Genomic DNA, 90064 nt, shown 5'->3' on the forward strand with positions numbered 1-90064 from the left:
GCGGACCGCAAACCGAAATAGAGCCACACCCCACAAGCGGGATGGGCAGCCCAGAAGAGAGCGTCCCGCCGAGCGCCTGGACCGAGTCTGGCCGGACACCGGTCCTACGGGAATCGTCTAGTAGCCCAGAATGATGCGGGCGTCCCTAGCCTGGAATGAACAGCGTGCCGCGTTCGTCGATGGTCTCGGCGGTGTCGAGCCACATCGTCATCGGCACATCCCCATCGCGACGCGATGCTCGCGACCATGCCAGCTCCCCGCCGAGCCTGCCGAGACCGTGCGAAACCGCTTCAAGTACGGCTACCAGCGCCCCCGGCCCGGCGTACATGCCTGCCTCGACGAACGGGTGTGAGTCCTGGGCGGCTTCGACTTCGGTCATGAGCTTCTGCGCCTGAACCGACTGGTGATGGTCGTCCGGGTCTATGCGGTCCACAGTCAGCACGTGGACCCGGCCAAAGCTACCCATGTTCACCAGCGCACCCAACCGCTTGGACCAAGTCTGGTGTGCCTCGAAGCGCATGGTCTGAGCGCCATCAACGTCGCCGCCGGCTCGGTTGGCCTCTTCCCATGCTCTCTCGCGTAGAGCGAGTTGGTCGGCGGCCGTTTCCAGATCCTCGAGCACATTGTCGAAACGGTCACGGGTTGAGATGCCAGCAGCGATGCGCAGCACCTCGAACGTCTGCCAGGCATCTTCGACCGCGGTAGGCGAAAGCGCGAGAGTCTCGATAAGGAGCGGGCTGAGCTTCGCGTACAGCTCACGCCCCGCGGGCGCATTCTCGTAGTAGATCCGCTCCGGCTCGTAGAACTCCGCCAGTGACATCCGCTCGTTCGATCTGTGAGGGTGCGTTGCCGTCGTGCGGAGCATCGCTTCGAGCTCCTTCCACCGGCCGGCGGCAACGGCGGAAACGCCTGCAGCGTAGAACAGCCACAGCCCCGCTACTCGACGGACACTAAGCAGACGCATGAGCCCGCTGCCGCGGGACCTGTACGTGAAACGCTCGAGCTCCGGAGCCCACCACGAGCGCGTGCCGCTTCCGCCCCAGTACGCGAGTGTCGCTGTCAGTGCAGCCGGCAGGCGAACCGACTCCTCGATGCGCGTGAGAATCGCACCGTATCCGCCAACGTTCTGTTCGTGGTTGGATTCGTGGTGCAGGAAGTCCGGATGCTGATGAAGGTCGCTGAACGCTCTGGCTAGGGCATCGTGCACGCCCACCGCCACCGTCCGCCCTGAGAGTTCGCGCTTCGCGGTCGCGACAGCGACCGGAACCGTCAGCGGATGAGCAGCCCCACGGGCGCGAAGCGCGGTGACCGCATCAGCCAGCCTGGCGAACGCGTCGTCCGCAGTTGTCTGCAAGAACATCCCGCGCTTGAGCTGGAGCAGTGCGCTTCCCGCTTCGCTCAGCGCGAACGGTTCGACCCATGCCAGCGGGTACCTCACGAAGTTGTGCCGTGCCTCGATGGCGGCACGCAGGGCGGTGTCGTAGGTGGCGGACCAGCCGGCGACTACGAGGCCGTAGTCGTCGAGGATGCGCTCGAGGAGCTTCTGGGTCTGCGGGGCATATGTCTCCAGTTCGGCGTCGGCGTTGAGCATCGAGTCGGGGTTCTTGTAATCGCCGTGGAGGTGGATGACGACGCAGTCGAGCTGGTGGAGTGGTCGCATCCCGACGATCTCGGACGGATGGGTGATGACGGTGGGTTCGATGCCGGCTGTGCGGAGCGCTTGTTCGATGAGCCGGTCGAAGTTCAGGGTGATAATGACCTTGATGGCGCCGTCGGCGACGAGGCGGGCGATGCCATGGTGCGCGGCGGTGGGCTGCTTGAGACCAGCTTCGCGTTCTTCGGCGGTGACCTCGAAGTAGTTCTCGAGGAGAGCCTGGCGCAGAGCTGGAGTCTTTGCGAGCTTCTCGAGGAGCCGGCCGTAGGTCGGTTCGTCGCCGCGGGTGCGTTCCCACCACTTCTCCGGTGCTTCCTGCCCCAGGTCGACGCCTTCGGCGAGCGCGACCTGGCGGCACAGATCGACCAGAACGCCCCACGCGACGGGGATGCCGGAGGAGTAGGACGCGCCGGCGCCGATGAGGAGCGCGTAGGCCCCAGGGTTGGAGTGGAGTGCGAACGCGAGCGACAGAAGGTCGTCCCCGGGGGTGGATGCTTCGGCGGCCATGGCAGTCAACGTACCGACCGGTTCCGACAGAACCCCCCGCGGCAGTCGCCGTCAGGGACCGGCGAGCCGCACTTCCTGCAAGTCCGCCATGTCGACCCTGGGCGCGTAGGGCAGCGGGGTGTCATCGTAAGCACCGGAGTCCGACCAGATGTGCGAGCGGGATTCGCCGCTTTCGACGATGCTGCCACTCACGAGGACTCACGCACCACCGACCACTACGAGCGAGCTTGAGGCAACCTCGACCGCAACGGCGTCCACTTCCTCACCGCCTACGTCGCCGGCGTGGCTGCGGAGGTTTCGTCCGACACCGCTTGTTGGCGAGTTCTGACACCGCCGGGCACGTGTCGGTGCCGCGGATGTTGGTTTGCGTCGACACCGCTTCCGCGCCCGACGGGTGTCAGGTTGTCCGCTGCTTTGTGGCTTGGGCCAGACGGTAGGAGTCGGTGCCGGTCTCGAGGATGGTGCCGCCGAAGGTGAGTCGGTCGACGATGGCTGCGCATAGCCGGGGGTCGGTGAAGGTCTTGGTCCAGCCGCCGAAGGACTCATTGGACGCGATCGCGACCGAGGCCTTCTCCTCACGCTCGGTGAGGACCTGGAAGAGGAGTTCCGCGCCGCGGCGGTCGAGTTGCATGTAGCCGAGTTCGTCGATGCACAGCAGGTCGACGCGGCCGTAGCGGGCGATGGTCTTCGCCAGCGTCATCTCGTCGGCGGCCTCGACGAGCTCGTTGGCAAGCTGGGTCGCCAGGGTGTACTTGACCCGGTAGCCGGCCATGGCGGCCTCGGTGCCGAGTGCGATCAGCAGATGGGACTTGCCGGTGCCGGAGTCCCCGATCAGACACAGCGGCTGTCCCTTCTGGACCCATTCGCACTTGGCGAGGGTGTGGATCACGGCGGGATCGATGTTGGGGTTGGCGTCGAAGTCGAAGGCCCGCAGGGACTTCTCGCGGGGGAACTTGGCGGCCTTGATTCGGCGTTCGGACCGGCGTCGGGCGCGATCGTCGCACTCGGCAAGCAATAGTTCGGCGAGGAACCCGCGGTAAGACATCTGCTCACGCCCTGCCCGGTCGGCGTAGTCGGTGAAGGAGTTGCGGATGGTGGGCATTCGCAGCATCCGGCACGCTTGGTCGATCGCGGCGTCGGCTGCTTCTTCGGTCATTCCACGGCGCTTGGTGGTCACGGTGCGGCTCCTTCGTTCGGGGTGTCACGTCGGCTGGCCAACAGCTGGTCGTACTTCTCCACGCTCGGCAGCGGCCGAGTGTCGGCCGGGATGTGGGCGCGGAGCCGGCGCTCGGTCAGCGATCGCACGGCAGGGATCTCGCCTTCTCCGCGTGCCCTGTCGCCGCTCATCAGGGACTGGTGGTCCGCTGTCGTGTCGTCGGCTCCGCCATCTGCTGTGTCGTTGTACTTGCGCGCTTCCAACGCGACAGCGTCCGCGGTGAGCGCGCCTGCACGCAGCGCCGTCGCGAGTCCGGCGACGACGTGGTCGTGTGGAAGGTGCCGGTGCAGCATCAGGACCTCAATGAGGGCACGGGTGCCGTCGGCGTCACCGTGGGCCTTGCAGGCCGCGGCCCACCAGGCGTCGTGAACGGGCGTGAACCGCCCGGATGCCCTGGCCTGCTCCAGCGCTTTCGCACCGGGTAGCGCGCCCGGTTTGCGGAGGAGGACCTCGAGATAGTGGTCCAGGTCGACCCGGGTCGAGCCCTTGGTCATGAGCCGTTCGTGGCGGGCGATCTCGGTCCTGCCGTCGAACACGACCAGGTCGCTGGCGTTCAGGAGCACCCGGGCTTGACGGCCGACCATGCGCGCGGGCACGGAGTACTTGTTCATCCGGACCGTGACCTGGGCGTACCGGTCCACGCGCGGGGTGAACCAGCGGCCGGTCGCGAACGGCTCGGTCGGAAGGGGCGCGAGGAGTGGCTGCTCGGTGGCGAAGTGTTCCCCGACCGTGCGGGCGCGGGACCCGATCCGCCGGGCGTCGTCGGCTTCGTCCCAGGCGTCGACCATAGCGTTGAGCTCGGCGAGGGAGTCGACTTCTGGGATGGGGACGAGGTGGTTGCGTCGGAACCAGCCGATCTGCCCCTCGACGCCGCCCTTCTCGTGCGCACCTTGGATTCCGGGCTGGCAATAGAAGGCTTCGATGCCGTAGTGGGAACGGACGGCGGTCCACCTGTCGGCCTCGACCCGCTGGCGGGAGAACCCGATCACGCTCGCGACGGCGGCCTTGAGGTTGTCGTAGCGGATCTTCCCGGTCGGCACCCCGCCGAGCACGTTGAAGGCGTGGACGTGACCCTCGAAGAAGGCTTCCTGCCCAGCCGAGGCACTGACCCTGTGCACGGCCTTGCCCGAGTAGGAGAGCCGAAGGCTGAACAGCGCGCAGGTTACGAGCTCGCCGCGCAGGTGGATGGCGACGTCGCCGAAGTCAACCTCGGCCTCGCGGCCCGGGAGGTGCTCTTGCGGGATGAACGCGTTGGCAGGTTCCCGTCCGACCTCGACGCGAATCTCACGGCGTCGGGTGGCGACGTACTCGCGGACCATCCAGTACGACACCACCCCGGCCCCGTCATGTTCGTCAAGCAGTCGATCGAAGATCCGCTTCGCCGTGTGTCGCTGCTTCCGCGGCGCGTCGAGGTCCGAGCGCAGCCAGTCGTCGATCACCACTCGGTACGCGTCAAGCCGTGAGCCGCGTTTGGGCGGTTGCTTTCTCTCCTTCGGCCATGCAGATTCCAGCGCCGCTGTCACGGTTCGGAAGCCGACGCCGTGCTTGCGCTGCAGCGCGCGGTTGGACATCCCAGGTCGGGCATCCCGTCGGATCGCCGCGTACAGGTCGACCCGGGAACGCGGCTGCGTCATCGGTGGCACTCCTGACGTGAGCACGCCGTGGGCACGACTTTCGGCACCGGGCCACCGCCCGGGAACGGTGACCGCATGCGACCACAGCCCGGAATCACTGGCCCTACCGAGGTGCCTGGTCATGTGCTGCGCAGGGCTTCGGTGGGCGGTACTGAGTCGGCCCGGAGTGCGGGGTACGACCGACGACGGAGCCGATGAGCAGCGAGTAGGCCAGGTCGAGTCCCACTGAAGCCCAGGTCAGTACGACGGCCCGGCCTTGCGTGGTGACGAAGACGTTGGTGACGAGCACGCCCAGGATCAGGCCTGTGATGCCGCCGACGACATCAACCTCGACACCACCTGTCCGCCCCGTGTCCCTGGCGCGACGAAGATCTGCTTGCGCGGTGCCTAATCGGTCTTCCCGCAACACCTCGCGGGCCCCTCAGCGTTCGCTGCTGAAGAACCGTAGCAACAGCGGGCCGACGGTCTGTGGGTCGACGACGTGATCCGGCCCCTCGAGGGTCTCCCGTTGAGCGTGGGGTAGTAGGTCTGCAAGCTCGTCGGCCGCGCGGTCGAAGAAGTCCGAGGGCAGGCCTGCCATGTAGGGGACCGTGATCGGTCCTCCGGTGGTGACCAGGACCGGTTGGGTGACCGTTGCCAGTCGATCGGCCGGCAATTGGTAGCGGTTGAGGAAGACGCTGTCGTGGACCAGCGTGGGCGCGAGGGCGACCGAATCCGCCCAATGCGCCGTCTGCTTGCCTGCCGCTTTCCTGGCCGCGATGTTGTCGTCGGAGGCGCCGGTCACGCGCATGAACAGTTCGAGAACCTCCTCGTCTCGCCCGGCGTCGAAGGCGCGTCGGGTGTCCGCGATGTACTCCTCGAATCGCGGGCGTATGTCGTCCCCGACCACGTAGGGCACCTCCCACACGGCGATCGTGTCGATGGCTGACCCGGCCGCGGCGGCTTCCAGCGCCAGCGCGCCACCAGAGGACGCCCCGAACAGGTGTGCCGAGCCGCCCGCCTCCGCGATCAAGGCATCCAGGTCCTCGATCTCCCTTTCCACGGCGTAGGGCTCGGTGAAGCCGCTCGCGCCGCGTCCCCGACGGGCATAGTTGTAAACCGTGAAGTGCTCGGCGAGAGCAGGTACCAAGGGAGCGTTCTCGGCTCCGTCGTCCAGTCCGCCGCCTACCAGGACGACAGCCGGGCCGCTTCCCTTCCGGTCGTAGGCGATGGCGGTGCCATCGTTTGATGTCACGCGAAAGGCCATCTCGTTCATCTCACATCTCCGTTCGAGAGGTTTGTCTCAGCGCCTGAGCAGCGTGCCGACGACGGCCTCGGTGCGCGACCACCGCGCCCTTGCGATCACGGCCGCCACGACGAGACAGGCGAGCGGCAGCCAAGGGCTCTGCTCGAGCACGAACTGATCGGTGATGACAGCACCGGTCAGCAATGCCGCCAACCCGAGACTGGCCAGGCCCGCCAGAGCCGGGATCAGAAGTCCAACCCCTCCCGCGACCTCCAGCGCTCCGACCAGGTACCGGAGCCACTGGCCAGCCCCGATGTCGGCGAACATGTCCACCATGACCGGGTCGCCGGCGAGCTTCGAGATTCCGCCGCCGGCGATTATCGCCGCCAGGACGACTTGCAGAATCCAGACGCCGATGCTGCTCGCCCGCCCGGGCATGTGCGCAACGGTTTCCGAGTTGTTCTTGGGGATGGTGCTCATGCGTCTCTCCTTGTCGTGTCCGGGCTTGGTACCGGTGATGGCGTTGGCCGAGTGGGCCGGGTTGTCGGAGTTGATTTCGACCAAGTGCTCGCGGTAGCGGGATCTATTTCTTGTTGCGGTAGAGGACCATGGTGATGGGACCGAAGACCGCGACGAGAAGTACTGACGAGACGAGCACCCAGCCGATTTCCCCGGCGGGCACCGAGCCGTGCATCAGGCCGCGTACCACGGTCGCCAGGTGGGTGATCGGGTTGACCTCGATGACCGCCTGAAGCCATCCGGGCATCGTCTTCGGGTCCACGAAGATGTTGCTCACGAACGTCAGTGGGAACATCACCATCATGCTGACTCCCGCCACCGAGTTCGGCGTGCGCAGGATCAGGCTGAGCATCGTCCACAGCCACGACAGGCAGAACGAGAACACCAGCAGCAGCGCGACCGAGAGCACCACGCCGACGGCGCCACCCTCCGGCCGGAACCCTAGGACCAGGCCGAGCATGATGACGATCGCCGACCCGATCGAGTAGCGCACCACATCGCCGAGCAGGGCGCCGACCAGCGGCGACGGTCGCCACACCGGAAGTGACCTGAACCTGTCGAAAACGCCTTTCTGGATGTCGGTGTTCAGCGTAATGCCGGTGTTCATGGTGATCATGACGTTCGCCTGCACCAGGATGCCGGGCAGCAGGAACTGCAGGTACTCCTGAGTCGACCCGGCGAGCGCGCCACCGAACAGGTAGGTGAACATCAGCGTGAACATGATCGGGAACATGGTCACGTCGACGAGCTGCTCCGGGACGTGTTTGATCTTCAGCAAAGCGCGCCAGCCGAATGTCAACGAGGTGCTCACCGGACCGGGGCGAGACGGCCGCTCGCCGGCCAGCACACTGCGCAGCGCGTCCTCGGTGACCGGCGCCGACGCCTGCTCCGCGGACATGGCATTCATGCGGCATCCTCCTCGGGTGTCTCCTCGGCGGCGTGTCCGGTCAGGGCGAGAAACACCTCGTCCAGGCTCGGCTGACCGAGCGCGAACTCGGTGACGTCGATGCCGCCGCGGGACAGCTCGGCCAGGGAACGGGCGACCCGCTCGGGGTCGGAGATCCGCGCGGACAGCGCGACCGGGTCGGCGGACGGCTCGACCTGCACCTCGAGGACGCCGGCGAGGACCCGCTCGGCCTCGGCCCGCTGCTCGGGCGCACGTAGCCGTACGTGCAGCGAGCCGGCGCCGACCGATGCCTTGAGCTGGCCGCTCGAGCCCTCGGCGACCACCTTCCCGTGGTCGATCACCGCTATCCGGTCGGCCAGCTGGTCGGCCTCGTCGAGGTACTGCGTGGTCAGCAACACGGTGGTGCCCTCGGCGACCATGCCCCTGACGATCTCCCAGACCTGGTTCCTGCTGCGCGGGTCGAGCCCGGTCGTGGGCTCGTCGAGGAAGATCAGTTCGGGGGTGACGACCAGGCTCGCCGCGATGTCGATGCGCCGGCGCATCCCGCCGGAGTACTTCTTCACCTGCCGGTCAGCCGCCTCGGCAAGACCGAACGCGTCGAGCAGGTCGGCCGCCCGCTCCCTGCCTCGGCGGCGTGAGTAGCCGAGCAGCCTGGCGAGCAGCAACAGGTTCTCCACCCCGGTGAGGTCCTCATCGACCGACGCGAACTGCCCGGTGAGGCCCACCCTGCTCCGCACCGCCCGGGCGTCACGCACGACGTCGTAGCCGAGCACTTGCGCCTCTCCGGCGTCGGGGCGCAGGAGCGTGGCCAGCATGCGGATCGTGGTGGTCTTGCCTGCCCCGTTCGGACCGAGCACGCCGTACACGCCCCCGGCGCTCACGGCCAGGTCCACACCGGCGACCGCGTGGGTCTTGCCGAAGCTCTTCTTCAACCCTTTCGTCTCGATCGCGAGCTTTCCCATGGGTTCGAGTCCTTCTCTCGGTGTTGCCGAACGGATTGGTTGAGCTAGTCAAGTTTGACTACTTGGCCAGAGTACACGAGGAGGAAACGTCTAGTCAAGGTTGATTAGAAGCGCATCTTGAGGGGATCGTGGACCGTTCGCCACGAACCCGGATCATCGGCCATGGTGTAGGCGCCCTCAGACAGTCGTTTGCTCAGGTTCTTCGCCCACTCCAGTTCGGTGCGTGCGTGTCCCGCCCACAGTTCGGCCTGATCGCGGACGTGTTCGGGAATGTCGGGGTTCGGGTTCTCCCACCCCTTGGCCTGCCCTACGAGCTCCGCTTCCAGGCGCGCGACCCGCTCGTTAACGTGCGCGATGGCATCTGTCCTGGTCAGCATGGGCAACATGGCGATGGCCGCGTCGAGCATGGTGGGGTCATGGGTGCGCCGCAGACCGTCGCGGACCAGTTCGACTATCTCGTCACGTCCCCGAGCTGTCGCGCGGTACAGAACGCGCTCCGGCCCGGAGTTGCCCGGCTCGGCGTGTTCGGTGAGGAGGCCATCAGCCGCCGCCTTTTTCAGCGCGTGATAAATCGAGCCGGGCTTGATCTTGGCCCAAATCTCCGCACCCCAGCTCTGCAGTTCGGACCGCACCTGGTAGCCATGCGCGCCGCCGGAGAGGTGCACGATACCGAGTACCAGGAGCTTCGTCGCCGACATACGCCCACCTCCGCTCAACCTGCTCGGACTCGCTCCGCTTGCGCGCCCGCCAGGGTGGTGTCAACTCCCACCAACACTAGGGTGCTCTCCTGGTCCCGGTGGTGTCAGCACTGACCTACAAACGGTGCTGGTGGAGACCTCTAAAGCCACCGGCGCCTGACCCGACTACGCGTCCTATGCGCCCACTATGCAGCGGTTCCATTCGTGCCGTCTGGCGTCGAGTCGCAGGTGACTCGGGGTCAGCGCTTCCACGTGCGGACCACCTCGATGTGGTGTCGGTGTCAGCGGTCACGGTCCGCTCCCTTTCGGTGCAGTCAAAGTAAGGTTTGGACCGCTCTCGTGTGGATCAATCTGGGGAGTACGTGACGCCCGTGACTTGCGAGACCAGTGTGCTTGCGGTCACTGCGGCACGCGTTCCCGCTCAACCTGGCCCGATCCCCAGACCTAGGGGGTTCGCCCGACGGGGCCACAAGATGTGGCATCGAAGGTGTCCGAATGGTGTGCTTCTGTGGATAATGACATCGGTGTGATTCTGATGCCAGTCTAGGGCGAAGTTGTCGGCGGTCGCCGGTATCCTGTAGTGGAGGTCGAAGGCGACCTCGCCCAGACAGCACCAAGGCCCTGCGCCAGGACGATGTCTGAGCTCAGGGCCTGCGCGGTGATACGTGGTTGTTCGCCAGCATAGGTCGGGAGCGGCTTCTTCGGAAGAAGAACCGCCGTTCCTGTTCCAGAGGTCACATCGTCCGATTTGGGGCATTCGTCGTCAGATGACGATTCCAGAGGACGACCGTGCCCAGCGACCCCAGTGATGCCAGCGACTCGTCGGCGTTGCCGCGGTGTCCAGAGCGCTTCCAGGTGCTTGCCCTCGACGGAGGCGGCGCCAAGGCACTGTTCACCGCACATGTGCTTGCACGCCTTGAAGCCGACCTCGGCGTGCGCACCATCGACCACTTCGATCTCATCGCCGGCACCTCGGCCGGCGGGATCCTCGCGCTCGGACTCGGAGCTGGCCTGTCGCCCGCCGAGATCGTCATGCATTACACGGGCCTGGGACAGCGGGTCTTCCCTCGCTCACGCCGAGCGCCGTGGCGCCTCGGGTCGCGGGCACTCGGCCCAACTTACTCGGGCGCGGTCTTGCGGGAGGTTCTCAACGAGGTTCTGGGACAGCGCAAGTTAGGCGAGAGCGCCAAGCGACTGGTCATCCCGTCTTGGGACGTGCAGCGAGCCGAGGTGCACATCTTCAAGACGCCACATCACCCGCGTCTGCGGCGCGACGGGAAGATCTCAATGGTCGACGTGGCGATGGCGACGACGGCGGCCCCGACGTTCTTCGAGGCGGCCCATGTCGACGGGCAGCGGCTCGTCGACGGCGGGGTCTGGGCCAACAACCCGTCGGTCGTGGCGATCGGCGAGGCCGTGAGCATGCTCGGCGTCGACTTGGAGGCCATTCGGGTCCTCAACATAGGCACGATCGACCAGCGGACCAATCATGCCGAACGCCTCGACACCGGCGGCTGGCTCAATTGGGCCAAGCCCGCGGCGAACTTCATGATCACGGCCGCCAGTCGCGGGGCGCAGGGCACCGCGACGCACCTCGTCGGCAGGGAAGACTTTGTCCGCTTCGACGCTGTTGTCCCCGGCAACGTCTTCACGCTCGACCGGGCCAGCCCGAAGGCCCTCGCCGGTCTGGCAGCAGGCCAGAGCCGGGTGCTGAGCCCTCTGTTCACCGAGCGGTTCGCCGAGCACACGGCGAGCCCCTACACACCCAATCCTCTGCCTAGCACGCCCGACGCGTCCGACGAGCCCGGCAACCCGACGACGCCAGGAGGCGCATCGTGAAGCACGCCGACTACTTCAAGAACTTCCTCGACAACACCGTCAACCTGCCGCAGTGGCAGGTCGACCTGCTCAGCAGTCGGGTCGAGTCGATCTACAAGTGCCTGACGGCCGACCCCGACCTTAAGCCGCTGATCAAGAAGAAGATCCCCCAGGGGTCGTGGCCGCAGCGCACGATCATCAAGCCCGTCAACGGCAATGCCTTCGACGGCGACGTCATGGTCCAGCTGGTCGAGGACCCCGACTGGGCCGACGACCTCAAGAAGTACGGCAACGCGATCTACGACGTCCTCCACAAGACCTCGCCGTACAAGAACATGCCGCACGGGCGGAAGTGCCGCTGCGTCTACGTCAACTACGCCGAGAACGCGATGCACGTCGACATTGTCCCGTTCGTGCTGCGCGAGGACGGAACACAGTGGATCATCAACCGCGACGACAACAAGTGGGAGCGCACCGACACCGACGGCTTCACCGACTGGATGAAGACGAAGGACGCCATCGCCAACAAGCGCCTGCGTGAGGTCATCCGGATCATGAAGTTCTTGCGTGACCACAAGAACTCCTGGACGGGCACGAAGTCCATCCTGCTGACGACGCTGCTCGGCGAGCGGGTCGAGTCGTGGCGGAAGGTGCTCGACAGCGGCTACTACGGGGACCTCCCGACGGCGCTGTTCCACATCGTCTCCGACCTCGATGAGTGGCTCCAAGCTCGTCCTACCAAGCCGATCATCATGGACCCATCCGGCTCTGGCACCTCCTTCGACCACCGCTGGACCCAGGAGACCTACGCCCACTTCCGCAACCGCATCCACGCCCACGCCGCCGAGATCAAGGCCGCCTACGAGGAGGAGGACTTCGACGAGAGCGTCAAGAAGTGGCAGGCGCTGTTCGGCGACGGCTTCAAGGCCCCCAAGGGCTCCGGCTCGTCGTCGAGTTCCTCGGGATCGACCAAGTTCAGCAGCGTCTCCAGCGCCGCGGCTGCGGCTTCGACGTCGACGGTCAAGCACTCCGGTCGCGCGGGATGAGCGCAGGGTGAGTGCGTGGTGAGAGCGGCGTGAGTACAAGGCGCACCAGCGAGTGGCAGGCCAGAGTCCTCCGGGACCTGGCCGCCTTCGCGGTGGCGTACCCGGGCGAGGTCGAAATGATCGGCACGCCTCGCTACAGCGGCAAGTTGATGCACCTGCGCATGCGTGTGCACACCGCCGACATCGAGCGCGTCGATGGCGGCCTGCGCCTGCGTGACCACGAGGAGTTCCAAGTCACGGTGGGTCAGTCCGACATCGTGCCGCCGCGCGTCGAGGTCGATCACCTGCGGTTCCTCGACCACGCCCACGTGCTCCAGGGCACCCGACTGTGCCTCTACCTTGACCCGTCACGTGAATGGGACCCCGCCGACGGCTTCGGCGGCCTCGTCGACCGACTCATCGAGTGGCTCGGCGACGCCGCTGCCGGACGCTTCGACGCCCAGACCGCGCTCTACCACGCCGTCGGCGGAGTGCTTCACGAGACGGACGGGTCCCCGAGCGTGGTCGTGCGCGGCTCGTTGCCCGCCGGCCGACTCGTCCGAAACGGCTGGCTCATCGAGCGGACGCCGTTTCGCTACGACCTGACGCTGGACCGCAACCGAGCTGCGGGCAGCACGGTCGCCGAGCATGTGCCAGTCATGCGACTTGACGCCGCTCTGCCGCTGGGGGCGGGTAGCACACTTCTTACGCTCCTGAACGTCATCGAGGACCCGTATGCCGGCTACCCCGCACCGTGCGAGGCCTTCACCAAGGTGCGCTGGCTGACGGGCCTCGCGGCGCCGTTCCTGACCGCCGCGGGCGCGAGCGCGATCCGCAAGCCCGACGGCACGGCACAGCGGATCGTGATCGCGGTCCCTCACCCCACCGGCGGAGCGCCGCACCTGCTCGTCGCCAGCCTTCCTGCGCCCGCCGCGGACCGACTCCGGGCCATTGCCCGGGCCAGCGCCAAGAGGAGTTCCATCATCAGTATCGACCCGGCCAAGATTGAGTCAGGCACGGACGTGGAGTGGCTTCACGTCTCCGACGAGCGCCCCGAGGTGACGACCCGACGTGACTCCACGCGACCGGTCTCTGCGTTCGCCGACAAGACCGTACACGTGTGGGGCTGCGGTGGCCTGGGATCGTGGGTCGCTGAGTACGTCGTTCGCGCGGGCGCGAAGAAGGTCGTGCTCTGCGATCCCGGCCGCGTCACCGGGGGCCTCCTGGTCCGGCAGAACTTCACCGAAGCCGACGTCGGCGACTCGAAGGCAGAGGCCCTCGCTGTGCGCATGCGGGCGATCAGCGATACCGTCGAGGTGACGGCTCGCGACGCCAACATGCCGGAACCCTCTGATTGGACCGACGTCGACCTCGTCATCGACGCGACAATCAGCGTGGCGATCGGACGCGTGCTCGACGGCGCAGCCGCGACCGCCGAGCGCCCGGTCCTGGCGCAGATGGCCTGCGACGTGCGAAGCGGATCGCAGGGAATCCTTACCGTGTCGATGCCGCCGGAGTCAAGCGGTTGCCTCACCATCGATCAGCAGGCAGGCCACGTAGTGAAGGCCGATGGCACTCTGGAGCCGTTCCACGAGTTGTGGGGCTCAGAAACTGACACCAACGAGGTCATCCCCACCCGCGGATGTTCGCCTCCGACTTTCCACGGCTCCGCGGCTGATCTGAGCGGCGTGGCGGGCAGTCTGACCAGCATCCTGGGCTCGCATCTCGCATCGAGCGACGCGGTGTCGGGGACGCACCTGATCTCACTGCCTCACGGGGAGGCGGGCCCGCTGAGGCACTTCGTGCCGGTCGCGGCTCCCATAGAGACCGAGCTGTCCGATGGCTGAGCCACAGTCGACCACGCCCCCCGATGGGCGCGACACCACCGTCAAGCGCGAGCGCATCAAGGAGTCGGTGCGTAACGCTCTGTGGGCACGCACCGCTGGTCGCTGCACGATCTGCAACCGCCGTCTCCTTGGCGACCAGCGGACGTACCTGCACTCGGTACTCCTGGCAGAACTAGCACACAACATCGGCGCCATCGACGGCGACGGCTCTCCGCGCAGAAGGGACTACCACGGGGTCGACGACAACGAGGCGGAGGAGAACCTGCTGCTCCTGTGCCACGACTGCCACAAGATCATTGACGATCCCGGCCATATCGACTTCTTCCCGCCGGAGAAGTTGCGGCAGCTCAAGGAGTCGTTCGAGCGGCGCATCGAGATGGTCACCGAGAGCGGCGGACTCACGCGGACCGCAGCCCTGCGCCTCGGCTGCACCATTCGTGGCTCGCTCGCCATGGCCTCGCAGCGCGAGATCGCCGAGACGCTCCTAGCCGGCAATTATCTCGGGCTCGTCGAAACCCAGCGCAGTGGAGACTTCACCTGTCGCATCAGCGGCTCTGCCGGCGGCCGTGGGTTCTGGGACGCCGCCCAGCAATCGATCGATGACGCCATGACCCAGGTCCGACAGGCAGTCGAGACCGGCGACGTCGAACACATCTCGGTGTTCGCCATCGCCCCTGTACCGTTGCTCGTCTATCTAGGCTGGCATCTAGACGACAAGACTCCGACACGCCTTTTCCAGAAGCACCGCGACCAGTTCGTCGGCTGGTCATGGAGCGACCAACGCGAGCCCATCGAGTTTGAGGTTAGTTCGTCCGATGGGGACACCTCCGCCGAGCATGTCGTGCTGGTCTGCTCACTGACAAGCGAGGTGAACCGGGGCGTCTTCACCGATGCCCTGGAGGGACAGCCGCTCATCGAGGTTAGACCCATAGGCGAGGGCCCCGGCCCGACGCTGCTCTCGCACGAGCAGTCCCTGGTCAACTTCGGCGAACAGTGGCGGACCGCGCTAGCGACAGCCGAGGCGCGATTCCCGAATGCTAGGCGCTGGCACCTGGTTGCTTCAGCCCCGGTGTCTGCCTCGATCGAGATGGGCCGTGCCTTCGTCCGCGACATCCACCCGCCCGTCACGGTCTACGAGCGTACCGACGAGGCCTACGAGGCGGTGCTCGTCGTCAACGGATAGAGCTACGAACGTGTGACTCGGACCCGACTAGAACTGCTGGCCCCAATCAAGCTCAGACCTCTCGCCCCCTTCGGTCGTCACGCCATGTCGCCCGCCCGTACCTCGTGACCCAGGACAGCCAGGATGAAGCCACATACCTGGTGCCTTCTGAGACGGCCGGACTGGTCGCTGCAAGGGTTAGCCGCTGCGTCATTCCGCCGCCTGTCAGGCACCGCGAGTATCGCTGGCGCTCGTGGGCCAGCATGAACCTCCAAGGCGAGCCTCGTGGTCCGGAAACGCCGTCGGGCCCTGTCCGGCGTCCGAGTTGAAGTGCCATCATCGCGTCATGAGCGAACGCGAGGAGTTCATCAGCTGGGTGCAGTCGGTTGTCAGGGATGCGGAGATCGCCGTCCATAACGGTAACGCTGGGCCACGCCGCGCCATTTGGTCACGGAACGACCCGGTGACCGTGCTGGGTGCCTGGAAGAACGCCAGTGGGCAACAAGAGCTCGACGAGCTCTTCAACAATCTCGCCGACAGCTTTACGGACTGCACGTCGTACGAGTTCGAGCTTCTCGAGGCCGAGGTGCTTGGTAACACCGCCTATACGGTGGGCTTCGAGCACACCTCTGCGTCCGTCAATGGTGTTCCGCGTACCTACACCCTGCGCGCGACGCAGATCTACCGGTGGGAGGACGGCGCATGGAGGGTGGCGCACCGCCACGGGAGCGCACCGCCAGAATAGATCGGCGAAGCCACCTCCCCAGCAGTCCATACGCTCATCAAGCAAGTGGGTGCTGTCTGCGTCTTTCCGCCGCCTATCGGCAGCGTCCGGAACTGTCGACGAGCGGATACCCTCCCGGGATCCCTCACCGCCGCACGTGCCCAATGCCTGAGCCGCCCTCGGAAGAGTTTCGGCTATACCTCTATGTCCGTTAATGGGCAAGTGTCATGATGCTGCTGGGCAGTCCAGAGCGGCTATAGCAGCCGCACAGTGCTGGGGAGGCAAGCCATGTTCAACACAACCCGGCGCCGACGCAGTGTCGTCGTTCCCATGTCGGCCCTCCTGGGGGTCCTGGCATTTTCGATATCCGCGTCGGCCGAGGCCGAACGTTCGTTATTCTTCGAGGAGACGGCCGAAGCCTTCTGGGCGGTACCGCATCAGTGCGTGGACGGCTCGACCGTGCAGGCAACGCTGCTGGTGCGCAGCACACGAGACTTCGAGTCGCCTGATACAGAGGACCCGGACCCAACGGCAAGGGTGCAGTACCTGGCCGTTTGCCCTGACGGCAGATCGTTCAGCTGGGCGGCACCGGCCGCCCCGGCGACGATCACGAGCACCGAGAACCTCAAGAGCGTCACCGCCACTGGAACGGGAATTGCCAGGGACAACCTGGGTGGTTCACACCAGGTGTCCTTCGACGTGGCGTGGACGGGCGTCGGAGAGCTGGAGACGAGTGTCAGAACGACGTCGAACCAGGGCTTCTCGGTGAACACCAGCACCAGGAAACAGCGTGAAGCCACCGCGACCGGTCGGGTGACCTTCGATGGCGATGTCTTGGTCGACGGCGCGGCGAACCACCCGACCCGGCCGGCCCCGTTCATCCGCACCGACGAGGAGCGAACCACACGACCGCCCAGCTGACCACGCAGACGTGGCCAGTGGCGTAAGGCGAGTGGAGTTCACCAACTGGATGGACGGGACTTGCATCAGTGCCCTGTGTAGGTACCGCTTGTGCATGCGACGGATATCCCGCTGTTCCTGAATGTGGTGAGCGTCCACGTTGCGTGGCGACCGAAAGGTCTACCGCCGTCGCAGCACACTCATCTGTTGCCGCGGGTCGCGTGCGACACCAGCGCCCCGGGGCCGTGGATCGCACAAGGCGAAACACATGGTGCGAGTTCTGTTGTCGCGTGCTGCGGGATACTCGTGCCATGGCTACGACGAGGAGCGCTGGGTTGGCCCGGCTCCGGGCGAGGCCCGGCCAGCGTGCTGACTGACTTGAGCCTTGACGGCGAGCCCTTCCGGTCGGTCGGCCCCGCCGACCAGCACCCGCCCACGGGTCAGCGTGTGACGATCACGCGGCAGGGCCCGCCCGAGCCGTCCTCCCACGGGATCGCGCCGACGAAGACGGTGCCGTTGCGCACCGGGGCGGCCGACAGGTTGGCGAGGTTCTCGATGCCGTAACGGTCGGTGGCGAGGAACCCGAAGTGCACCGGAAAGGTCGACGAGTTGCCCGGGTCGAGGCTGGGCGTGTCCACCCCGATGCCGACCGGGTCGCGACGGGCGACCAGCCACTCGGCTGCGTCGATCGAGAACCCGGGAAAGTTCAGGTCAGGGAACCCGGCGCCGCCCAGGAAGGTGTCCGGGTCACCGAAGCGTTCCTCCCAGCCCGAGTTCATCGCCACCAGCGCTCCCCGCGGGATGCGACCGTAGCGACGCTCCCATGCGACCAGGTCGGCCACCTCGACCATCGCGTTGGGATCCTCGTCGGCCTTGGCGGAGATGTCGACCACGACCAGCGGCGCGATCAGTTCGGCGGCCGTGAGGTCGTCGACCAGCCGGGCACCCTGCGCGAAGTGGCCGGGGGCATCCACGTGCGTGCCGATGTGCTCGGGGAAGGTCCATGACTTCGAGAAGAACCCCGTGGTGTCGAAATCGTCAGTGACCACGTCGGAGATCACCGGCTGGGTCCCGTAGAAGCTCGGAAAGTCCTTGACGAGTCGGTAAGTCAGGTCGATCATGCGATCGGGGCGACCGCGTCCGGGTGGTGGCGCGGCGGTCGCGGGCAGGGCCGACCCCATCGAGGCGAGCACCGCGCCACCGGCCGCGGTCATTCCGGACCGCAGGAACCTGCGCCGGTCCGTCATTGCCCCGTCGACGGCTCGGTCCGGGAGCCGAGGCGATGTTCGGTCCGGCTGGTGACCGGCGCGATGCTCGGGCACGGCCGTGGCCGCGCCGCCGTGGTCGTGGTGAGTGGTTCCCGACAGGCACATCGTCGTCCTCCTCGGGTCGTGTCTTCCACCATAGGACCCGGCTGGCAGGCTGCGATTCGCCGCTCGCACATCTCCCTCCGAGCCCGGCGGGGATGAGTGCGCCTCGGCGATCATGCCGGGCGTCCGGCGGTTCCCTCAAGTGGCGCGCTGTGCCACCGGGCGGACAAGTCGGCGCCTGTGCGACCGTCCGCCTCGAAGGTGCCACATGCTGGGCAATTCATGGTCGGGTTGGCTCGTCCGCCTCGACGGTCGACCCGGGAACTGTCACAGACCGCCTGTTCACCAACCGGGTCCGGGAGCCTTGCGGTTGTCGATCCCGGTGCTCCCGTAGGAAGGGATGGAATGGGTCTGACTGTAACCAGGATCGCCGCACCCGTGGACCAGCTCGACAGCGGAGAGGTCCTACGGCAGCTGGAAGGGTTGATCGCCTTCCGTGCGATTCTGCCTGCGCAGAAGTGGTTGGTGCTCGATGTCGTGCGGCGCGAGCGCAACCAGGCGAGGTTGAGCGAGATCGCGTACAAGCTGCAAGGGCTCGCCGAAACCGTCGGCATTCCGTCGCTTCTCGCTCATGTCGAGGACAGTGACTGCTCTCTTGTCCTAGTCTCCAGCGACGGCATCGTGCTGGGTCTTGACGGAACACTCACCGCAACGATCAGGCTGCGCGATGCGCATGGGGTGGAGACACGGGTTGTTCTTCGCGCCAAGGCCGGTGGCGGTGTCGAAGTCGTTCAGCCCTCCGACAAGGGCTCCGCGCCCCCGTCGCCGGCGCGGTCACTCGACGAGACCGAGGATCGCATCCGCCTCGTGACCGCGCTCGCCCGGGAGCATCTGTCCGCCCCGGCGGCAGAGGAGTTCCTCGCCATGCTTCGCCCCGCTTTGAGGCTCGTCCACGCGGGCGAAGATGACCGCGTGATCGCCCAGCTCGGCGGCTTGCCGACGCTCCCGATCAACTCCTGGCCTGTCTGGGATGGCCACGGTCCACTCAGCCACGTGCTCAGTTTCGACTGTGCACCGGTCGCGGAGTTGCTGCCCGAGCTGGGCATCCCACACGAAGGCCGCCTTACCTTCTTCTATTTCGATGGCGCATACGACGACTACCGGAGCATCGTCGGCACCTGGGACCCCTCAACGAGCCCAGGATTCCACGTCCTTCACCTGCACCCTGAGAACAGCCGGGCCCACATCACCGACGCCGCCACGCCCGTGCGGCCCGGCCTCACTCCCTTCGCGCCCGTTGCGCTGGCGGCGGTACGCACCCTGACCTGGCCGGCGCACGAAACCCCGATGGCAGGAGCACTGTGGATGAAGCACGGCCTCGTGGACGTGGGAAGCGCACGCCCGTCAGAACCGGTCCGCGCGCTCTACGACGCTCTCTGGAAACTACCCGGCGGCGGATACGACACCCACCAGATCGGCGGCCATCCATGCCCGCAGCAGGGGCCAGTTGAGATGGAGGTCGAGCAACTTCGCCGCGGACTGGGTGGCGAGCCGTTCGCGTGGGACGACCCAGAGGTCCGATCAGCCGCCTCCACCTGGCAGTTGCTGCTGCAAGTCGCATCTGATGACGACGCCGACATGATGTGGGGCGATGTCGGCCAGCTCTACTACCTGGCCTCCGACGTGGAACGGCCCGGCGAAGCGCTCTTCACCTGGCAGTGCGGTTGAGCTGAGGCCGATCCGGCAACGCTCTTTCATGGTCCTGACGTCAAGGGCAACGTACTACGAATCATCGAGCGTCAGCGGCCCACGGATCTGCGTGTTCCCCGGTAGGCGCGTGCCCGCAGAGCGGCCGTGCAGGTGTGCTGTCCGTGTTGGAGTCTGCACGACGACGAACGCAAGGGCGGTCCATTGCCTGAACCCCTACGAACAGCGCCGGGTCGAGCGACAGCGAATCGCACGCATCTGCCGCGATCCGCGCGGTCGCGGAGACGGGTCTTTCCGCCGCGAACACGCCCATCAGCTCGACGGCGGCGAACCTCGGACAGACGCACTCTTCAAGCCGATGAGAGACGCGGCTCGAGTGCGTCGCCCGAGTGATTGATGACAGCCGGGCATCGGTGGAGACAGGCCGTCCAACGGCGGTACCACCCCGGGGTATTCGGTCCAGGCTACGGTCCTGACGAGTTGATACAGGTCGAACAGTAGCCCCGATCCCGACATAGCCGCTTGCCCCAGCGCCCGCCTGAGCGAGCGCCGCCGACTGGCCGCACGACACCGAGGTCCGGCTACGGTTGACGGTTGCACCGTCGCCGAGGTAGGGCTGAGGTAATCCCTGAGAAAGGGCGACACCTCATGCGTTCATCTCGGCTCGGCGCGCCCATCCTCTGCGCGCTCCTCCTTGCGGCCGCGCCCGCCTTCGCTGCAGAACCTGACTCGGGCACGGTCTCGGCCAATGGCTCCGACCTGACCTGGCAGGGCAAGACCTACGACGCCGCGGCGACCACCTTCGCGCCGTGCCCGTCCGCGGCCGAAGACCCGGAGGACCTGGTCTGCGACCATATTACGATCACCGCCGACGTGGCCGCCGACTTCTGGGACCGGCGCGAGGGCGGCATGGTGGTCTCCATCGGCAGCGAAGTCCCCAGCTCCGACTTCGACCTCTTCGTGTACGACGGCTCCGGTGCACTGGTCGGCTCCTCTGAGAACCCGGACAGCCAGGAGACGGTCAACGTGCCGGATGTGTCCGGTGTCTACGAGGTCCGAGTGAAGCCCTGGCTGGTCACCGAGCCCTCGTCGTACACCGGCACCGCCGGTATCGTGATCGACCGCGGCGGGGACGGCGGCGGCGATGGTCCGTCCAAGCCGCCACGCCCCAAGCAGATCGACGCCCCGGACTTCTCCGCCCGAATGTGGAACCTCGAGGACATCCGGTCCCGGCTCGCGAACGAGACCTCCACCGGCGGTGACGCCGTCGTCGCCGTGATCGACACCGGCATCGACATCAACCACCCGGAGTTCGAGCGCCGCATGGTCGACCCGCTGTCCTGGGTGTGCCCGGAGGGCGTCCAAGTGCCGTGCTCGGGTTTCCAGTACGTTGACGACCACCACGGCCACGGCACGCACGTCGCGGGCACCGTGGCGGCCGCTGACGACGGGGTCGGGGTCACCGGCGTCGCGCCAGACGCGACGATCATGCCGATCCGGGTGGGCGACGACGACGGCAACATCGTGGGCGACCTCGCCGCCGCGACCCGGTACGCGACCGCGCAGGGCGCCGACGTCATCACGATCAGCATCGGCTTCATCGTCGGCAGCGGTCCGCTGATCTCCAACCCGGTCGTGCCGCTCGACGGCGGCTGGGCGGAGGCCGTGCAGGCGGCCGCCGACGCCGGCATCCTTGTGACGTTGGCGGCAGGCAACGACGGCGTTCCGTACTGCGGACAGGGCGAATTTTGGCAGGACGCGGCGCTCTGCGTGGCGGCCTATGGCACCGAGACCGACCCTGCGGTGTACTCCGACTGGGGCCACGAGATCGACGTAAGCGCGCCCGGTGGCGGTTTGCTCACTTGCGACGGTGGCATCTGGTCGACTGTCCCGCTGGACCTCGAGGAGGTCGACTCCTGCACCGAGACCCCGGGCTACGCGGTCTTCGCGGGCACCTCGATGGCGACCCCGCACGCGGCCGGTGTGGGCGCAATGCTGGCCGACCTGGGTGTTTCCGGAGCGGCCGCGAGGCAGCGGATCGTGGAAACCGCCCGCGACGCGGGGACCCCGACACTGCTCGGCAGCGTCACCGGTCCACGGCTGGATGCTGCGGCCGCGGTCCAGCCCTGAGCGCATGCGGACCCGGCTCCGGGCCGCTCGGATGGGGATGGCCAACGTCAGGATCACTCAGGGCATGAAGGCGTGGAGGTCCGCGATCACCGAAGACCCTGCTGACGTCTCGCGGAAGGGAAGGCCTTCATCGCATAGCCCGACGTTGCGGATGCCGTCCAAATAGCGCGTCATTCCGCCGCGTCAGCAGGTCAGAGGGCGGCTGTTAGTGGCCGACCCTGCTTGGCTGGATGTTCTTGTTGTTGTGGAACACGTTCTCGGGGTCGTAGGTGTCCTTGATCACGGCGAGCCGCCGGTATGTGTCGTCGCCGTAGGCCTCGTGGACGCGGTTCGTGTCGTCGGAGTCGAGGAAGTTCACGTACACGCCGGCGCGGTAGGGCTGGAGGGCTGCGAGGAACTCGTGCGCCCACGCCGTCTCGAGGGCGCCGAGCGAGACGCGCTGTTCAGGCAGCCATACCCCCTCTATGACGATGTTGTGGCTCACATCGCGACCGGAATATGCGGTGGCATCGCGTGGGACCCGGGCCACCGCACCGCCGAGGTGGAACATCACCACGCACGACCTCGGCGACACCGCTCGGTAGGCGTGTTCGGCGACGACGTCGATGACCTCGTCGGACAGGTCGGTGAGGTTCGTGGACTTCCAGTAGTAGTTCCATCCGTGGGGGACCGTGTCGTTGATTCCGCTCTGGTGGTCGACGTACCGGGTTGGTGCGACGAGGTCCACAAGCGGTGTCCCGAACTCGCGGAGTGCACGGACGGCACGGCCCCCGTCCTCGACAGGCCCGGCGTAGCAGCTGGCCACCGCGATCGCCGGCCGGAAATGCAGCTCCTCGCTGACACCCGGCCATGGCGGAATCGTGCCGAGCCGGACGACGTTGCCGAGTTCGTCTGAGGCGTCGGCCGCGAACTCTCGGTAGAAGCGCATGACGTCGACGGTGTCCTCCGCCGCCCAGAAGACCGGTCCGGCCATGACGGTTGGACCGACGGGATGCAACGCGTACCGGAACGATGTGACCACGCCGAAGTTCCCGCCGCCGCCGCGCAGCGCCCAGAACAGGTCGGGGTGATCCTCGGCCGATGCCCGGAGAATGTCGCCCTCGGCGGTGACCACCTCGGCCTCCACAAGGTTGTCGACGGTGAGTCCGTGTTTGCGCATCAGCCAGCCGATGCCGCCGCCCAGGCTGACGCCGCCGACCCCGGTGTGGCTCACGATGCCGCCGGTGGTGGCCAGGCCGTGGGCCTGGGTCTCGTGATCGACGTCACCCCATAGGGCGCCACCCTGTACGTCGGCCGTGCGTTCGACGGGGTCGACCGATACGGCGCGCAATGCAGAGAGGTCGATGACGATCCCGTCGTCGCAGAGCGCGGTGCCGGCCACGTTGTGGCCTCCGCCCGCTACCGCGATCTCGAGGTCCCGGTCGCGCGCGAAGCACACGGCCGCGGCCACATCGGCGGCCCCGGTGCATCGGGCGATCAGGCGGGGTCGCCGGTCGACCATGTCGTTCCACACGGCCCGGGCGTCGTCGTACTCAGCGTGCCCGGCGGCGATCACCTCGCCCCGGAACCCGGGGATCCCAAGGCGCGTCTCCGTGTCGCTCGGCCGGCGGACTCGTTCGCTGGTTGGCCTTGTCATCTTTCCTCCTCCATGTGGACGAGCCCAGCCCACCACCGGTGGACACCGCAGGGAACGCAGCAATCTGGACTTTGCAGTAAGGAATCTGGACTTCCCCGAGGGTGGGAGAATCGCGACACTGAAGGGGTGAGGACCTACGGCCAGTACTGCCCCATCGCCCGGGGCGCGGAAATCTTCGCCGAGCGGTGGACGCCGCTGATCATCCGCAACCTGCATCTGGGCTGTGACACATTCGGCGGGATCTTGGAGGGCGCGCCCGGGCTCTCTCACACCCTGCTCGCGCAGCGGCTCAAGCAGCTCGAGCGCCTCGGCATTGTCGAGTCGGTACCGAAGCCTCAGGGGCGAGGCCACCGCTACCAGCTCACCGACTCCGGCCACGACCTGTTCGGGGTATGCGAGACGCTCGGCGCGTGGGGCGCCCGGTGGCTCGAGATCGCTCCCGAGAACCTCGACCCATACCTCGCGCTGTGGTCGATGTGCAACGCACTCCGCCCGGAACGACTCCCCGAGCAACGCGTGGTGATCCGGTTCGACTTCACCGGCTTCCGGCCTCACGAGCGGTACTGGTTACTGCTCGAGCACGGCGAAACCGAGATCTGCAAGACCTACCCAGGTCTCGACGAAGACCTCTACATCACCGCCGAAGCCGAAGCCTTCGTCAAATGGCACGCCGGCCGGCTCAGCTGGGCCGAGGCGGTTCGCGACTCACGCATCCGACTCGACGGCCCGCCGTGGCTGATCAGGGCCTTCCCGACGTGGAACGCCCGCAGCATGTTCGCCCACATCAAACCCGCGTACGATCGCGCACTCCCAAACCGAGGGGGCGGCCCGCAGCGCACCGCCGGAACACTCAACGCCGGGTGACCCTCGGGAATGATGGGGGCGCGTCGCGCGGCATCGCCACGGCGAAGTACAAGCTGGAGGTAGCTCAGCAATCGCCTCCAGAGACCAACGAGATCGGCCCGCCCATTACTGGTCTCAGCGGACCCCTGTGCCGCTATTGAGACGTTCGTGACCCCGCGTCCTTCCGCCGCGACAGCGGCAGCGTGTCTTGAGCCGCGAGCAGCGGCTTCGCTGCTGAAGGTCAGGCGTTTCGTTGATCGGAGTAGCCGTGGAGAGTGAACCGCGAAGGCCGTGGGCGACCGCCGTTTCGGGTGTCTAGGCCGGTGATCGCGAAGCGCCTGCGGGTGCTCGAGGAGTCGGGCGTGTGCGGCGTACGATCGAAGGCCAGACGCACCGGCTGTTAGATCCAGCCCGGCGTGCTGAGCGAAGCGGCGGACTGGATGGATCGTATACGCGCCCTGTAGGGCCGCCTGTGCGACGTCGTCGAGTTCCGAAGGAGGACCGGCCACGATGAAGACTCCGCCGATCGTGTCAGCGCAGGAGTGGGATGCCGCCCGTGAGGAGCTGCTGGTCGAGGAGAAGAAGCTGACCCGCGCCCGCGATGCGCTGGCCGCCAAGCGCCGCCGGATGCCGTGGACGGCTGTGGACAAGGAGTACCGCTTCGACGGCCCGGAGGGCCCGTTGAGCCTTCTCGACCTGTTCGAGGGTCGCCGCCAGCTGATTGTCTACCGCGCCTTCTACGCGCCGGACGTCACCACGTACCCGGAGGGGGGCGGCGGATACCCGGAGCGAGCCTGCGTGGGCTGTTCATTCCTCGCCGACCAGGTCGCGCACCCCGCCCACCTGAACGCGCGCGACACCACGCTCGCGTTCGTTTCGCGGGCTCCCCAGCCCGAGATCCAGGGCCTGAAGGAGCGTATGGGCTGGGAGCTGATCCCGTGGTACACGATCACCGACGACTTCGACAAAGACTTCGGAGTCGACGAGTGGCACGGAACCAACGCCTTCATCCGCGACGGCGAGCGCATCTACCGCACCTACTTCGTCGACAGCCGCGGCGACGAGGCGATGGGAAGCACCTGGAGCTACCTGGACATCACCGCACTCGGCCGCCAGGAGGAATGGGAGGACTCACCGGAGGGCTATCCGCAGACCCCACCATATGGGTGGTGGAACTACCACGACGCGTACGGCAAACCTGCCTAACCGCCGTCGTGGCGGTCTGCCATGGTCGCGTCCTCGTGGCGCCGACAGCGTCGGGTTCCAGGTGTTAGCCGCCACGTTTGATGACGACGTTGGCGCCACTGTGGTGACGACGAACTACAGCACCACCGTGGCAACTGGCCCCCTCCCGTCGGCGACGTCACCGCGCCAACCCGACCCGGACCCGTTCACGACCCATCAACCAGTGGCGACACCATGACGTCGCCAACCGTTGGCGATCACCGGGACAGCGCAGACCAGCCTGGCCGTCGCCGACCAGCATGATCATGTTCGCTGGCGGCGTGTCAGCGACCGCCAGCGCACATGATCAAGAAATTCTCGCCGCCACCGACACTGTGGCGGAGAAGCCTGTTCGCCCTCGATGCCGACGAGCTGCGGCAGACCATCGAGACGATATTCGCCGCCCGCGCCACTCACGAACTACCCCGGGCTGTGCCGCCACACGCCGCAGCGAGCTGACCTCGTCCTCGCGATCGCTCACATCGTGTGGTCGTCGAGGACGATCCGTCCGTCGCGTAGCTGGATGGTGCGGTCGCAGGCGGCGATGGTCGCGGGGCGGTGGGCGATGACGAGGGTGGCTCGGGTGCTGGGGCGGCGGAGGAAGGCGGATATGGCGGCGTCGGCCTCGGGGTCGAGGGCTGCGGTGGCTTCGTCGAGGATGAGGATGGCAGGGCGGTTGACGAGGGCGCGGGCAATCGCGACGCGGGCGCGTTGGCCGCCGGACAGGGCTGCTCCGCGTTCGCCGACGTCGCTGGCCAGGCCGCGGGGGAGCCCGGCGTCGGGGGAGACGATGCCGGCTTGCTTCGCTGCGTCTTCCAGGATGTGGGCGGAGGCGGTGGGTGCGCCGAGCCGGAGGTTGGATTCGATCGTCCCAGTGAGGACCGGGGCGTCCTGCGGCACCGCGGAGACGAGTTCGCGCAGCCGGGTGTCGGGGAGTGTGGTGGCGTCATGTCCGGCGACGAGGATGGTGCCGTCGTCGGGGTCCCAGAGACGCAGGGCGAGTCGTGCGCAGGTCGTCTTCCCCGCTCCCGAGGGGCCGACGAGGGCGACGGTCTCCCCGGGCCGGATGGTGAACGAGACGCGGTCGAGGGTGGTCGTTCGCTCGTCGTAGGTGAAGGAGACGTCGCGGAACTCCAGGCCGGTGCCGAGATCGGGGAAGGGTTCGTCGGAGGGTGGGGCGTCGCGCGTGGCGGGCGGGCGGTCGAGGATCTCGACGATCCGGTGGGCGGATTCGCGCAGGGTGCCGGCGTTGCGGAGCAGGTCGGAGATCTGCGCCGCCGGTGCGAGCGCGGCGGTGGAGACGGTGAAGGCGAGCGGAACGAGTTCGGGGGCGAGGGTGTCGTGGGTGAGCGCCGCGACGGCGAGTGATCCGAGGGCTGCGAGGGCGAGCAGGGCGTCGGCGATCCCGCGTTCGAGGCCGAGTCTGGACGCGACCTTCGCCTGCATGCGGGTCATCGACGCCGTGCGCGCTGCGATCTGCCGGCGCCGCCGGTCCAGGGCATTGGCGGCGCGCAGCTCGCGAAGCCCGTGGACGGTGTCGATCATGTCGGAGCGGAGGGTGACCCCGTCGACGGCGAGGGCGGCGGCTTGTCGACGCGCGACCCGGGATGTCAGCCAGGGGGTGGCGACGCCGGCGACGAGGAGCGGGACCCAGATCAGCAGCAGCCACGGCGTGATCAGCACGGAGACCGTCACGGTGATGGCCAGCACCAGGGCGGCGGTGAGGGTCTGCGCGACGGTGTGGGCGTAGAGCCATTCGAGGGTTTCGACGTCGGCGAGGGCCGTGCTGGTCAGGTCGCCGCTGTGGCGTCGGCGCCGGCGATCGGGGAGGCTGCGGCGCAGGGCGGTGAAGATGCGGTCGCGGAGGATCCCGATCAGCCCGTAGGCGAGGTCGTGTGAGGCCATCGACTCGCGCCAGGTCGCCAGCGCGGTGACGACCGCCGCGGCGGCGAGCAGCGCGCCGGCGACGTAGATGTCCGCCGGGTCGCCGGCGAGGGTCCGGCCGATGAGCAGGGCGAGGCCGGCCGCGAGCCCGAGCGTGCCGAGCTGAACGACGATGTTGCAGATCAGGGTCTCGATGAGGGGGCGGGGCCGGCTCGCGATCACCGGCAGCAGCCGGCGGACGGCGCTCATGGTCGTCCGTCCCGGACCGGAGCGGTCGCCACCGGAACGTGTCCGGCGGGTGCGAGGCGGCCATCGTCGACGCGGAGCACTGTTCCGGCACCTCGGGTCGCGGTGTCGCGGTGCGCGATGACGATCGTCGTGCAGCCGCGGGTGGCGCGTTCGACACCGTCGAGCACGCGCCGTTCGGCGTCGACGTCGAGCGAGGACGTCGCCTCGTCGAGGACGAGCACTGACGGTTCCGCCACGAGTGCTCGGGCGATCGCGAGGCGCTGGCGCTGCCCGCTGGAGAGCCGGGCGGCGTGCTCGTCGAGGACGGTCTCGTAGCCGTCGGGAAGCGTGTCGATGAAGGAGGCGATGTCGGCCGCGGCGGCCGCGGCGCGGAGCTGGTCGTCGGTGGCGTCGGGCCGGTGCAGCAGGAGGTTGTCCCGCACGGACCCGGCGAACAGGTAGGCGTCCTGTGCGACGACGACGATGCTGCGGTGCAGCGCGTCGAGGGAGTAGTCACGCAGGTCGCTCCCGTCCAGGCGGATGGAGCCGGCGTCCGGGTCGTAGTCTCGGTCGAGTAGCCGGGCCAGCGTGCTCTTGCCGGAGCCGGACGGTCCGATCAGGGCGACGGTCGCGCCGGGCGGAACGCAGAAGCTCACGTCGGTGACACCGGACGTGGTTCCCGGATAGCGGAAGTTGACCCGCTCGAAGGCCACGGCGGCACCGTGTGGTGCCTGGTTGGTTCGCGAGCCGGTATCGGTCACGGTGGGCCGGGCGGAGAGGAGGGCGTCGAGTCCGTCGACGGCGGTGAGGCCGAGGTAGCCGGCATGCCAGTGCCCGCCGAGTTCGCCGATCGGCCGGAAGCACTCGCGCGCGAGCAGGAGGATGCCGAGCAGGTACGTGCCGGCATCGGAGCCGCTGGGCTGGCTCGTGATCGCGACGATCACCGTGAGGACGGTGCCGAGGTGCAGTGCGGCGGCGCTGATAGCGCTCTCCACCAGCGAGATCCGCAGTTGCGCCATCGTGTCTTCGTGCAACTCGTCCGACCGCGTCCGCAGGAGGTCGCCGGTGCGGGCGCCGGCGCCGAAGATCCTGAGCAGCGGGATCGACTGGATCGCCTCGAGGTAGTCGGCCGACAGGCGCTCGAAGCGTGCCCATCTGCGCCGCCCGGTCGTCAGCAGGCGGGCGTCCCAGAACCGCGGCGCGATCACGGCGACGAGCACGGCGATCCCGAGCACCAGGCCCGCGGCGGGTGACTGGGCGGCGACCGCGATCACGAGGGTCAGCGGAACGACGATCACGACGGCGAGCTGGGGTAGGTAGCGGGAGTAGTAGGCGTCGAGACCCTCGACGCCGTCGACGAGCGTCGCCGTGATCGCGCCCGCTCGCTCGCCGCGGGTGTAGGCAGGCCCGAGAGTGACCAGGTGGGCGAGGAGCCGGTCGCGCAGCCGGGTCCGGATGGCGATGCCGCACCGGGCGGTGATGACTTCTCGGGCCCAGACCAGGACGGCGCGGGCCACGGCGGTCAGCCCCAGCCACGGCAACACTGCGACCGCACGGTCGAGATCGCCCGCGACGAGCGCGGCGAGGGCGGCCGCGACCTGGAGCGCGAACAGCACGTGCAGGCCGGTCACGGCCAACGTGGTCGCCGCCACGAGGACGATGTGCCCGGGTACCAGGCCGGCCAGCTGCAGCAGTCGGCGGTGGATCATCCTCCGAACGCGTCGGGGTAGAGCTGCTCGGCGATCTGCCGCACGACCGACACGTTGCCGAGGGTGCCCGGGAAGGTGTCGGCGGAGGAGATGGCGATCATTCGGCCGTCTCGCACGGCGGGCAGGTCGGGGAACGTCGCCGTCAGGTATTCGCGGGTGGCCTGTTCGTGGGCGTCGTCGGAGGCGGCGAACACCAGGGCGTCCGGGGCCTCCGCGGCCAGCGTCTCGGGACTGATCTGCGCCGCGAAGAACTCGGCGAATGCCGGGTCGTCGGGCCCGAACACGTTGTCGGCGCCGGCCAGCCTCAGCATGTCGTACTCGACGCCGGCGCCGATCGCGGTGAGCGTGCTGCCCTCGACGTAGACCTGCGCGACCCGAGGCCGCGGACGGCCGTCGATGGCGGCGGCCACCTCGTCGAGGTCCGACTGCGCCTGCTCGACGAGCGCCTCGGCCTCTTCCTCGACTCCGAAGATCTGTCCCAGGTTCCGCAGGTCGATGAAGAGATCGTCGACGGTTCCCTCCATGCGGCGGTCGAAGCATCCGCCGGTGGCGACGTAGGCGGCGATTCCGGCCTGGTCGAGCTGCTCGATGCTCGCGAACCCCTGCTCGGCGGTGAACTCGTAGGTCGTCGGCGAGAACACGAAGTCCGGTTCGGCGCCGAGGAGCTCCTCACGGCTGGGCGGCGTCGTGTCGCCCAGGACGGGGATGTCCGCGGCGAGCTCGGCCACATCGTCGGGGAGCGTCTTGGTGCCCACTTGGGCCTGTCCGACCATGTGGTCGGCGAGTCCGAGGCGCAGCAGGAGCTCGGTCTGTGACGGACTGAGCCCGACGACGGCGCTGGGGGTCCCGGTGACCGTGACGTCGCGGCCGCAGTTCTGGACGGTCGTGACGTCGGCGTCGTCGTCCGCGGGGGCCGATCCCGTCACGGACGTGCCGCAGCCGGTCAGCGCGAGGGCGACGGCGAACCCCGTCGCGAGGACCGGGGTTCGGACGCGGCGGGAAGAGACGGGACTCATGGGGTGGTCGCTCCTTGGGGTTCGGGGCTGATATCGGCGGACGGGGACGGGTCGTGGGGGTGGCCGAACGCGAGCACCGTCCTGCCGGTCTCGGGATCGGGCAGGAACCTCGCGTCGACCTCGAAGACCTCGCGCACGAGGTCCCGAGTCAACACGTCGCGAGGCGGGCCGAACGCCACGAGCCGGCCGTCCTTGAGGACCGCGACCTCGTCGCAGTGCGCGGCGGCCAGGTTCAGGTCGTGCAGTGCGGCGATGACGGTCCGGTCGAGGGTGCCGACGAGGCGCATCTGCTCGAGCTGATGGGCGATGTCGAGGTGGTTCGTCGGTTCGTCGAGGACCAGGACCGGGCCGGCTTGGGCGAGCGCCCGGGCGAGCATGACCCGCTGTTTCTGTCCCCCGGACAGCTGTCCGACCATGCGGTCGGCCAGATCGAGCGCACCGACGCGGACGAGCGCCTCCTCGGCGATCCGCAGATCCTCGGCCGTGTCCCGCCCGAAGGAGGAATGGTGGGGCACTCGGCCGAGGAGCACGACCTCCAGAACCGTGAGATCGAACTCGGTCGAGGTCTCCTGGAGCATCACGGCCACCGTGCGGGCGACGTCACGCGGCCGGAGGCTGCGGACGTCGTGGTCGTTCAGCAGCGTCCGGCCCGCTCGCGGTGTGACCGCCCGGTACAGCGTGCGCAGCAGCGTGGACTTCCCGCTGCCGTTGGGACCCAGGAGGCCGACGAACCGGCCGTCCTCGATCGCGAGAGACACCGACCGCAGCACGTCGGTGCCGCCGAGGGCGACGGTGAGGTCGTCGAACACCACCCTCATCGGTCGAACCCCGCACGAGCGGCCGACCCGCGCCGCATCAGCCAGAGGAAGAACGGCGCTCCGACGAACGCCGTCAGGATGCCGAGCGGGATCTCTGTGGGAGCGGCGACCGTCCGGGCGAGCAGGTCGGCGAGCATCAGGAACGCCGCACCGCCGAGGAGCGCGACCGGCAGCATCCGGCGATGGTCCGCGCCGACCAGGATGCGCGCCACGTGCGGGATGACCAGCCCGACGAACCCGATACCCCCGCTGACCGACACGATCGCTCCCGTGAGCAGCGACGCCACGAGCAGCAGCAGGCCTCGGAGCCGGGCCACGTTCACGCCCAGCGCCGTCGCCGACTCGTCACCGGTCAACAGCGCGTTCATCGGCCGCACCTGCGTTCCCACGACCACGCACGCGACCACCAACGCGATCGCCGGCCCGATCAGGCTCTGCATCGTGGCCGCCGAGACACTCCCCAGCAGGAAGAACAAGACGCTCACGACGTTCTGAGCGTCGGTCGTGACCGTCAGGTAGCTCGTGATCGCGCTGAACAACGTCCCGAGGGCCACCCCGGAAAGGATCATCCGGGTCGGCGACAGTTGGCCACGCTGCCGGGCGAACAGCGCCACCAGCACACTCGCGCCGAGCGCGCCGACGAACGCCGCGGCGCTCAAGGACAGGCCGGCGACCGCCGTTGAACCGGCGACGATGACCAGCACTGCGCCCACGCTCGCGCCCGAGGAGACGCCCAGAATGTAGGGCTCCGCTAGCGGGTTGCGGACGATCACCTGCATGATCGCGCCGGCGAGAGCCAATCCGGCCCCAGCGACGCCGGCCAGCAAGGTGCGAGGAAGCCGGAAGTTCCACACCGCCTGGTCCTGCAGCTGCGTCAGGCTCCCGTCCGTCATCCACGGCATCCCGGGGACGAGGTGGCCCAGCACGATCCGCGCCGCGTCGACGACGCCGACCTCTACGGGCCCGACGGCGCTGGACGCCACGACCAGGCCCAGGATCACCGCCACCAGCGCACCGCATAGCAATGGCGTCACCGCGCGACGTCGCCGTGAGACGCCCGCGCGCGACGCAGCCTCACCAGCGGCAGGCGCCTCTCGGCGCAGCAGGGAACGGGTGGACACAGGAGCTAGCCCTCTCGGTCGGGGAATCCGAACCTAAGTGATAACAGTAATCGGTAGCAAACCGGGCACGTCGTTGGCGGTTCAGCTGCGCGCGGCGCGGTTGGACGGTGCCAGCCGGCGGCAGGCGTTCTTCTACATCACCCTGCCACTGTTGCGGCGGTCGATCGCGCTGTGCCTGATCGTCTCGGTCACCGGGTCGCTGCTGGCCTTCGACCAGTTCTTCATCCTGACCCAGGGCGGTCCGGACAATTCCACGACCACGATCGTGATGCTGATCTACCGGACGGCGTTCCGGCAGTTCGACCTCGGAGCCGCCGCCGCGCTGTCCGTCATGGTTTTGATCGTCCTGGTAGTGATCAACATCGCGCAGTTCCGCTTCCTGCGCCGCGGGGCCGAGGAGTAGCGATGAGAGTGGCGATCGGCCGCGCCTCGTACTACGTCTTCGCGGGCGGACTTGCGATCACGTTCCTGCTCCCGCTGGTGTGGACCGCTGTCGCCTCGGTGTCGCCGCACGCCGCCACCGCGCAGCAGAAGGGCTATGGGTTCGGCAACTACCAGGTGCTGGCCGACTATGATGCCGGCCTGCTGAGGTACCTGTGGAACAGCTCCGTCGTCTCGGCGCTGACCGTGATCTTCACGCTGGTGCTGTCGATTCTCGGCGGCTACGCCTTCGCCCGGTTCCGGTTCTGGGGGCGGGACACGCTGTTCCTGGTGATCATCGCCATCCTGATGGTCCCGTCTGTCACCTTGCTGGTTCCGCCGTATGTGCTCTTCGGCGAGATCGGCCTGCGGAACAACCTGCTCGGTCTGGCGATCGTGATGACGCTGTATCAGCTGCCGTTCGCGATGTTCATGATGCGGACCTCCTTCGAGGCGGTGCCCCGGGAGTTGGAGGAGTCGGCGCTGGTCGACGGCTGCGGCACGTTCGCGGTACTGCGCTGGATCCTGCTGCGCGCGGTCTGGCCGGGCGTCCTCACCGCCGGCCTGTTCGCCTTCCTGTACGCCTGGAACGACTTCATCGTCCCGTTGTTCCTCATCAACGACAGTGCGAAGTATCCGCTGCCGCTGGCGATGGCCAATCTGCGGGGCGGAACGAGCGGCGCCAACTTCGGGGTCGCCGAAGCCGGCGTCGTCGTGATGGCGATCCCGTGCCTGATCCTGTTCCTGCATCTGCAGCGTTAATACGTTCGCGGCTTCATGTCTGGAGCTCTGGACGAATGAGAGCCACCTGCATTGCGGGTGGCCGTCTCGTTCGTGGGCTGGTTCTCCATATCGGCGGTCAGACGTCTGCGCGGGCGGCGCGTGTGGCGCCCGCCGATGCGGCCACCACGCACAGCACCGCGATCCACTGCGACCAGTGCAGCGCCTCCTGGAGCAGGATGAGGCCGATGAGGGCCGCCATCGCGGGTTCGAGGCTCATCAGGATGCCGAACACGCGCGCTGGGATCTTGCGCAGTGCTTCCAGATCCAGCGTGTACGGGATCACCGACGACAACAGTGCCACGCCGAGCCCCGCAACCAGGACCCACGGCTGGATCAGCGCCGTTCCGCTGTCGGCCACGCCGAATGGCACAGCCACCACTGCCGCGACGACCATTCCCAGAGCCAGACCGTTGCCTTCCGTGGTGTGTCGGCCCAGCGCCGCGCCGAGCAGGATGTACAGGCCCCAGAACGTTCCCGCGGCGAGGGCGAACAGAACGCCGGCGAGGTCGAGGTCGCCGCCTCCCTCCATTAGCAGGACGACACCGCCCGCCGCGAGTACGGCCCAGAAAGCGTCCAGCCATCGCCTCGACCCGGCCAGAGCCACTGCCAGCGGCCCGAGGAACTCGATGGTGACCGCGATCCCCAGCGGGATCCGGGCCAGCGCGAGGTAGAAGCACAGGTTCATCAAGCCGAGGATCACGCCGTAGCTGAGCACAACTGTCCACGTGCGACGATTCACGCGCAGTGACGGCCGCCACAACAGCATCAGCACCGCCGCCGCGAAGAACAGGCGCAACGCGACTGTCCCGAAGCTGCCCACCTCGCTGAACAGCTGCTTGGCCAATGCCGAGCCCACCTGAACGCTGACGATGCCGAGCAGTACCAGCGCCGGTGGCGGGATCGCATCGAAGGTACGTCCGGCCAGCGCGGTCAGCGGGGACCGGCCGCGTTGCGTCCTGTCGACGTTCATGGTGTGGCCACGCGTGGATTATCGACGATCGGGCGCGGCGCGTCATGTGGTTTCCACGTGCTCAGGCCGCAGGAGCCGCTGTCGTTTCCGTCCAAGACGGGGGCGGCGGACGGGGTCTACCGTGGGCGCGAGCGCACACGATGAAGGAGAACGGCACATGCGTGATCTGGTCTACACGGGATTCATGTCACTCGACGGCGTCGTCGACTCTCCGGGCGGCGGGCCGGGGGAGGAGCACCGCAGCGGCGGCTGGGTGTTCAAGGACCTCGAGTTCGTCCCCGAGGCGTGGTCGATCAAGGGCGAGGAGCTCGCCGACACGACGGCGCTCATGTTCGGCCGCCGCAGCTACGAGGCGTTCGCGTCGGTCTGGCCCAGCTCCGAGGACCACGCCGCCTACAAGGAGCTGCCCAAATACGTGGTGTCGACCACGCTGTCCGACGACGCCCTCGTCGACGGCTGGGGGCCGACCACGATCCTGCGCTCGACGGACGACGTCGCCGCGCTCAAGGAGGGCGAGGGCGGCGCGATCTTCATCCACGGGAGCGCGGAGCTCGCCCGGCGGCTGTCGGACGCGGGCCTGATCGACCGGTACCACCTGCTCGTCTTCCCGGTGCTGCTCGCCGCCGGCAAGAGCCTGTTCAGCAGGGTGGACAAAGAAAAGCAGATGCTGAAGCTCCGGGACTCCGAGGTCTACTCGAACGGGATCACCAAGCTGATCTACGACGTCACCCGCTGACCCAGGCCGGCGGCGCGCTCAGGTACCGGCGCGGTACCGGTCCTGGTCTCGGGCCGGTGACGCCCGCGTACGCCCTGCCGGCCTGCTCCCAGAACACCAGGCCCCAGCGCACCCGCGCGACCGAGGTCATCTCGGTGACCTGCTCGCTCGTGCACGTCCAGACGCTGTCGATCCACCGTGAGTCGGACCGGCGCGTCTCGAACCGCGGTCCCACGGGCGAAGGAAACGCCGTGGCCCGGGGGCGGTGGTGATCAGCTGATTCGCACGCTCGCGATCAGCCCGTCGCGCAGCTGGAACGCCATGGGACCGGTGCCGTTGAAGCCGTTGCCGGACACCTTCAGCGTGGCGACGTAGCTGTCCGGGCCGTCGCCGGGCTCGAGGCTGACCAGCTCGAAGTGCGACTGCTTGCCGATGTTGTCCGTCCGGTCCCAGCTGCGCACACCGTCGTGGCCGTGGAACTCGCGGCCCCAGTCGTTCAGGTACGCGTCGTCGGTGAACGCCGCGACGAACGCCTCGGAATCGCCGCGGTTGGTCGCGTCGATGAACACCTGGATGGGTGCGGGCGTGTCGATGCTCGTCATGGTCGGCAGGCTACTCGGGCCAGGCGTTGCTGAGGATGATCCGCACGAAGTCGTCGCGCACGAACCCGTCCTGGTAGTGCTCGAGCACGTCGGCGTTGACCGTGCCGAAGGTCGAGCGCGGACGGTGGGCGGTGCCTTCGGTGAACGCGTGCAGGATGCGCTTCTTGAAGTCCGGCCGCGGATGAGCGGCCACGACGGCGGCGCGCTGGTCGTCGGTGAGATCGTGGTAGCCGATCCCGAGGACGTCCGTCTCGACGCCCGCCGTCACCAGCGCCACCACCGGATCCAGGAACTCCGGGACGCCGGGCGTGGTGTGCAGTGCGATGGCCAGCCACACCGTGCGCGCGTCCTGCTCGTCGACGCCGCACCGCAGCAGGAAGTCGCGGGCCTCCTGGGCGCCGTCGACCTCGAACCGCAGCTGTGAGTCGCGGTAGCCGGCGGTCAGGCCGACGTCGTGGAACATCGCGCCGGCGTAGAGCAGCTCCAGGTCCGGTCGCAGGCCGCGCACCCGCCCCTGGAGCGCGCCGAAGAGGAAGACGCGGCGGGAATGGTGGTAGAGCAGGTCGTCCTCGGTGTCGCGGATGAACTCGGTCACCTCGCGGACGAGCCGGGTGTCGGGGACGGTGATGCCGGCGATGGTCTCGGTCATGGTCCCAGCGTGCGGTGCTCGAGGCGGGACGCGCGCTGTCCTGATGGACACGTATCCCTCGGTTCCGGACATAGCCTGCGGACGTGCACACGTCACCGGCCAGGTTCGTCGAACAGCGGCGCATGGAGGCCGCCAAGCCGCGGCTTCAGTCCCCTGGCGGCGTGATGCGTCCATGACGGCGGTCGTCGCCGGCCCGCTCGACGCCGGCTGGCCGGGCTCCGCCGCGGGCATCGTCGCCGGGTCGAGCAGCTCGGCCGGCTGCTCGTCGGGCCGGCAGTGTGCCCGGTTGGCCGCCTGGGTCGCCGCGGTCGAGGCTGCCGTGTCGGCCGAGCTGGCCTGGCGTCCTGGGCTGCGCCCGGACCACCACGTCCTCGACCTGGGGCGCACGAAATACCGGCCGACGAAGGCGTTGGCGGAGTTCATCGTGGCCCAGGACCGGACCCTGGCAAGTCCACCGACAACCCGACGGCACCACCCGATGCACCAGCCCCACCGGTCACCACTATGCCAAGTCACCACCGATCCGATGGCGAAACCACACGGTGTGATCTCGTAGGGAGCCGCTGGCGAGAAACCGCCCGTCGTGCCTAGCCGAGGGGAGCGCCGCCGTAGCCGATCTCGTTGCCGTCGGGGTCGTGGTAGGTGATCTTGCGGACGCCGTTCCCGTACGTCTCGCGCAGCGCCGGCTCGATGCCGCGCGCCGTGATGCCGTCGACCACCGCGTCGAGGTCGTCGACGAAGATCGTGACGTGGCTGTGGCCGGCGGTCTCGGGCCGCTGGTTGACCGCGATCGAGCGGTGCTCGGCCAGCTCCCACACCACCTCGGTGTCGTGCGCGCGGAACGTGAACGGCACGCCGAAGAGCTTCTCGTACCAGGCGGTCGCGGCGGCGAAGTCCGTGACCGGCATGACGACGAACAGGTCGAGGGCCATGCGCGCGATCGTAGCGATCCGGCCGTAGCTCGAGGATCCGCGCGCGCTGCCGCGGCGGCCGTCGCCGTCGGTCATCGCACCATCTTCGCCGAGGACCGCCGGGCGTGCCATCGGCGCATCATCCCAGGGCGCGGACGAACTCCTCGAGCGGGGTGGCCGGACGGCCGAGCAGCCGCTCCAGGTCGGGCGTCGGCGTGCCGAACTGCGGCAGGCGCAGCAGCGGCAGGACGAACGCCATGCCGCCGGCGTCGTCGTCGGCGATCTCGCGGAAGGTCACCTGCGTCCCGGACAGCTCGCTCAGGATCCGCGCCAGGTGCGGGTAGGTCCAGCCGGGACCGCGCAGCTCGTAGACGGCGTCCTCGTGGCCGTCGCCGGTCAGCACCGCACTCGCGGCCAGCGCGAGGTCGGCGATCGGAGTGGTGACAAGCGGGTGGCCGATCGCCGGCGCGGCCAGTTCGCCGGTCTTCACGGCGGCCGACACCAGGTCGCCCGGCACCAGCTCCTCGGTGTAGAAGGTGTTGCGCAGGAACGTGTGGGTGAGCCCGGCGTCCCGGATCGCCCGCTCGGTGGTCGTGTGGTCGGCCAGGAAGCTCTGTCCGTCCTCGGCCGTGATGGCGCTGGTGTAGACGACGTGCCCGACGCCGGCGGCGGCCGCCGCGGCGACGACGTCGGCGTGCTGGCGCGCCCGTACGCCCGGCGTGGTGTCCGACGCCGACACGAACAGCAGCCGGTCGGCGCCCTTGAAGGCCCGCTCCAGGCTCGCCGGGTCGTCGTAGTCGGCCCGCCGCACGTCGACGCCGCGGTCGGCGAAGGGTTTCGCCTTCTCCGGGTCGCGTGCGACGACGGCAACCTCGCCGGCCGGCACCTTCGCGATCAGGTCCTCGACCACGACGGGCCCGAACCGGCCGGTCGCCCCGGTCACCACGATCATGACTGTCTCCGTTCACTGGGGGTCTGTTCTTGCAACGGCTGTGACGTTACGCTGGAGACTCACCCAGTGAAAGTACGTACCTTGAGGTAACCAACGGAGGCCGACGTGAGCACCGAGGTCAGCAGCGGGCTGCAGGCACTGGAAGGTGACGTGTTCGACATCAACTGCCCGTCGCGCGGCGTCCTGGAACACGTCACCAGCCGGTGGGGCGTCCTCGTCCTGGCCGCGCTGGGGGAGCGCGAGATGCGCTTCGGCGAGCTGCACCGGCGCATCGGCGGCGTGAGCCAGAAGATGCTGGCCCAGACGCTGCGCGCGCTCGCCACCGACGGGTTCGTCGACCGCACCGTCATCCCGGCCGCGCCGCCGCAGGTCAGCTACCGGCTGACCGAGACGGGCGATCAGGTCGCGGCGCACGTCGTCGGGCTGGTCGGCTGGATCGAGCGGCACCTGCCGGAGATCCTGGCCGCTCGCGACGTAGAGCCGGCCACGGCGGCCGGCTGACAACTGGCGGCATGGTTGAGGGATCCGGGCAGCCATGGCGGCTGTTGGCCGCCGTTGTCGGTGACCATGGGTCGTCGTTGACACTGCGACGACGACCGGCACGCTTGATCATGGAGAAGGTCGCCTTTGGAGTCGCGGGAAACCCGACCTTCTCCATGATCAACTCGGTGAGGGAGGGTGTGAGCCGCCATGGGGGGCAGGTCATACCAGGCGCTGCCCGCCGCGGGCGGCTCGCATCCCTGCCGGCGCCGGTGATGGCCGCGGAGGTGTTGACATGAGCGCCAACGGTTGGCGCTGGTGTCAACACGCCCGGTTGTGATCGGTGCCCGGCCCGAGCCGGCCCAGCGTCGCGGGGGCGGCCGACGCCGTGACGACGGCGACGTCGCCGCGCCGATCACACGACCTCGCCCGTGACCGCCAGATCCTCGTGATCAGTGACGCCATCATCGGCATTTTCAACGGCGGCTAACATGGCGGCCCAGATCCCTCACCCGTCCTCCTAGCGGTTCTCGTCCTCGTCCTCGTCTTCTGCCGGCGGGTTGCCGGGAGACGGTGTTTCCGGCTCGACCGGCGGGGTCGTCGGGTTGCCCGGCGACTGCGTCCCGGGCCCGCTGGGCGTCGTCGCGGGGTTGCCCGGCGACGCCGGGTCCGGCTCGTCCGGCGGGGTCGTCGGCTTGCCCGGCGACTGCGTGCCTTCGTGGTTGGTCATGGGAGTTCTCCCTCCCGTCAGTACCTGACGATCCGGTACCCGGACGGCGTGGCCTGAAACGAGGAGTCGATCAGGGGAGCGGGCCGCGGCGTTCCTGGTCGCGGAAGCGGCTGGGCGGCATGCCGACCCGGCGGGTGAAGATGCGGGTGAAGTAGCCCGGGTCGTCGTACCCGGTGCGGGCGGCGACGGCCACGACGGGCAGGTCCGTGGTGGCGAGCAGCTCCTTCGCCCGGGTGAGCCGGGCGCGCAGCACGAACTCCTTGGGGCTGCAGCCGGCCGCGCGCCGGGTGGCATCGCGCAGGGCCGCCTCCGTCATTCCCAGCGTGCGCGCGTGGGCCGCGACGGTGACCGGCAGGCAGGCGTCGCGCAGCAGGGTGGCCAGCACCGGGCTGGCGGCGACGGGGTCGGGAACGGCGGCGCGGCGGGTGGCGAGGATGAGCTGGTGCAGTGCCGCTGCGGCCTCGACGTCGGTCGACGGGTCGCCGGGGCGGCAGGCGCGGGCCAGCGCGCCGAACGCCACCTCCAGCCCGCCTGCGTCGGCGACCGAGGTGACCGGCTCGTCGCGGGCGACGTAGCCGAGGTCCTGGTAGGCGCGGGCGGCGGGGCCGTCGAACAACACCCACCACTCGTTCCAGCCGCCGGCGTCCGGACCGTACCCGTGCTCGACGCCTGGGAGCAGCCAGAACAGTGTGGGCGCGACGAGCGGCTGCTCATGCCCGCCCCACCGGAGCCGGCCGGTGCCGCGCGTCAGGAAGACGACGGCGTAGCAGTCCAGCGTGCGGGCGGGCAGCGTCGACACCTGCCCGGCCGTCGTGCCGACGCCGAGGCAAACCAGGCCGAGCCGCCGGTGCCGGGGGTCGGGCGTGAGATACCGCGTCCATGACGCGAGCCCGGGTCGGCCGCTCATGGCCGCACATCGTAGAGCTCCGCCGGCGACGTACTTCGCCGGGTCGCCGCGGGCGAATCTGTCACGGTCACCCGCGACGGCGATCCGGTCGCCGAACTCCGGCCGCTCTCGAGGCAGCCGCTGTCTGCCGGTGAGCTGCTCCGGCGGTGGCGAGGGCTTCGAGCCGGCCAGACTCCCCGCCGAGCCGTTGATCACCGTCGTCACGCTCGCGGAACTCTCCGTCGGTCCGCTGGTCGCGTCGACCGAGCGAGAGCGCGCGGAACGTCAGTCGCACCTCCAGCAGGCAGAAGCAGATTTCGACCCGCTGCCCTTCGACCGTGCCGCGGCTCGCGCGTTCGGCCGGGTCGCAGCATCGCTGCGTCGTGCCGGCCGCAAGCCGGCGGCTCGTGCCTACGACGCGATGATCGCGGCTGTCGCCCTCGCGAACGAACTCCCCGTCTACACCTGCAGCCCCGACGATTTCGCCAGGGTCGACGAGCTGGAGGTCGTCGCCGTCCCGTTTCCGCAGCCGGCGAGTGAGGTGGCCGAGCCGGGCGCTTGACCGCGCGCGGCGGAAAGTCCAAGTCCGGCGCGGGTTCGTCCATGTCGTCGGCGGGTGGTCACAGGCAGGGTGGTCGCATGCTGACCTCGAACGGCTACGTGCTCGACGAGTCCGCCCGGCGGCTGGGCGAGCTGGACCCCGTCCCGGACCACGAGCGCCACGACCGCGACGCCCTGTGGGAGCGGCTGCGGCGCGACGGCTACCTGTGGCTGCGCGGCGCGCTGGATCCGGACGTCGTGAACGGCTTCCGCGCCTACTACCACGCCACGCTGGCCCCGTCGGGCGTCTGGGCCGGCGAGGAGGATCGCGCCGAGTACCGCAGGCTGCTGTTCCAGAGGGTCGTCCCGGGTCCGGAGTACGAGGCGTTCTGCACCCAGCCGGCCGTCCGCGAGTGGTACGCGTGGTTCCTCGGCGACGAGACGTTCCTGCACCGGCGCAAGATCATCCGGCACGTGCGGCCGGGGGAGTCCGGTGTCGGCATGGCCACCCAGGCGCACTACGACCTGGTGTACCTGCGGGAGGGAACCGATCGGGTGCTGTCGTCGTGGATCCCGCTGGGCGACTGCCCGGTGGCGCGCGGCGGGCTCACGTACCTCGAGGGCAGCCACCACAGCGTGCTCGCTCAGGAGCGGGCCGGCACGTTGCGGCACCCGGCGACGTCGATCACGGCCGACCTGCCGGCGCTGGCCGACGAGTACGACGCGCGCTGGCTGGTCGCCGACTACGCGGCCGGCGACATGGTCGTGCACTCGGCCTACACGGTGCACGCCGCCTTGGACAACGTCGACGACGACTACCGGCTCTCGACCGACATCCGGTACCAGCGGGCCACCGAGCCGATCGACTGGCGGTGGCAGCACCACTGGCACGTCGACGACGGCCTCTGACGGCGCCCCTGCCGCACCGGGCCGATGCGGCAGGGGCGCAGGCGTGACGCCGTCAGCGCAGCGACGGCTGGCCGGGCTCCTCCTCTGTGGACAGGTCGAGGACGGAGATACCGGTGGCCGCGTTCGCGCCGCGGCCGATCGCGTCGTACACCTCGGGGCGCGACGACTTGAGGAACAGCGCCCAGAGCAGGCCGATGAGGGCGGCGACGAGGAACAGGCCGGGCAGGATCCACCGCTCCGGCGCGTCCGGCGCGACCCCGATGAGGATGTCGTAGTTCGCGATGGCCAGGACCACGACGATCACCAGCAGGACGGTCGCCAGCGTCGGCGCGACGATCCGCCGCCAGGGGTTCTCACCCGACGGGTGCCGCGCGAAGAACGCCAGCACCGCCACCGACGTCAGCGTCACCAGCGTCAGCACGCCGAACCCGCCCGTGGTGCCGAGGTAGAAGAACAGCTGCACCAGCGGGTCGAGGTCGAAGAGCACGTAGACGAGGATGACGACCAGGCCGACGACGCTCTGCACGATCGACGCGGCCACCGGCGCGCCCGACGACGGCGACGTGCGGCCCAGCGCGCTGGGCAGCACCCGCTCGCGGCCGAGCGCGAAGACGTACCGGGCGACGGTGTTGTGGAACGAGATCATCGCGGCGAGAACCGAGGTGATGAAGAGAGCCGAACCGATGTCCACCCAGGTGCTGCCCAGGAACGAGTCGGCCAGCACGAAGATCGTCTGGTCCGCGTTCTGCTGGGCGAACGCGACGATGTTGTCCGGGCCGGTGGCCACCGACATCGCCCACGACGCCAGCACGTACACCGCGGCGACGACCGCGATCGAGATGTACGTGGCCAGGGCGATGGTCCGCTTCGGGTCGCGCGACTCCTCCGAGTACACGACCGACGCCTCGAAGCCGACGAAGCCGAGCACCGCCAGCACCAGGATCGCGCCCACGCCGGACTCGAACAGGTTGCCGACCTGCAGCGTGTCGAACGTGACCTCGCCATCGGCCGGGTTCGCGAGGCTGGCGATCGAGTAGATGATGATGATCGCCATCTCGGTGAGCAGCAGCACCGCGAGCACCGTGCCGTTGACGTCGATGCGCAGCAGGCCGAGGAAGCCGACGATCGCCCAGGCGATCAGCGCGATCACCCACCAGTCGAGGGTGATGCCGAACCATTCCTCCAGCTGCGGCGCGGCCGCGACGCCGATGATGCCATAGAGACCGACCTGCAGCAGGTTGTAGGCCAGCAGCGCCATGTACGCCGCGGCGACGCCGGCCGGCCGGCCCAGTCCGTGCGTGACGTAGGTGTAGAACGCACCGGCATTGGTGATGTGCCGCGACATCGCCACGTAGCCGACGCTGAACAGCGCCAGCAGGGCGGCGATCGCCACGAACGCGATGGGCAGGCCGATGACGCCGGTGACCGCGAATCCGGTGGTCACGACGCCGGCGACGACGGTCAGCGGGGTGGCGGCACTGAGGACGAAGAACACGACGGCGGGAACGCCGAGCCTGTTGCTGGCGAGCGTCCGCGATACGCGGTCGGCGCCCAGGCGGCTCGAATGGGACACGAGGGACTCTCCTTGGGGAATCAGCGGATCTGCGTCGTTGGGGTCGGGGGTCGCGCCGTAGATCTCGCTAGCGGGGGCTGAGGGTGGCGTCACCCACAGCCGCTTCGGTATGGGCCAGGACCTCGCGCATCGACATGGGCATCGATCCGACCGCGGCGGCGATGTGGCGCAGCGTGACGGCGTCACCGTCCCACCACACGCCCTTGGTGAAGCCGGTGACGGCGACCAGCCCGGCCAGCATGGCGTCGTGGAAGTCGAGCGGATCACCGCGGTTGACCAGCCCGTACAGCCGGTCGCTGGGCCAGGCGGCGACCTTCGGATCGACGGGAAGGTACCGGACCGAGGACCCGAACAGCTTGCGCGTCTTGACCGGTTCGATCTCGCCCTCGCGGGCCAGCCGGACCGCGACCCGCTCGAGCGCGCTCTGGGACAGGAACGCCAGCCAGGTGCGCAGCGACCGGGTCTGCTGGTCGGCCGTGAGCTGACGGACGATCCGGTACCCCAGGTCGTCGGGCGGCGGCTGGGCGCCAGTCAGTGACAGGGTCCCCGACGCGACGTGCAGGTTGTTGTTGAGAATCAGCTCGCCGAGCAGCGCACCGGCCATCCCGAGCCCCGCGGCTCGAGCGTTCAGCCGGAGCTTGCCGCTGCCGACGTCGTGGACGATGTGGAAGAAGTCATTGGCCAGCAGCACTCCGCCTGCACCTCCACCCCGGCTGCGAGGACCAGGATGAGACGGGACGGCCGGGGCCATACGGGACAGGGACATGCGCGCTCCCACCCCTGAGGCGCGCGTTTCGGACCGGTAGCGGTGCTCGCGATGCCGCGTTCCGATTCACGCCCGGTAGTTTGTCGGCCTTTTTCCGCTGAGACAAGAGGCAATTCATCGGTAATGCGCTGAAGGTCGTTGACGCCTTACATAGTCGCTTTGCGGCCGCAATGTCTTGACGACATCGGTACCGGGCGGCGAGTCTATGGCGTTGTGACGGTCACGCCCGTGCGCACGCACCCGCTCCAGCGCCTGACCGCGGACGAGATCCGCGCGGCTCGCGCCCTCCTCGACGACAACGGCCTGGTCACCGCGACCACGAAGTTCGCGCTGCTCGGTCTGGAGGAACCCGACAAGCTGACGGTGCTCGGGCACCGCCCCGGCGATCCGGTCGACCGTCGCGTGCGGGCCGTCCTGCTCGACCTCGCGACCGGCGCCTCGCGCACCGTCATCGCGTCGCTGACGCGCAACGTGGTCGACTCCGTCGAGGCGATCGACCCGGTCACCGACGGCCAGCCGCCGATCCTGTTGGAAGAGCTGGTCACCGTCGACGAGATCGTCAAGGCCGACGCCGGCTGGCGCGAGGCGATGGCCCGCCGCGGCATCACCGACCTCGACCTCGTCCGTCCGTGCCCGCTGTCGGCCGGCAACTTCGGCATCCCCAGCCAGCGTGGCCGCCGGGTGCTGCACGTTTTGTCGTTCCTGCAGCACCGGCCCGAGGACCACCCGTGGGCGCACCCGATCGACGGCGTGGTGGCCTACGTCGACCTCATCGAGAAGAAGGTCATCGAGCTGGTCGACGACTCCGTCCTGCCGATCCCGGAGGAGGAGGCCAACCACGACGACCCCGCGTACACCGGCCCGCCGCGCACGACGCTGAAGCCGATCGAGATCACGCAGCCCGAGGGGCCGAGCTTCACCGTCGACGACGACGTCGTCACCTGGGAGAACTGGACCTTCCGCGTCGGCTTCGACCCCCGCGAGGGCCTGGTACTGCACCAGCTCGGCTGGCGCGACGGCGACCGCGTCCGGCCGGTGATCTACCGTGCGTCGCTGGCCGAGATGGTGGTCCCGTACGCCGACCCGAGCCCCGTGCGGTTCTGGCAGAGCTACTTCGACGCCGGCGAGTACCTGCTGGGCCAGCAGGTCAACTCGCTGGAGCTGGGCTGCGACTGCCTCGGCGAGATCCACTACTTCGACGCCGTTCTGGCCGACGGCGACGGCGCGCCGCGCGAGGTCCGCAACGCGATCTGCCTGCACGAAGAGGACTACGGCGTGCTCTGGAAGCACACCGACATCTTCACCGAGTCGGCCGAGACGCGACGGCAGCGGCGGCTGGTCATCTCGTTCTTCGTCACCGTCGGGGTCTACGACTACGGCTTCTACTGGTACCTGTATCTCGACGGGACCATCCAGCTGGAGGTCAAGGCCACCGGTGTCGTGTTCACGTCGGCGTACAAGCCGGACAGCTCGTACGCCTCGGAGGTGGCGCCCGGCCTCGGCGCGCCGTTCCACCAGCACCTCTACTGCGCCCGCCTCGACATGATGGTCGACGGCCTCGACAACGCCGTCGACGAGCTGGAGGTGCAGCCGCTGCCGATCGGCCCGGCCAACCCGAACGGCAACGCGTTCACCCGGCGGACCACCCGGCTGCGCTCCGAGGCCGAGGGCGCACGCGCGGCCGACCCGCTGGCCGGGCGCACGTGGCGGATCTCCAGCTCCGACTCGACGAACCGGCTCGGCCGGCCGGTCGCCTACGAGCTGCGCCCCGAGGGCCGGCCGCTGCTGCTGTCCGACCCGGCGTCGGCGACGGCCAACCGCGCGGCGTTCGCGACCAAGTCGCTCTGGGTCACCCGCTACGACCCGGCCGAGCGCTTCCCCGCCGGCGATCTCGTCAACCAGCATCCGGGTGGCGCCGGCCTGCCGAAGTACGTCGCCGCCGACCGCGCCATCGAGGATCAGGACATCGTCCTGTGGCACACCTTCGGCGCCGTGCACTTCCCGCGGCCCGAGGACTGGCCGGTCATGCCGGTGGAGTACTGCGGCTTCACGCTCCGCCCGGTCGGCTTCTTCGACCGCAACCCGACACTGGACGTGCCGGCCACCCCGGCCGCGCATTGCGGCCACCACGGCCACCAGCAAGGCGAGGACCACGGCGCACACGGAGGCCACGGCGGCCATGGGGAGCACCACCACGGCTGAGCATTTCGGGCTCTTCTGCTCGGTCCGTGGGTGGTGATCATCCACATCACGACGACTTCTGGTGCGTCAACACGCTTGCAGGCGTGTTGACGCACCAGAAAACCTCGAGATGGCTCCGGAATCGCCGTGAAATCTCACCACCTGGACACCGGCGAACTGGCGCCGTTGGCCCGGCGCATCCTGGCGCTTCGCCACAACTTCACGGTTGACGACGTCGCCTATGTCGCGCTGGCCGAGGTTCTCGCCGGACCGTTGCTGACCTGCGACGCGAAGTTCATCCGAGCGCCCGGGCGGCCCCATCGGGCCGAGATCCACCTCCACCCGGCGTGACGACGTCGGTTCGACGGAGGACGAACCGAGACGGCCGAGCTTTCGTCATCTGATGGGTGCAATGTCACCGTGCGCCCGGTAGCGTCCCTGAGCACCATTCTCGGCACGGGCCGGACCCTGTCCGGGCCCGCGTTGAGGCACGCGCACGGGTGAGACGGAGACCGCATGAAGAAGATCGTCGCCGCGCTCGCGCCGGTGGCACTGGGAGCAGGGCTGCTGACGGTGCCCATGGCGGGCGTCCCGTCGGCCGACGAGGCCCTGCGGCAGTGGCCGGAGGTGGGCAGCGCGCGGGTTGTCCCGCTCCAGGAGACCGGGTCGCCGGACGAGCGGCTGAACCTGATCGTCATCTGCGACGGCTACCAGGCCGACGAGATGCACAAGTGCGAGGAAGACGTCGACCGCAACCAGGCCATCCAGTGGGGTGTGGAGCCGTTCCGCACCTACCGCGACTACATCAACGTCTACCTGCTGCAGATCGTGTCGGCCGACTCCGGCGTGCGCCGCGACCCAGGGGAGGACGCGCCGAACGAGGTAAGGGACCGTAAGAACACCCCGCTGCGGCTGTGGTACGACGTCGGCTTGACCGATCCGCTGGCCCGCGGCATCACGTACGGTCCAGCCCTGGACCCGGGAGGCTGCCCTGGCCATCCGACCACCGGGAACGGCGGCCCGACCTACCCGCTGGCGCCCGGCATCCTCGGTGACCTGCGCTGCAGCGGCAACCAGCAGCGGGCGATGTACCTGAACTCGTACGTCGCGCCGGTGCTGGGGCTGGCGCCGGGCGTGTTCCGGCCGACCGGTGGCTCGAACTCCGGCCCGCAGAACGTCCAGACGCTGGCGATCTCGAACACGTTCACCTACGGCGGCATCGGCGGCCGCGACGCGACGGCGTCCGGCGGCAGCCCGCAGTCGCCGCTGATCTCGCTGCATGAGCTCGGCCACTCGCTGGGCACGATGGACGACGAGTACCCGTACCGTGACCGCCCGCGCCCCGGTGCGCCTGCCCCGGACACCGAGCCGGGCTCGTTCCACCACACCCGGATGACGTCGGAGCAGATGGCCGCCAACCGGGTCAAGTGGTGGCGCTGGCTGGGCGAGGAGAGCCTGTCCGGCGGGGTCATCCGCGGCGCCGACCCCGACGGCTACGAGAGCGGCTGGTACCTCGGCTCGAACATCTGGCGGCCGAGCTCGCACTCGATCATGCGCTGGATCGGCTTCTACTTCGACCAAGTGGGCCGCGAGCACATGGTTGCCCGCATCACCGGCCAGCGCGACAAGGGCCAGATGAGCCTGCTGCACACGCCCAGCGGCACCGTCCCGGGCGACGGCGTCCTCTGGCTGGAGACCACGCACCCGCGCTTCCACGACCTGCAGGTGACGTGGCGCAGCGGCAGTCCGACCGGCCCGGTCCTCGCGACCGGCACGCGCAACCTCGACCTCGCCGCGCTGAACCTGGCGCCCGGCACTGTCGTGCACGTCGAGGTCCGCGACCCGGTCGGCCCCGAGGGCATCGACTGGGTGCGCAACCCGTCGACCAACAACACGGCGACCGACTCCGGCTACAACGGCCCGCGGTTCGTCCAGACCCGCAGTTGGACGGTCGGCGAAACGACGGCCGCGGCCGACGCCGTCGCGGCGGAGATCACCGCCTCGACCCCGACGGTCCGGCCGGTGGCCGGCGACGAGGTCGTCTACGTGGAGACCACGCACCCGGCCGACCGCGTGCTGGACGTGGCGTGGACGCTGAACGGCCAGGCCGTGGCGAGCACCGGTGACGCCCGGACGCTCGACCTCGGCGCGCTGGACCTGCCGGCCGGCACACACGAGCTGACGGCGACGGTGACCGACCCGGCCGCGCCGGGGGCGTCGGACACCGTCACGTGGACCGTCGACAAAGCGCTGCCGACGGCGCCGCGCACGCTGTCCGAGCCGCTCACCACGATGACGTCCGACGACGAGCACGGCATCTACTTCGACGGCTGGGACATGCTCCTGGAGCCCCAGGACGACCGCACCGGCTACGACGGCGAGCCGTACGTCGTCGGCGAGTTCCAGCTCAACGGCGACGGCTGGTTCAACTACTTCGGGTTCCCGGAGAAGCCGCAGCCGGTGTCGCCGTTCGAGTTCCGCCACTCGGGCACCAACGTGAAGGCGCTCACCTACGGCAACCTCGGCACCGGCGGGCTGTCGAAGGCCACGTTCGAGCAGAGCTACGGCCCTGACGACCCCAACGGCCCGTTCGTGCCCGGTTACGGCACGCACACCGTCGAACACCGCGCCGTCGACCCGGCCGGCAACATCGGCGGGGCGGAGTCGTACACCGCGACCGTGCTGCCCGGGGCCGAGCTCGAGTGCACGCGGACCGTCACCGGGACGCACGCCGGCTCGCTGCTGGTGACCAGCGGCGTCACGTGCGTCGACGCCGCCCGAGTGGACGGCACGGTGACCGTCCGCTCCGGCGCTTCGCTGGTGGTGAAGGACAGCACCGTCGCCGGCAGCCTGCTGGCCGACGGCGCCGGCGAGATCCAGGTGCTCGGCTCGACCGTCGCCGGGCAGGTGCGGGTCTCCGGCACCGTCACCGGCGTCACCGCCGCCGGCTCCACGTTCCGCGGCTCGGTCGCGCTCAACGGCAACGGGCGGGTCCCGGGCAACGCGTCGGAGCAGCGCTACACGCAGTACGGGGAGGCCTACGGGCCGATCCTGGCCGGCAATGCGTTCGCCGGCCGGCTCAGCTGCTCCGGCAGCAGCGCGCCGGTGCGCGACTTCGGCGCGGCGAACGAGCTGCACGGCGTCGCGACGGGGGAGTGCTCCGCCCTCTGATCGACGCTCGTGACCGCCGGCCCGGGCCGCTCGTGCCCGGGCCGGCGGTCGCAGGGCAACGACCTAGGCTGCCGGGGTGGGGTTCACGCGCGCGGAGCTGGAGGCGTTCCGCGACGGCACGCTGCCGGATCTGGTCGGGCCGGACCTGCGGCTGCTGCTCGTCGGCATCAACCCGGGCCTCCTGACGGTGGCGGTGCAGACGCATTTCGGCCGGCCGGGCAACCGGTTCTATCCGGCGCTGCTGCGGGCGGGCATCATCGACCGGCCGATCGACGTCGCCGGCGGGACGTCCGATGCGGATGACGCGTACCTGACCGGCCGCGGCCTGGGCATCACCAACCTGGTCGCCCGGGGGACGGCGCGGGCGGACGAGCTGACCGCGGCGGAGCTGGTGGCCGGCGCCGCCGTTCTGGCGGACAAGGTGGCGCGGCTGGCGCCGAAGGTGGTGGCGGTGCTGGGCATCACCGCGTACCGGACCGCGTTCCGGCGGCCGCGGGCGGTGGCCGGCCGGCAGCCCGAGGAGCTCGCCGGCGCGCAGCTGTGGGTGCTGCCGAACCCGAGCGGGCTCAACGCGCACGAAACGCCGGACAGCCTGGCGGCGGCCTACCGGGAAGCGGCCGTCGCGGCCGGCGTCGTGCCCGGCATACCACCAGGTGAGAAAGCGCTTGAGGAGCAAACCGGTGGTTCACTACTGTCGCCCGGGTGAGTCGTCAGAGCCCGGCGCGCGGTGTCGCCTACGTCATCCTCGCCGCGGTGTTCTTCTCCGTCAACGCGTCGATGTCGAAGGTCGCGCTGGAAGCGGGGGTGGAGCCCGCGGTGCTCGCCGCGCTGCGCTCGACCGGCGCCGCGCTGGTCCTGCTGGTCGCCGTGGTCGCGGTCGCGCCCGGGCGGCTGCGCATCGGGCTGCGTGAACTGCCGTTCCTGGTCGCGCTCGGCGTGGCCGGCGGCGCGCTGGTGCAGTGGCTGTACTTCATGGCCATCGACCGGCTGCCCGTGGGCATCGCGCTGCTCCTGGAGTTCACCGCGCCGGCGATGGTGGCGCTGTTCAGCTGGGCGGTGCTGCGGCAGCGGATCCGCCGGCAGACCTGGCTGGGCATCGGGGTCGCGCTGCTCGGGCTGGCGCTGGTCGCCCAGGTGTGGACGGACATCGGCCTCGACGCCGTCGGGGTGCTGGCCGGGTTCGGTGCGGCCGCCTGCCTGGCCAGCTACTACCTGGTCGGCTCGCGGCAGTCGGGACACCGCGACTCGCTGTCGCTGACGTTCTGGATGTTCGCGTTCGCGGCGCTGTTCTGGGCCGTCGCGCAGCCGTGGTGGACGGTGGACCTTGCGCCGCTGGGCCGCGAGACGTCGCTGCTGGGCGCGTTCGACTCGGTGTCGGTGCCCGCGTGGTCGACGGTGCTGTGGATCATCGTGTTCGGGACCATCGTGGCGTACGGGCTGAACCTCGCGGCGCTGCGGCACATCTCGCCGACGGCCTGCGGCATCATCGGCATGTCCGAGCCGGTCGGGTCCGCGGTCGTGGCGTGGGTGTGGCTCGGGCAGAGCCTCACGGTCGCACAGTTGACCGGCGGTGCCCTCGTGCTCGCCGGCATCGCACTGGCGGAGCTCGGCGGCACAGGCGTCGAGCCGTCGTCGTCGGCCCCGCCACCGGACGATGCCGGACGCGCACCGCTGTCGCCAGAAGCCGCCGCGGCACCGCACTGACGGGAAAGCCCATGACGACGATCGACCGCGTCGCGGCGGTGCCTCCCCGCCGTGGCGCCCTGGGCGTCCTGGTGTCGGCCGGGGTGACCCTCCTGTTGACGCCCGTGCACGCGTTCCTGCTGGCCTTCGTGGTCCTGGCGGCCGGGACGTACGACGCCAGTGGACGCGGCGGTCCGTTCCGTGCCTGCACGGCCGGCTCGGTGTCGTGCACCGGTCCGCGGTACGGCGCGATCGCCGTGTGCGCCGTCGTGCTCGTCGTGCTCGCGTGGGCGGCCGCAGTGGCCGGCGCCCGTACCGGCCGCTACCGGCGCGGCTGGCGCTCGTGGCTCCTCCTGGTGCCGTTGAACGTCGTCGTCGCCGCGGGCGGCGCCATCGGGTTCTGGTGGGTGCAGCGGTGAGCACGCAACGGCCGCACTTCGTCGTCGCGGCGGTGTGCTTCCTCGACGAGGCGTCACGGGTGCTGACCGTCCGCAAGCGCGACACCGACGCGTTCATGCTCCCCGGCGGCAAGCTCGAACCCGGCGAGGACGCCTCGGCGGCCGCGCTGCGCGAGGTGGACGAGGAGATCGGCGTCGCGCTGCGCCCGGCCGACCTCACCGAGCTGGGCGTCTGGACCGCGCCGGCCGCCAACGAGCCCGGCGCGGTCGTCACCGCGACCGTCTACACCGCCGCCCTGCCGGCCGCGCCCGTCGCCGCCCGCGAGATCGCCGAGCTGCGCTGGCTGCACCCTGCCGGCGGCGCCGTGGTCGCGCCGCTCCTACGCGACCACGTCTTCCCCGCCCTGCTCAGGACGTAGGACGGCCCGGGGCGGCGACGCGGAGGGAGTTGTGCCGGCACGCGTCGGCGAGCCGGTGGTCGTAGGTGATCAGGAGGTCGGCGTCGAGCACGAACGCGGTCGCCAGGTGGATGGCGTCGAGCGAACGCAGCATCGGCGCCCTGATCCGGCGGGCCAGGCCGACGATGTCCTCGGTGATGTGGCGCTCGGCGATGCCGGCCAAGGCCTGGTCGACCCCGTCCTGCACGGCCAGGCCCTGGGTGAGGCGGAGCAGGGTGCGGCCGATCTCGAGTCCGGCCAGCGTCGACTTCAGAGCCAGGTCGCGGCGGCGTCGGTGCCAACGCGGTCCGGGCTCGCCGTCAGCGCCTCGTGGTAGGCGGACCAGTGCAGCAGGGCGCTGACGGCGACCGCGTTGCAGCCGGGCCAGTCCATCGTCACCAGCGGGGTGCCGAACCGGGTGTCCAGTCCCCAGGTCGAGAGCGAGCCATGCGGATTCTGGGCGGCGACGACGGCGTTGGCGGCCGCGACCGCCTTGGCGAGATAGTGCTCCTCGCCGGTGGCGCGGTGCAGGGCGAGCAGCGACACCAGCCAGTGCCCGGTGTGCACTTCCATGGGCCAGTAGCAGCGGTACTGCTCCAGCACCGTCGGGGTGGGGCAGTGCACCGGCACGGGCGACTCCTCGGGCGCCCAGACCACGAACTGGTCCTCGATGTACGCGTTGAGCTGCGCCGCCAGTCGCACCCGGTCCGGCGCGTCGCTTCGGCCGGAGAGCAGGAAGCGGATGGTCTCGTTGGTGTCCCAGTGCTGCAGGTTGCTCCACGGCGGCGTCTCCGGGATGTCCTCATACATCCCCTCCCACCGGCCGTCGGTCACCGGGCCGGCGAGCAGCCACGCCTCGCCCTTCGCCGCGGCCGCTGCCCGAGTGGCCCGCTGCGACGGCGTCCCGGGCGCCTCGGGCGTCTCGCCGAGCAGCGTCAGCAGCCACACCGGGGTCACGACGGCGGAGGTGTAGCCGACGCTGGGCTCGCCCGTGCGCGGGTCGACGCGGAACGGCCAGGAGCCGTCCGGGTTCTGCAGGTCCACCATGACGTCGCCGACGCGGGCCGCGCGCTCGAGGTAGTGGGGCCCGCCCGTGCGCTCGAACAGCCGCAGCATGACCTCGCCGACACGCGCGGCCCGGAAGACGGTGATGTGGTCGCCCTCGACCCAGCCGCCGAACCCGCCCTCGAGCACCGTCGATGGCGCCAGCCCGCCCAGCCGCCAGTCGTCCGGGAGGTGGTGCTCCAGCAGCCACCGCCCGTACGCGAGGGCCTGCCGTTCCGCCTCGGCGGCCTGCGGGTGGTCCGGGAAGCGGTCGGCGTAGGTCAGGTAGGCGTGGATGTAACTGGCATGGTGCTGCGCCGGAAACGCCAGCCGGCCGCGCAGCCCCGTCACGCTGTCCTCGAACGAGCTCCACGCGCTGCGCGGGTAGCCGTCCTCGTAGTCGAACACCTCGTCGCGGGCCGGCTGCAGCAGGTGGCCGACGGCGCGGTGGACGGCGCCGGTCCAGTCGGCGGGGTCGGGCCGGACGCCGTCGAACCCGGGTACCTTCCAGAACTGACGGTGTTTGCGGACGGCGACCTCGCGGTCGCCGTCGAAGCCGCGGACGAGCACGTCGACCGGGCCGAGAGGGAGCAGCGGCCACGCCTCCGCCAGGTCGGCGGCCTCGGTGGCGACCGAGCCGGTCCAGACGACACGTTCGCGGTCGGCGACGGCGACCTCGAACCGCGTGGCCGACGGCACCGGCGCCCATCGCAGCACCGGCGGCCCCACGAACCGCGGCGAGAACGCTGACGGGCCCTCGAACCGGATCACACGCGACTGGTCGATCCAGTCACTCATTCAGCTGCCCTCCGCGGGTCAGAACCAGGTCTCGACGACGTCGGTGACGACGCCGTCCGGGCCGGTCAGCGGGATCCGCCGCCACTTGTCGAACGTCGTGCAGGGGTGCGAGATGCCGAGCTGGACGCGGTCGCCCACGGCCAGGACGGTGCCGTCCGGCAGGGCCACGAACGCGTGCTGGTCGTTCAGCGCGGTGACCTCGGAGCCGTCCAGGGGCAGGACCTCCGCCGAGCCGCGGGGGAGGACGGCGAGCGGGATCGGCAGCCCCTGGTCGAACGAGGCGTCGCGGCGGCCGACGTCGAGGAAGGCGCGCCCGGGCTCCGGTGCCGACACGACGGTGCCCCAGACGGTGAGCGCGGCGCGCAGCCGGGCCGGCGCGTCCGGGCCGTCGAGCGGGGAGTTGCGGTGGAACATGCCGGAATCGTGCGTGACGTAGCAGCCGCTGCGCAGGATCACCCGGCCGCCGCCGGTCAGCACGTCCGCGACGACGTCGTAGAACATGCTCCCGCCGGCCGACAGCACAGGCGCGCCCGCGGTGTCATCTGTGTCGGCGCGCACCTCGTCGGCGGCCGCGCGCAGGGTCTCCAGGTACGCCCGGACGGCGGCCAGCGACGGCGCCGTGCGGTCGCCGGCCACCGAGCCCTCGTAGCCCGCGACGCCGGTGAGCCGGATGTTCGGCGCCCGCCCGATCGCGGACCGGACGGCGTCGCGATCGGCCTTCGTGCGGGTGCCGGTGCGCCCGCCCGGCGACCCGACCTCCAGCAGCACGTCGACGACGGTGCCGCTGGGTGCGGCGGCGGCCTGCAGGATTTCGACGCCGTCGGTGGAGTCGACCCAGCAACGGAAGCCGAACCCGCCGCCGGCCACCTCGCCGGCGACCCAGGCCGCCTCGCCGGGCTGCACCAGCTCGTTGGCCAGCTGCACCGACGGCACACCGTGCTCGCGCATCACCCGCACCTGGGCGGGCGTCGCGGCGGTGATGCCGGTGGCGCCGGCGGCCAGCTGGCGGTGGAACAGCGCCGGCGCCATCGTCGTCTTGCCGTGCGGCTGCAGCTCGACGCCGTGCTCGCGGCACCACGCCGCCATCGTGGCGAGGTTGTGCTCCAGCGCGGCGTCGTCGAGGACCGCGAACGGGGTGGGCAGGTCGTGGAGGGATCGACCGACGGTGGAAGGGGTCACGAGCGTCACGGTACTGGGAAAGTGCCCCGCAGGTTCACCGCGGAGTAGGCGATGTGCCTGGTCAGCGGATCGGCCGCGAGCGCGGCGTCGGTGACCGGCAAATGCGAGTGCGTCTCGTTGTACAGCCGCACGAACGCCTCGGCGAAGTTGACGCCGGCGGCCCGGCCGGCCTCGCCGTTGTACGACTCGACCAGCTTGCGGGCGAACACGCCGTGGTAGCCCTGGCTGACGAACTGGTCCATCGCCGCGAGCTTCGTCCCGACGACGTCGGTGATGTCGATGTAGCAGTCGTTGCGCACGCCGCCGAGGCTGAGCGCGTCGAGGTTGAACACCGGCAGCCCGCCGAGGAACACCTGCCGCACCGGCACCTCGTCGCGGCCGTCGAGGTTGCGCAGGTAGGTGCCCGCCCGCGAGAGCGCCGCCAGCGCCATGCCGGTGGCGACGGAGTGCGGGTCGAAGTAGGCGGGGTTCTTCGGATGGTCGCAGATCACGATCTCCGGCTGTTCGGCCGCGATGTGCTCGGCGATCTCCTCGACGACGTCCTCGTGGACCGTCGCGTAGGTGTCCTCGTGGTCCAGCGTGATGACCTTGCCGATCCCGATGATGTCCGCGGCGCGCTCGAGCTCGTTCTTCTTGTTCGCGACGATGTCGTCCAGCCCGGCGGTCGCGATGTCGTCGTCGGGGTGGTCCTTGCGCCACTCCTCGGCGTACTTGTTCGCGTGGATGCGCCCGCCGTGGCTGAGGATCAGCGCGACGATCTCGTCGCCGCGCTGCGCGTGCAGCGCCAGCGTGCCGCCGCAGTTGGTGATCGTGTCGGCCGGGTGGGCGTAGATCGTCATGATCTTCATGGCTGTCTCCGGATGTCAGATGCGGTCGAGGACGATGAGCTCACTGGCGTAGTCGCCGATCAGGGGGACCCGAAGGCCGTGGTGCATGAGCAGTGCCCCGCTGTGCCGCGTCCCCGACGCGGCGTCGGCGTACACCGCCGCGGGGTCGAGGCCGCGCAGCCGCAGCAGCACCGTCCGGCGCAGCTGCCGCACCGACGGCGCGAACGCGAACACGGCGACCTGGTCGCCGGACGGCGCCACGTAGGCGACCGCGGTCACGTCGTCCGGTGCCCCGGACAACCGCCGCATCGCGCCGTACTGCACCGTCGCGCGGATCCGCTTGTACTGGGCGACGTACTCGGCTCCGGCGGCCAGGTCCGCGTCGGACCACGCCGCCAGGTTCCCGCCGATCCCCAGCAACCCGGTCATCGCCGAGTGGAACCGGAACCGCAGCGGGATCTCCCGCTTGGTGAGGTACGTCGGGGAGTCGGTGACCCAGGCCATCATCGTGTGCGGCGAGTGGGCGTACGCGTAGCCGTGCTGGATCGCCAGCCGCTCCAGCGCGTCGGTGTTGTCGCTGGGCCAGACCCACTCGGCGCGCGACAGGACGCCGAGGTCGGCCCGGCCGCCGCCGGACGCGCAGCTCTCGATCCAGACGTCCGGATGCAGCTCTCGCACCCGGTCGAGTACCTCGTAGAGCCCCTCGACGTGCCCGACCCAGACCGAGCCGGCGTCCTCGAGCCCGGACGACGCCTCGGTGAGCGGCCGGTTGAGGTCCCACTTCAGTGCGTCGATCGGCGCCGACGACAGCAGCGCGTCCAGCGCCTCGACGACGTGCGCGCGGACGTCCGGCCGGCTCAGCGCCAGCAGGTGGGTCTGCCGGGCCAGCGTGCGCGGGCGGGTGGGCCACTGGTAGATCCAGTCCGGATGGGCGCGGAACAGGTCGCTGTCCGGGCTGACTGCTTCCGGCTCGACCCACACGCCGAACCGCATGCCCAGCGCGTGCACCTCGTCGGCCAGTGGCTTCAGGCCGTCCGGGAAGGCGGTCCGGTCCGGCGTCCAGTCGCCGACGCCGGTGCTCTCGTCGTCGCGCCCGGCGAACCAGCCGTCGTCGACGACGAACAGCTCCGCACCCAGCGCGGCGGCCCGCCGGGCCAGCTCGAGCTGCGAGTCCGGGCGGACGTCGAAGAAGGTCGCCTCCCAGCTGTTGTAGAGCACCGGCCGGACGGTGCCGGACCTCGGCACGACGTGTGCGCGCTCGTACGCGTGCCAGCGGTCGGTGAGCTCGTCGTGCCCGGCGGCCGCGTACACGCCGACGGTGACGGGGGTGGTCCACGATCTGCCCGGCGGCAGGGGGTGGCGCAGGTCGAAGTCGTTGACGCCGGCGGTGACGTGCAGCCGGCCGTCGTTGGCCAGTTCGGCGGTCAGCCGCCAGGAGCCGCTCCATGCCAGCGCGACGCTCCACACGGCGCCGGCCCCGTCGGCGGCGCGCGCGTCGTCGCCCGCGTCGAGCGCGAGCCAGGGCTGCGCGGCGTGCCCGGGAATGCCACGACGCGACTCCAGTACCAGCCGGCCCGGCCCGAGCGGCCGCCGCGTGACCTGGGTCTCGGCGGCGTACGCACCGGCCAGCCAGGTCGCCACCCAACGCGGCTGCGACGGCAGCCCCCAGCTCGCGGAGTACGCGCGGTCCAGCACGACCGGCGTCTCGCCGTCGTTCACCAGCGTCGTCCACCGCTCCAGCGCGCCGCCGCGGACCCGGTAATGCAGCTCGGCCGCGAACGGGTAGTGCCGGTCGGCCAGCCGGATCGTCAACTCGTCGCCGCTCACGGCCGACGACTCGACGGCGAGGTCGAGCGCGCGGACGCCGTCGGCGAACTCCACCTTGAGCGCGGACTCGTCCAGCCGCCGGCCGCCGTGCGCAACCAGCTCCTCGGTATGGGCTCGCGGGCTGGACCACGTGTTCGAGCCGAACTCGCGGGCGTCGTCGGTCAGCAGCACGCCGACGTCAGCAGGCTCGATCGGGCCACCCCAGTGCAGGTGCCGCAGGTCGCCGTCGGGGGTGACGGCGAGCGTGTAGGCGAACCCGTCGCCCCGCAGCAGGAAGGAGTTCAGGTCGCGCAAGTGCAGGATCGACGGAGGATCGGCCACGCGCACACCCTAGACGTGGGACGACGTTCCATGTCAAGGTTCTCCCTCGTCCGGCACCGACGGGAGGACGGCACCTGTGCAGAACCCACGGCTGGTCCGCGACGGCGACACCGTGCGGGTCGTCGCGGGGTCCTACATCTGGACCTGGACCTCGTCCGACGACGTGGTCGTCCTGGCCGATCCGCACGGCCGGACGATCGTCGCCGGGCCGATGCAGCCGGCCGTCATGACCCGCGCCGGCCAGGGCGAGGCGCAGTCGGCATGGGCACTCGGTCGCGTCGTCGGTGTCGTCGTCGCGGACCACCTGGTCACCGTGCGCTACGCGAGCGTGAACGGGACCGACGAGCTGGAGCTGCGCTGGCGGTTCGAGCCGGAGCGATGCTGGCTCGAACCGGTCGGCTACACGATGGCCGGCGCCGCCGACGTCGTCTCGCTGCACTGGTTCGCGCGCCAGTCCGGCACCGGCGGCGGCCGGCCGGCCCCCGGACTCCGATGCCGGTACTTGGTCCACCCCGGCGTGTCCGGCTCGGCGTTGGTGAGCCCGGTGATCCAGACCCAGGCCAAGCTCGACACGACCACGTGGCTCGGCCGCGGCGGCGGCGGCGAGGTCCGGATGCGCCAGCAATGGGCGCTGCCGGCGCACTACGTCGCCGGCCTGGACTCCTCGGCCCACCCCGTCGAGGTGGGTGCGATGACGTCGAAGCTGAGCGACGCGTTCTGCCTGGGCCTGGCCGACCTGCCGGCCGGCGACCTCCTGCTCCGGTTGCACGACGAGCGGTTCTCGCCGGTGCTCCAGCTGCGTGGCGACCTGTGGGGCCACCTGCGCGGTCCGGGACGCTTCGAGCTGGGCGCGCCCATGGTGTGGACGTTCGGGCCCGACTACCCCGAGGCGATCCGCGCCTACCAGCGGGCGCTGGTCGAGAGCGGGATCGTCACGGTGCCCACGCCGTCACCGGCGAAGCTGGCGGCGGCGACGGCGTCGCAGTTCAACACATGGGGCGCCCAGCTCGCCGCGGGCACAGCGGCGCAGCGGTTCGGCCAGGCGAGCCTGGATGCGATCCACGCCCAGCTCCTCGACTCCGGGCTCGAGGTCGGCATGGTCGTCGTCGACGACAAGTGGGAGGGCGAGTACGGCAAGCTCGAACACGCGGGCGACCGCTTCCCCGAGTTCGAGCGGACGCTGGCGAGCATCCGCAGCCACGGCCACCGCGTCGGCCTGTGGGCGGCGTTCCTGCGGTGTGACGACCCCGCGACGCACGGGCTGTCGAGGGCGGACCTGCTCCGCGGACTCGACGGCGAGCCGATCGTGCTCGGCCCAGCCGAGGCGCCGTACTTCCTGTTCGACGTCACCCTCGCCGGCGTGCGAGCCGTGCTGCGCGAGCGGATCGCCGCGTTCGTCGCGAGGTACCGGCCCGCGCTGGTGAAGTTCGACTTCGGCTACGAGATCCCGGACCTGTCGCTGTGCGCACCGGCCGATCTCGACTACGCGGGCGAGCGGCTGCTCGGCCTCGCGCTCGAGGTCGTCGTCGGTGCCCTGCGGGCGGCCGATCCCGACATCGTGGTCATGTACTACGCGCTCTCCCCGTTGTTCGCTCCGTATGTCGACCTCCACAGCGTTGACGACCTCTGGATGAACGCGTCGGAGTACCACGCCGAGGTCAACCGGCGGCTGTTCTTCGGCCGGCTGCTCGGAGAGCTCGGCGTCGCCAGCTACGGCTCCGGCGGATACGACTGGGTGAACCAGGCCGACATCTGGTTCGACTCGGTCGCCTGCGGTCCGCTCGGCATGCTGGGCAGCTTCACGGGCGACCTCTCCGACAGCACGTGCCCGCCCGAGCTGGTGGCGCTGCACAACGGACTGACCCGGCTGTCGCGCCGGCGGACCCGTTTCCGGGTCGACGCCATCGGCGCGTCCCGGCTCGGGCCGGTCACCGGCGCCCGATCGTCGTCGTGGGTGCGGGTCGAGAACGGTGAACCGGTGCTGGTCGTGCTGCGGCCGGGCGGGTTCCTGGGGGCGCCGGGCGTGCGCCAGTTCGGCGGCCTGCTCAGCACGGACGTGAACGTGGCGGTGGGCTCCCTCGACGCCGGCGGACTGGCGGCGGCACGACGTATCGGCGTGGTGCCGCGCGGCGACGGCGAGCTGGTTCTGAATTTCCTGCCCGACGGAGAGCGGGTCGCCGTCGTCGTGCACACGCTCGGCGGCGATCGGCACGAGTCGTCACGCGCGGCGCGGGGCGGCCGGTTCGTCCTCCCGCTGTCGACGACCGTCGACGAGGCACCCGTGACCTGGGTGGAGCTGGTCCGCTGAAGAACGCGCACACGTCGCCCTCCAGCACCAACCACCGACAGGCCCTCCCCTCGTTGATCTTGGAGTTGTTCGGCCATTGCGGGCGATATGTCCGATAGATGGCCGAACAACTCCAAGATCAACGAGCCGAACCATCGGTTCTTGACATGGAACGGCGTTCTGCGCATCGTTCGACGACGCATCCCGCACCGTCGAACCGGGAGTCGCCCATGAATCGCCATCCCCGTCTCGTCCGCGCCACCGTCCTGGCCGGCGCCGTCACCGCCGCCGTCGGGCTGTCGTCTGTCCTGCTCGTCTCCGCCCAGCCGCTGCCCCAGCCCGTCGTCGGCAAGCCCGGCCTGCTCCTGCAGAACGGTGCCTTCGACGTGGGGAACCGCAGCGGCCACCCGATCGGCTGGGGCGTGGAGGGCAATGCCGACGGCGCCAACATCGTCAACCTGCGGGCCTACCGGACCGCCGGACTGGGCTCGCTGGAGATCAACGACGTCGCCGGCTCGGCGGTGTCGGTGCGCAGCGAGCGCATCGTCGCCACCGCGGGCGACGAGTACACGCTCACCGCGAACGTCAAGGGCCGCAGCGGCACGCCGGCCTGGCTCTATCTGGAGTTCTGGGACTTCGACCGCAACCGCATCGGCGTCACCAACGTCGAACCGGCCTTCAGCACGGACTGGCAGGAGGTCACCGTCACCGGCGTCGCCCCGCCCAACACCGCGCACGTGACGGCGCACGTCTACGGCTCGCAGGCGGCCGCGGGCATCTCGTACTGGGACGAGGCCGTGCTGACGGCCGCGCCGCCGCCGTACGACCCGCAGCTGGGCTCCGAGCGCGAGCTGTTCCTCGACGACTACCGGATCGAGTCCGCCCACGACGTCGAGCGGGTGGTCCACCCGGGCGACAAGCTCCAGCGCCCGGTGCTGCGGCCGGACCAGCCGTGGGAGGCAAGCGCCTACACCTACGGCTCGGTCTACGTCATCGACGGCCTCTACCGCATGTGGTACACGTGCTACAACGACCAGGCGCCGCACTACCACACGTGCTACGCCGAGAGCACCGACGGAATCACCTGGGACAAGCCGGTGGGCCGCTCCACCGTCTCCGGCGTGGGCTACAAGGACATCCCGGCGTCGCAGACCAACATCGTGCTGGCCGGCAGCGGGGCACACGTCACCTACAACCCCGACGCCCCCGCGGACCGGAAGTACTTCCTGATGAAGAGCCAGCCGGCGCCCGGCGTGCCCGGCGGCAACGGCTACTACGGCTGGAAGTCGCCCGACGGCTACAACTGGACGCCGCTGCAGGCGGCGCACCTGCTCAACGACGGCGACGTCGTCCAGACCACCTGGGACCCGGATGCGAAGCTGTACATCGCGACGATCAAGAAGCGGATGTTCACCTCGCGCACGCCCGGCATCTACGAGCGGTCGGCGTTCGTCTCCACCAGCCCGGACCTGGTGAACTGGACGACGCCGCAGCTGGCGGTCATGGGTGACTCCGCCGACGACGGCGCCGCCGAGGCCATCGGCGGCGTCGAGGGACAGATCTACGGCATGCCCGTGCTGCCCTACGAGAGCACCTACATCGGCGTCCCATGGGTCTTCCTGACCACCGACTTCACCTCCGGCGAGTACGCCACAGCCGCCGACGGCCCGGTGCTGCCGCAGCTGGCCACGTCGCGTGACCTGCTGCGCTGGGAGCGGCCGGTGCGCGACCCGCTGCTCGAGCCCAGCCGGGGCGGCGCCTGGGACGACGGCGCCCTCTACACCGCCTCGAACATCCTGGTCGACGACGAGAAGATCTCGATGTACTACGCCGGCTTCCAGAACGGCCACGGCGGCGCCGACTCCGACGACCCCAACCGCGACCACCACTTCGGCCAGGTCGGCCTGGCGACCTGGCGCCGCGACGGCTTCGCGTCGATGACCAACGCCTCGCTGCCCGGCCTCGGCGACCCGGGAGAGATCACCACCAAGCCGGTGGTCTTCGGCGGCGGCCAGCTGAACGTCAACGCCGTCGTGCACGAGGGCGGCAGCCTGGTGGTCGAGGTCCTCGACGCCGAGGGGACTCCGATTCCGGGCTTCACCGCCGCCGACGCGGTGGCGATCAAGGGCGACCAGCTGGCCGCCCAGGTGAAGTGGAAGGGCAACGCCTCGCTGGCCGGCCTGGCCGGACAGCAGGTGAAGTTCCGCTTCCACCTGGTCAACGTCGACCTCTACTCCTACTGGATGAGCAACTGACAGCCCGCCCCAGGCGGTGGCCGTTCCCGCCACCGCCTGGGGCGATCCTCCACGCCACGCGCGACCCCGGGAGGCACGATGACGATTCGCCGCGGAGTACCGTTCCTGGCCGCCGGGCTCGCCGCCGCGGCCGTGTTCCTGCCCTCGACGCCGTCGTCGTCCGTCGCGACGGACGACGTCTCGACGACGGCGGCGACGTCGACCCGGCTGGTCCCGAACGCGGGGTTCGAGGAGACGCAGCCCGGGCCGGCCCGCTGGACGGTCGACGCGCCGGGCGGGTCCGCGCAGGTGACCGACCAGCAGCCGATCCGCACGGGCACCAGGGCGGTCCGGACCGTGGACACCAGCGCCACCGCAGGCGTGAGCGTGCGTAGTCAGCGGCTGGCCGTCGCGCCCGGCGAGACGCTCACCGTGGCCGCCTACGCCCAGCGGATCAACACCGGAGCGGCGGCGGGCTCGCTCTACCTGGAGTTCTGGGGTGCCGATGGCGCGCGGCTCGACCCCGGCGACCCGGCCGGCACGGTGCACAACGGTGTCGTCGCCACGCCGGTCGCCGACGTGAGCGGCTGGCAACGGGTCGAGGTGAGCGGGGTGGCGCCCGTCCACGCCGTCGCGGCCACCGTCCTGCTCTACAGCAGCCAGGCCGAGACCGGCACCACAGCGTGGGACGACGTCAGCGCCACCACCCTGCCCCCGCCCGAACGGATCCAGCCGCCCAACGGGAACTTCGAGGAGAACCGCGGGAACCCGATCACGTCGCACTGGTCGCTGGGCTCGGGCGCCACCATCGTCACCGGCGGGCAGCGCACCGGCCGCCAGGCGCTGCGCACCGTCGACACCAGCACCGGCGCCGGCGTCAGCGCCTACAGCCGCCGGGTGCCGGTGACGCCCGGCTGGACGGTCAGCGCGTCGGTCTGGGCGAACGCCGACTCGGGCGGCGCCGGCTGGCTGTACCTGGAGTTCCGCGACGCCACCGGCGCGGCGCCGAATACAGCGGAGTGGCGGCCGCACGTCCAGCTCCCCGACGTCTCCGGCTGGCAGCGGCTCAGCGTCCAAGGCGTCGCTCCGGCCGGGGCCCAGACGGTGGACGTCCTCGTCTACTCCTCGTACGCGGACGTCGGCACGACGGTCTGGGACGACGTCGAAGTGCGCACCAGCGCCGACGCTGCCTACTCCCCGTCGATCGGCGGCGGCAGCGTGCTCTTCGTCGGCGACGAGCGCATCGAGAGCTACTCCGGCATGACCCGCGCCGTCGTCCCGGGTACTCCCGACGGCGACCCGGCACTGGCCGGCTTCGGTCCGGGCGTGGTGTTCCAGACGACCGCCGGGTTCCCCAATCCGCGCCCGCCGGCGACGGTCCTGCCGACCGGCGGTGGATACGAGATGTGGATCACGACCGGGCAGGGCACCGTCCATGCTACGAGCACCGACGGCCGGGTGTGGCCGGTGAACGGCCGTCAGCTGACCACCCTGACCACCAGCGCCGGGCCTTCCTACGACCAGAAGTCGGGACCGGCGGCCGTCGTGCTCAACCCACGCTGGGGACAGGCCGGCGAGCCGAAGTACTACGGCCTGCATCCGATGCGCGGGCCGGTCAGCCGGCGCGCCGGCTACCCGACGGCGTCGTCCCCGGACCGCCGCGGCATGGACTACTACGCATTGTCCTCCGACGACGGCGTCAACTGGGTCATGGTGGACGAGGAGGTCCCCGCGATCCCCGGACACGACACCGTCAGCGTCAGCTACGACGCCGCCACCGGCCGGTTCGTGGCGACGTCCAAGGCGTGGAGCTTCACCAAGAACGATGCCGGCACCTCCACCTACCTCCGGGCCGCTCGCACCGTCCTGGTGTCGACCAGCAGCGACTTCCGCACCTGGACCAAGCCGGTCCAGGTCCACGCGGCCGACCTGCGCGACTACGACGCCGTGGCGGCGGCCAACCCGGGCACCGGCGGCGCCATCGTCACCTCGTACGGCCGGCCGGTGAAGAGTGCGGACCTGTACCTGATGCCCGCCTTCCGGTACGGCGAGCAGTACCTGGCCGTCCCGTCGGTGTTCGAGATCACCTACGCGGGCACGGACGTCTGGCCGGATGTGGGTCGTGCCCACCTCGGACTGGCCTCGTCGACGAACCTCTACGACTGGAGCCGGCCGAACCGGCAGAAACTGGTCACGCCGGGTGCGCTGGCAACCTGGGACTGGGGCTTCCAGCTCGCCGCGACGCAGCTGCTCACCGTCGGCGACGAGGTGTGGCTCTACTACGGCGCGTTCAAGGGCAAGCACTCCTGCCCGGAGTCCGCCTCGGAGCCGGAGAAGGGCTGCCAGAACGGTGTCGACGACCAGGGCAACGCCCAGACCGGGAGGGTGACCTGGCAGAAGGACCGTTTCGTCGCGTTCCGTGCCGCGGCGGGCGGTGGCACGGTCACCACTCGCACCCTCGCGCCGCAGCCGGGTGGCGACCAGCTCCGGGTCGACGCGGCCACCGGCAGCGGAATCCTCCGGATCGAGGTCCTCGACGCCGACGGCAACCCGGTCCCCGGCTACACCGCGGCGGACGCGACGCCGATCCAGGGCGACGTGACGGGCCGGCTGGTCTCCTGGGGATCGACGACGACGCTGCCGAGCGGCACGATCCGGCTCCGGTTCGTCCTCAGTGCCGGCGACCTCTACTCCTACTCCATCAGCTGACCCGTGGCTGCAGTGGGAATCGGGTCGCGGCTGCGGGTGCCGGTGTTCTCGGGACGCGCCGGGGTGGCCCGGCGCGACATCACGCCACCGCCGGGGATCCGTACCCGCAACTGGGGCCCGGCGGTGACCGACGTCGCCGACGGGGTGCACCGGCCGCTGACCCTGACGGCGCTGGCCCTGGACGACGGCGGCGGCGCGCCGCTGGTGCTGGTGGCGGTCGACGGAACCTGGTGGCGGCGGGTCGAGGACGAGCGGCGGGTGCGGTCGGCGGTGCTCGTCGGGCTCGGACTCGCCGAGGAACGGTTGCTCATCGCGCTCTCGCACACGCATGCCGGTCCGGTGCTGTGCGCCGGGGACGCGGACCTCCCCGGCGGTGCGCTGATCCCGGCGTACCTGGACCGGCTGGCGGCCGCGACGGTCGAGGCCGGTCGCCAGGCCATCGCGGCGCTGGAGCCGGCGGTCCTGGACTGGACGACCGGCCGCTGCGCCCTCGCGACCGACCGCGAGCTCGTCCTGGACGGCCGCGCCGTGGTCGGGGCCAACCCCGCGGCGGCCGCCGACGACACCGTCGTCGCCGGCCGTCTCACCGCCACGACCTCGGGCCGCACGCTGGCCGTCGTCGTCAACTACGCCTGCCACCCGACCACGCTCGCCTGGCAGAACACCCTGATCTCGCCCGACTACGCCGGCGCCATGCGCGAGGTGGTGGAGACGGCCACGCAGGCGCCGTGCCTGTTCTTGCAGGGCGCGTCCGGCGAGCTCGCCCCGGCCGAGCAGTACACCGGCGACCCGACCGTCGCCGACCGGCACGGCCGTGCGCTCGGACACGCCGTGCTGAGCGCGCTGGCCGGTCTGGCGCCCGCCGGCACGGAGCTGGCCTTGGCCGAGGTGGTGGACTCCGGCGCGCCGCTGGCAGCGTGGCGACCGGCGCAGCGGCCGGCTCCGAGTCCGGCGGCGTCCGCTCTCGCCGCCCGCCGGTCGGTCGTCGACCTGCCGGTGCGGCCGCTGCCCACGCTGGCTGAGCTGGAACAGGGCTGGGCCGGTATCGACTCGCGCAGCCGCGACGAGCGGCTGCGCCGGGCCCGGCACCTCCGCGACGGTTACCTGAACGGCGGCCCCGTCGTCGGACACCCCGTCTGGGCCTGGCGGATCGGCGACGCCCTGCTGGCCGCGCACCCCGGCGAGGCGTACTCGGCACTGCAGCGCGAGCTGCGGACGCGGTTCCCCGACCGCCCGGTGCTGGTGCTCAACCTCACCAACGGCCCGGGCTTCGTGTACCTGCCGACGAAGGAGGCGTACGACCGTGGCGCCTACCAGTCCTGGCAGACTCCGCTGGCGGCCGGCGCGCTGGAGCTGCTCATCGACCACGCCGAATCCCTGCTGGAGGAGCTGACATGAGCGGCAGCGTGGTCGTCACCGGGTCCGGCCGGGGCATCGGCCGAGCGATCGCGGAACGGCTGGCCGCCGACGGCTGGATCGTGGTCGGCGTGGAACTCGACCCGGCCGTCGACCCCGGCGCCTGCGCCGACGTCGTGACGGGCGACACCGCCGAGTACGCCACACATGCCGAGGCGGCACGGCGCGCCCAGCACCTGGCCCCGCTGGGCGGCTGGGTCAACAACGCCGGGATCACCGGACTGACCCCGCTGCACGCCCTGGACCAAGACGCGGTGCGCGCCGTCGTCGAGATCAACGGCCTGGGCTACCTGTGGGGCTGCGCCGCGGCGGTCGAGGCGTTCACCGCGCAGGGCGGGCCGGGAGCCGTCGTCAACATCTCCTCGATCCACGGCCGGGCCAGCTATCCCGGCCATGCCGCCTACGAGTTCACCAAGGGCGGAGTCGACGCCCTGACCCGCAGCGTCGCCGTCACCTACGGGCCGGCCGGTATCCGCGCCAACGCCGTCGCCCCCGGCGGCGTGCGGACACCGCACCTCGAGGCCCACATCGCCGCGTCGGCCGACCCGGAGTCCACCGAGCGCGAGCTGGCCGAGGGGCCCCCGCTGGGCCGGATCGCCGAGCCGCACGAGGTGGCGGCCGTGGTCGCGTTCCTGCTCTCCGCCGACGCCGCCTACGTCAGCGGCCAGTCGATCGCCGTCGACGGCGCCTGGACCGCGGCCTTCGGCGACCCGGTCAGACGTCGAGGATGAACCGTGCGGCGGGGGAGAGCCGGTGGTAGACCGCCTCGCGGACGTGGGCGGCCTGGTCCAGCTGCTGCGGCTCGTCGCGGCGGCAGTACGACATGGTCGGCCCGCGGCGCGCGACGCCGGTGCGGTGGCTGATGCTCGGCAGCGGCGAGCCGCACAGTGCGAGCGTCCAGCTGTCGGCCGATGGGCGGCGGTGGAGCGAGCCCGTGGTGCGCACCACCCGGACCCGCGACCGTGCGCTGCGGTACACCGACATCGAGCCGCAGCAGGCGCAGTTCGTGCGGGTGACCGGCGTCGCCGGCACGGATACACCGGTCACCGAGCTGGAGCTCTACGCGGCCGACGTCGACACCTTCGAGAACGATCCGGTGTTCGGCGTCCCGCGCGGCTGGACCGACGCGCTGAACGCCACGACCACCGATGTCGACCTCGGCGGCTTCGAGAGCCGGCGCTCGCTGCGGCTGTTCGACAATTACACCGACCAGGTCGCCAAGATCACCAAGCCGGCTCCGGACCGGACCCGCCAGGTGACCACCTTCGAGCTCGGCAGCTCCGAGTGGAACTACCGCGGACAGTTCGTCTTCGACGTCCTCGGCCGCTCCGGCGACAGCCGGACCGTGCGCTGGCACTTCCTGCTCACGCCCGGGGCGTATCCCGCGCCGGGCAGCACGGGGACGCCGGCCAAGCCGACGTTACAGGCGTGGAACGGGTCGCGCTGGCTCCTTGTCGGCACGCTGGACCAGCTGATCGAGCCGCACACCTGGCGGACGGTCACCGTCGACGCGACCCCGGCCACCGCCACGGTCACGATCGGCGGGCAGACGTTCACCACGTCGACGACGTACCAGCCGGCGACCGCACTGGCAGGCGTGGCATTCACCTCCGCCGGGACCGGCGTCACGAGCACCACCTGGTTCCTCGACGACGTCCGGATCGGCGACCGGTGACCGAAGGAGTTCGAGTGCTCGACCACGGAACCCGTGATCAGTGGATGCTGAGGTCGTCGACGAAGAACGTCATGCCGTAGGCGATCGGGTCGCCGGTGGTGAACGTGACGCCGGCCAGCGCGGTGGCGGGCTCGGCCGGCGTGGTCGTCGTGAACGTGTCCGCGCCGACCGTCACCGTCGCCTCGTCCGTCGTCGCGTCCACGGCGATCGGCACCCAGGTGTTCGGCGCGATCGGCGCCGACAGCCGGCCCAGCGCCGTCCAGGCCGACCCGTCGAACACCTCCAGTGTCTGCGCCGGCTGCGCCGTCGTCCCCGGGACCAGCCGGAACCGCCACGGCTGGGCGGCCTCCCCGCCGGAACGGCCGTCGACGGCGAAGGTGAACGGGCCGCGGTAGTCGTTCGTGGCGAACCGGAACGACGTGACCTGCCGGTCCCGGTCGGGCGTGACGGTGCTCGCGACGGCGTTGTCGTCGAGGAACTTGTCGAACAGCCGCAGCGACGACCCGCTGTCGAAGCCTCGCAGCTCCTGGTCCGTGACCGTCGTGTTCTTGGCGTCGACGAAGCCGCGCGGGATGCCGTAGAGCGGGTCGTTCTCGAAGGTGTCGACGCCGACGGCATACAACTCCAGCTCCGTCACCGGCGTCGCGACCCCGGCCGCCCCGGTCACGCGCACGAACCGGGCCTGTTGCGGCTCGATCTCGGTGTAGCGCATGGCGTGGTCGCGGGTGTCGTCGGCCGTGACCACCGGCGCCGACCAACTGACGCCGTCGGCCGACAGCTGCACCGTCGCGTCCAGAGGCTGCCCGGAGCCGAGCATCAGCCCGATCCGATGCAGCGTGTACTCGCGGTCCAGCTCGACGGTCATCGACGGCGCGCCGCGCCGTGCCTCCAGCACGGCGGTGGAGTGCGTCCGCGAGCTGCCGTCGAACGCCCCCTCCGGCCGCTGCTCGGGGAACGTGCGGTTCGGCCGGGCGAACGTGCCGGTGACCGTCGCCGTCCCGGTGTGCAGCTTCGTCTCCAGGTCGATCTTCCCGGTGCCCGGCGTGACGGCGTGCACGTACGCCGCGAACACGCCGTACTGCTCGTGGTAGGCCTTGCAGCCCCAGACGTGGCAGTAGTCGCCGATGTACACGGTCCGGTCGGCGTCGACGTTCACCATGGCGGTGTTGCCGCTGGTGCCGTCGTAGCGGCCGTTGCCGGTCTCGGACGGGTACTTCACCAGCACCAGCCGCTCCTCGTCCCAGGTGCGGCCGGTGCCGTCGCGGCTGACGTAGACGCGGTCGTCCGGCCGGCCGGTGCTGAGCAGCAGGACGCCGTTCGGCTGCAGCACGAGGTTCGGATAGATGCCCTCGACCTGCTCGCCGTCCGGCCCGAGCAGCGGCTGCGTCGGCGTCCAGGTCGCGCCGGAGTCGTCGGAGAAGCTCACCCGCAGGTGCGGCGGCGTCTCCCAGCTGCGCAGCGCCGCGACCAGCCGGCCGTCGCTCGTCCACGACCAGCCGACCTCGTTGGTGCCCGGCGCCGGTGTCGGGATCTGTCCGCGCTGGGTCCAGCTGGTGCCGTCGTCGGTCGACTGCAGGACGATGCTCGACCCGAGCTCGCCCTGGTAGCGGGTGTACGCAGGCAGGATGATCGTGCCGTCGGGCAGTAGCAGGGGCTCGCGATGCACCCGCAGGCCGCGGTTCATCGGACCGAGTACCTTGCCCGGCGGCGGCGTGAACGGCGCCAGCGTCAGCTCCCACGTCTCGCCCTGGTCGTCGGACCGCCACACCTTGAGGTTCACGGACGTCTGGGTCGCGTCGGTCCACTCGGGGATGAACTCGACGGAAATCAGCGAGCCGTCGTCCAGCCGCAGCATGTTGTGCGCGCCCACCGGCGCCTCGCGCTTCGTCGTCAGGAACGAGACCGCCGAGTCCAGCGAGACGGACATGTTGGTGATCGAGTCCGCGCCGGCGACGTCGTCGTTGGCCTGGGACGACACGAACACCTTCTGCTCGGTCCGGCCGTCGGCGACGGTGTCCATCGCGAACGCGGACGGCACGGCCGCACGGGGTCCGGGTCCCCAGTTGACGACGTTCCACTCTGGCCCGACCCCGACGGCGTGGGCGTCAGGGTCCGGCCCGTCACCGGCGGGCAGCGGGTTGACGGCGCCGGTCGGGAGGTCGGCGACGGGGTCCGCGTCGGCCGGTCCGGGGCCGGTGTTCGACGCCAGCAGGGCGACGGCGGCGCCGAAGCCGACGAGGCCGCTGACGAGGTTGGCGAGACGTGGTCGGGAGCGACGGGGCATGGCGGGCTCCTCAGTCGACATCGGTGACGTTGTAGCGCAGCACGATCGCGGCCCGGCGGGCCTCGTCGTAGACGACGGTGACCAGCCGCGTCGTGCCGATCGCGACGGTGCCGGAGTAGCCGGCGTCCCAGGTGGTGCCGGGGTTGTAGAGCGTGTGGCGAGGGGTCTCCGTCCAGACCGAGTCGGTGCGGCGGACGGTGATGCGGACCGGCCGATTGGTCGGCGACGTCGCCGTGTTCGGCTCGCTCCACAGGTACGGGATGAGGTTCGTCCCCGGGATCCGGAACAGTTCCGGCCCGTGCATCCGCACGTTCATCGACCACGGCGTGGTCCACGTGGTCATGTAGGTGTTGTCGTAGGACTCCGACTGCATGGCGTAGGTCGTCGTCGACGGCGAGGTGTCGGAGGCCACGCGCAGCACGGCCCGGATGTCGCCGGGGTCGATCTGCGCGATCGCCGGCTCCTGGAAGTACCGCCCGGCCGAGCCGGCCGCGATGGTCTTCTGCCGCCCGGTCAGCCGGCCGTCCCAGGTCACCCCGTGGTCGACGCTGGCGACCACCACCGCGTCGTGGTAGCCGGTGCTGGCGTTGGTGCCGTAGAGCGGGATCAGCAGCTGGCCGTTGGCCATCTGGATGATCTTGGCGCTGGTCGCGGGGTAGGGGATGGTGCTGGAGAACACCTGGACCGGCGCCGAGAACGCGCCGGTGGCGGTGTCGCGCCGTTTCACCTGGGTCTGCAACGTGCCGAAGTTCGTCCCGAAGCCGGCGAAGTAGGAGAGCAGCAGCCGCTTGGTGCCGTCGGCCTTGGTGACGACGGCCAGCGACGGGTCCCTGTAGTCGACGCCGGTGTAGTCGGCGACGATGAACGGCGTCGCCTGCTGCCAGGTGGCGCCGCCGTCGGTGCTGCGCATCATCCGCAGCTGGCTCGCGACGCGCGAGTGGGCGCTGGACCAGCGGTAGACCATCAGCAGGTCGTCGGCGTCCCCGAACGGGTCGTTGACGATGTCCGGGAAGTACGCCTGGCAGTTCGTGCCGAGTTCGGAGTCGCCGCACGGGCCGCCCGGGACTACCACGGTCTCGACGATCGCCGCTGCCGCCGGGAGGGGGTAGCCGCCGAGCAGGACAGCGAGGGTCGCCGTCAGGACGGCCAGGAGAGAGAACCTCTTGCGTTGACCGAGTCGAGTCATGACCGCACCTCCGACGCCGAGTAGTGGGATGAGGAAATCCAGAACGGCATTCCATGTCAATGGCCTGGATAGCGTCGATGTGTGGCGCTTGACATGGAATGACCTTCTGTGTCTGCTGTCAGCCACCGACTCCAGGAGGCTGTCCATGCGCGTGTCCCGGTCCCGGTCCGTCGCGCTCGCCGTGAGCGTCGCCCTCGCCGGCGTCGCATCGCTGATCCCGGCCACCGCGCCGTCGGCGGGTGACATCGACGTCCCCACCGACGGCGCCGACCCGAACGCCTACGTCATCGCCCAGCACGACCACACCACCGTGTATGAGCCGCCGCCCGGCGTCATCGGCGGGAACGCCACCGTCGAGGCGTTCGACGCCGTCGACGAGGCCGGCCTGCCGATTCGCCGTGTGCAGATGACCTGGCAGTCCAACGAGGACGTCGCCGCCGCCGACAGCCAGGCGTCGATGGTTCTGTCCGACGACGGCGGCTACACGTTCCCCAGCGGCGTCAACGCCGACACCGGCGCCGGGTGGTTCTCCAAGCTGCGCGACGGCTCGATCCTCGGGGTGGAGTTCATCCCCAGGCGGGTGATCGACGAGCACAGCGTGGAGCTGATCGCCCGTCGTTCCACCGACAACGGCAGCACGTGGAAGGACCTGGCGTCGACCTTCACCACGGATCTGACCTTCGATCCCACGAAGTTCGACCGCGGCATCCGCGTGCACCGCGACATCTTCTACGCCTCGGACGGCGCGTTGCTGATGACGTACTACACGACGTACGCCGGCGACCCGGGGTACCGCACGGAGCTGGCCCGCAGCACCGACGGCGGCGAGACGTGGCACCGCTACGCGACGGTCGCCTCGTTCACCGACGGCCGGGTGATGGGGGAGTCGGGCATCGAGAGGGCCGCCAACGGCGACCTCGTCGCCGTCCATCGCACCGGGATCCCCGGCGGCGCGAACTTCGGCCCGCTGTACATCAACCGGTCGAGCGACGACGGCCGCACGTGGACGCGCCCGGAGCCGCTGCAGCTCACGACCGCCTCCGGCGAGCCCGCGCCGACGACGGGCGTGATGCCGGTGCTGCGGCTGCTGCCCAACGGCATCATGACGCTGACGTTCGGGCGGCCGGACAACTGGATCGCGATCTCGCCCGACGGCCTGGGCCGCAGCTTCGAGCAGGCGCAGCGGACGTACGTGAACCACCCGCGGGTCAACCAGGCGTTCCAGCGCAACCACGGCTCGTCCGGCAACGGCGCGCACGCGGTGGTGGCCGCGAACCGGGTGCTGGTGGTCGGCGACAACTGCGCGCCCAGCTGGGGCTGCCCCGAGACCGACGCCGGTTTCACCGTCGACGGCGACTACCGCGTCTGGAAGAAGTTCGTCGACGTCGTCGGACCCAACGTCGGCAAGATCGACCTGCTCGGCAAGGTCGAGGCCGGCACCGTCAGCATCGACACGACCATGACGCACACGACACCGCGGCTGCCCGAGACGAGCCCGCTGGGCGCTCTCGACGGCAGCACCGACTGGGCGTCGGCGGCCGTCTTCCGGTCCGTCCGCGGCGAGGGCGTCTACACGGTGAACCTGGACCGCGAGTACACGCTCGACCAGATCGGGCTGGCTCTGCAGTACGGCGCGCCCGGCGCCGCCCGCGTCGAGGTGTCGACCGACGGCACCGCCTGGACCGAGGTCGTCGACACCGGCACGATCACGTCGTACACCCAGACGTACTTCCCGGTGTCCGACGTGCGCGCGCGGCAGGTCCGCGTCACCGTCGCCGACACCGACCCGCAGGGTCCGGAGTTCCTCGGCGAGCTCGAGCTCTACTCCACCGTCGACTCCTTCGAGAACGACCCCGTCGGCCAGGTGCCGCGCGGCTACACCGGTGCGATCGGCGCCACCGTCACCGACTTCGACGTCGACGACTCCCGCCACGTCATGCGCCTGGCCGATGCGTGGACCGACAAGATCGCGACCGCCCGCTGGGAGTCGGAGCCGGCGGACGAGCAGACGCTGTCGTTCCGGGTGAACTCGATCGGCTACGCGCGCGGCTTCGCGTTCACCACGCTGGGCTCGACCGCCGACGCGACCGGCGTGCCCGCGTACCACCTCAACATCGGTTCGGACGGCAGCATCGGCTGGTACTCGTACGGGACGAAGAGCTGGACGAAGATCGCGCCGGCCGGGACCGCGCCGCAACGGGTCTGGCACGACCTGCGTGTGGAGGCCACTCTGGACGGCGCCGAGGTCTTCCTGGGCGACCGTTCACTCGGCACCGTACGCCCGTCGACCCCCGGCCTCACCGCGCTGACCGGCCACCAGTTCTCCTCCAGTGGCACGGCCAGCCAGTACGACCACTTCCTCATCGACGACGTCGAGCAGTCCTGACCAGAGGGCGGCCGGGGGCCTTGGGCGCCGTCGGCCGCCTTGCCGTCAGCATGTTCGATCCGGCGTGTTGACACCAGCGCCAACAGTTGGCGCTGGTGTCAACACGCCGGATCGATCACCCCGCCGCCCCGGGCGCCCGGCTCCGTTCGTCCACAGGCTGCCGGGCGGATGCACGTCGTCCACATTCGGGGCGATCGCGGTGGCGAGCGGTCCGCGACGGCGGGACCATCGCGGCATGGACGTGGGTGCACTGATCCGGCAGGCTCGCGATGACGCCCGGCTCACCCAGCAGGAGCTGGCCGAGCGGGCGGGGGTGAGCCGGTTCGCCATCTCTCACTACGAGAGCGGCCGCCGGCTGCCGACGATCGGCGGGCTGCGGGCCATCCTCGCGGCGACCGGCAACCAGTTGCGGGCCGAGTTGGAGCCGGTCGACGCCGATGTCCGGGAGGCCATCGCGCGGGTGGCGGCGATGCCCATGGCGGACCGGGAAGCAGTCCGCCACTGGTACTGGTTCGAGTCGCTGGCGGGCCACGATTCCTACCGGGTGGAGGGTATGGGCGCGGCAGGTCTGCTCGGTGCGCCGGTGCCGGTGGACGACCTCGACCTGGCGTTCGCGGACGCGCCCGGGGGGTATGCGACCCTCGTGCGCGTGGCGGCGGGGCACGGTCCCTGCCAGATCCGGGCCCGGCGCGCGGGTGCCGCCGTGTGGATCCATCCGCCCGACCCGGACGACGGGCCGCGCGGCGTCGAGACCGCGGCGGCGCGCCTGCGGGATCGTCTGCGCGACGACTGCCCCGACGGCGTGTTCTGGTTGAGCGCCGCGTGCGCGGTGGCCCGCGTCCGTCTAGCGCCGGCCGGCGAGGTCGCCTCCTACGTCGAGGTGGCGACGCCGCACGGAGCTGCTCGGGTGGCGCCGCTGCACCAGATCGTCGGCGCGGACCCGCAGACCGACCGGGTGCTGCGGGTCCTGCGCGAGCTCCGCGCCGCCGCGGGAACCGGCTAACGGGCGGTGCCGTCGGCCTTCATGGCGGTGAGGACGTCGCGGGCGGCCTCGAGGGTGCGGTCGATGTCCTGCTCGGTGTGCGAGCCGGAGACGTGGTTGCGCTTGAGCGACATCGGGATCATCAGGAAGCCCTTGTCGGTCATCCGGCGGTGGAACGCCGCGTAGGCCTGGTCGTCGTTGCGCATGAGGTCGCGGTAGCCGCGGATCGGGCCGGCGGCGAAGTACAGCGAGAACACGCCGCCGAAGCCGGCCACCGTCGCCTCGAGGCCCAACTCGGCCACGATCGACGCCAGCCCCGACCGCATCCGGTCGCCCAGCGCGTGGGTGCGCGTGTAGAAGTCCGGGTGGGCCTGCAGGTGATTGATGGTCGCGATGGCGGCCGTCGCGCCGATGGCGTAGCCGTTGAACGTGCCGGCCAGCAGCACGTCGCCCTTCTGGCCGTCGAACCTCTCCATGAGCGAGCGCGGCCCGGCCAGGCCGCCGATCGGGTAGCCGTTGGCCATGCCCTTGCCGAACGTGGTGAGGTCGGGCTGGACGCCGCAGACCTCCTGGTAGCCGCCGAGGGCGTGGCGGAAGCCGGTGATGACCTCGTCGAAGATCAGCAGCGACCCGTGCTCGCGGGTCAGCGCGCGCAGGCCGTCGACGAACTCCTGCGTGGGCACGAGGGCGCCGACGTTGTGCGGGATCGGCTCCATGATGACCGCGGCGATCCGCTCCGGGTACTGCTCGAACAGAGCCCGGACGGAGTCGAGGTCGTTGAACTCGGCGATCAGCGTCGACTCGAGGGCGGAGTCGAGGATGCCGGCCGACAGCGGGTCGCGGCCGTAGGCCAGCTCCGGGCGGGAGATGACGTTGCGGGCGACGGCGTCGTGCCAGCCGTGGAAGCCGCCCTGGAACTTCACCAGCAGCTGCCGGCCGGTGGCGGCGCGGGCCAGCCGGACCGCCTGTGCGGTGGCCTCGGACCCGCTCATCGTGGCGATCATCATCTCCGCGGACGGGATCACCTCGGTCACCCGGGTGGCCAGCTCGACCTCCAGCTCGGTGACGCCGAGGCCGAACAGGTCGGCGGTGCCGATGGCGGCCCGGACCGGGTCGTCGACCACGGGGGAGTTGTGCCCGAGCAGGATCGCGCCGAACGCGGCGTGGTAGTCCAGGTACCGGTTGCCGTCGAGGTCGACGACGTAGGCGCCGTCGCCGCCGGCGAACGCGTACGGGTGCCCCACGTACCGCGTCGCGGAGTTCACGCCGCCGGGCAGCACCTCCGCCGCGGCTTGGTGCAACGCCCAGCCGCGAGTGGACGAGCTGCGTGGGTCGTGGTCGGAGGCTGCCGTGCCGATCCCCGGGGACATCGGACTCCTGTTCCCGCGTCGCGCCCCGGCCGGCGGCCGGTATGCGACGCCTCTCGGTGGTGTCGTTGCCCGGAAGCGTAGGTTGCTTCGTCAAGCATGGCAAGACGTTCCATTTCTGGTCGCGTTACGCGATCGTCACAGCAGTGGGCCTTGACAGCGCCACTACCCCGACCCAAAGATGACTCGGCATGGCACGCCATTCCGTGATTGACGGCACAGCGCCGCTTGGCGTGGTGATCGTCGGTGCCGGCTTCATCGCCGACCACCACGGCGCCGCGCTGCGCGCCAGCTCGCGCGCCCGCCTCGCCGGCATCGTCGACGTCGACGCCGGCCGGGCCAGCGCCGCCGCGACCGCCGCCGGCGGCGTGCCGTGGACCACCGACCTGGCCGCGGCGCTGGCCCGGCCCGACGTCGGCGCCGCCATCGTATGCACGCCGAACGTGACGCACGAGCCCATCGCACTGCAGATCGCCGCCGCCGGCAAGCACCTGCTGATGGAGAAGCCACTGACGATCACGGCGCCGTCCGCCCGGGCCGTCGTCGACGCGTTCGACGCCGCCGGGACGGTGGTGATGGCCGCGCACACCCACCGGTTCTACGACTACGCCCGCGCGGTGGACGACGCGATCGCCGGCGGCGCCGTCGGGCGGCCGGTGTTCGCCCGGCTCGCGCTGCTGGGCGGCTGGATCTGGCCGGACTGGCGGGCCTGGGTGCTCGACCCGGCGAAGTCCGGCGGGCACGCGCTGCACAACGGCGTCCACCTGCTCGACCTGGTCAGCTGGTGGCTGCGCGACGAGCCGGTCTCCGTCTACGCGCGCGGCCGAGCGCAGACCGCCGCCGAGCTGCGCATCCACGATTACCTGGAGATGCACGTGGAGTACGCCCGTGGCGCCGACGCGGTGTGCGAGATGAGCCGTGGGCACCGCCCGTCCACACTGGACCGCCGCGACGTGCTGATCGCCGGCACCGAGGGCGTGCTGCAGCTGCCGGCCGACGGCTGGGGGTCGACGGTCGTGACGGAGTCCGGCACCAGCCTGCTGCACCCGCAGGCCGCCAACGGGTTCGCCGTCCAGCTCGACGCCTGGCTGGACGCGATCGCCGACCCGCGGGCCGAGCGGGCGATGACGCCGGCCGACGCGGTCCGCGCGGTAGCGCTGGGCGTCGCGACCGAGCTGTCCATCGAGCGTGGCGAGCCGGTCACGCTCGACGAGGTCATGGAAGGAGTGCGCCGATGAGCGAGGGGACCCTCGGCGTTCTGCTGCTCGGCTTCGCCGGCCTCGGCCCGGACCAGGACCACCAGCAGGACATGTACCTGCCGGCGTTCGGCACCCACGACGGCTTCGAGGTCGTCGCGGCCGCCGGCACGCCCGGCGACGCCGCCGACCAGGCGGCGGCCGAGCGGCTGGCCGGCAAGCTCGGCCTGCCCGCCCCGGCAGCGGACCTCGACGCCGCGCTCGCCGACCCCGCCGTCGACGTCGTCAGCGTCTGCGCCCCGCCGGAGCGCCGCGTGGACGCCGTCATCGCCGCACTCCGCGCGGGCAAGCACGTGCTCGTCGACAAGCCGCTGGCACTCACCGCCGCGGACGCCGCCCGGGTCGCCGCCGTCGCCGCGGAGTCCGGGACGGTCTGCCTCCCAGCGCACCACCAGCGGTTCCACCCGATGATCGCGGCCGCCCGCGGCGCCGTCGCCGGCGGGAAGGTGGGCCTGCCGTGGAACGTGCAGGCAGACTTCCTGGTCGCGGGCGGCACGCCGTCGCCGGCCGGCGAGCTGGCGAACTTCGCCGTATACCCGGTCGACGTGGTGCTCGCGCTCACCGGGCTGCGGGTCCGCCGGGTGTACGCGCGCCTCTCGACGTACTGGACCGACGGCGGCGCGGACGACTTCGCGCTGCTCTTCCTCACCCACGAGAACGGGCTGACCAGCACGATCAGCATCGGCCGGACCCGTGAGCTGGCCGACACCCGGCCGGCCGGACTCGCCGTGCACCGCTACCGCGTCAGCGGCTCGCACGGCGTCCTCGACATCGACGCCTCGCGCCCGGCTGTCGTCCTACGCCGGGCCGAGGCGTCGAGCCAAACGTGGCACGGGGCCGGGACCGTGGACCGGCTGCTCGACGAGCTGCACGCGGCCGTGTCCGCGGGTCGCCCGAGCAGCCCGTCCGCCGCCGACGCCGTCCACATCGCCGAGATCGTCGACGCGGCCCGCACCTCGGGCGTGTCCGGGCACCCCGTCGACCTCCGCTCAGACCAGGAAGGCAGCCGATGAAGCTGGTCAGCTACACCCGCGACGGCGTCACCCGGCACGGGTACGTCGCCGACGAGGCCGCGACCACCGTGGCCGAGCTCGGCGACGGCGACCTCACCGCGCTGGTTCAGGCCGGTGCCGGCACGACCGGCTGGCAGCCGGCCGACCCGGCCGCGACCCACCCGCTGACCGGGGTCGAACTCCGCGCCCCGATCACGCGCCCCACGAAGGTGCTGGCGGTGGCCGCGAACTACCAGGAGCACGTCGCCGAGGGCGGCGGCGAGCCCCTGGACAAGAGCACCCTGGCGCCGCGGCTGTTCCTCAAGCCCGGCACGTCCGTCACGAATCCCGGCGCGGACATCCCCCTGCCGTCGGTCAGCACCCAGGTCGACTGGGAGGCCGAGCTGGTCGTCGTCATCGGGCGTGGCGGCAAGGACATCCCGGTGGAGCGGGCACTCGAGTACGTGGCCGGCTACGCCGTGGGCAACGACGTGTCGGCCCGGTCGGTCGACTACGGGTACGAGCGCGACACCTCGTCCTCCGCGGTCACGTTCTTCGACTGGCTCGCCGGCAAGTGGCCGGACGGGTTCGCCCCGTACGGCCCCTACCTCGTCACGGCTGACGAGGTGCCCGATCCACAGGACCTCGACGTCGAGCTCGAGGTCAACGGCACGCTCCGGCAGAAGGGGAGCACCGCCGACATGATCTTCACCGTGGCCGAACTGGTCTCGTTCGCGTCGCGGCTGATGACTCTCGAGCCCACCGACATCATCATGACCGGGACGCCGGCCGGTGTCGGCGCGGCGTCGGGAACCTATCTCGCCTCGGGCGACGAGATGACGGTGCGCATCGCCGGTCTCGGCACCCTCACCAACCGCGTCGTCTGAAACCCATCCGCCGGGCGCCTGTCCGGCCAGACCAGATCCCTGAGAGGTAGCTGTGAGACGTTCCCGAGCGCAACGCGCAGCCCTGATCTCCGCCGGCCTGTCCATGATCCTCGCCGTCGCGGCCTGTTCGGACCCGACCCAGAACGACGACACCGGCAACACCAGCGACGAGGGCACCGGCGGTGCCGCCGAGGACACCACGCTCAACGCGTACCTGTACCAGCCGCCGGCGGCGAACTGGAGTCCGATGGCCCCGGCCAGCGGCCCCGACGGCATCGTGATGAACCTCATCTACGACTCGCTGCTGGGCGTCGACCCGAACTACGAGCTGTACCCGCGGCTGGCCGCCGACCTGCCGGAGATCTCCGACGACGGCCTGACCATCACGTACAAGCTCAAGGAGGGGCTGACGTGGAGCGACGGTGAGCCCTTCACCGCCGAGGACGTCGTCTTCACCTACAACCTCATGGCCGACCCGGACACCGGCAGCACGGCGTCGGGGCGGTTCGCCGACGTCGTCGGCGGTCCCGAGGTCGCGGCGGGCACCGCCGACACCGTCACCGGCTTCTCCGCGCCCGACGAGCACACCTTCCAGATCCAGCTGACCAAGCCGAACGTCGGCCTGGTGGGCCTCACCGGCAACATCTGGATCGTCCCGCAGCACGTGCTGGCCGACGTGCCGGTGGACGAGATGGACACGGCGGAGTTCTTCACCCAGAACCCGAACGTCGGCATGGGGCCGTACATCTTCCAGGAGTACGCCACCGACCAGTACATCCACCTGGTGAAGAACCCGGCGTTCCGCGAGGGCGAGGTGGACATCGACGAGATCTACCTGCGCCCGGTGACCTCCGACGTCGCGACAGCGCAGCTGGGCACCGGCGAGATGGACCTGGTGCAGATCTCGGCCGCGGACCTCGAGACGGTCGAGGGTCTCGACGGCATCGAGGTGGGCTCCGGCCCGGGCGCCGGTTACATCCGGACCTCGGTGAACGAGAAGAAGCCGTACCTGCAGGATCCGCGCCTGCGCCAGGCGATGCTCTACGCCGTCGACCGGCAGCAGCTGATCGACGAGGCGCTCGGCGGGCACGCGCAGCCGGTGAACGCCAGCTTCATGAACGACGCCCGTCCGGACGACCTGGAGACCTACGACTACGACCCGGACAAGGCCCGTGAGCTGCTGGCGGAGATGAACTGGGACCCGAACCAGGTGGTCACCCTCTCCTGGATCGCGGGCCAGCGCGACCGCGACACCGCGGCCACCATCCTGGAGAGTCAGCTCAACGCGGTCGGCATCAAGCTCCAGCTGAACCAGGTGCAGCCCGGCCAGCTGACGGACATGATGAACGACCAGTCCTACGACATGACGCTCTACGGTGGCGGCAACTACGCCACGGAGCCGTTCGCGGTCTTCGCGATCAACGCGTGCAGCACGCACTTCCCGACCGGCGGCAACCTGTCGTACTGGTGCAACGAAGAGTTCGACCAGCTGATGCTGGAGGCCAACGCGACGGTCGACGAGGCCGGCCGCTACGACCTCTACCAGCAGGCCGCACGCATCGAGAACGCCGAGGTGCCGATGATCTACCTGTACAACCCGGACACCATCTGGGCGCACACTGATGCGCTGAAGGGCTTCGTCCCCAACGGCGACTTCACCAACCCGTTCTGGAACGTCCAGGAATGGACGCTGGAGCGCTAGGTTTCGCACGACGCCGGGCGGCTGCCACCCGCGGCCGCCCGGCGGTTGGCCGGACGAGGAGGAGGTGAGCGGTGACGGCGTTCGTCGTCAGGCGGATCCTGGTGAACATCATCGTGTTCATCCTGATCGGAATCGGCGTGTTCCTGCTGGTTCGCGCGGCACCGGGCGACCCGGTGCGGATGATGATCAGGCCGGAGGACCTGCAAGAGGGCAGCGAGGCGTTCATCCAGGGCCGGCGCGAGGAGCTGGGGCTCAACGATCCGATCCTCGTGCAGTACGCCCGGTGGTTCCTCGACGCGCTCACCGGCGACCTGGGCTCGTCCTTCATCAGCCGGCAGCCGGTGAGCGGACTGCTGGCCGAGCGGCTCGGCCCGACGATCCTGCTGATGTCGACGGCGCTGGGCATCTCGCTGCTGATCGCCATCCCACTGGGCACGGTGGCGGCGATCCGGCGCAACACCAGCGTCGACTACGCGGCCGCGGCGCTCAGCCTCGGCGTCATCTCGATCCCGTCGTTCTTCCTCGGGATCGTCGCGATCTACGTCTTCTCGCTGCAGCTGGGGTGGCTGCCGTCGTCGGGGATGTCCACGCCCGGCGGCGGAGGCGGCACCGACGTGCTGCAGCACCTGATCATGCCGGCGGCGATCCTCGGGCTGGCCGGTGCCGGCCCGCTGACGAGGTACGTGCGCGGCAGCCTGATCGACGAGCTGTCCGCGGACTACGTGCGGACGGCCGAGGCCAAGGGCGGCTCGCCGGCCCGCGTGGTCACCCGGCACGCGCTGCGCAACTCGCTGATCCCGCTGATCACCATCATCATGATCAACATCCCGCAGATGCTGGCCGGCGCCGTCGTCCTGGAGCAGGTGTTCGCCTGGCCGGGCATGGGCCAGCTGGCCGTGCGGGCCGTCACGCAGCAGGACTACCCGGTGATCGTCGGGTTCGCGCTGTACGTGGCCGCGCTGGTGCTGATCTGCAACCTGATCGCGGACATCGCGTACGCGATCGTCGACCCGAGAGTGAAGGTGTCATGAGCGACCTGCGCCCTTCCCTCGACACTCCCGACGTCGCAGCCGCCGAGGAGGTGGTGGCCGCCGAGGCGACGGCCACCGGCGTCCGGACACAGCGGCGGTCGCCGGCCGCGATGGCCGTTCGCCGGTTCAAGCGGAACAAGGTCGCCGTCGCCGGCGGCGTGTTCCTGCTGATCATTCTGGTACTGGCGCTCTTCGCGCCGCTCATCGCGCAGCAGTCACCGACCGCGGTCGACCTCGGGCAGATCCGGCGGCCGCCGTCGGGCGAGCACTGGTTGGGCACCGATGCGTCGGGCCGCGACGTCTTCGCCCGGCTGCTCTACGCCGCCCGGGTTTCGCTACTCGTCGGCGTGTTCGCGGCGCTCGTGTCGGTGCTGCTGGGCACCGTGATCGGCGCGGTGGCCGGGCTGTTCGGCGGCTGGGTCGACACCCTGCTGATGCGCACGGCCGACATGGTGCTGTCGTTCCCGCCCATCGTGGTCATCATCGTGCTGGCCGGCCTCCTGGGGCCGAGCATCCCGATCCTCATCATCGCGATCGCCGCCACCACCTGGCCGACGCCGGCCCGGCTGGTGCGCGGCGTCACGCTGACCGTGCGGGAACGCGAGTACCTGCATGCCGCCCGGGTCGCCGGGGCGTCGCGCGGCTGGCTGCTGCGCAAGCACATCGTGCCCGCGGCCATGGGCCAGATCGTGGTGGTCGGCACCCTTCTGGTCGCCCAGGCGATCCTCGCCGAGGCGGTGCTGTCGTTCCTCGGGCTCGGCGTTCAGCCGCCGCAGGCCAGCTGGGGCAACATGCTCAACGACGCGCAGAGCCTCACGGTCATCCAGTCCATGCCCTGGCTGTGGCTGCCGCCGGGCCTGGCCATCGCCGCGACGGTGCTCGCGGTCAACTTCGTCGGCGACGGCCTGCGCGACGCCGTCGACCCGCGGCAGTCGGGGAGGTCGTGATGGACGACAACACCGAACCGCTGCTGGTGATCGACGACCTCGCCGTGGAGTTCCGGACCGACGAGGGCGTGGTCAAGGCCGTCGACGGGGCCGCGTTCACCATCGACCGGGGCGAGATCGTCGGCGTCGTGGGCGAGTCCGGCTCCGGCAAGAGCGTCACGGCGATGTCGATCCTCGGCCTGGTGAAGTCGGGCCGGCGGGTCCGCGGGGCGATCCGGTTCCGCGGCCGCGACCTCGGCACGCTGCCGGCCAAGGAGCTGCGCTCGATCCGGGGCGCGGAGATCGCGATGATCTTCCAGGACCCGATGACGGCGCTCAACCCCGTCGTCACCATCGGCAGGCAGATCGTCGAGGCGCTGCGGCTGCACGACAAGAGGCTCTCCAAGGCCGCGGCCCGCGACCGCGCGATCGAGCTGCTCGCCCTGGTCGGCATGCCCGATGCCGCGGCCAGGTTCAAGCAGTTCCCGCACGAGTTCTCCGGCGGCATGCGCCAGCGCGCGATGATCGCGATGGCGATCGCCAACGGCCCGAGCCTGCTCATCGCCGACGAGCCGACCACGGCGCTCGACGTCACCATCCAGGCGCAGGTGCTCGACCTGCTGAAGGTGGCGCAGCAGGAGACCCAGGCGGCGACGCTGCTCATCACGCACGACCTCGGCGTGGTGGCCGAGCTGGCCGACCGCGTCGTCGTCATGTACGCCGGCCGCGTGGTCGAGCAGGGCGACGTCACCACCGTCTTCACCGCGCCGCGGCATCCGTACACCGTCGGGCTGCTGGAGAGCCTGCCGCGGCTGGACCGCGACGTCGACGAGCTGCACCCGATCCCGGGCAGCCCGCCGAGCCTGCTCGCCCCGCCACCGGGCTGCCCGTTCCACCCGCGCTGCCCGCTGGCCCGCGACCGCTGCCGCACCGAGCGGCCGGAGCTGCGGGTGGTCGGCAACGGCACCGCGGTCCACCGGACCGCCTGCCACTTCGCCGAGGAGCTCGCGGCCGTCCCCACGGAGGTGACCCGATGACCGTCGAGACGGCGGCCGCCGAGCGGCTGGAGCACCTGGGCGAGGAGGTCCTGCGGGTCGAGGACCTGACGATGCACTTCCCGATCCGCGGCGGGGTGTTCCGCCGCCCGGTCGGCGCGGTCCGGGCCGTCGACGGCGTCTCGTTCGCCATCGACCAGGGCGAGACGTTGAGCCTGGTCGGCGAGTCCGGCTGCGGCAAGTCGACCACCGGGCGCATGGTGGTGCGGCTGCTGGAGCCGACGTCCGGGCGCATCCTCTACCGCGGCCACGACCTCGCGACGATGAGCGAGGACGAGCTGCGGCCGTGGCGCAGCAAGACGCAGATCGTCTTCCAGGACCCGTACGCCTCGCTGTCGCCGCGGATGACGGTGCACGACATCGTCGCCGAGCCGCTGCGGGTGCAGGGCCGCTACCGGCGGGGCGGCGCCGACCGCGTGTCGGAGCTGCTCGACCTCGTCGGCCTGCAGCCCGAGCACGCCAACCGGTACGCGCACGAGTTCTCCGGCGGCCAGCGTCAGCGCATCGGCATCGCCCGAGCGCTCGCGCTCGACCCCGAGCTGCTGGTGCTGGACGAGCCGGTCAGCGCCCTCGACGTCTCGATCCAGGCACAGGTGGTGAACCAGCTGCGCGAACTGCAGCAGCGGCTGGGGCTGGCGTACCTTTTCATCTCGCACGACCTCTCGATCGTGCGGCACGTGTCGCACCGGATCGCCGTCATGTATCTCGGCGTCATCGTCGAGACCGGCAGCCGCGACGAGATCTTCACCGCGCCGACCCACCCGTACACGCAGGCGCTGCTGTCCTCGGTGCCGGTGCCGGACCCGCGGCTGCGCGGCGCCCGCGAGCGGATCACCCTCAAGGGCGACGTGCCGAACCCGGCGAACCCGCCGTCGGGCTGCCGGTTCCGGACCCGCTGCTGGAAGGCCGAGGCCAAGTGCGCCGAAGAGGTGCCCGCGCTCGAGGACCGGCTGGGCACCGGCCACCCGAGCGCCTGCCACTTCCCGGAGCTGCTGCCCGTGCTGCCGACCTCGGGGGCCGCCTCGTGACCCTGGATCTGCTGATCACCGGTGGGACGGTCGTCGACGGCACGGGCGCCGACGGCGTCAGGGCTGACGTCGCGGTCGCCGGCGGGGTGATCGTGGCGGTGGGCCAGTACCCCGTCGAGGCCGACGCCGCCCGGATCGTCGACGCCACCGGGAAGGTCGTCTGCCCCGGCTTCGTCGACCTGCACACCCACTCCGACCTCACCCTGCTGTCCGCGCCGGAGGGCCGTAGCGCGGTCCATCAGGGCGTCACGACGACGGTGATCGGCAACTGCGGGCTGGGGGTCGCGCCGCTGGCCGCCGGTGCCGACGTCGGCGGCGTGCGGGCCGCGGTCGGCTACCTCGACCTCGACCCGTCCGTCGACTGGACCTGGCGGTCCTACGGCGACTACCTGGACGCCGTCGCCGCCACCCGGCCCAGCCTCAACGTCGCCGGACTGGTCGGGCACCTGCCGCTGCACGCGGGCGTCGTCGGGTTCGACGACCGCGGGCCGACGCCACACGAGCTGGACGAGATGACGTCGCTGCTGGCCGACGCGCTCGACGCCGGCGCCGTGGGCCTGTCCACCGGGCTGATGTACGCGCCGCTGACGTTCGCCCGCCGGGCCGAGCTGGTCGCGCTGGCCGAGGTCGTCGCCGCCCACGACGCGCTGTTCGCCTGGCACCTGCGCGACTACGCCGACGAGGTGCTGCCCGCCGTCCGTGAGGCGCTGGACATCGCCGCGGCGACCGGGGTGCGCACCCAGCTGTCGCACCTCACCGCCGTCGGCCGGCGCAACTGGGGCAGCGTCGCCACGGCGCTGGACCTGATCGAGGCCGCGCGCGACGACGGCCTGGACGTCGCCGTCGACATGTACCCGTACCTCGCCGGCAACGCGCCGCTGGCGCAGCGGCTGCCCGCATGGGCGCAGGCCGGCGGCGACGCCGCGATGCGCGCCCGGCTCGCCGATCCCGGCGCCGTCGCCCGGATCCGCGAGGCGTGGGCCGGCGACGCGCTCGGCTGGGACGAGATCACCGTCAACTCCGCGCCGGACGCGGCCGTCGTCGGGTACACCGTCACGAAGTTGGCCGCCGACCGCGGCACCGACCCGGACACCGTCGCGCTCGACCTGCTGGCCCGGTTCGGCAACGCGGTGTCGATGGTGGCCGGTGGCCGCGACGCCGGCGACCTGCGCGCCGTCCTGACCCACCCCGCGTCCGTCATCGGCTCCGACGGCCAGGCGCTGGACGTCGACGGGCCCACCGGTCAGGGCATGCCGCACCCGCGGTCGTACGGCACCTACCCGCGCCTGCTCTCCGAGCACGTGGCCGACGGCACGCTCACGCTGCCCGAGGCGATCCGCAAGTGCACCTCGGGTGCGGCGCGCCGGGCGGGTATCACCGATCGTGGGACCATCACCGCAGGGCAGGCCGCCGACATCGTGGTGATCGACGTCGGACGGCTCGCCGACCGCGCCACGTTCGCCGACCCCAGGCAGTACCCCGCCGGCGTCGACGCCGTGATCGTCAACGGCGAGCCGACGATCGTCTACGGGCAGCACACCGGCGCGCGCGCCGGCCACGTACTCAGAGCAGGGACGAAGGACAAGGGGCAGCGATCATGACACCCGTCGCCAGAACCACCCGCCGCACCTCGGTCGACGACGATCGGCCGGCGTCGGCGAACTACCACGCGAACGCGCTGGCGCGCGGGCTCGCGCTGCTGGAACTGCTGTCCACCGGCGCGGAGCCGTACACGCTGGTCGAGATCAGCGAGGCCACCGGGCTGCCGAAGAGCACGCTGGTCCGGCTGCTCGCCGTGCTGGCCGAGATGGAGTACATCGTCCGAGTCGACGAGCGGCCGTCGTACCGGCTCGGGCACAAGGTGCTGCGGCTGTCCAACGCGTACATGTCGTCGCTGGACCTGTCCGTGGTCGCCGACCGGTACCTCGCGCCGCTGGCCGACCGCACCGGCCAGACGGCGAACCTCGGCATGCTCGACGGCGCCCAGGTGATCCACGTCGGCGTGCACGAGCCGGACCGGCCGATCCGGTTCCACGCCAGCCCCGGCGTCCGCGACCACTCGTACTGCACCGGCCTGGGCAAGATGCTGCTGTCGCGGCTGCCCGGCGACCTGCTGGCCGAGCACGTCCCGGCCGACCCGTTCACGCGGTTCACCGACGCCACCATCACCACGATGGACGAGCTCACCCGTGAGCTGCGGCTGATCGAGCGGCGCGGGTACGCGTTCGACGACAACGAGCGCAGCGTCGGACTGCGCTGCGTCGCCGTCCCCGTCGAGGTCGACGGCGAGACGCTGGCCGCGGTGAGCGTCTCCGGCCCGTCCGGCGAGTTCGGCCCGGACCGCCAGCAGTTCTACCTGGAGCGGCTGACGGAGACCGCGGCCGAGCTGGCCGGCGACCCCGACACCGCCGCCGCGATGCGCATCGTCCACAGCTCGCTGCGTCCCGCCCGTTCCGCCAGCTAGGAGGCCGCCCGGATGTTCGACGTCCACACCCACTGTCACCAGCCGGAGCACTGGGGCCCGGAGTGGAAGGCCAACTGGGCGCCCGTCTACGGCCAGGAGGAGGCGCACAGCTTCACGCCCGAGGAGTACGACCGGGCGATGAAGGAGGGCGGTGTCTCCGTGGCCTGCGTCTTCGGGCTGCGGGCGACGGCGGCCGGGGTGGCGACGCCTAACGAGTACGTCGAGTGGTTCTGTGCGTCGACCAGCACGGAGACGATCGGGTTCATGGCGCTGGATCCCACTGACGCCGACGTCCTCTCGCAGCTGGAGGACGGGGTCGCCCGCGGGCTGCGCGGTATCAAGCTGTATCCCGTCCTGTCGCTGTTCGACGCGCGCGACGAGCGGTTCGACCCGTTCTACGAGGCGGCGACGCGGCACCGGCTGGTCATCCTGTGGCACACGGGCGCGACGCCGAGCCCGGCCGGGTCGCTCCTGGTCAGCCAGCCGCTGGTCGTCGACGAGGTGGCCCGCCGGCACCCCGGCCTCACCATGGTGATGGCGCACATGGGGCACCCGTGGCAGCGCGAGGCCATGGTGGTGTGCCGGAAGAACCGGCGCGTCTTCACCGACGTCTCCGCCTCGTGGGCGCGGCCGTTCGACGGCTACCACGCGCTGGTGCGCGCCCAGGAGTGGGGCGTCGTCGACAAGCTGCTGTTCGGGTCGGACTTCCCGATCTGGACGCCGGCGCAGGCCGTCGCCGGGCTGCGCGAGATCGCCGCGATGCGCCCGCCGACGCTGCCGTACGTGCTGCCGACGACACTCGAGTGGCTGCTCGACGGCGACCCGCGCGAGGCGCTGGGGCTGCTGTGAGCGTGGCGTCGATGGAGACCCGGGCGGCGGTGCTGTGGCGGCTGGGTTCGGAGCCGCCGTACGCGGGCGGCTCCGCTCTGACGGTGGAGTCGCTGACGTTGTCGGGGCCGGACGCCGGTGAGCTGCTGGTGCGGATCGAGGCGGCCGGGCTGTGCCACTCGGACCTGTCCGTGATCAACGGCAGCCGGCCGCGGCCGACGCCGATGGTGCTGGGCCACGAGGCGGCCGGTGTGGTCGAGGCGGTGGGCCCTGGCGTCATCGACGTCGCGTCCGGCGACCACGTCGTCATGACGTTCGTGCCGTCGTGCGGGCACTGCACCGAGTGCGCCTCCGGACGGCCGGCCATGTGCACCGTCGGCGCTGCGGCCAACGGGGCGGGCCGGCTGGTCGCCGGCGGGACCCGGTTCGCGCGTGACGGCGTCGGCTTCGCGCATCATCTGGGCGTCTCGGCGTTCGCCGAGCGGACGGTGGTCTCGCGCGGCTCGGTGGTCGTCGTGCCGCCGTCAGTGCCGTTCGACGTCGCGGCGATGCTCGGCTGCGCCGTGCTCACGGGCTTCGGGGCCGTGGTGAACACGGCCGTTGTGCGGCCGGGGGAGTCGGTCGTGGTGTTCGGGCTGGGCGGGGTGGGCCTGTCCGCGGTCATGGGCGCCGCCCTGGCCGGCGCGCACCCGATCGTCGCCGTCGACACGGTGGAGTCGAAGCTGTCGCTGGCGCGGTCGCTGGGCGCGACCGCCGTCGTGGACGCCGGCGCGGTGTCCGACGTGGTGGCCGCCGTCCGCGACGCGACGGGTGGCGGCGCCGACCACGCACTGGAGTGCGTCGGCAGTGCCGCCGTCCTCGAGACCGCGTTCGCCGCGACCGCCCGCGGCGGCACCACCGTCGCCGTCGGCCTCCCAGACCCGTCGCACCGCGCCTCCCTGCCTGCCGTCACCCTGACCGGCGAGGGCCGCGTCCTGCGCGGCTCGTACATGGGCTCGGCCGCGCCGGCGCGCGACATCCCGCGGCTGATCCGGCTGTGGGAGGCCGGCAAGCTGCCGATCGAGCGCCTGCGTACCGGCGACATCGGTTTCGACGGCCTCCCCGCCGCGTTCGACGAGCTCGCCGCCGGGCGCGCGGTCCGCCAGCTGCTGCGCCCCTCCGCGGCCTGAGGGGTCGCGTCCGCCCCGTACCAG

Annotated in this window: 77 protein-coding genes and 2 pseudogenes; 44 read left to right on the forward strand and 35 right to left on the reverse strand. The window is 70.4% G+C overall.

Annotation, left to right across the window (positions count from 1 at the left end; genetic code table 11):
* Window positions 1-145: 145 nt before the first annotated feature.
* The 9 genes from E1262_RS16750 to E1262_RS16785 all read right to left on the reverse strand — a co-directional run bounded on the left by E1262_RS16750 (window position 146) and on the right by E1262_RS16785 (window position 9322).
* The gene (locus E1262_RS16750) at window positions 146-2161 is read right to left on the reverse strand and encodes an SIR2 family protein (RefSeq protein ID WP_132104292.1); all 2016 of its coding nucleotides are present in this window, start codon (window positions 2159-2161) and stop codon (window positions 146-148) included.
* A gap of 51 nt (window positions 2162-2212) precedes the next feature.
* Window positions 2213-2353, reverse strand: a complete 141-nt coding sequence (locus E1262_RS30390) for a hypothetical protein (RefSeq protein ID WP_162605949.1) — start codon at window positions 2351-2353, stop codon at window positions 2213-2215.
* A 205-nt stretch (window positions 2354-2558) separates the two neighbouring features.
* Complete coding sequence (gene istB, locus E1262_RS16755; RefSeq protein ID WP_106536463.1) at window positions 2559-3338, reverse strand: IS21-like element helper ATPase IstB; 780 nt, start codon at window positions 3336-3338, stop codon at window positions 2559-2561.
* Window positions 3335-5011, reverse strand: a complete 1677-nt coding sequence (gene istA / locus E1262_RS16760; protein WP_132104293.1) for an IS21 family transposase — start codon at window positions 5009-5011, stop codon at window positions 3335-3337. Before istA ends, istB begins: the two co-directional genes overlap by 4 nt.
* A 421-nt stretch (window positions 5012-5432) precedes the next feature.
* Window positions 5433-6266: an alpha/beta fold hydrolase gene (locus E1262_RS16765; protein WP_132104294.1), complete on the reverse strand. Its 834-nt coding sequence runs from the start codon at window positions 6264-6266 to the stop codon at window positions 5433-5435.
* Between the two features lie 27 nt (window positions 6267-6293).
* A complete protein-coding gene (locus E1262_RS16770) occupies window positions 6294-6716 on the reverse strand; it encodes a DoxX family protein (protein ID WP_131988985.1) in 423 nt (140 codons plus the stop codon).
* Window positions 6717-6819: 103 nt separating this feature from the next.
* A complete protein-coding gene (locus E1262_RS16775) occupies window positions 6820-7662 on the reverse strand; it encodes an ABC transporter permease (RefSeq protein ID WP_131988983.1) in 843 nt (280 codons plus the stop codon).
* On the reverse strand, window positions 7659-8624 hold the full coding sequence (locus E1262_RS16780) for an ATP-binding cassette domain-containing protein (RefSeq protein ID WP_132104295.1): 966 nt from the start codon (window positions 8622-8624) through the stop codon (window positions 7659-7661). Before E1262_RS16780 ends, E1262_RS16775 begins: the two co-directional genes overlap by 4 nt.
* A 104-nt stretch (window positions 8625-8728) precedes the next feature.
* On the reverse strand, window positions 8729-9322 hold the full coding sequence (locus E1262_RS16785; protein WP_132104296.1) for a PadR family transcriptional regulator: 594 nt from the start codon (window positions 9320-9322) through the stop codon (window positions 8729-8731).
* A gap of 789 nt (window positions 9323-10111) precedes the next feature.
* Here E1262_RS16785 and E1262_RS16790 point away from each other — a divergent pair.
* From E1262_RS16790 to E1262_RS16815, 6 genes are all read left to right on the forward strand, one after another.
* On the forward strand, window positions 10112-11161 hold the full coding sequence (locus E1262_RS16790) for a CBASS cGAMP-activated phospholipase (RefSeq protein ID WP_132104297.1): 1050 nt from the start codon (window positions 10112-10114) through the stop codon (window positions 11159-11161).
* Entirely contained in the window at window positions 11158-12186 is a 1029-nt protein-coding gene (locus tag E1262_RS16795; RefSeq protein WP_132104298.1) for an SMODS domain-containing nucleotidyltransferase, read from the forward strand. Before E1262_RS16790 ends, E1262_RS16795 begins: the two co-directional genes overlap by 4 nt.
* Window positions 12187-12215: 29 nt before the next feature.
* Window positions 12216-14012 (forward strand): ThiF family adenylyltransferase, encoded by a 1797-nt coding sequence (locus E1262_RS16800; protein ID WP_132104299.1) that lies wholly within the window; start codon window positions 12216-12218, stop codon window positions 14010-14012.
* On the forward strand, window positions 14005-15195 hold the full coding sequence (locus tag E1262_RS16805) for an SAVED domain-containing protein (protein WP_132104300.1): 1191 nt from the start codon (window positions 14005-14007) through the stop codon (window positions 15193-15195). Before E1262_RS16800 ends, E1262_RS16805 begins: the two co-directional genes overlap by 8 nt.
* A gap of 325 nt (window positions 15196-15520) precedes the next feature.
* Window positions 15521-15919 (forward strand): nuclear transport factor 2 family protein, encoded by a 399-nt coding sequence (locus E1262_RS16810; protein WP_132104301.1) that lies wholly within the window; start codon window positions 15521-15523, stop codon window positions 15917-15919.
* Window positions 15920-16186: 267 nt separating this feature from the next.
* A complete protein-coding gene (locus tag E1262_RS16815; RefSeq protein WP_132104302.1) occupies window positions 16187-16819 on the forward strand; it encodes a hypothetical protein in 633 nt (210 codons plus the stop codon).
* Window positions 16820-17238: 419 nt separating this feature from the next.
* On the opposite strand, the gene E1262_RS16820 is transcribed toward E1262_RS16815, so the two are convergent.
* Window positions 17239-17919, reverse strand: a complete 681-nt coding sequence (locus tag E1262_RS16820) for a cyclase family protein (RefSeq protein ID WP_162605950.1) — start codon at window positions 17917-17919, stop codon at window positions 17239-17241.
* Window positions 17920-18546: 627 nt separating this feature from the next.
* Between E1262_RS16820 and E1262_RS16825 the strand changes: the two genes are divergently transcribed.
* Both E1262_RS16825 and E1262_RS16830 read left to right on the forward strand, forming a co-directional pair.
* The gene (locus E1262_RS16825; RefSeq protein WP_162605951.1) at window positions 18547-19836 is read left to right on the forward strand and encodes a YwqG family protein; all 1290 of its coding nucleotides are present in this window, start codon (window positions 18547-18549) and stop codon (window positions 19834-19836) included.
* Window positions 19837-20463: 627 nt separating this feature from the next.
* Complete coding sequence (locus tag E1262_RS16830; RefSeq protein WP_132104305.1) at window positions 20464-21945, forward strand: S8 family serine peptidase; 1482 nt, start codon at window positions 20464-20466, stop codon at window positions 21943-21945.
* A gap of 205 nt (window positions 21946-22150) precedes the next feature.
* Here the strand turns inward: E1262_RS16830 and E1262_RS16835 are convergent, their stop codons facing one another.
* On the reverse strand, window positions 22151-23581 hold the full coding sequence (locus E1262_RS16835) for an FAD-binding oxidoreductase (protein ID WP_132104306.1): 1431 nt from the start codon (window positions 23579-23581) through the stop codon (window positions 22151-22153).
* A 126-nt stretch (window positions 23582-23707) separates the two neighbouring features.
* Here E1262_RS16835 and E1262_RS16840 point away from each other — a divergent pair, with 126 nt between their 5' ends.
* Window positions 23708-24445 (forward strand): winged helix-turn-helix transcriptional regulator, encoded by a 738-nt coding sequence (locus E1262_RS16840; RefSeq protein ID WP_132104307.1) that lies wholly within the window; start codon window positions 23708-23710, stop codon window positions 24443-24445.
* 489 nt (window positions 24446-24934) lie between these two features.
* Window positions 24935-25630: a DUF899 domain-containing protein gene (locus E1262_RS16845; RefSeq protein ID WP_132104308.1), complete on the forward strand. Its 696-nt coding sequence runs from the start codon at window positions 24935-24937 to the stop codon at window positions 25628-25630.
* Between the two features lie 495 nt (window positions 25631-26125).
* Here the strand turns inward: E1262_RS16845 and E1262_RS16850 are convergent, their stop codons facing one another.
* Genes E1262_RS16850 through E1262_RS16870 form a run of 5 tightly spaced genes read right to left on the reverse strand, consistent with a single transcriptional unit; the run spans window position 26126 to window position 32406 of the window.
* Entirely contained in the window at window positions 26126-27781 is a 1656-nt protein-coding gene (locus E1262_RS16850) for an ABC transporter ATP-binding protein (RefSeq protein ID WP_132104309.1), read from the reverse strand.
* Window positions 27778-29469 carry an ABC transporter ATP-binding protein/permease gene (locus E1262_RS16855; RefSeq protein ID WP_132104310.1) on the reverse strand — a complete coding sequence of 564 codons (1692 nt, stop codon included), beginning with the start codon at window positions 29467-29469 and terminating at the stop codon, window positions 27778-27780. The genes E1262_RS16850 and E1262_RS16855 overlap by 4 nt, the downstream gene beginning before the upstream one ends.
* Complete coding sequence (locus tag E1262_RS16860; RefSeq protein ID WP_132104311.1) at window positions 29466-30485, reverse strand: ABC transporter substrate-binding protein; 1020 nt, start codon at window positions 30483-30485, stop codon at window positions 29466-29468. Before E1262_RS16860 ends, E1262_RS16855 begins: the two co-directional genes overlap by 4 nt.
* Window positions 30482-31303: an ABC transporter ATP-binding protein gene (locus E1262_RS16865; RefSeq protein WP_132104312.1), complete on the reverse strand. Its 822-nt coding sequence runs from the start codon at window positions 31301-31303 to the stop codon at window positions 30482-30484. Before E1262_RS16865 ends, E1262_RS16860 begins: the two co-directional genes overlap by 4 nt.
* Window positions 31300-32406 carry a FecCD family ABC transporter permease gene (locus tag E1262_RS16870; protein ID WP_476702883.1) on the reverse strand — a complete coding sequence of 369 codons (1107 nt, stop codon included), beginning with the start codon at window positions 32404-32406 and terminating at the stop codon, window positions 31300-31302. The genes E1262_RS16865 and E1262_RS16870 overlap by 4 nt, the downstream gene beginning before the upstream one ends.
* Window positions 32407-32515: 109 nt before the next feature.
* Here E1262_RS16870 and E1262_RS16875 point away from each other — a divergent pair.
* Together E1262_RS16875 and E1262_RS16880 are read left to right on the forward strand one after the other, a co-directional pair.
* Window positions 32516-32827 (forward strand): annotated as a pseudogene (locus E1262_RS16875) (carbohydrate ABC transporter permease); the annotation flags it as partial.
* Between the two features lie 2 nt (window positions 32828-32829).
* Window positions 32830-33606: a carbohydrate ABC transporter permease gene (locus tag E1262_RS16880; RefSeq protein WP_132104314.1), complete on the forward strand. Its 777-nt coding sequence runs from the start codon at window positions 32830-32832 to the stop codon at window positions 33604-33606.
* A gap of 97 nt (window positions 33607-33703) precedes the next feature.
* Here the strand turns inward: E1262_RS16880 and E1262_RS16885 are convergent, their stop codons facing one another.
* Window positions 33704-34597, reverse strand: coding sequence for an EamA family transporter (locus E1262_RS16885; protein ID WP_132104315.1), 894 nt, complete (start codon window positions 34595-34597; stop codon window positions 33704-33706).
* Window positions 34598-34754: 157 nt separating this feature from the next.
* On the opposite strand from E1262_RS16885, the gene E1262_RS16890 reads away from it, so the two are divergent.
* Complete coding sequence (locus tag E1262_RS16890) at window positions 34755-35333, forward strand: dihydrofolate reductase family protein (RefSeq protein ID WP_132104316.1); 579 nt, start codon at window positions 34755-34757, stop codon at window positions 35331-35333.
* On the opposite strand, the pseudogene E1262_RS16895 reads toward E1262_RS16890, so the two are convergent.
* The 3 genes and pseudogenes from E1262_RS16895 to E1262_RS16905 form a co-directional block, all read right to left on the reverse strand.
* Window positions 35333-35547, reverse strand: a pseudogene (locus E1262_RS16895) (AraC family transcriptional regulator); the annotation flags it as partial. The gene E1262_RS16890 and the pseudogene E1262_RS16895 sit on opposite strands and share 1 nt — an antisense overlap.
* A gap of 37 nt (window positions 35548-35584) precedes the next feature.
* Window positions 35585-35914 carry a nuclear transport factor 2 family protein gene (locus tag E1262_RS16900; RefSeq protein WP_132104317.1) on the reverse strand — a complete coding sequence of 110 codons (330 nt, stop codon included), beginning with the start codon at window positions 35912-35914 and terminating at the stop codon, window positions 35585-35587.
* A gap of 10 nt (window positions 35915-35924) precedes the next feature.
* The gene (locus E1262_RS16905; protein ID WP_132104318.1) at window positions 35925-36563 is read right to left on the reverse strand and encodes an HD domain-containing protein; all 639 of its coding nucleotides are present in this window, start codon (window positions 36561-36563) and stop codon (window positions 35925-35927) included.
* A gap of 172 nt (window positions 36564-36735) precedes the next feature.
* Here E1262_RS16905 and E1262_RS16910 point away from each other — a divergent pair, with 172 nt between their 5' ends.
* Window positions 36736-37119: a hypothetical protein gene (locus E1262_RS16910; RefSeq protein WP_132104319.1), complete on the forward strand. Its 384-nt coding sequence runs from the start codon at window positions 36736-36738 to the stop codon at window positions 37117-37119.
* Window positions 37120-37150: 31 nt separating this feature from the next.
* On the opposite strand, the gene E1262_RS16915 is transcribed toward E1262_RS16910, so the two are convergent.
* Window positions 37151-37495, reverse strand: a complete 345-nt coding sequence (locus E1262_RS16915) for a VOC family protein (RefSeq protein WP_132104320.1) — start codon at window positions 37493-37495, stop codon at window positions 37151-37153.
* Window positions 37496-37613: 118 nt separating this feature from the next.
* Window positions 37614-38426 carry an NAD(P)H-binding protein gene (locus E1262_RS16920; RefSeq protein ID WP_132104321.1) on the reverse strand — a complete coding sequence of 271 codons (813 nt, stop codon included), beginning with the start codon at window positions 38424-38426 and terminating at the stop codon, window positions 37614-37616.
* A 105-nt stretch (window positions 38427-38531) separates the two neighbouring features.
* Between E1262_RS16920 and E1262_RS16925 the strand changes: the two genes are divergently transcribed.
* Entirely contained in the window at window positions 38532-38927 is a 396-nt protein-coding gene (locus tag E1262_RS16925) for a winged helix-turn-helix transcriptional regulator (RefSeq protein ID WP_132104322.1), read from the forward strand.
* 499 nt (window positions 38928-39426) lie between these two features.
* Here the strand turns inward: E1262_RS16925 and E1262_RS16930 are convergent, their stop codons facing one another.
* Window positions 39427-39636 carry a hypothetical protein gene (locus E1262_RS16930; RefSeq protein WP_132104323.1) on the reverse strand — a complete coding sequence of 70 codons (210 nt, stop codon included), beginning with the start codon at window positions 39634-39636 and terminating at the stop codon, window positions 39427-39429.
* Between the two features lie 70 nt (window positions 39637-39706).
* Window positions 39707-40543, reverse strand: a complete 837-nt coding sequence (locus E1262_RS16935) for an AraC family transcriptional regulator (protein ID WP_132104324.1) — start codon at window positions 40541-40543, stop codon at window positions 39707-39709.
* A 187-nt stretch (window positions 40544-40730) separates the two neighbouring features.
* Here E1262_RS16935 and E1262_RS16940 point away from each other — a divergent pair, with 187 nt between their 5' ends.
* Window positions 40731-41084 (forward strand): type II toxin-antitoxin system VapC family toxin, encoded by a 354-nt coding sequence (locus E1262_RS16940; RefSeq protein WP_203453952.1) that lies wholly within the window; start codon window positions 40731-40733, stop codon window positions 41082-41084.
* A 77-nt stretch (window positions 41085-41161) separates the two neighbouring features.
* Window positions 41162-41971, forward strand: a complete 810-nt coding sequence (locus tag E1262_RS16945) for a phytanoyl-CoA dioxygenase family protein (RefSeq protein WP_132104326.1) — start codon at window positions 41162-41164, stop codon at window positions 41969-41971.
* Between the two features lie 52 nt (window positions 41972-42023).
* Here E1262_RS16945 and E1262_RS16950 read toward each other — a convergent pair whose 3' ends face one another.
* Both E1262_RS16950 and E1262_RS16955 read right to left on the reverse strand, forming a co-directional pair.
* On the reverse strand, window positions 42024-43526 hold the full coding sequence (locus tag E1262_RS16950; RefSeq protein WP_420810536.1) for an APC family permease: 1503 nt from the start codon (window positions 43524-43526) through the stop codon (window positions 42024-42026).
* An 85-nt stretch (window positions 43527-43611) separates the two neighbouring features.
* Window positions 43612-44235 (reverse strand): GOLPH3/VPS74 family protein, encoded by a 624-nt coding sequence (locus E1262_RS16955; RefSeq protein ID WP_162605952.1) that lies wholly within the window; start codon window positions 44233-44235, stop codon window positions 43612-43614.
* A 303-nt stretch (window positions 44236-44538) separates the two neighbouring features.
* Here E1262_RS16955 and E1262_RS16960 point away from each other — a divergent pair, with 303 nt between their 5' ends.
* The 7 genes from E1262_RS16960 (at window position 44539) to E1262_RS31370 (ending at window position 52162) form a co-directional block, all read left to right on the forward strand.
* Window positions 44539-46512 (forward strand): primary-amine oxidase, encoded by a 1974-nt coding sequence (locus tag E1262_RS16960; RefSeq protein ID WP_132104329.1) that lies wholly within the window; start codon window positions 44539-44541, stop codon window positions 46510-46512.
* Between the two features lie 126 nt (window positions 46513-46638).
* Window positions 46639-46842: a PIN domain-containing protein gene (locus tag E1262_RS16965; protein ID WP_203453953.1), complete on the forward strand. Its 204-nt coding sequence runs from the start codon at window positions 46639-46641 to the stop codon at window positions 46840-46842.
* A gap of 165 nt (window positions 46843-47007) precedes the next feature.
* Window positions 47008-49662, forward strand: a complete 2655-nt coding sequence (locus tag E1262_RS16970; protein ID WP_132104330.1) for a M64 family metallopeptidase — start codon at window positions 47008-47010, stop codon at window positions 49660-49662.
* 76 nt (window positions 49663-49738) lie between these two features.
* Window positions 49739-50368: a mismatch-specific DNA-glycosylase gene (locus E1262_RS16975; protein ID WP_132104331.1), complete on the forward strand. Its 630-nt coding sequence runs from the start codon at window positions 49739-49741 to the stop codon at window positions 50366-50368.
* Complete coding sequence (locus E1262_RS16980) at window positions 50365-51366, forward strand: EamA family transporter (protein ID WP_203453954.1); 1002 nt, start codon at window positions 50365-50367, stop codon at window positions 51364-51366. Before E1262_RS16975 ends, E1262_RS16980 begins: the two co-directional genes overlap by 4 nt.
* 11 nt (window positions 51367-51377) lie before the next feature.
* The gene (locus E1262_RS31365; protein WP_238992965.1) at window positions 51378-51764 is read left to right on the forward strand and encodes a hypothetical protein; all 387 of its coding nucleotides are present in this window, start codon (window positions 51378-51380) and stop codon (window positions 51762-51764) included.
* Window positions 51761-52162, forward strand: a complete 402-nt coding sequence (locus E1262_RS31370) for an NUDIX hydrolase (RefSeq protein ID WP_238992966.1) — start codon at window positions 51761-51763, stop codon at window positions 52160-52162. Before E1262_RS31365 ends, E1262_RS31370 begins: the two co-directional genes overlap by 4 nt.
* On the opposite strand, the gene E1262_RS31915 is transcribed toward E1262_RS31370, so the two are convergent.
* From E1262_RS31915 to E1262_RS17005, 5 genes are read right to left on the reverse strand one after another with little or no spacing between them, the layout of a single operon-like run.
* The gene (locus E1262_RS31915; protein ID WP_338033365.1) at window positions 52152-52568 is read right to left on the reverse strand and encodes a PIN domain-containing protein; all 417 of its coding nucleotides are present in this window, start codon (window positions 52566-52568) and stop codon (window positions 52152-52154) included. The genes E1262_RS31370 and E1262_RS31915 overlap by 11 nt on opposite strands.
* Entirely contained in the window at window positions 52451-54022 is a 1572-nt protein-coding gene (locus E1262_RS30400) for a hypothetical protein (RefSeq protein WP_162605954.1), read from the reverse strand. The genes E1262_RS31915 and E1262_RS30400 overlap by 118 nt, the downstream gene beginning before the upstream one ends.
* A gap of 18 nt (window positions 54023-54040) precedes the next feature.
* Complete coding sequence (locus tag E1262_RS16995) at window positions 54041-55201, reverse strand: alanine racemase (protein WP_132104333.1); 1161 nt, start codon at window positions 55199-55201, stop codon at window positions 54041-54043.
* Between the two features lie 5 nt (window positions 55202-55206).
* Entirely contained in the window at window positions 55207-56049 is an 843-nt protein-coding gene (locus E1262_RS17000; protein WP_132104334.1) for a PIG-L deacetylase family protein, read from the reverse strand.
* 15 nt (window positions 56050-56064) lie between these two features.
* Window positions 56065-58176 (reverse strand): alpha-galactosidase, encoded by a 2112-nt coding sequence (locus E1262_RS17005; RefSeq protein WP_162605955.1) that lies wholly within the window; start codon window positions 58174-58176, stop codon window positions 56065-56067.
* Window positions 58177-58252: 76 nt separating this feature from the next.
* Here E1262_RS17005 and E1262_RS17010 point away from each other — a divergent pair, with 76 nt between their 5' ends.
* The 5 genes from E1262_RS17010 (at window position 58253) to E1262_RS17030 (ending at window position 67553) form a co-directional block, all read left to right on the forward strand.
* On the forward strand, window positions 58253-60484 hold the full coding sequence (locus E1262_RS17010; protein ID WP_132104336.1) for an alpha-amylase family protein: 2232 nt from the start codon (window positions 58253-58255) through the stop codon (window positions 60482-60484).
* Between the two features lie 209 nt (window positions 60485-60693).
* The gene (locus E1262_RS17015) at window positions 60694-62718 is read left to right on the forward strand and encodes a glycoside hydrolase family protein (RefSeq protein WP_132104337.1); all 2025 of its coding nucleotides are present in this window, start codon (window positions 60694-60696) and stop codon (window positions 62716-62718) included.
* A gap of 78 nt (window positions 62719-62796) precedes the next feature.
* Window positions 62797-65406, forward strand: a complete 2610-nt coding sequence (locus E1262_RS17020; protein WP_132104338.1) for a carbohydrate binding domain-containing protein — start codon at window positions 62797-62799, stop codon at window positions 65404-65406.
* 3 nt (window positions 65407-65409) lie between these two features.
* A complete protein-coding gene (locus tag E1262_RS17025) occupies window positions 65410-66804 on the forward strand; it encodes a hypothetical protein (RefSeq protein ID WP_203453955.1) in 1395 nt (464 codons plus the stop codon).
* The gene (locus E1262_RS17030; protein ID WP_132104339.1) at window positions 66801-67553 is read left to right on the forward strand and encodes an SDR family NAD(P)-dependent oxidoreductase; all 753 of its coding nucleotides are present in this window, start codon (window positions 66801-66803) and stop codon (window positions 67551-67553) included. The genes E1262_RS17025 and E1262_RS17030 overlap by 4 nt, the downstream gene beginning before the upstream one ends.
* On the opposite strand, the gene E1262_RS17035 is transcribed toward E1262_RS17030, so the two are convergent.
* Window positions 67537-67767 carry a hypothetical protein gene (locus tag E1262_RS17035; protein WP_132104340.1) on the reverse strand — a complete coding sequence of 77 codons (231 nt, stop codon included), beginning with the start codon at window positions 67765-67767 and terminating at the stop codon, window positions 67537-67539. The genes E1262_RS17030 and E1262_RS17035 overlap by 17 nt on opposite strands.
* Between E1262_RS17035 and E1262_RS17040 the strand changes: the two genes are divergently transcribed.
* Entirely contained in the window at window positions 67757-68497 is a 741-nt protein-coding gene (locus tag E1262_RS17040) for a hypothetical protein (RefSeq protein WP_132104341.1), read from the forward strand. The two genes, E1262_RS17035 and E1262_RS17040, sit on opposite strands and share 11 nt — an antisense overlap.
* A gap of 37 nt (window positions 68498-68534) precedes the next feature.
* Here the strand turns inward: E1262_RS17040 and E1262_RS17045 are convergent, their stop codons facing one another.
* Window positions 68535-70781: an exo-alpha-sialidase gene (locus E1262_RS17045; RefSeq protein ID WP_132104342.1), complete on the reverse strand. Its 2247-nt coding sequence runs from the start codon at window positions 70779-70781 to the stop codon at window positions 68535-68537.
* A gap of 10 nt (window positions 70782-70791) precedes the next feature.
* Window positions 70792-71967: a sialidase family protein gene (locus E1262_RS17050; protein WP_162605956.1), complete on the reverse strand. Its 1176-nt coding sequence runs from the start codon at window positions 71965-71967 to the stop codon at window positions 70792-70794.
* Window positions 71968-72112: 145 nt separating this feature from the next.
* Here E1262_RS17050 and E1262_RS17055 point away from each other — a divergent pair, with 145 nt between their 5' ends.
* Both E1262_RS17055 and E1262_RS17060 read left to right on the forward strand, forming a co-directional pair.
* Window positions 72113-74353 carry a discoidin domain-containing protein gene (locus E1262_RS17055; RefSeq protein WP_162605957.1) on the forward strand — a complete coding sequence of 747 codons (2241 nt, stop codon included), beginning with the start codon at window positions 72113-72115 and terminating at the stop codon, window positions 74351-74353.
* A gap of 235 nt (window positions 74354-74588) precedes the next feature.
* A complete protein-coding gene (locus E1262_RS17060; protein ID WP_132104345.1) occupies window positions 74589-75356 on the forward strand; it encodes a helix-turn-helix domain-containing protein in 768 nt (255 codons plus the stop codon).
* On the opposite strand, the gene E1262_RS17065 is transcribed toward E1262_RS17060, so the two are convergent.
* Complete coding sequence (locus E1262_RS17065; protein WP_132104346.1) at window positions 75353-76705, reverse strand: aspartate aminotransferase family protein; 1353 nt, start codon at window positions 76703-76705, stop codon at window positions 75353-75355. The two genes, E1262_RS17060 and E1262_RS17065, sit on opposite strands and share 4 nt — an antisense overlap.
* A 188-nt stretch (window positions 76706-76893) precedes the next feature.
* On the opposite strand from E1262_RS17065, the gene E1262_RS17070 reads away from it, so the two are divergent.
* From E1262_RS17070 to E1262_RS17125, 12 genes are all read left to right on the forward strand, one after another.
* Window positions 76894-77940, forward strand: a complete 1047-nt coding sequence (locus tag E1262_RS17070) for a Gfo/Idh/MocA family protein (RefSeq protein WP_132104347.1) — start codon at window positions 76894-76896, stop codon at window positions 77938-77940.
* Window positions 77937-78971: a Gfo/Idh/MocA family protein gene (locus E1262_RS17075; RefSeq protein ID WP_132104348.1), complete on the forward strand. Its 1035-nt coding sequence runs from the start codon at window positions 77937-77939 to the stop codon at window positions 78969-78971. The genes E1262_RS17070 and E1262_RS17075 overlap by 4 nt, the downstream gene beginning before the upstream one ends.
* Entirely contained in the window at window positions 78968-79837 is an 870-nt protein-coding gene (locus tag E1262_RS17080; protein WP_132104349.1) for a fumarylacetoacetate hydrolase family protein, read from the forward strand. The genes E1262_RS17075 and E1262_RS17080 overlap by 4 nt, the downstream gene beginning before the upstream one ends.
* 52 nt (window positions 79838-79889) lie before the next feature.
* The gene (locus E1262_RS17085) at window positions 79890-81539 is read left to right on the forward strand and encodes an ABC transporter substrate-binding protein (protein WP_132104350.1); all 1650 of its coding nucleotides are present in this window, start codon (window positions 79890-79892) and stop codon (window positions 81537-81539) included.
* 71 nt (window positions 81540-81610) lie between these two features.
* Window positions 81611-82570 carry an ABC transporter permease gene (locus tag E1262_RS17090; RefSeq protein WP_132104351.1) on the forward strand — a complete coding sequence of 320 codons (960 nt, stop codon included), beginning with the start codon at window positions 81611-81613 and terminating at the stop codon, window positions 82568-82570.
* Window positions 82567-83517, forward strand: a complete 951-nt coding sequence (gene opp4C, locus E1262_RS17095) for an oligopeptide ABC transporter permease (protein ID WP_203453956.1) — start codon at window positions 82567-82569, stop codon at window positions 83515-83517. The genes E1262_RS17090 and opp4C overlap by 4 nt, the downstream gene beginning before the upstream one ends.
* Complete coding sequence (locus tag E1262_RS17100; RefSeq protein ID WP_132104352.1) at window positions 83517-84533, forward strand: ABC transporter ATP-binding protein; 1017 nt, start codon at window positions 83517-83519, stop codon at window positions 84531-84533. Before opp4C ends, E1262_RS17100 begins: the two co-directional genes overlap by 1 nt.
* Window positions 84530-85579, forward strand: a complete 1050-nt coding sequence (locus E1262_RS17105) for an ABC transporter ATP-binding protein (protein ID WP_132104353.1) — start codon at window positions 84530-84532, stop codon at window positions 85577-85579. Before E1262_RS17100 ends, E1262_RS17105 begins: the two co-directional genes overlap by 4 nt.
* Window positions 85576-87180, forward strand: a complete 1605-nt coding sequence (locus E1262_RS17110; protein WP_162605958.1) for an N-acyl-D-amino-acid deacylase family protein — start codon at window positions 85576-85578, stop codon at window positions 87178-87180. The genes E1262_RS17105 and E1262_RS17110 overlap by 4 nt, the downstream gene beginning before the upstream one ends.
* Window positions 87177-88043, forward strand: coding sequence for an IclR family transcriptional regulator (locus E1262_RS17115; protein WP_132104355.1), 867 nt, complete (start codon window positions 87177-87179; stop codon window positions 88041-88043). The genes E1262_RS17110 and E1262_RS17115 overlap by 4 nt, the downstream gene beginning before the upstream one ends.
* Window positions 88044-88055: 12 nt before the next feature.
* Window positions 88056-88892 (forward strand): amidohydrolase family protein, encoded by an 837-nt coding sequence (locus E1262_RS17120; RefSeq protein WP_132104356.1) that lies wholly within the window; start codon window positions 88056-88058, stop codon window positions 88890-88892.
* 11 nt (window positions 88893-88903) lie between these two features.
* Entirely contained in the window at window positions 88904-90040 is a 1137-nt protein-coding gene (locus E1262_RS17125) for a zinc-binding dehydrogenase (protein WP_132104357.1), read from the forward strand.
* Window positions 90041-90064: the final 24 nt, after the last annotated feature.

Origin of the sequence: Jiangella aurantiaca, from assembly GCF_004349105.1 — a bacterium.
Classification (GTDB): domain Bacteria; phylum Actinomycetota; class Actinomycetes; order Jiangellales; family Jiangellaceae; genus Jiangella; species Jiangella aurantiaca.

Excerpts from the sequence above, each read along its gene's own strand:
- E1262_RS17000 (WP_132104334.1), bottom strand. The coding sequence starts at position 56,049 with ATGAAGATCATGACGATCTACGCCCACCCGGCCGACACGATCACCAAC.
- E1262_RS16785 (WP_132104296.1), bottom strand. The coding sequence starts at position 9,322 with ATGTCGGCGACGAAGCTCCTGGTACTCGGTATCGTGCACCTCTCCGGC.
- E1262_RS16905 (WP_132104318.1), bottom strand. The coding sequence starts at position 36,563 with ATGACCGAGACCATCGCCGGCATCACCGTCCCCGACACCCGGCTCGTC.
- E1262_RS16765 (WP_132104294.1), bottom strand. The coding sequence starts at position 6,266 with ATGAACGAGATGGCCTTTCGCGTGACATCAAACGATGGCACCGCCATC.
- E1262_RS16820 (WP_162605950.1), bottom strand. The coding sequence starts at position 17,919 with ATGATCGACCTGACTTACCGACTCGTCAAGGACTTTCCGAGCTTCTAC.
- E1262_RS17060 (WP_132104345.1), top strand. The coding sequence starts at position 74,589 with ATGGACGTGGGTGCACTGATCCGGCAGGCTCGCGATGACGCCCGGCTC.
- E1262_RS17105 (WP_132104353.1), top strand. The coding sequence starts at position 84,530 with ATGACCGTCGAGACGGCGGCCGCCGAGCGGCTGGAGCACCTGGGCGAG.
- E1262_RS17125 (WP_132104357.1), top strand. The coding sequence starts at position 88,904 with ATGGAGACCCGGGCGGCGGTGCTGTGGCGGCTGGGTTCGGAGCCGCCG.
- E1262_RS16930 (WP_132104323.1), bottom strand. The coding sequence starts at position 39,636 with ATGACCAACCACGAAGGCACGCAGTCGCCGGGCAAGCCGACGACCCCG.
- E1262_RS30400 (WP_162605954.1), bottom strand. The coding sequence starts at position 54,022 with ATGAGTGACTGGATCGACCAGTCGCGTGTGATCCGGTTCGAGGGCCCG.
- E1262_RS16920 (WP_132104321.1), bottom strand. The coding sequence starts at position 38,426 with ATGATCGTGGTGACCGGGGCGACCGGCCGGTTCGGGCCCGTCGTGGTC.
- E1262_RS16935 (WP_132104324.1), bottom strand. The coding sequence starts at position 40,543 with ATGAGCGGCCGACCCGGGCTCGCGTCATGGACGCGGTATCTCACGCCC.
- E1262_RS17120 (WP_132104356.1), top strand. The coding sequence starts at position 88,056 with ATGTTCGACGTCCACACCCACTGTCACCAGCCGGAGCACTGGGGCCCG.
- E1262_RS17020 (WP_132104338.1), top strand. The coding sequence starts at position 62,797 with ATGACGATTCGCCGCGGAGTACCGTTCCTGGCCGCCGGGCTCGCCGCC.
- E1262_RS16830 (WP_132104305.1), top strand. The coding sequence starts at position 20,464 with ATGCGTTCATCTCGGCTCGGCGCGCCCATCCTCTGCGCGCTCCTCCTT.
- E1262_RS16865 (WP_132104312.1), bottom strand. The coding sequence starts at position 31,303 with ATGAGGGTGGTGTTCGACGACCTCACCGTCGCCCTCGGCGGCACCGAC.
- E1262_RS17065 (WP_132104346.1), bottom strand. The coding sequence starts at position 76,705 with ATGTCCCCGGGGATCGGCACGGCAGCCTCCGACCACGACCCACGCAGC.
- E1262_RS16890 (WP_132104316.1), top strand. The coding sequence starts at position 34,755 with ATGCGTGATCTGGTCTACACGGGATTCATGTCACTCGACGGCGTCGTC.
- E1262_RS17100 (WP_132104352.1), top strand. The coding sequence starts at position 83,517 with ATGGACGACAACACCGAACCGCTGCTGGTGATCGACGACCTCGCCGTG.
- E1262_RS16945 (WP_132104326.1), top strand. The coding sequence starts at position 41,162 with ATGCTGACCTCGAACGGCTACGTGCTCGACGAGTCCGCCCGGCGGCTG.
- E1262_RS16915 (WP_132104320.1), bottom strand. The coding sequence starts at position 37,495 with ATGGCCCTCGACCTGTTCGTCGTCATGCCGGTCACGGACTTCGCCGCC.
- istA (WP_132104293.1), bottom strand. The coding sequence starts at position 5,011 with ATGACGCAGCCGCGTTCCCGGGTCGACCTGTACGCGGCGATCCGACGG.
- E1262_RS16880 (WP_132104314.1), top strand. The coding sequence starts at position 32,830 with ATGAGAGTGGCGATCGGCCGCGCCTCGTACTACGTCTTCGCGGGCGGA.
- E1262_RS17080 (WP_132104349.1), top strand. The coding sequence starts at position 78,968 with ATGAAGCTGGTCAGCTACACCCGCGACGGCGTCACCCGGCACGGGTAC.
- E1262_RS16855 (WP_132104310.1), bottom strand. The coding sequence starts at position 29,469 with ATGATCCACCGCCGACTGCTGCAGCTGGCCGGCCTGGTACCCGGGCAC.
- E1262_RS17070 (WP_132104347.1), top strand. The coding sequence starts at position 76,894 with ATGGCACGCCATTCCGTGATTGACGGCACAGCGCCGCTTGGCGTGGTG.
- E1262_RS17055 (WP_162605957.1), top strand. The coding sequence starts at position 72,113 with ATGCGCGTGTCCCGGTCCCGGTCCGTCGCGCTCGCCGTGAGCGTCGCC.
- E1262_RS17075 (WP_132104348.1), top strand. The coding sequence starts at position 77,937 with ATGAGCGAGGGGACCCTCGGCGTTCTGCTGCTCGGCTTCGCCGGCCTC.
- E1262_RS31365 (WP_238992965.1), top strand. The coding sequence starts at position 51,378 with ATGACGACGATCGACCGCGTCGCGGCGGTGCCTCCCCGCCGTGGCGCC.
- E1262_RS16815 (WP_132104302.1), top strand. The coding sequence starts at position 16,187 with ATGTTCAACACAACCCGGCGCCGACGCAGTGTCGTCGTTCCCATGTCG.
- E1262_RS16810 (WP_132104301.1), top strand. The coding sequence starts at position 15,521 with ATGAGCGAACGCGAGGAGTTCATCAGCTGGGTGCAGTCGGTTGTCAGG.
- E1262_RS16750 (WP_132104292.1), bottom strand. The coding sequence starts at position 2,161 with ATGGCCGCCGAAGCATCCACCCCCGGGGACGACCTTCTGTCGCTCGCG.
- E1262_RS16775 (WP_131988983.1), bottom strand. The coding sequence starts at position 7,662 with ATGAATGCCATGTCCGCGGAGCAGGCGTCGGCGCCGGTCACCGAGGAC.
- E1262_RS17050 (WP_162605956.1), bottom strand. The coding sequence starts at position 71,967 with ATGACTCGACTCGGTCAACGCAAGAGGTTCTCTCTCCTGGCCGTCCTG.
- E1262_RS16860 (WP_132104311.1), bottom strand. The coding sequence starts at position 30,485 with ATGAGTCCCGTCTCTTCCCGCCGCGTCCGAACCCCGGTCCTCGCGACG.
- E1262_RS16900 (WP_132104317.1), bottom strand. The coding sequence starts at position 35,914 with ATGACGAGCATCGACACGCCCGCACCCATCCAGGTGTTCATCGACGCG.
- E1262_RS16970 (WP_132104330.1), top strand. The coding sequence starts at position 47,008 with ATGAAGAAGATCGTCGCCGCGCTCGCGCCGGTGGCACTGGGAGCAGGG.
- E1262_RS17015 (WP_132104337.1), top strand. The coding sequence starts at position 60,694 with ATGAATCGCCATCCCCGTCTCGTCCGCGCCACCGTCCTGGCCGGCGCC.
- E1262_RS16770 (WP_131988985.1), bottom strand. The coding sequence starts at position 6,716 with ATGAGCACCATCCCCAAGAACAACTCGGAAACCGTTGCGCACATGCCC.
- E1262_RS16885 (WP_132104315.1), bottom strand. The coding sequence starts at position 34,597 with ATGAACGTCGACAGGACGCAACGCGGCCGGTCCCCGCTGACCGCGCTG.
- E1262_RS17045 (WP_132104342.1), bottom strand. The coding sequence starts at position 70,781 with ATGCCCCGTCGCTCCCGACCACGTCTCGCCAACCTCGTCAGCGGCCTC.
- E1262_RS16835 (WP_132104306.1), bottom strand. The coding sequence starts at position 23,581 with ATGACAAGGCCAACCAGCGAACGAGTCCGCCGGCCGAGCGACACGGAG.
- E1262_RS16850 (WP_132104309.1), bottom strand. The coding sequence starts at position 27,781 with ATGAGCGCCGTCCGCCGGCTGCTGCCGGTGATCGCGAGCCGGCCCCGC.
- E1262_RS16845 (WP_132104308.1), top strand. The coding sequence starts at position 24,935 with ATGAAGACTCCGCCGATCGTGTCAGCGCAGGAGTGGGATGCCGCCCGT.
- E1262_RS16910 (WP_132104319.1), top strand. The coding sequence starts at position 36,736 with ATGACGGCGGTCGTCGCCGGCCCGCTCGACGCCGGCTGGCCGGGCTCC.
- E1262_RS17115 (WP_132104355.1), top strand. The coding sequence starts at position 87,177 with ATGACACCCGTCGCCAGAACCACCCGCCGCACCTCGGTCGACGACGAT.
- E1262_RS16780 (WP_132104295.1), bottom strand. The coding sequence starts at position 8,624 with ATGGGAAAGCTCGCGATCGAGACGAAAGGGTTGAAGAAGAGCTTCGGC.
- opp4C (WP_203453956.1), top strand. The coding sequence starts at position 82,567 with ATGAGCGACCTGCGCCCTTCCCTCGACACTCCCGACGTCGCAGCCGCC.
- E1262_RS17030 (WP_132104339.1), top strand. The coding sequence starts at position 66,801 with ATGAGCGGCAGCGTGGTCGTCACCGGGTCCGGCCGGGGCATCGGCCGA.
- E1262_RS16805 (WP_132104300.1), top strand. The coding sequence starts at position 14,005 with ATGGCTGAGCCACAGTCGACCACGCCCCCCGATGGGCGCGACACCACC.